The sequence below is a fragment of the Bacillus sp. FAU18 genome (assembly GCF_056033885.1).
The window spans coordinates 457,986-570,774 of the sequence record NZ_JBVYHZ010000003.1; the positions used below are offsets into that span (position 1 = coordinate 457,986).

Below are 112,789 nucleotides of genomic sequence, written 5' to 3' on the forward strand. Positions count from 1 at the left end.
GCCTGACGCGTTTTCAACCTTGCCGTAATCAATGTTTTTTGTCGGTACGTTTCGTTTAATCAATTTGCTGACCAGCACATCTTTCAGCTGGCTTAATTTGAATTCGTCATCGGAAACGAGGACCAGCTCCTCTTTATCTAAAGAAATGTCGCTTTTGCTGCCTTTAAAGTCATATCGGGTACTGATTTCCTTGAGTGCGATTTGGATTGCGTTTTGCACTTCAGGCAACTCCACCTTGGATACAATATCAAATGAGCTTTCTTTTGCCATATGAACCACCTCCATAACATTTAACTTATGTGTTGATTATAGTAGAATAAAGAGAAACTTCCAACAGAACAAAGAATCAATTTGTGATGATTGGAAAAAATGTTAACAAAATCCGCAGAGAATAAGCGGAACAGGAAGGACGATAGCATGAGACCAGGGCAGCAATTAACCTTGAGTATAGATCACCAAACCGACTTCGGTTACTTTTTAACCGATGGGGAAGATACGATTCTCTTACATAACAGTGAAATGACTGAGGATATCGAGGACAGAGACGAAGTAGAAGTCTTTATATACGTCGACCAGCAGGAAAGGCTTGCGGCCACGATGAAAATTCCGGTCATCAGCGCGGATGAATATGGCTGGGTTGAAGTGATGGATAAAGTGGAAGATATGGGCGTTTTCGTTGATGTCGGTTTATCGAAGGACGCACTAGTCGCAACTGAGCATTTGCCCCCGTACGAAGATGTCTGGCCGCAAAAAGGGGACAAACTTTACTGTATGCTGAAGGTGACGAACCGGGGGCGCATGTTTGCGAAACCAGCGCCGGAGGATATCATCAGCGAACTGTTTACCGACGCTTCAGAAGATCTGATGAATAAAGAGCTGACAGGTACGGTGTACAGGCTGATCGCATCGGGTTCATTCGTGATCACGGATGACGGTATCCGCTGTTTTATTCACCCGTCAGAAAGAAAAGAGGAGCCAAGACTGGGTTCAAGAGTCACAGGACGGGTGATTCAAGTGAAAGAAGACGGTTCAGTCAACTTGTCGCTGCTTCCGAGAAAACAGGATGCAATGTCAGTTGATGCTGAGTGCATTCTAACGTATATGAGAATGAGAAACGGTGCCATGCCGTACAGTGACAAAAGCCAGCCTGACGATATCAGAGAACGTTTTAATATGAGCAAAGCCGCCTTTAAACGCGCGCTGGGCCATTTGATGAAAAACGGAAAAGTGTATCAGGAAAATGGATGGACATACGAGAAAAAATAGCATGAAAACGGCTCGCCTGCAGCAGACTGCGGAGCGAGCCGTTTTTTATGTCTAGTTTAATTCATCAACCAGCGTTCTGATTGCCATTTCGCGATCCACATTGTCTGAAATCGCAATCGGCGTAATATCAATGGCGAGAATGATCAGAATCAGGGCACCGGCTGCAGCAACATAAGAAACATAATAGAAATAGTTAGCGGTATCAACAGTGTTGACAAGCTCGGCCTGAACTCTGGATGTATCATCCTTGGAAGCGGCGATTTCCTTTGCAGCTTCTACTTTCTCTTCAACGATTTGACCTGCTTTTTTCAGCAGTTCATCCACTTTCAATGCATCTTTGCTGTAAACAGCTTTCTTCAGGTTATCAAAAAAGTCAGCATCCTCTTTTTTAATATCAGCGACAACCTGATTGGCAAAAGCCTTTGCCTGTTTTGTGTTGAGTTTGTCTGTCATCGCTTTATTAAAGACCTCTGGAAGCTGTTTGCCAACTTCCCCTTGGGCAAACACAAAGCCTTTAAAAATTTCCTCACCTGAATACTCAAGCTGCTTTGCCTGTGCCACACTTTCTTGCTGCTTCACCAAAAACACAGTCGTCACCAATACAACCGACAAAAATACTAGAAACGCCTTCTTCAAACTGAAACCTCTCCCTTCTTGTGTTTTTTATTCCACAACAGTCTGCGAATATATGTAAATTGAATCGTGGAATCGATAGGAGTGAGATACAATATCAAAATGCCGGCCATGATAATCGAAAAACTGATGAGGCCCAGCATGACTGCAAAAATCTCATGCATAAAAACAGCGATGATCAAAATCAATCTCCAATGCTTCTTCGGCGCAAACAGCGCCGCGAAGATGACAATTTGAACCAGCAGCGTCCCCCATGTCGGAATCACCACGAACGGACTTGTTACAATTGGCTTCGTTAACGCCTGAAAAAAGCCGTTGAAGCCAATGGTTTTTTCCTGGGCGAAATAATAGACGGCCGTTCCGTCCACCCATTCCTGCTGAGACAGCTTAGCGACGGTAGAGTGAAAATAAAGCACCGCCACTTGGATTCTGATCACAAAATAAGAAATAAAAGCTGTTATTTTTCCAAGTGTTCTTTTGCCCTCTATAGGTCTCGTACTCCAATGCCATTTTCTCGGATCGGTCAGCGTGATGGGAAGCAATAAAAAGGTCAAGACGGCTGCTGCCTGCTCGCCTCCGTCGATGACGATCAGCGATGACTGCAGGCTGTAACTGACATACCAATGCAGAACCCCGGTGATTCTGGGGCGCCAGCCAATGACAACAAGCACCAGAATGGCAATGCAGACCCATCTGAAAAGATTTAACATCATATAGTTATTTTCGCCGAGGCAAAAGAGACTGAGATTCATTTTACAAGCTGGATAGCTGCTGATCCCGCTGGCTGGCTTCATAATGAGGCTCGGGTGATTGATGAGCAGCGTCAGCAGGCTGGATAGCGCAATGATGCTTCGCGCGAGGCCGTATACATTTGTCCACGGGTTTCTTTCGTCCCATCTGGTGATGGTCTGTTTTATGTTTTCGAGCATGAGATCACAACCTTGACTATGCTTTTTACCTGATAAGACGAAGGGGTGTATTTAGAATAGCTCCAAGGAACAATATCCTCTTTCGTCAAATAGTAGCTGCCACAAAGCAGCGGGCGGGGAGCGGGTGTTTTTAATTGCACGGTTTTGGCTTTGCTTTTGCATGCGCCGAGGTCCTTTTCTTTACATGCTGTCCACTGTTCCTTGCTGACTTGGCTGTAGATCACGCCCATTTCAACGCCTTGTGACCGCCCATACCGATACAGGCCGAATAGGTTGTCAGCCCTCATATTGGGCCATCTGACCTTGGCGCTGGCATTTTCAGCCTCATATAAGCCGATTGCAGTATCACGCGGATTTTTGCTAAAAAAGCCCCAGCCCTGAGGGAGGATGCTGGACATGAGAAATTTGGAGTCCTTTGTCAGCGGAATCGGGGTTGTCCCTAAGCTGCCAATAATAGAAAACAGAAATAGCGAACCCCAAAGGATTGAAAAAATGACAAAAAATGATATCGATTTCTGCATTCGACTGCTCCTTTTAACCTGAAGAATCGTTTTTACACTTTTCATAATATAAAAACATTTATGTAATAAAAAGGTTAAAAAGTATGAGAAATTCCATTTTTGTTAAAAGAAAAAACAGGACATTTTACACTGCTATATGTGATTGATATATAGTGTTTTTTTCGATATATTTAAACCATGAAAACGAATCAAGTTAATGACCGCTGGATTGTTCAATTTCGAAAAGGGATTTTCGAGCTGGCCATCCTATCCCTGCTGCGTTCTAAACCGATGTACGGTTATGAGCTGACGTCATCCTTAAAAACCACCTCGGCGCTGGCTATTTCAGAGGGAGCGATTTATCCGATTCTGAAACGTATGACCGAGAAGGGATGGATCGAATTTTTTTGGGAAGATTCACTGGACGGCCCGAAAAGAAAGTATTACAAAATGACGCAAAAAGGAGAAGAAATGTTAAAAGAACGGCTGGAGAAATACCTGGAAACCCATCAAGCCTTACTGTCTTTATCGGGGGATTTGCTATGAATGGACAGCTTATCATTGACCGATACATGGAGGAACTAAATGCAGAGCTGGCGAATATGCCTGATGTAGAGAGAGAAAACGCTATCGACGAATTAAAGGGGCATATCACCGCTTTCGTTCAAGACAGAATCAAAGCCGGCCTTAGTGAAGAGGAACTGCAGGAAGCTGTTGAATCTGAATTTTCTCATCCGAAGGAGCTTGCCGAATTGATGATGGGTGATGGGGGAGAGACGAAAAGGAGGAGGTCTTTATTGGGCAAAAGCTGGCTTTCGGTCCTTCTCATTGTCACGATTATCGCCCTGCCGCTGCTGCCGTCCGACTTCAGACATCTGCCGCTGGCTGTTTATTTAATGGTGCTCGCCGGATATGTATGGAAGCGGAAAAAATTGATGATGTTTGCAGGTGTCAGAAAAAACAAAATGCGCTCTCAAAAGGAGATTGTCAAGATTTCGCGAGTCGGTGCGGTTTATCTGCTGTTTTTAGCAGTGCTGCTTCTTTTGAGCCCGTTCCTCAATGCGCTTGTCGTCCTGCTGCTGATTGCAGTAAGCTGTGCCGCTTTTTTTCTTTTTCTTAACATCAAGTAATCTTGTAGGAGGCTGTAAGATGGAAATCAGCATCAATTATCTATTAATTGTCATCGCGCTTTTATTCTTTGTGGTTGCCTATTTTGTCGGAATCAAAAAACAAACCTGGATGCTGGCTGGGTTTAACGAGGCGCGTATACGGGATAAAGATCGGCTGGCCAGAATAGCAGGCTACTTTTTCTTGAATTCCGGTTTGTTCATTTTGCTGAATAGTTTTATCTCATTTCAAGGTCAGGAGCAGCTCATACCTCCGCTTATACTGGCATATGGAGCAGGGGTTATTATTTATGTCAATAAAAAATTAGTAGAGTAGAAAAAGAAGGGCAGAGCGAAATATCTCTGCCCTTCTTTTTTGGGAAAATAAGAACGAAGCACCACATACAAGTTTTTGTATTTTTGATAGGATGAAGAAAAATGATAGATTCCAAAATAGGAAGGATGTGGTGTTTTGCGCAACCTGACCAAGACATCTCTATTACTGACCGGCTTATGCACAGCGGCCCAAATGGTTTTTGTAACACATGCCTCAGCTGATCAAAGCATCAAATACGACCATACGTATCAAACCCCTTCATACATCATCGAAAAGTCACCGCAGAAGCCGGTACAAAACACAACCCAGAAAGAATCGCTATTTTCCTATCTTGACAAGCATCAAACGCAGTTTAAGCTCAAAGGGAATGCGAACAGCCATTTTCGCATTTCGAAAACCATAAAGGATCCAAAGACAAAACAAACGTTTTTTAAATTAACGGAGGTTTACAAAGGAATTCCAATTTACGGCTTTGAACAAGCGGTCGCGATGAAGGAAAACAAACAAGTGAATAGTTTCTTTGGAAAGGTGCACCCGCAAATCAAGGACGTCTCCGTCACACCGTCTATTTCTGAGCAAAAAGCAATACATACAGCGAGGCGTGAGCTCGAGGCTTCCATTGGAAAAATCGATTATCTTGATGGGGAACCAAAAGGCGAATTATATATCTATCCACACGACGGTGAATATGATCTCGCCTACCTCGTGAGACTCTCGACATCTGAACCTGAGCCTGGCTATTGGCATTATTTCATCGATGCCAAAAACGGAAAAGTCATTGAGTCCTTTAATGCCATTCATGAAGCGGCAGGCACAGGAATCGGCGTGTCAGGTGATGAAAAAAGCTTTGACGTCACAGAACAAAATGGGCGCTTTTATTTGGCTGACGAAACAAGGGGAAAAGGGATCAATACGTTTGACGCGAAGAACCTGAACCAAACCTTGTTTACGCTTTTGTCTCAACTGATCGGGTATACGGGCAAAGAAATAGTCAGCGGCACGTCCGTATTTAATGAACCTGCGGCTGTAGACGCACATGCAAATGCGCAAGCCGTTTACGATTATTACAGCAAGACATTTGGCCGTGATTCTTTTGATCAAAACGGAGCAAGGATTACGTCTACCGTGCATGTCGGCAAACAATGGAACAATGCTGCGTGGAACGGTGTCCAGATGGTATACGGTGATGGAGACGGTTCGAAATTTAAGCCGCTGTCTGGATCGCTCGACATTGTCGCGCATGAAATCACACACGCAGTCACACAGTATTCCGCCGGTCTTTTATATCAAGGAGAACCCGGTGCATTAAACGAGTCCATTTCTGACATTATGGGCGCGATGGCTGACCGTGATGATTGGGAGATCGGCGAAGATGTCTATACTCCTGATATTGCAGGAGATTCATTGCGGTCATTGGAGGACCCATCTAAGCAGGGAAATCCAGATCATTACTTGAACCGCTACACAGGAACAGAGGATTATGGCGGAGTCCATATCAATTCGTCCATTCACAATAAAGCAGCTTATCTTCTTGCAGAAGGAGGCGTGCACCACGATGTACAGGTTGAAGGGATTGGGCGTGAAGCAAGTGAACAAATTTACTATCGGGCTTTAACATATTATGTAACGGCATCTACAGATTTCAGCATGATGAAGCAAGCGGCGATTGAAGCTGCCAATGATTTATACGGTGAAGGCTCGAAGCAATCAGCTTCAGTCGAAAAGGCGTATGAGGCTGTCGGCATTCTATGAGCAAACAAAAACAGTCAGGACACAGAGTCTGACTGTTTTTGTTTGCTCATTTTCTTAAAAAGAATATCGCCAATGTACCTGGACCGGCATGCGAGCCGATTGCTGAACTGATTGGATGCATAATGATTTCTTTCGGCTTGAACGCTTCCTCAATCAGGTGTTTCATGTCCGTGGCTTTTTCTTTGTTCGCGGCGTAGCTGATCCCGACGGTTTGATTGCTCCAATCATCCCCGCGCTCTTTCATAAGTTCGATGATCCGTTTGAAAAGTTTCTTCTGTCCGCGGATTTTTTCCAGAGGCACAAGCTTGCCGTCCTCCATCTGAAGCAGCGGTTTAATATTCAACAGGCCGCCGACAAAAGCGGACGTTTTGGATATCCGGCCGCCCCTCGCGAGATATGTTAAATCATCAACGGTAAAAATGTGTTCAAGCTGGCTGCAAAAGTTCTTTACAGACGTTTCAATTTCTTGTATTGTATTCCCGTTGATACAGAGATCGGCAGCATACCGGACAGCCAGACCGTATCCTAATGACGCGCATTTGGAATCAATGACCCGCAAATCGAAATCGGGGAATTCCTCCTTCACTTCATTGGCGATCATTACAGCTGTCTGATACGTGCCGGAGAGACCTGAGGAAAAGGCAATGTAAAGAGCGGGATCACCTGTTTCGGCATATTGCAAAAACACATTTTTAATCGTTTGCGGTGAGGCTTGGGACGTCTTAGGCGTTTCTCCATTTTGCATCGCTTCAAATATTTGATCCGCTTGAATTGTGACTGCATCTTCGAATTCTTTATCGCCGAGAGAAACCCTGAGTGGAATAAAGCCAATGCCTTTTTCTTCAAAATAAGAACGAGGCAAATCAGTGGCGCTGTCAGCGATGAGATGAACTGTCATATTGCTTCCCTTCTTTCCGTTATCGCTCGTTATCATGAGAGTTAAGCCAACTATATCATATTAATTTGCCAAAATCGTGTTCAAATATTTGTTTTAAGGGAAAACATAATAAAGAAGAAAGAGCGGAGGAACATGCCATGGTACTAGATCAAACAAAAAAATTACTCATCGTCATCATCGGCGCTTTACTCAATGCTGCCGGGCTGAACTTATTTTTGATTCCGGCAGATGTATATGCCAGCGGATTTACAGGTGTTGCCCAGCTTTTATCAAGCGTCGTTGATCAATATGCCCCCTTTTACATATCGACGGGAACGCTCTTGTTCCTCTTAAACATCCCGGTCGGTATTTTAGGTTGGCTGAAGGTCGGCAAATCGTTTACGGTTTACAGCATTTTAAGTGTCGCACTCACTACTCTGTTTATGGGGATCTTGCCGGAAACAAGCCTGTCACATGACATTTTGCTGAACGCGGTGTTCGGCGGCGTCATTTCCGCAGTCGGTATCGGCTTAACATTAAAATACGGAGCTTCGACAGGCGGGCTTGATATCGTCGCCATGGTGCTCGCAAAGTGGAAGGATAAACCCGTCGGCACGTATTTCTTCATTCTGAACGGGATTATCATCTTGACTGCAGGATTATTGCAAGGTTGGGAGAAAGCATTATATACCCTGGTTACACTATATGTGACAACGAGGGTGATCGACGCCATTCACACTCGCCACATGAAGCTCACGGCAATGATCGTGACGAAAAAAGCGGACGAAATCAAGGAAGCCATTTACGGAAAAATGGTGCGCGGCATCACAACTGTTCCGGCAAAAGGAGCTTTTACGAACGAACAGAAAGAAATGATGATTATCGTCATCACGAGGTATGAACTGTACGATTTAGAAAAGATCGTCAAAGAAGTTGATCCGAAAGCATTTACGAACATTGTTCAAACGACTGGGATTTTTGGTTTCTTTAGAAAAGACTGACGAAAGCAGGTGGAAGTCGTGAAACGGCTGCTTGTGATGCTCCTCCCCGTGCTGCTTTTGATAGGCTGCGGGAAAGATGAGCAGACAGAACCCGATAAGGAGGTATCAGGCGGAATGGAGAATCAAGAGGTTGTTTTATCTATTGACGCAATTCAGGAGCCTGAACAAATCAAGTTTAACATGTCGCTGAAGAACCAAAGCGAACGTGCTATTGAGTTTCAATTCAGCACAGGGCAAAAATTTGAACTTGTCGTGTATGATTCTGAGCACAAAGAAAGATACCGTTATTCGAAAGACAAAATGTTTACGCAGGCTTTTCAAAACATGACGCTTGAATCTGGAGAAACATATGATTTCTCTGATGTGTGGAAGGAAGTCCCTGAGCCCGGAACCTATGAGGTAAAGGTGACATTTAAGGGCAGGGCGGAAAATCTCAAGCAGGTTCAGGCTGTTCAGCAGTTTGAAGTCAAATAAGAGGCTATGGCGAGTCGCCATAGCCCTTTTTTATTGCAGTTTGTCCAGCTGATTTTGAAATTGATGCAGCTGTTGACGTTCCGCATCTGTCGAATTGGCATACGCAGAAGATACAGCATTTTTGGCTCTCAGAATCGCTTGCTCCTGATCGCCTTCCTCAAAGCCGTTTGTCACCATGACCGCCTGTTGAACAAATGATTTTGCCTGCTGAAACAGTTCATTTCTCATTTAATATTCATACTGCCTTTCAGCCGAGTCTCGTGCCGCGGCATGCTGATGAGCTTCTTCTAAAGTAGACCGATATGGAAATTTTGCGGCGTGTAGCCCGATGGAGTCTTTACCCTGCTGAATAAACCTTCTGGATTTGCTTCGTTTACCCATTTTGAGACTGCCCCCTTCCATACTTTGACGAGATGAGTCGTCTTCAATAGTATGGTGGGGTAAAGTAAGGTTTATGAGTGGGAAAAATTAATACGGACCTTCTTTAAAGTGAGAAATATTCTTTCAAAAACCTTGCCACGCCGTCCTCTTCATTTGTAGCCGTTGTTCGGTTGGCAATCTGCTTGACCGCGTCAATTCCATTTCCCATTGCAACGCCGCAGCCTGCAAATTCAAGCATTTCCAAATCGTTATCCTCATCCCCGAAAGCAATGATCCGCTCCCTCGGCACGCCGTAATAATCGCTGATTTTCTGCAGGCCGACCGCTTTATTCATGCCGCTTTTGATAATTTCAATGACATGCCACGGTGCGGCCCATCTTCTATGGTCGATTACCTCGGCATGCACATCCGATAAATATGAGCGTATTGCTGGCACATCCTCTTCTTTTGCATGTATGAGTACAGACGTCACATCTTCACCAAGATTTTCCCTCAAGTCTCCGACTGTTACATTTGTTGTGTTCATGTTAAAGGCATCTATCAGGTGCTCATCATGGTAATGAAAGTATACGTCGTCAATCACTTCAGCAAGCACGTTATGTACGTTGTAGCTCTCGCTGATATCCACGAGCTGTTTGACAACATCAAGCGGCAGTGACGTATGATACCGCCCCCAGCTGTCGTCTTGCGGATGATGGACAAATGCTCCGTTAAAATTGACAATTGGCGTTGTCAGCTCCATCTGCTGGTAGTACATGGAACTTGAACGATACGGACGGCCTGTTGAGATGCAGACATAATGCCCGTCATCTTTTAGGCGCTGTATCGTCTGAAGGGTGTTTTCAGATATGGTTTTATCATCCTTTAATAATGTTCCATCTAAATCTAATGCGATTAAATAGGGTTTTGTCTCCATGAAAAGCTCCTTTAACCTTAGATTTTGCTTGTTTTGCCTTACTTACAGTGTAGCTTTTTACCATCTTTATTGTCTACATGTTACACTTATGATTATGGTTATCCTAAGGAGGGGCACATTGTGATACAAATTGAGAATCAAACCGTTTCCGGTATTCCGTTTTTACATATTGTAAAGGAAGAGAACAGGCACCGCGCTGTTCCTCTCGTGATCTTTATACATGGTTTTACAAGCGCGAAGGAACACAACCTTCATATTGCTTATCTGCTTGCGGAGAAGGGTTTTAGAGCCGTTCTGCCGGAGGCTTTGCACCATGGGGAACGGGGAGAAGAAATGGCTGTCGAAGAGCTGGCGGGGCATTTTTGGGATATCGTCCTTAACGAGATTGAAGAGATCGGCGTACTTAAAAACCATTTTGAAAAAGAGGGCCTGATAGACGGCGGCCGCATCGGTCTCGCAGGCACGTCAATGGGCGGCATCACAACGCTTGGCGCTTTGACTGCATATGATTGGATAAAAGCCGGCGTCAGCCTGATGGGAAGCCCCAATTACGTGGAGCTGTTTCAGCAGCAGATTGACCATATTCAATCTCAGGGCATTGAAATCGATGTGCCGGAAGAGAAGGTACAGGAGCTGATGAAACGTCTCGAATTGCGGGATCTCAGCCTTCAGCCGGAGAAACTGCAACAGCGCCCGCTTTTATTTTGGCACGGCGCAAAAGATAAGGTCGTGCCTTACGCGCCGACCCGGACATTTTATGACACGATCAAATCCCATTACAGCGAGCAGCCGGAACGCCTGCAATTTATCGGAGATGAAAACGCTGACCATAAAGTCCCGCGGGCAGCTGTGTTAAAAACGATTGAATGGTTTGAAACGTACTTATAAAGCACTAAGTTATTAACAAGAGCTGAATTTACGTTATACTGTAGAAAAAAGGAGTGAGGGAACGTGGAAGAAGCATTAAAAGAAAACATCATGGGCGCCCTGGAACAGGTTGTGGATCCTGAGCTTGGCGTTGATATCGTGAACCTTGGTTTGGTATACGATGTTGACATGGATGAAGACGGCTTAACGCACGTGACGATGACACTGACATCAATGGGATGCCCTTTAGCGCCGATTATCGTGGATGAGGTGAAAAAAGCATTAGCGGACCTTCCTGAAGTGAAAGACACAGAGGTTCACATTGTATGGAATCCGCCTTGGACTAGGGATAAAATGTCCAGATACGCAAAAATTGCGCTTGGCATTCAATAAAACAATAGAGGACAGCCTGACATGTGAGGCTGTCCTTTTTTACAGCTGAAAGGAGTGAAAGGAAATGATGTACCTGCTGGCAGTTTTATGCCCGCCGCTTGCTGTTTTGTTTTCGGGAAAACCGTTTCAGGCCTTGCTGAATCTCATATTGACCTGTATCTTTTGGCTGCCGGGCGCGATTCACGCCTGCTTTATCGTCGCCGACCGCCGTGCCGAAAAACGGGCAAGAAGATAATTTGGAAAAATGAGGACGCAGTCATGGTATAATGGTCATAAAAAACAGCAGGGAGAGCACTATGAAAAAGAAATTGCTTGCATTCGCGCTTTGTACTGGCGCGTATGCGGCCCTGTTTGCGTACTCTGTGAACTCAGAGCAAAAAACAGACACAAGCGAGATGACGGATGTCAGCCGCCTGATGCCTGTAAAAATAAAGCAGACAGTGAAAGGGCAGGAAGAGGAAACGCTCATTGACACAGTCAAAGAGGCAAATCGAAAAAACATAAAAATTTCAATCGCCGGGGCCCAGCACTCCATGGGCGGCCATACATATTATGAGGACGGCATCGTTCTCGACATGACGGGCTACAACAAAATCCTGTCACTCGATCAAGAGAAGAAAACCATCAGGGTGCAAAGCGGTGCAACGTGGAATGATATCCAGAAATACGTGAATCCATACGGACTCGCGGTAAAAGTCATGCAGTCACAAAACATTTTTACAATCGGCGGATCTCTCAGCGCAAATGCACACGGGCGTGATATTCGCTACGGCTCGCTGATTGATACAGTCAAATCATTCCGGCTTTTAAAAGCTGACGGGACGATTATCACTGTCACTCCAAAAGATGATTTGTTTACGGCGGTCATCGGAGGGTACGGCCTTTTTGGCGTGATTCTTGATGTAACGCTTGAGCTGACAGATGATGAGCTGTATGTCATGAAGACAGAAAAAATGAATTACAGCACATACGCAGACTATTTTTCAAAGCATGTAAAAGGAAATCCAGATGTCCGAATGCATCTGGCGCGAATTTCAACAGCGAAAAAAGGATTTCTGAAAGACATGTATGTCACAAATTACGTATTGGCTGATCATCAGGATCAACTGCCATCATACAGCGATCTCAAAGAAGATGAGTATACGGGAGCCACAAAGTTTGCACTCGGTTTGTCAAGACGGTATGAATGGGGCAGGAATTGGCTGTGGGACACACAGCAATCCTATTTCCTGAGCCAAAACGGCACAGAGATTTCACGCAATAACGTCATGCGGTCCGAATCAAAGTTTCTTGAGTATGAAAACAATGACAACACAGATGTTTTGCAAGAATACTTTGTGCCCGTGAAGGAGTATGGGTCCTATATTGATGACCTGAGACAAACGCTGTCGGACGAAGATCTGAACCTGCTGAATATTACGATCCGCTACGTGCAGAAAAATGAAAAGGCCGACCTTTCCTATGCGAAGGACGATATGTTTTCGCTCGTGCTATTAATAAACGAGGGCTTTTCAAAAGAAGACCAGGCAGATACTGCCCGAATCATCAGGCGCATGACAGACGTTGCCATCAAGCACGGCGGCAGCTATTATCTGCCTTATATGACCTACCAGACAAAAGCGCAAATGAGGCAGGCATATCCGAAAAGTGAAGCGTTTTTTCAGAAAAAACGAACCTATGACCCGGATGAGCGCTTTATGAATTACTTTTATCAGAGGTATAAATAATGGGGAAAAACAAATTAAAATGGCTGACATTATCACAAAGCAGCGTGTTTTTCGCAAGCAGCTTAATCTTTCCGTTTTATATTCTGTTTGTGAAAAATATCGGCTCAAGCTACACACAGTTCGGTTTTTCCTACGGATTGTTCGGGTTGAGCGGAGCGCTCATTTACCCGCTCCTAGGACGGCTGTCTGAAAAGTTTTGACAGCCGTTATTTTCTGCTTCTGAACTCGTGGGGGATGGCTGTTCTGCTTTTATATGTCCCGCATATCGGAAGCGTCGTTCAAGTGTATATCGTCCAAGTGCTGTTAGGGCTCTTTGGAGCGATGCAAAAGCATGGAGAAAAAGTGCTGATCGCTAATTTTACAGACAGCGGAGAGCGTGGAAAGAAGATTGGGAATTACCATTTTTGGACAGCTGTCTTTTCAGCAGCAGCCATTATGCTCGGGGGTTTTCTCGCTGACTTTTTCACAGTGCAAATGATTTTTTATGCAAGCTCTATTCTATATTTTTTCAGTGGATTGATGATGATGAAAACAGGCTGACGCGGTCAGCCTGTTTTTTTATGCGGCTGAAAAGCGGCGACACATCAATGTTTTCTGCTGGAGTCGTGCTGATTTTTTTGAGCGGAATTTCCATTGAACAGAAAATTTATAAATGAATAAAAATATTAAATATACGATTGAATTAATTTTTATTCATGTTATAATGTTAAATAATTTCACAAAGACCAAGAGGGTGAACTTGTTTTGAAAATAGGAATTGTAGGTGCTACAGGATATGGAGGCACCGAACTTGTCAGGATTCTCTCGCATCATCCTCATGCAGAGGAATGCATACTTTATTCATCCAGCGGAGAGGGGAATGTCTATAGCGAGGGTTATCCTCATCTTACCGGCTTAGCGGATCAGAAGCTGAAGCCGATTGATATGAATACGATCAAACACGAAATAGATATCATGTTTCTCGCTGCGCCGCCCGGAGTATCAAGTGAATTGACTCCAAAGCTGGCAGACGCGGGAATTCCGGTCATTGATCTGTCAGGTGATCTGAGGATACAAGAACCGGCTGAATATGAAAAATGGTATAAACGGACAGCGGCACCGAAGGCGGTGATTCAAGAGGCGGTATACGGTCTGGCAGAACTGAATCAACAGCAAATTCAACAGGCGAAACTCATTGCCAATCCAGGCTGTTTTCCAACAGCTGTTTTGCTTGGCCTCGCGCCATTGGCTCAAAAGAAACTGCTCGATGAATCTTTTGTTATCGTTGACGCGAAGACGGGTGTTTCCGGAGCGGGAAGAAAAGCATCCATGGGAACCCATTTTTCTGAGCTGAACGACAATTTTAAAATTTATAAAGTCAATGAACATCAGCATACGCCGGAAATTGAGCAGGCGCTGAATGAATGGCAGCCAGGTCTCGGGCCCATTACATTTTCGGCTCACTTGGTTCCGATGACAAGGGGCATCATGGCGACGATGTATACCAGATTAACCTGTGATCTATCCGCAGATGACCTGCATGATTTATATTCGGAATTTTACCAAGATTCATATTTTGTGAGAGTGAGGCCAAAAGGTCAGTACCCGCAAACGAAAGAAGTGTGCGGCAGCAATTTCTGTGATATCGCCGTGACCCTCGATGAGAGAACGAACAGAGTCACGATCGTCTCGGTAATCGATAATTTAATGAAGGGTGCCGCCGGTCAGGCAGTGCAAAACTTTAATTTGATGAATGGCTGGAATGAAGAAACTGGACTCACCATCACGCCAATTTATCCATAGAACGGGAGAGAATCGAACCATGATTCAGTTAAGTGAAGATCAAATTATAAAAGTAACAGGTGATGTATCCTCGCCAAAAGGGTTTCAGGCAAAGGGTGTGCATTGCGGGCTGCGCTACTCGAAAAAAGACCTCGGCGTCATTATCAGCGAGACACCGGCTGTGAGCGCAGCAGTTTATACCCAAAGCCACTTTCAGGCTGCTCCGATCAAAGTGACACAAGACAGCTTAAAGCACGGACCGACACTGAAAGCCGTCATCGTCAACAGTGCCATTGCCAATGCCTGCACGGGAGAACAAGGCCTAAAGGATGCATACACAATGCGGGAGAGCTTTGCTTCACAGCTTGGCATTGAGCCGGAGCTTGTCGCTGTTTCATCAACTGGCGTCATCGGCGAGCATTTAGACATGGAAAAAATCCACGCGGGGATCGAGCTGCTGAAAGAAACACCTGCGGGATCAGGCGATTTTGAAGAAGCGATCTTAACAACCGATACGGTGATTAAGCAGACGTGCTATGAACTCGCGATCGGCGGCAAAACAGTCACGATCGGCGGAGCGGCCAAAGGCTCAGGGATGATACACCCGAACATGGCCACGATGCTGGGATTTGTGACAACTGACGCGGCAATCGAAGAAAAAGCGCTGCAAAAGGCGCTTCGGGAAATCACTGACGTTTCATTTAACCAAATCACAGTTGACGGAGAAACATCCACGAACGACATGGTATTAGTTATGGCGAATGGCTGCGCCGAAAACGAGTGCCTGACAGAAGACCATCCAGACTGGCCGGTCTTTAAAAAAGCGCTCTTGCTCACTTGTGAGGATCTGGCTAAAGAGATTGCCAGAGACGGAGAAGGCGCGACAAAACTAATTGAAGCCCAAGTACAGGGGGCAAAAAATAATCTTGATGCAAACGTCATTGCCAAAAAGATTGTTGGCTCAAATCTTGTAAAAACGGCAGTATACGGAACAGATGCCAACTGGGGGCGGATCATCGGAGCCATCGGACACTCCGCAGCACAGGTGACGGCAGAAGAAGTAGAGGTTTATCTTGGCGGCCAATGCCTGTTTAAGAATAACGAACCTCAGCCATTCTCTGAATCTCTCGCCAAGGAATACCTTGAAGGAGATGAAATCACCATTGTCATCAAGATGGATGAGGGGGACGGAAACGGGAGAGCGTGGGGCTGTGACCTGACCTATGACTATATCAAAATTAACGCGAGCTATCGCACGTAATAAAGGGGAGCGAAATGAAGAAAACAATCGTTTTTAAATGCGGGGGAAGTGTCATCCGTGAGCTGTCGGAAGAATTTTTTCAAAATCTGAAAGAGCTGATGGCGTCAGGCTGGAAGCTGGCGATCGTACATGGCGGGGGACCGGAAATCACAAATATGCTGAAACGGTTAAATATCAAGACAGAGTTTTCGGGCGGACAGAGGAAAACAACGAAGCCGGTGCTGGAAGTGGCGGAAATGGTTTTATCCGGTTCTGTCAATAAATTTTTCGTTGCTGAGCTTGCCAAACACGGACTGCGAGCCGCAGGCATTTCTGGTAAGGATGGCGGTCTTTTGGAGGCTGATTATCTAGATCCGGAAACATACGGAGAAGTGGGAGAAATCAAAAAAGTCGATGCGTCCATGGTGAACGCGCTGATGGAAAATGGCATCATCCCCGTTATTGCGCCGCTGTCTATGACAAGCGACTGCAAAACGCTGAATGTAAATGCTGATCTGGCTGCTTCAGCAGTCGCCGGAGCGCTTGAAGCCGATAAGCTGATGTTCGTCACGGATGTCGATGGAATCATGAAGGAAAAGCAGCGTCTGGACGTCCTGACCCCTAAGGAGATTCAGATGCTGATCAAGCAGGAAGTGATCACAGGAGGGATGATCCCGAAGGTCAATTCAGCCTTGTCAGCTTTATCAGATCAGGTGTCTGAAGTCATGATCGTAAACGGAAAAGGATCATTCTTCGCAGAACAAACCTTTCAAGGGACAAAAATCGTCAAAGCAAAGGAGGCTGTTTCATGAGCAGCTTGTTTCAAACCTACGGCCGTTGGGATATTGACATCAAAAAAGCAAAGGGAACGTACGTTGAGGATCAAAACGGCAAAACGTACCTCGATTTCATTCAGGGGATTGCGGTATCAAATCTAGGACACTGTCATGAAGCGGTGACAGAGGCAGTCAAAAAACAGCTTGACAGCGTATGGCACGTATCCAACCTGTTTCAAAACAGTCTCCAAGAGCAAGCGGCGCAGAAGCTGGCAGCGCATAGTGCGGGAGATCTTGTCTTTTTCTGCAACAGCGGCGCGGAGGCGAATGAAGGTGCGATAAAGCTTGCCAGAAAAGCAACTGGAAAAACAAAAATCATCACTTTTCTTCAGTCGTTCCATGGCCGCACGTATGCAGGGATGGCTGCGACCGGACAGGATAAAATCAAAACAGGCTTCGGCCCGATGCTTGAAGGCTTTCACTACCTGCCATACAATGATCCTTCTGCTTTTAAAGCTCTTGGGGAGGAAGACGATATTGCCGCGGTGATGCTTGAAACAGTGCAGGGAGAAGGAGGAGTCAATCCGGCGAGTGCTGAATTTTTATCAGCCGTACAGTCGTTTTGCAAGGAAAAGCAAGCCCTTCTCATCATTGATGAAATCCAGACCGGCATCGGACGGACGGGAAAAGGCTTCGCATATGAGCACTTCGGACTCTCACCGGATATCATCACAGTCGCCAAAGGATTGGGAAACGGCTTTCCGGTCGGCGCTGTCATCGGAAAGAAACAACTTGGAGAAGCGTTTACCCCTGGTTCTCACGGAACGACTTTCGGAGGAAACATGCTGGCGATGGCTGCTGTGAATGCCACATTGCAAATTGTATTCCAGCCTGACTTTTTGCAAGAGGCTGCTGACAAAGGGGCGCTTTTAAAAGAACAGCTTGAGGCAGAGCTAAAGAGCCCTTTTGTTAAACAAATCCGAGGTAAAGGATTAATGCTTGGAATTGAGTGTGATGGCCCGGTTGCTGACATTATTGCTGAATTGCAGACATTAGGCTTGCTTGTATTGCCGGCCGGCCCGAACGTGATTCGGCTGCTGCCGCCGCTCACCGTGATTAAGGATGAAATAGCAGAAGCCGTCAGCAAGCTGAAACAGGCAATCGCTCATCATTCCGCTGTAAACCAGTGATTTTTTTTTCGATATAAAGGCATAAAAATTCATTTTTATAATTAATTATTCATCAAGAGGTGGGCTGTTAGATGGAAGGTTATTTAGTGTTAGAAGATGGGACATCGTTCAGCGGCGAGCTGGACGGTCATGAAAACTGTACGGGAGAAGCTGTTTTTTTCACAGGAATGACAGGCTACCAGGAAGTGCTGACAGATCCATCATATAAGGGACAGATTATTGTATTTACCTACCCGCTGATTGGCAATTACGGCATAAATGAAAAGGATTTTGAAAGCAAGAAACCGCAAGTAAAAGCCGCGGTTGTCTATGAGGCGTGTGATCACTTTTCTCATTATGAAGCGGTATACAGCCTCAAGGAGTATTTACAGAAATGGAACATTCCGCTGTTAACCCATGTTGATACGAGGGCTGTCGTGAAGAAAATCCGGGCAAACGGGACGATGGGTGCGACAGTCACAGCCTCTAAAGAAGGAGCTGAGATTGCCCTTCAACCAGAGAATGTGGCAGAGCAGGCTTCCGCCCAGAAAATCAGCACATTTGGCGACGGGAATAAACACATCGCTCTCATTGATTTTGGCTATAAAAAGTCAATCGCATCATCACTTGTCAAACGAGGCTGCAAGGTTACCGTGGTGCCATACCAGCAAATGGAGGCCGTATACAACATCAAACCCGATGGCATTGTGCTATCGAACGGACCTGGAGATCCGAAAGCCATTCAGCCATATTTAGGAAAGATCAAAAGCATCATCAGCCGCTTTCCGACTCTCGGCATTTGTCTCGGACATCAGCTGATCGCGCTCGCGTTCGGAGGGAATACTTTTAAGCTGCCATTCGGGCACAGGGGAGCTAATCATCCGGTCATCGACCGTGAGACGAAACGGGTCTTTATGACAAGCCAAAACCACAGCTATGTGGTTGATGAACAGTCGATTAATGAAGAAGAGCTCACGATCAGGTTTCATCATGTCAATGATACGTCAGTTGAAGGGCTTGCCCATAAAAAACTGCCTGTCATGAGTGTTCAATTCCACCCGGAAGCCCATCCCGGACCGGCGGAAAGCGAATGGATTTTTGATGATTATCTAAAGAATGTGATACCAGCAAGGAGAGAAATCGCGCATGCCTAAAGACACCAGTATTTCAAGCATATTAGTAATCGGCTCAGGCCCGATCATCATCGGGCAGGCAGCAGAATTTGATTATTCAGGCACTCAAGGTTGCATCGCGCTGAAGGAGGAGGGCTACCGGGTGATTCTCGTCAACAGCAATCCGGCGACAATTATGACTGATGAAGCCTTCGCTGATGAAATTTATTTTGAGCCTCTGACAGCAGAAAGCCTGACAGCCATCATTAAGAAAGAACGGCCTGATGGGCTTCTTGCCAATTTAGGCGGTCAGACCGCGTTGAATTTAGCGGTGGAGCTTGAAGAAACGGGTGTTTTAAAAGAGCACGGCGTCAAACTTCTCGGCACATCCGTTGAAACGATACAAAAAGGAGAAGACCGGGAAAAATTCCGTTCGTTAATGAATGAATTAAAACAGCCCGTACCGGAGAGTGAAATTGTTGATAACGAGGCCGATGCCCTCCATTTTGCGGAATCCATCGGTTTTCCTGTTATTATCAGACCAGCTTACACATTAGGCGGAAAGGGCGGAGGAATCGCCCCTGATAAAGAAGCCTTTACAGCTATGATTAAGCAGGCGCTATTAGCAAGCCCGATCAATCAATGCCTTGTCGAAAAAAGCATTGCCGGTTTTAAAGAAATTGAATATGAAGTCATGCGTGACAGCAATAACACATGCATTACCGTCTGCAATATGGAAAATATCGATCCGGTCGGCGTGCATACAGGTGACTCTATCGTTGTGGCGCCGTCACAAACATTGACAGACGAAGACTATCAAATGCTGCGGACAGCAAGTCTGACGATCATCTCAGCACTTGATGTTGTAGGCGGCTGCAACATTCAATTCGCGCTTGATCCATTCAGCAAGCAATATTACGTCATTGAAGTGAATCCGCGTGTAAGCCGGTCATCGGCTCTCGCATCTAAAGCGACCGGTTATCCGATTGCGAAGATGGCCGCGAAACTGGCAGTCGGATACACCCTTGACGAGCTGAAAAATCCGCTCACAGGCTCGACTTACGCAAGCTTTGAACCGGCACTGGACTATGTGATCGTCAAATTTCCGCGCTGGCCGTTTGATAAATTCAAAAACGCAGATCGCAAGCTTGGCACAAAAATGAAAGCCACCGGTGAAGTGATGGCGATTGAACGGAATTTAGAAGCGGCGATACAAAAGGCAGCCGCGTCGCTTGAATTAAAAAATATCGGGACACACCTTCCAGAGCTCAGCGGGTTGTCAATTGATACGCTATGGGGTTTGGCAATCACTCCGGATGACCGCAGATTTTTCGTTGTCATGGAGCTGTTGAGCCGCAGCGTCTCGATTGATGACATCCATGAAAAAACAAAAATTGATCCGTTTTTCCTTCATACCTTTGACAACATCATCAAATTGGAAAACCGCCTGATGGAAGCAGGGAGCGATCTCACTTTTGAATTATTGAAGAAAGCAAAGGAAAAGGGATTCTCAGACGCAACGATTGCCTCGCTGATCAGCAAAACAGAAGAAGAGGTGCGCGCGCTTCGCAAGGAGATGGGCATTACGCCTTCCTTTAAAATCGTAGATACATGCGCGGCAGAGTTTGATGCGAAAACAAACTATTTTTACTCCACATATTTCGGAGAGACCGATGGAGACATCAGCCGCAAAGAGAAAAAACGCGCGCTCATTATCGGATCAGGCCCGATTCGGATCGGCCAAGGCGTTGAATTTGATTACAGTGCTGTTCACGGTGTGCTGACACTGCAAGAGCTTGGGTTCGAAACCATCATGATTAACAATAACCCGGAAACGGTCAGCACAGATTATGAAATTGCGGACCGCCTGTATTTTGAACCGATGACAACGGAGCATATTGTAAACGTGGCGGAGCAGGAAAATATTGATTTTGCAATTGTGCAATTCGGCGGCCAAACTGCAATCAATGCTGCTGAAGCGCTCGAGAAAGCCGGCATCACTCTTCTTGGCACATCATTTCAAACGCTCGACGTGTTAGAGGATCGGGATCAATTCTATCAGCTTCTTGACGAGCTGGGATTGAAGCACGCAAAAGGAGAAATTGCCTATACAAAAGAAGAAGCCGCTTCAAAAGCCAGTGAGATTGGCTATCCGGTGTTAATTCGTCCATCTTACGTTATCGGCGGAATGGGCATGATCATTGTTGACTCGCAAGCCCAGCTTTCTCAGCTGCTGAATGATGAGGACAGCATGCCATATCCGATTTTGATTGATCAGTATGTGTCTGGAAAGGAAGTCGAAATTGATTTGATTTCCGACGGCGAGGATGTCTTTATCCCGACATATACCGAGCATATTGAACGGGCAGGTGTCCATTCGGGGGACAGCTTTGCCATTCTTCCGGGACCGTCCATCACGAGCGGGCTGCAGCAGGGCATGAAAGATGCCGCACAAAAAATTGCTCGAAAACTTTCATTTAAAGGCATCATGAACATCCAATTTGTGATCGACAATGGAAACATACTCGTTCTCGAAGTGAATCCTAGAGCGAGCCGCACGGTTCCTGTCGTCAGCAAAGTAATGGGCGTTCCGATGATTCCGCTCGCCACACGTCTACTGGCGGGAGCGTCCTTAAAAGATCTAAATCCGGCAGTTCAAAATTATCATGGAGTTGCCGTGAAGTTCCCTGTTTTTTCTTCTCATGCGATCCAGGATGTGGATGTCAAGCTTGGGCCGGAAATGAAATCAACGGGAGAAGGCATGTGTGTCGCCTATGATGCCAACAGCGCCTTGAAAAAAATCTATACAAGAGTCTGGAGTCAAAAAGGAAGCATTTATTTGCAAAACGTTCCGGAAGATGTGAAGGAGTTAGCAGAAAACGCAGGTTTTACAATACATGAAGGGACATTTGTCTCATGGATGGAACAGGAAGGAAAATCGCTCCACATCAATCTGAGCGGTTCTGAAGAAGCACGCAAAGAACGTTTGGAAGCCATGACGCACGGCATCCCTGTCTTTACAGAAGAAGAAACTGTGCGGGCGTTCTTACAAAGCAGTTCAGGCCATCCGCAACCTGTATCTCTCAAAGACCTCTATAAAAAGGAAGTGGCATCATGCACACAGTGACGCAAACCAGTTTATACGGAAAAGATTTATTAACGTTAAAGGACCTTAGTGAACAGGACATAAACGCCTTGCTCGCAGAAGCCGGTGAGCTGAAACAAAACAAAATTCAGCCTATATTCCATGGCAAAACCTTGGCGATGATTTTTGAAAAATCATCAACGCGGACCCGTGTTTCATTTGAAGCGGGCATGGCGCAGCTGGGCGGGAACGCCCTCTTTCTAAGCCAGAAAGATCTGCAGCTGGGGCGCGGTGAGACTGTCGCTGATACGGCAAAAGTGCTGTCAGGCTATGTGGATGCCATCATGATCCGGACCTTTGAACATGAAAAGGTGGAGGAACTTGCCAAAGAAGCTGACATTCCGGTGATCAATGGACTTACCGATAAATACCACCCATGCCAGGCGCTGGCGGATCTCTTGACGATTAAGGAGATAAAAGGGAAGCTTAAAGGCGTAAAAGTCGCATACATCGGTGACGGAAATAACGTGGCGCACTCCTTGATGATCGGCTGCGCGAAAATGGGCTGTGATATCTCGATCGCTTCACCAAAGGGATATGAAGTGTTAGATGAAGCAGCTGAAGCGGCAAAGACATATGCACTTCAATCCGGCTCTTCTATCACGCTGACAGATGATCCGATTGAAGCTGTAAAAGACGCGGACGTGATTTATTCTGATGTGTTTACAAGCATGGGGCAGGAAGCGGAAGAGAAAGAACGTCTTGCTGTCTTTGCGCCTTATCAGGTGAATGCGGCGCTAGTCAGCCATGCCAAGCCTGACTATACATTTTTACATTGTCTACCTGCGCATCGTGAGGAAGAAGTGACTGCGGAGATTATTGACGGGCCGAACTCTGCAGTGTTCCAGCAGGCGGAAAACCGTCTTCATGTGCAAAAAGCACTGCTGAAGGCCATTTTATATAAAGGGGAATCATCAAAAAACTGCTGAGCCAAACTCAGCAGTTTTTTTGATGGCAACATATTCACAGCCGCTTAGGCGCATACTACAGCAAAAAGGAAAAGGAGGAAAAACAGTGGGACAGCAGCACCAATTCCGGCCCGGACAGAAAGCGCCTAATAACGGTGTCTACGTAGAAATCGGCGAGACAGGGAGTATGGTTAAAAACCCTCAAAAGGTCCATCTGTCAGCAGGGGAAATGTTTCCCGAAACATCAAACCACAACCGGCTGTGGACCTACAAAAGAAAGCCGTGACCACTAAAAAACCCAAAACAATAAATGTTTTGGGTTTTTGGCTTTTTAATGCTGGCTTGCATTTTTGTTCATAGGCATGATTTCTGCTAAAACCATGATTAAGACATACAGTACAACAGCAATGACAGATGATGTTTTGAAATTATACGTAACGCTGTTCATGCTTGCAACCAAGTAGCATGCCATATGTGATAAAAGGAACGTCCAAATAAAGGCAATAATATATCGCACGTTTCCACCTCGTCCTTCTCATTCTATTCTAAAAGTTATCATACCATACAAAAAGCGAAGGGGGAATCCAATTTTAGCAGAAAGTGAGGTGACAAAAGAGTCTGATTCGTCACACTTTAATGGTAAAATATAAAAAACGTCAATCAGTATAATAGCCAAAAATGTAAAAGGCTAGGACTTTACCTTATTCGTTTCTTTTCTATTTACATAAGATAGCGTGAGATGAAGTGTGAAAGGAGGCGGGCAAGCGATGGGAATAACGGAAAGATACTTTCAACTGGGAACGGAGCATAATGTCATTCATCTGCCCTATCGCCCGAACGGCTTCGGCATCTTTATCTTGGGGGACAGAACCCACTTTGTCGGACATGATTCAAGCTTTTGGCAGCAGCATTACGGCAGAAATCAGCTTCTGAGCATGTTGAGGAATGAAGGATATACTCTTTTTAACAGCAATCTGTTCGGAAGGCATTGGGGGGCGGAAAAAGCAGTCACCTATGCCAAACAGCTGATACATTCTGTGCTGAAGCAGGAAATCCTCAATCCGAAGATTCATATATTAGCAGAAGGCATGGGTGCTCTCGTGGCCGATGAACTGCTTCGTTTTTCCCCGGATCATATCCGCTCAGCCGCAATGTTGAATCCTTGTCTCGATCTTCAGGCACATTATGAATCGGAAAAAGAAAATAAATTTTTCTATAAGCAATTTTTGAAAGAAGTTTCGAAAAGCTACGGAATTTCTGAAAAAGAAGCGGAAGCGCTTCGTTATAAAACAATTCAAAGCTACCCGAGCGGCGTACCGATTCATATATGGCAGCGTATGACCGGAGCTCCATATCCCTACAGCGTACATGCGGAAGTTTTCAAGGAAAAACAGCAAAAGCAAGGCTCACCGGTCGACATGACATTTCATTTATTTGAGCATCCAAGCAGAATTTATGCATCAATTTGCAAATTCTTTCACAGTCATGAAAAAGAATTATAGAGAATATAATGACAACAGCCTTCTCTTTTGCGGAGGCTGTTTTGTTTTGGGAAATGAAAAACCGGAAGGGCGGCAGATGCAATGGAATCAACGCTAATTGTAGGTGCGGACGAATTTTTCGGCCTTTCATTATGTGAGCGAATGATGGATGAAGGCATACATGTTGACGTTGTTCTGGCGGAAACAGAAGATAAAATGAGACAAATGTACTTAGAAGAAAGACTCATGTGGCTTGGGAGAAATGAACTCTTTCGCCAGCTTGAACACATTGGAGACCAAAATTATGATACAATTTGTATCCAGTTCGGAAGTTTTTTGCCTTTAGACCAATATGATTCTCCTTATATTTTAGTATATGAAGAAGACCGAAAAGAATGGGAAAAGCGTGAAAAAACAGGCTCGGAAAAAACCGTGATCCTGCCGAAAATGTATGGGCCATGGAAAGAAGAAACAGAGGAAGACGGCTATTATACAAATGACGTCGCTGACGAGTTGCTGAGATTCCTGTTAGAACCAATCGGTCATAGCAAAGATCAGCTTTTTGAATTGCAAGTCACAGAGAAAACCTCAAAAGAAGAAGCAAAAACAAAAATTATCGAGTGGAAAAGACAATTTTCATCAATTTTCGACAAATATTAAGAAAAACCTTCCATGTTTCGAGTTTTCTAGATACAATAAACGTATAAAATAATACATGTTATAGCTTGTCAAAAGGAGTTGAACATGACTTGATCACAAGGCTTGTCATGATCTTTTCTGTCCTCCTTTTATTGAGTGGATGTGGACAAACTCCGTTCAAAGGAAAAATTGAGAAGGTCGGCATGCTCTTTCCTGATACGATTAATGACCTCGTATGGGGCACAAAAGGGTATAAAGGATTACTGAATATACAATCCAAATACAATGTGGACGTCTATTATAAAGAAGGCGTTAAAACAGAAGAAGATATCATAAATGCGATTGAGGATTTTCATAAGAGGGGCGTCAATCTGCTCTACGGCCATGGGAGTGAATATGCTGAGGTGTTTAACCTGGTCGGCGAAGATTATCCAGATATGGAATTCGTCATTTCCAATGCGAAAGCGAAAGCTGATAATGTAACGAGTGTCCATTTTAGCGGGGAAGCAATGGGCTTTTTTGGAGGAATGACTGCTGCCCATATGTCGAAAACGAATCAGGTCGGTGTAATTGCCTCCTTTACGTGGCAGCCTGAGGTTGACGGTTTTATCAAAGGGGCCAAGTATGAAAATCCGGATATAGAGGTAAATACGAAATATACGGATCATTGGGATGATGATACAACAGCAGTAAAGCTTTATCAGAAAATGAAAAACGAAGGCGCGGATGTTGTGTATCCCGCCGGAGACGGGTATAATGTTCCTGTTATTCAGCAAATCAAAAAAGACGGTCTTTATGCCATTGGCTACGTCACAGATCAATCGGATCTGGGCGAGAATACCGTATTAACCAGCACGGTGCAAAATGTGGACAAGGCCTATGAAATCATTGCTGAACAATTTAATAAAGGCACCCTTGAGGGCGGCGATCATTACTACGACCTGAATACGGGAGTCGTTGAGATGGGGACATTCAGCCCGCTCGTCGACAAAGACTTTCAGCAAAGAATCGCCAAGCTGATCAAAACATACAACAAAACAGGCGAGCTGCCAAAAAACGAATAATGGAGTGACGTCACATGCAGCACGAAAAATCACTTGAATTCTTGCAAATTGCCATGAAATATCTCCCTGAAGCGAAAGAACAGCTTGAGAAATCAGGCATTGAGCTCTCAATGGAGGCCATCCAGCCGTTTATGAATCTATTTACAACGGTAATGGCGGAAGCTTATGAGCTTGGCAAGTCTGACGCTAAATCTGAAACAGAATAAGAAGAAGCCACTTTTTTGAAAGTGGCTTTTCACATGATTTTCTTTTTAATAGCGGAGAGCATGGGCGCAAGCTCCTTTAAAGCGGGCTTGATTTGATCAAGAGAGTTCATAATTGAACCGATTTGGTCCATAATATGCATGTAATGAATCGTCTCTTCGTCGTTTGTCTGAGAAACCTCCTCTTGCTGTTCCTCCTTCTCTTCTGTTGGTTTTGCTGCATCGCCGAACATCATTCTTGAAAACACATCCAACTGCATACGCCTCCTTTCCATATACCATACTCTATGAGTAAGATGAACTGATAGTTTAGACGAATATATTGCCATGTGAAAAAAAATAGGATAGAATTAGTACCTGATACTAATAATTGATCACAACCTGATTGATCTTCTAAATTTAAGATATAAAGGAGTCTTCCCTTATGAAAGCTGGAATACTTGGTGTTGGACGTTACATTCCTGAGAAGGTTTTAACAAATCATGATCTTGAAAAAATGGTTGAAACTTCTGACGAGTGGATTCGTACAAGAACAGGAATAGAAGAAAGAAGAATCGCAGCAGATGATGTGTTTTCATCACATATGGCTGTTGCAGCAGCGAAAAATGCGCTGGAACAAGCTGAAGTGGCTGCTGAGGATCTGGATATGATCTTGGTTGCAACTGTTACACCTGATCAGTCATTTCCTACGGTCTCTTGTATGATTCAAGAACAGCTCGGCGCGAAGAAAGCGTGTGCTATGGATATCAGCGCGGCTTGTGCGGGCTTCATGTACGGGGTTGTAACCGGTAAACAATTTATTGAATCCGGAACCTACAAGCATGTTCTAGTTGTCGGTGTAGAGAAGCTCTCAAGCATTACCGACTGGGAAGACCGCAATACAGCCGTTCTGTTTGGAGACGGAGCAGGCGCTGCGGTAGTCGGACCAGTCAGTGATGACAGAGGAATCCTTTCATTTGAACTAGGAGCCGACGGCACAGGCGGTCAGCACTTGTATCTGAATGAAAAACGACATACAATCATGAATGGACGAGAAGTTTTCAAATTTGCAGTCCGCCAAATGGGAGAATCATGCGTAAATGTCATTGAAAAAGCCGGACTTTCAAAAGAGGATGTCGACTTTTTGATTCCGCATCAGGCGAACATCCGTATCATGGAAGCTGCTCGCGAGCGTTTAGAGCTTCCTGTCGAAAAGATGTCTAAAACTGTTCATAAATATGGAAATACTTCTGCCGCATCCATTCCGATCTCTCTTGTAGAAGAATTGGAAGCCGGTAAAATCAAAGACGGCGATGTGGTCGTTATGGTAGGGTTCGGCGGAGGACTAACATGGGGCGCCATTGCTATCCGCTGGGGCCGATAAAAAAAGGTGAGGTGCACACAAGATGACTAAAAAAAGAGTAGTTGTTACAGGACTTGGAGCATTATCTCCACTTGGCAACGACGTCGATACAAGTTGGAATAACGCAATCAACGGTGTGTCCGGAATCGGTCCGATCACTCGTGTTGACGCTGAAGAATATCCGGCAAAAGTTGCCGCTGAATTAAAAGATTTTAATGTTGAAGATTATATGGATAAAAAAGAAGCCAGAAAAATGGACCGCTTTACACAATATGCGGTTGTGGCTGCGAAAATGGCGGTTGAAGATGCAGATCTTAACATTACCGATGAAATCGCGCCGAGAGTGGGTGTTTGGGTAGGCTCCGGTATCGGAGGACTTGAAACACTAGAGTCTCAATTTGAAATCTTCTTAACAAAAGGCCCAAGACGGGTAAGCCCGTTTTTCGTGCCAATGATGATTCCTGACATGGCGACAGGCCAGATTTCTATTGCATTAGGAGCAAAAGGGGTGAACTCTTGTACGGTTACAGCATGTGCTACAGGAACGAACTCCATCGGTGACGCGTTTAAGGTTATTCAGCGTGGTGATGCAGACGTGATGGTCACAGGCGGAACAGAAGCGCCGCTGACAAGAATGTCATTCGCCGGCTTTAGTGCCAACAAAGCGCTGTCTACTAATCCAGATCCGAAAACAGCGAGTCGCCCGTTTGATAAAAACCGTGATGGCTTTGTCATGGGGGAAGGTGCAGGGATTATCGTTCTTGAAGAACTTGAGCATGCCCTGGCCCGCGGCGCTAAAATTTACGGAGAAATTGTCGGCTACGGCTCAACCGGAGACGCTTATCATATCACAGCACCGGCCCAAGACGGTGAAGGCGGAGCGAGAGCGATGCAAGAAGCCATTAAAGATGCAGGCATTGCACCTGAGGAAATTGATTACATCAATGCTCACGGGACAAGCACGTATTACAACGACAAATACGAAACAATGGCGATTAAGACCGTTTTCGGTGAGCATGCGCATAAACTTGCGGTAAGCTCTACAAAATCGATGACAGGCCACCTCTTAGGAGCAGCCGGCGGTATTGAAGCCATTTTCTCTATCCTAGCCATTAAAGAAGGCGTGATTCCGCCGACAATCAATATTCAAACACCTGACGAAGAATGTGATTTGGATTATGTGCCTGATGAAGCCCGCAGACAGGAACTTAATTATGTTCTCAGCAACTCATTAGGATTCGGCGGACACAACGCAACATTAATCTTTAAGAAATATCAATCATAATCAAGCCAAACCGGCTGCCCTTAAAGGGTAGCCGGTTTTTTTTGTGTGCATAGGATTAAAAGAGGAGGCGATCACATGAGTGTAGAACAAACATATAGCTGGCTCAGGGAGGCTGATTCAATAGATGATTTGGCGCATTACATTATCCCGCTTTTTTCAGGTGCGGAGAAAAAGAACTGGAAGGGCATTCTGGGGCATCTTCAGCATCATGGGATGTTTAAAAACATAAAAGAGGGTATTCAGACTGTTTCCAAGCTGAAGGAAAAAGGTTTTTACGGACATATCCAAAAGGAAGAACAGTACCTCAAAAACAAATGGCAAGGTCCTAATGTACCAATTGTCACGCTGCCGGTTGATGAACGAAACAGGAGAATCCGTTTAGAATTCGGATCAAAATCAGGACTCGCCTTTCAAGACAAAATGTTTCTTTTTCTTTCGTCAGATTTAGATTTTGGGTCGGTATCTGCCCTTATGACGCATGAGTATCATCACGTTTGCCGGTTAGGTCATCTGACAAAAGAGGAAAAGGATGTCACATTACTTGATACAATCATCATGGAAGGGCTGGCGGAATATGCTGTTTATGAGAGGTTCGGCCGAAGTCAAACGGCTGAATGGACGACTTGGTATACACCGGAACAGCTTCAGTCTTTATATGAAAAAAAAGATTGCGCCCCATCGGGATATCAAACGGGATAATCGATTATTTCCCCAGCTGTTATTCGGCAAAGGATATCAGCCGAAAATGCTTGGATACGCAGTTGGATTCAATATTGTAAAAAAATATTTAACCGCCAGCAAGGCAAGCGCCGCAGACGGACTGTCCATTCCTGCTGAAACCTTTTTGGATGCAATGCTTTAAAAGGATAAAATAATGGAATTTCATTAATAATATTACATTTATCCTAAAAAATTCTTGATTTTGCAAAATGATTGTAATAATATACAACTATAAAATTTTTCGATAATTCAATATTATTTATTATTTCTGAATAAGGGGATTGCTTTCTCTTGAAAACGTTTGACGACAAGAGGGGGGAAAGGGGAGCTAGCATGAGCACACTTTTAGAAGTGAATAATTTAAAGACTTATTTTTTCAGGAAAAAGGAGCCGATCCCTGCGGTTGACGGAGTCGATTTTCACATCAGCAAAGGCGAAACAGTCGCGCTTGTAGGTGAATCGGGCTCCGGAAAAAGCATTACTTCTTTATCAATTATGGGCCTCGTCCAAAGCTCAGGCGGAAAAATCATGGACGGCTCTATTAAACTCGAAGACAAAGACCTCACCTCATTCACTGAAAACGATTATTGCAAAATCCGCGGTAACGAAGTATCCATGATCTTTCAGGAACCAATGACCTCCCTTAATCCGGTGTTAACAATCGGAGAACAAATTACCGAAGTGCTGATTTACCATAAAAACATGAAGAAAAAAGAAGCCCATCAACGAGCTGTTGAACTCTTGCAGATGGTCGGTTTCTCCCGGGCGGAGCAAATTATGAAGGAGTACCCGCATCGGCTGTCCGGCGGTATGAGACAGAGGGTGATGATTGCCATCGCACTGAGCTGTAATCCTAAACTGCTCATTGCCGATGAACCAACGACAGCGCTGGATGTGACAATACAAGCCCAGGTGCTGGAGCTCATGAAAGATCTCTGTCAGAAGTTCAATACATCGATTCTTCTCATCACACACGACTTAGGTGTCGTGTCTGAGGCTGCCGATAGAGTAATTGTCATGTACTGCGGACAAGTCGTAGAAAACGCTACCGTTGATGACTTATTTTTAAAACCGCTTCATCCGTATACAGAAGGCCTGCTTACGTCAATTCCTGTTATAGATGGAGAGATTGATAAATTAAATGCGATTAAAGGCAGTGTGCCTACACCGGATAATCTGCCGCCGGGATGCCGTTTTGCCCCAAGGTGCCCGAAAGCTATGGATAAGTGCTGGACAAATCAGCCTTCGCTTTTGACACACAAAAGCGGAAGAACGGTGAGATGCTTTTTATATGAGGAAGAGGGTGCCGAACAATCATGACAGCAGCTAATCAAGAAACAATCTTAGAGCTTCGTGACGTAAAAAAATACTTTCCGATCCGGTCAGGCCTTTTTCAAAGAAAAGTCGGTGATGTAAAAGCGGTGGATGGTGTTTCATTTTCGTTAAAAAAAGGAGAAACACTCGGAATCGTTGGAGAGTCGGGCTGCGGAAAATCGACTGCCGGCAGAACGATGATCAGACTGTACAAACCGACAGAGGGCCAAATTCTTTTTAAAGGGCAGGATATTTCCAATCTCTCAGAGGAGAAGCTGCGGAAGAGTGTCCGCAAAAATATTCAAATGGTTTTCCAAGATCCATTTGCTTCGTTAAACCCGAGAAAGACCCTGCGTTCCATCATAAAGGAGCCGTTTAATACGCACAACATGTATACCATGCGTGAACGAAACGAAAAAGTTGAAGAGCTGCTTGCAAGAGTAGGGCTTCACCCGTCGTTTGCCGGCCGTTATCCCCATGAGTTTTCAGGCGGCCAGCGCCAGCGGATCGGCATTGCCAGAGCACTCACTTTGAATCCAGAGCTGATCATTGCAGATGAGCCGGTTTCCGCACTTGATGTATCCATTCAGGCCCAAGTGATTAACTTGATGGAGGAATTACAGGAAGAATTTAATCTTACGTATCTATTTATCTCTCATGATCTGAGTGTCGTACGCCATATCAGCGACAGAGTCGGAGTAATGTATCTTGGCAAAATGATGGAACTGACCGGCAAGCATGAGCTTTATGACAACCCGCTTCACCCATATACCCAAGCGCTTTTATCCTCCGTTCCGGTTACAAGAAAAAGAGGATCTGTCAAACGTGAACGCATTGTCCTGAAGGGAGAACTGCCTAGTCCGGCCAACCCGCCAAAAGGCTGCGTATTCCACACAAGATGTCCTGTTGCAAAACCGATATGCAAGGAACAAATACCAGAATTTAAAGAAGCTGCTCCCAGCCACTTTGTGGCTTGTCACCTTTATAGCTAATGTTGCCCGCACAGCTTTGAGAGGGGGTATGCACACTACATAAACAACAGCTGAGAAGAACGAACATTTCAAGAGGGGGAATATCTAATGAAAAGACGGAAAACCGCACTGATGATGCTAAGTGTATTGATGGTTCTGGCCATTTTTTTATCAGCCTGCTCGGGATCAAAATCAAGCAACAGCAGCGAGAAAAAATCCACAGGCAAACCGCAGCAAGGCGGGGATTTGGTTGTTGGTTCAACTGGGGAGCCAACGTTGTTTAATCCACTCTATTCTACAGACGTTTCCAGTTCAGATATTGAAGGGATGATCTATAGTACATTATTAGAAACGGATGAAAAACTAAATGTGAAACCTGCTTTAGCTGAGAAAGTAACGGAATCCAAAGATGGCCTGACTTATGATGTCAAAATTAGAAAAGGTGTAAAATTCCATGATGGAAAAGAACTTACAGCCGATGACGTTGTTTTCACTTATAGCATCCCTTTAAACAAGGACTATAATGGTGAACGGGGTTCTGGTTTTGAATCACTAAAATCTGTTACAAAAAAAGGTGATTATGAAGTTGAATTTAAATTAAAGAAAAAGGATGCGTATTTTTACAATGTTGTTTTAGACAGTTACGGTATTCTGCCTAAACACATTTTAGGGAAAGTGCCAGTTGCAGATTTAGGAGAAAATGAATTTAACAGGAAGAATCCAATTGGTTCGGGTCCATTCAAGTTTGTTGAATGGAAGAAGGGCGATTATGTAAAACTTGAAGCAAATGATGACTATTATGGCGGAAGACCGTATTTAGATACAGTGACAGTTAAGACGATTCCTGATTCTAATGCAGCTGTTGCTCAATTAAAAGCTGGAGATATTGACTTCTTTGTTGTACCAGGCACAGACTTTGAGACAGTTAAAACATTTGATAATGTGCAAGTTAAATCAGATCTTGGTTTGAACTACAGCTATATTGGATGGAATGAAAAAAACGAATTATTTAAAGACAAAAAAGTCCGCCAAGCTCTTACGTATGCACTTGATCGAAAAGCAATGGTAGATCAGGTGTTAAACGGTGATGGTAAAGTTGCAAATGTTCCTGAAAGTCCGCTTTCTTGGAACTATCCAAAAGGTGATGTACCTACATTTGATTACAATCCTAAAAAGGCTAAAAAGCTCTTGGAAGAAGCAGGATGGAAAGATACAGATGGAGACGGTTACCTTGATAAGGACGGAAAGAAATTTTCATTTACCATTAAAACTAACCAGGGTAATAAGATTCGGGAGGATTTAGCAGTTGTTGTTCAGCAGCAACTTAAAGAAGTAGGAATTGAAGCAAAACCGCAAATTGTAGAATTTAGTGCTCTTATTGAACAAACAAGCGCACCGAATTGGGATTATGATGCACTACTGCTCGGTTGGAGCTTGGCTACATTCCCAGATCAATTTTCGATTTTCCACTCCAGTCAATCTAAGAACGGATTAAACAACATATGGTATAAGAATCCTAAAGTCGATAAACTTTTAGAAGAAGCTAAGTCTATTACAGATAGAAAAGAATATCAGAAAAAATATGAAGAAATCTATAAATTGATTGCTGAGGATCAGCCTTATTCATTCCTGTTTTATTACAATTATCATAGGGCAATCCCGACAAACATGAATGGATATGTATTCCATCCGAAAAATGATCTATATCATATTGAAAAATGGTGGCTTGAACAATAATAATTAAATCCCTAGAGAGGGGAGGATCAAGCAAGCATCCTTTCCTCTTTATCCTATTTTAGAAAAGGGGACAAGAATATGGTTACATATATTGTTCGTCGAACATTAATGTCTCTGCCAATTCTTTTGGGCATTACAATTTTATCATTTGCGATAATGAAAGCGGCGCCAGGTGACCCGATGTCACTTATGATGGATCCGACAATCAGCCAAGCTGACAGAGCGAAATTTATTGAAAAGTACGGGCTCAATGATCCAGAACCTGTTCAATACTTAAAATGGCTAGGAAATATGCTCCAAGGCGACTTTGGGACATCTATTGTAAAAAAGGGGACACCAGTTTCCGATCTAATCCTTTCACGTTTACCGAATACTCTGGTGCTTATGGTTTTTTCAACTCTTGTTGCTCTTCTGATTTCAATTCCCTTCGGTGTTCTTTCTGCAAAACGCCCTTATTCTAAGCTTGACTATGGTATAACTGTCACGTCATTTTTAGGGCTGGCAATACCAAATTTCTGGTTCGGATTAATTCTTATAATGGTTCTTTCCGTAAATCTCGGCTGGTTTCCTACGGGGGGTGTCAGCACTTTAAACGCTGACTTTAGCATTATTGACAGGCTCCATCATTTAATTTTACCTGCGTTTGTTTTAGCAACTGCTGATATGGCAGGTATTACTCGTTATACTCGATCTAGTATGCTCGATGTATTAAAACAGGATTATATTAGAACAGCTCGTGCAAAAGGTTTTAAGGAAAATAAAGTTATTTTCAAACATGGATTGAGAAATGGCCTTCTGCCTGTTATTACAATTTTCGGATTGATGATCCCTTCATTTATTGGCGGTGCTGTAGTAGTTGAACAGATTTTTACTTGGCCGGGATTAGGGAAGTTATTTATTGATTCGGCATTCTCTCGAGATTATCCGGTTATTATGGCCATGACTGTAATTTCTGCTGTTTTGGTTGTACTGGGGAACTTGATTGCAGATATTTTGTATGCATTAGTTGATCCGAGAATTGAATATTAAAAGGGGGAGACACATATGGCACATCCAAACACTGCGGCTCCCTCTAATGAGGTAAAGCTAAAAGAAAATATTAGAAAAAAACCAGAAACAATGACTAGGATCTTTTTTGAGAAATTTTTCAAAAATAAGCTTGCTGTTGTTGGGGGTATCATATTAACAGTTATTATTTTAATGGCAGTCTTTGCCCCTTTTATTGCGCCTTACTCACCTGAGAGTCAATCACTTTTAAACAAACTGAAGCCGCCAAGCCCTAAAAATCTAATGGGAACGGATAAATTTGGGCGAGATATATTTACAAGGGTGTTATATGGAGCTCGTGTGTCTTTATTAGTCGGTTTTGCTTCAGTAATTGGTGCGATTACTATAGGTACGGTTGTTGGAGCTGTAGCAGGGTACTTTAAAGGAATAGTAGATGCTGTATTAATGAGGGCTGTCGACGTAGTCTTATCTATTCCTGATATTTTTCTGCTTATTACCTTGGTTACAATTTTTCAACCCGGAATGGATAAGTTAATTTTGATTTTTTCTTTGACGGGTTGGACTACAACAGCGAGACTAGTCAGAGGTGAGTTTTTATCTCTAAGGTCAAGGGAATTTGTATTGGCTGCTAAAACAATAGGCACAAAAAATCACAAAATTATTTTTTCGCATATATTACCGAATTGTATTGGACCAATTATTGTCTCCGCTACTCTAAAAGTAGGCAGTGTCATTCTAGCTGAATCAACGCTAAGCTATTTGGGTTTCGGTATCCAGCCGCCAATCGCTAGCTGGGGAAACATGCTTCAGGATGCTCAAAACTTTACATTAATGATTCAAGCATGGTGGTACCCGTTATTTCCCGGGCTATTTATTTTAATGACCGTTTTATGCTTCAACTTTGTCGGTGATGGCCTGCGGGATGCGCTTGACCCGAAAAATATTAAATAAAAATGAATATCATATCTGTTATAAAATATCACCAAATCAGAAAAAAAGCAGGTCTCCTTTTGTCAGAAAATATACAAAGAGATCTGCTTTTTGTGATTCTTACATAAAACTAGTGATTCCAGATTTCCTCAATCTCTTTGGAATAATTTCTCTATCCCTTGCCTATACTGTGGACAACAGTTTTTATAAAAGTGAGGGGTTAGAGATGTTATTTCTTCATGATGTGTGGGTCAATTGGTTTGAAGGGGAAGAAAATGGCTACAATGTATGCCACTTTCACGAATGGCGCAAGGAAGATACGGTTGAGCTTTTGGATCAGGTGCCGCTGCTAAGGGTGCCGTCAGTACTGTTTCATTACATAGAAAACGATTTGTCAGAGCTTCCGAAAGGTTTGCTTGAAGACGTACATCAGAAATCGTACATTCGGAAAAATCATGAGCGGACAAAGCTTGAGTATTGTTTTGTCGTAACAGACGGAATCGGCATTTTAGCTGTCGACACGATCGGCTACACGATCCCTGTCAGAAAAAGCCGTCTGATCCCAAGACAGGAGCAGCTCGTTTATGAAATGGTGAAAGATGTAGAGCCTGAAACATATGAATTTGAGCCAAAGAAGCTGGAATCCTCCAAGGAATATCACATATTATCATTAGCACCAGAACATGTCAGAGGACTGACTAGAAAAGAACGGCAAATCAAGCAGCTGATGTTTATGGCGCTTGACCAATTAAAAGGGCTGAAAAACCGGGCTGAAATCGGCTACTGGTACACAGAGTGGAATCCGCATATGTATGAACAAATCAAAAGGATGAGCTTTGAAGAGATTTGGGACATGCTGTATAACGAAACAATTGAAGGCTGGTCGGACAAGCACCTAGCTTTTTGCGAAAACCTAATAAAAGGTCAGCCTTTTTTCGAAAAGCTTTGGGAAATGGAAAACGAATCAAAGGTAAACTGAAAAAAACCGCTCTTTGCAAAGAGCGGTTTTTTGATTAGCGTCTTTTTCTTCCAAGACCCATGGCATTCTCCATTTTTTTCAGCATTTTGTTTGCTGTCCGGTTCGCTCGTTCCGCGCCTTCATCAAGAATCCGGTCTAATTCTTCAGATTCTATCAGCTCATAATAGCGGTCCTGGATCGGTTTTAATGCGTTCACCACGACTTCTGCCAAATCACCTTTAAACTCGCCGTAGCCTTTTCCTTCGTACTTTGCTTCAAGCTCTTCAATTGTCGTATTGCCGAGGATTGAATAAATCGTAAGAAGGTTGGAAACGCCCGGTTTGTTTTCTTTATCAAATTTCACAATGCCTTCAGAATCTGTCACAGCGCTTTTGATTTTCTTTTCAAGAAGCTTCGGTTCATCCAGCAGGGTAATATAAGCTTTCTGATTCGGATCAGATTTGCTCATTTTCTTCAGCGGATCATTCAGAGACATGATACGTGCACCGACTTTTGGAATTTTCACTTCCGGAATCGTAAAGATGTCGTTGTATTTTTTGTTGAATCGTTCTGCAAGATTCCGCGTCAGCTCAAGGTGCTGCTTTTGATCCTCGCCGACAGGTACAAGATCCGTTCCGTACAGCAGAATATCAGCGGCCATCAGCGGCGGATATGTTAACAGGCCGGAGACGACAGCTTCATTGCCTTTGGATTTGTCCTTAAATTGAGTCATCCGCTCAAGCTCGCCGATATATGCGACACACTGCATCATCCATCCGGCCTGCGCATGCGCGGGGACCTCTGATTGAATAAACAATGTTGCTTTTTCTGGATCAAGTCCGACAGCTAAGTAAAGCGCTGCGAGATTGCGGATATTCTTTCTAAGCTCAAGCCGGTCTTGAGGAACAGTTATCGCATGCTGGTCCACGATGCAAAAATAGCTGTTATAATCATGCTGCAGTTCGACAAACTGCTTCATTGCACCGATATAGTTGCCGAGCGTCACTGAGCCGCTTGGCTGAATGCCTGAAAAAATCGTTTGTTTCATGAAAACATCAACCTCATTTCTTAAAACATAATAAAAAAGGCTCATTCATCCCCTGTAAAAAAGGGACGAATGAACCGTGGTACCACCCTGATTATTCCATTAAAATGGAATCACTCTGACGTTTGTAACGGAGACTGCTCCGGCTGAGCCTACTTTTTTCCAGTTCGGTCAGCTGCTCCAAAGTCCATTCCACATTGCCCGTTATCTGCTCCCAGCACCGCAGACTCTCTTCAAACAGGTGAAATGTGTACTACTCTTTTTCATAGCAAGCTTTTCTTTTGATTGCTTCATTATAAATCAATTATAACCAATTGTCATCATGAAAAAACATTCTTTTTTCCAGTAAAATTGTAATAATATAAATAACACGCGTGTTGTAAAATCCTTAAATGATAACTGCTATCAGCGGAAAAACAGGCAGATATTATATGTAAAAAGCAATATGGGCAGAAAACACATGAAAAAGTTTTTAATCAATTTATGCTTTAAATGGTAGAAGGATATTATGTTCATGGAAGAAAAACTAACGAAGTTTAAATATTTTAAATTGATAAAATAATATTGCAATAAATTATTTGTTTCATTATAATGAACTTGTTCACTCTATTGTTACAGCTTTTTTACAAAAATAATCAGAAAAGACGGAACAGAATAAAAGTTGTGGAAACTCAGGTTCATTTGTCTGATATTTCTGAGGATTTAGCCGTAAGGAGCTGAAAATTATTATTAGGGGGTTTGCGAATATGAAAAAACGTTGGTCGATTGTCACGTTGATGCTCATTTTCACTCTCGTGCTGAGCGCGTGCGGCTTTGGCGGCAGCGGATCAAACGGTGAAGGGAAAAAGGACAGTAAAGGAAAGACGACACTTAACATTAATATTAAAACTGAGCCGTTCTCCTTACATCCGGGATTGGCAAATGATTCAGTATCAGGCGGTGTCATCCGTCAGACTTTTGAAGGATTGACACGTATCAATGCAGATGGTGAGCCTGAAGAAGGCATGGCTTCTAAAATTGAAACGAGCAAGGACGGAAAGACATATACATTTACCATTCGTGATGGTGTGAAATGGTCTAATGGAGACCCTGTAACAGCACAAGATTTTGAATATGCTTGGAAATGGGCGCTTGATCCTAATAACGAATCACAATACGCTTACCAGCTCTACTACATAAAAGGTGCTGAAGCGGCGAATACCGGCAAAGGCAGCCTAGATGATGTGGCAGTAAAAGCTGTGAATGACAAAACGCTGAAGGTTGAATTAAATAACCCGACTCCATATTTCACTGAATTAACTGCGTTCTATACGTATATGCCGATCAACAAGAAAATTGCAGAGAAAAATAAAAAGTGGAATACAAATGCCGGGGATGATTATGTATCAAACGGACCGTTCAAAATGACGGCATGGAAACACAGCGGTTCTATTACTCTCGAAAAAAATGACCAGTATTGGGATAAAGACAAAGTCAAACTGAAGAAAATCGATATGGTTATGATCAACAATAACAATACGGAACTGAAAAAATTCCAAGCTGGCGAACTTGATTGGGCCGGTATGCCGCTCGGACAGCTTCCAACAGAATCCCTGCCGACCCTGAAAAAAGACGGTTCTTTACATGTTGAGCCGATTGCAGGTGTGTATTGGTACAAATTCAACACTGAAGCTAAGCCATTAGACAACGTAAATATCCGTAAAGCTTTAACATATTCGCTTGACCGTCAGTCGATTGTTAAAAACGTTACGCAAGGAGAGCAAATCCCGGCAATGGCTGCAGTGCCGCCTACAATGAAGGGATTTGAGGATAACAAAGAAGGATACTTCAAAGACAATGATGTCAAAACAGCAAAAGAATACCTTGATAAAGGCCTGAAAGAAATGGGCTTAAGCAAGGCATCTGATTTGCCAAAAATCAAATTGTCTTACAACACTGATGACGCACACGCGAAAATCGCTCAAGCAGTACAAGAAATGTGGAAGAAAAATTTAGGCGTTGATGTTGAGCTTGATAACTCAGAGTGGAATGTCTATATTGATAAGCTCCACAGCCAAGATTATCAAATCGGCCGTATGGGCTGGCTCGGCGACTTCAATGATCCTATCAACTTCCTTGAATTGTTCCGTGACAAAAACGGAGGAAATAACGATACAGGCTGGGAAAATCCAGAATTCAAAAAGCTTCTGAATCAGTCACAAACTGAAACAGATAAAACAAAACGTGCAGAGCTGCTGAAAAAAGCAGAAGGTATTTTCATTGATGAAATGCCGGTTGCCCCAATCTATTTCTATACTGATACTTGGGTACAGGATGAAAACCTAAAAGGTGTTATCATGCCAGGTACTGGTGAGGTTTATTTCAGAAACGCATATTTTAAATAAGGCTACGTCTGAAAATAAAAGACCTCAAGGTATATGGGGAGAAAAGCCCCATATACCTTTCTTACTGATGGAGTATAAAAATGTAAAAACCATGGAGGTGTTCCCCCTTGCTAAAATATATCGGAAGACGCTTAGTCTATATGATTATCACACTATTTGTGATTGTAACTGTGACATTCTTCTTAATGCAAGCAGCACCGGGCGGGCCATTTTCAGGTGAGAAAAAGCTTCCGCCTGAAATTGAAGCAAATTTAAATGCGCATTATGGCTTGGACAAGCCGTTGTTTGTACAATATGTAAGTTATTTGAAATCAGTTGCAATGTGGGATTTCGGACCGTCATTTAAATATAAAGGTCAGAGTGTTAACGACCTGATCAGTTCAGGTTTCCCCGTTTCATTTACTCTTGGAGCAGAAGCTATTCTCCTCGCTTTAGCGTTAGGTGTATTGTTTGGGGTCATTGCAGCCCTTTACCATAATAAGTGGCAGGATTATACCGTCGCGATTTTAACGATATTTGGTATTTCGGTTCCGAGCTTTATCATGGCGGCTGTTCTGCAATATGTGTTCTCCATGAAGCTTGGGCTGTTTCCGGTCGCGGGGTGGGATTCCTGGGCATACACCTTTTTGCCTTCAATCGCACTTGCTTCCATGCCGATGGCGTTTATTGCCAGACTTTCCCGTTCAAGCATGATCGAAGTGTTAAACAGTGATTATATCCGCACAGCGAAAGCGAAAGGGCTGTCTCGTCCAGCGGTTACAGTGCGGCACGCCATTCGAAACGCGCTTTTGCCGGTTGTTACATATATGGGCCCGATGGCCGCACAGGTCTTAACGGGGAGCTTCATTATTGAAACCATTTTTGGGATCCCGGGGCTTGGTGCACACTTCGTCAACAGTATTACAAACCGTGATTATACGGTCATTATGGGTGTAACGGTGTTCTTCAGTGTCATCTTGCTATTGTGTGTATTAATCGTAGATGTGTTATACGGCATTATTGATCCAAGAATCAAGCTTTCCAAAGCAAAGAAAGGAGCCTAGGCCATGCAGAACATTCCAAAAAACATGTTTGAACCAGCCGCAGCGAATGCCGGCGATGCAGAAAAAATAAGTAAAAAGAGCCTTTCCCTCTGGAAAGATGCGATGCTTCGCTTCCGCAGCAATAAGCTTGCAATGGTCGGGCTTATCATTATCGTACTTATTATCCTTATGGCAATTTTTGCGCCGATGTTCTCAAGGTATGATTATTCAACTACTAATCTCTTAAATGCGGATAAGCCGCCTTCAAAAGATCACTGGTTCGGAACAGATGATCTTGGACGGGACATTTTCGTCCGTACATGGGTAGGGGCGCGAATCTCAATCTTTATCGGTGTTGCAGCTGCTGTTCTTGATTTGCTGATCGGCGTCATTTGGGGGAGCATTTCAGGCTTCCGCGGAGGCAGAACGGATGAAATCATGATGCGTATCGCTGATATCCTTTGGGCAGTTCCTTCATTATTAATGGTTATCTTACTGATGGTTGTTCTTCCGAAAGGTCTATTTACGATTATTATTGCCATGACGATTACAGGCTGGATTAATATGGCCAGAATCGTGCGCGGACAAGTGCTGCAGCTGAAGAATCAGGAGTATGTGCTTGCTTCACAGACACTGGGTGCAAAAACATCCCGTCTTCTGTTTAAACATATCGTGCCAAACGCAATGGGTTCTATTTTGGTCACGATGACACTGACAGTTCCTACTGCGATTTTCACAGAAGCCTTTTTAAGCTATTTGGGACTTGGTGTTCCGGCTCCGCTGGCAAGCTGGGGAACGATGGCTTCTGACGGATTGCCTGCATTGACCTATTATCCGTGGCGTTTATTCTTCCCTGCCGGATTTATCTGCATTACAATGTTTGGTTTTAACGTTGTCGGCGACGGATTAAGAGACGCATTGGATCCTAAGTTACGTAAATAAGGGAGTGATACGGGTGACACGCCTATTAGAAGTAAAAGATTTAGCAATTTCATTTAAAACATATGGCGGAGAGGTCCAGGCAATCCGCGGAGTGAATTTCCATCTGGATAAAGGAGAGACGCTGGCCATTGTTGGAGAATCAGGTTCCGGAAAAAGTGTAACCTCTCAAGCGATTATGAAGCTGATTCCAATGCCTCCGGGTTATTTCAAACGCGGTGAGATCCTGTTTGAAGGAAAGGATCTAGTGCCGCTGTCCGAAAAAGAAATGCAAAATGTCCGGGGAAAAGAGATCGGCATGATATTCCAAGATCCGATGACCTCTTTAAATCCAACGATGAAGGTCGGTAAACAAATTACGGAAGTGCTTTTTAAACACGAGAAGATCTCGAAGGAAGCGGCTAAAAAACGCGCGGTTGAACTGCTGGAATTAGTCGGTATCCCAATGCCGGAAAAGCGGGTGAACCAATTTCCGCATGAATTTTCAGGCGGGATGAGACAGCGGGTTGTCATTGCCATGGCGCTTGCAGCGAATCCGAAGCTTCTGATCGCCGATGAGCCGACAACTGCTCTTGATGTAACGATTCAAGCGCAAATTTTGGAATTAATGAAGGATTTGCAAAAGAAAATTGACACGTCCATCATCTTTATCACACACGATCTTGGTGTTGTGGCTAATGTTGCTGACCGGGTCGCTGTCATGTACGCGGGACAGATTGTAGAAACCGGTACGGTAGACGAAATCTTCTATGATCCGAGACATCCATACACTTGGGGGCTTCTTGCATCCATGCCGACACTGGAAAGTTCAGGTGAGGAAGAGCTGACTGCAATTCCGGGCACGCCGCCTGATTTGACAAACCCGCCAAAAGGAGATGCTTTTGCCCTGCGGAGCTCTTATGCGATGAAAATCGATTTTGAACAGGAGCCGCCAATGTTTAAGGTATCCGATACTCATTATGTAAAATCGTGGCTGCTTCATCCTGACGCGCCAAAGGTAGAGCCGCCTGAAGCGGTAAAAGCGAAAATGCGTAAACTGGCAAATACGTATGAAAAACCTGTCTTAGTGAGAGAAGGTGAATGAATTGACTGAAAAATTATTAGAAATCAAACATTTAAAACAGCACTTTGTCACGCCGAGGGGCACGGTTAAGGCTGTAGATGATTTATCATTTGATATCTATAAAGGTGAAACATTAGGGCTGGTTGGTGAATCTGGCTGCGGTAAATCGACAACAGGCCGAAGCATTATCCGGCTGTACGAAGCAACCGATGGTGAGGTGCTGTTTAACGGTGAAAATGTGCACGGGAGAAAATCGCGGAAAAAGCTGCTGGAATTCAACCGCAAAATGCAGATGATTTTCCAAGACCCATATGCATCCCTGAATCCGAGAATGACAGTTGCTGATATTATTGCTGAAGGCCTTGATATTCATAAGCTGGCGAAAACAAAAAAAGAGCGGATGCAGAGGGTTCATGAACTATTGGAAACAGTTGGTTTAAACAAGGAACACGCGAACCGCTATCCGCATGAATTTTCCGGCGGCCAGCGCCAAAGAATCGGGATTGCCAGAGCTCTTGCTGTTGATCCGGAATTCATTATCGCGGATGAGCCGATTTCCGCTTTGGATGTATCCATTCAAGCGCAGGTCGTGAATTTAATGAAAGAACTGCAAAAAGAAAAAGGGCTCACATACCTGTTTATTGCCCACGATTTATCGATGGTCAAATACATCAGTGACCGCATTGGAGTCATGTATTTCGGGAAACTGGTTGAGCTTGCGCCGGCAGATGAGCTTTATGAAAATCCGCTTCACCCGTATACAAAATCATTGCTTTCTGCGATTCCGCTTCCAGATCCGGACTATGAGAGAAATCGCGTCCGCCAGAAATATGATCCGTCCGTCCATCAATTAAAAGATGGGGAAACGATGGAATTCCGTGAAGTCAAACCGGGACATTTTGTGATGTGCACGGAAACCGAATTTAAAGCTTTTTCATGATTCATCAATCCTTCAAGAGAATCTCTTGAAGGATTTTTTTGCGTCTTCATAGAAAGTGAGAATGATAACATTTACAATTAGAGGAAAAAGCGGAGGCGAAATACGATTCAATTTCTGCATAACAAAAATGTTTTTGCGCTATTGCTGTCTCAATCTTTTCAATCTTTAGCAGGAGTCCTCGTCACAATCGTTTTAATGGTACGGGTCTATCAAATGACTGACTCCGTTTTTTTTGCGGGTCTTATTTTATCGTTCATGTCGTTTGCGAGTATAGCAGCAAGCTTTTGCGTCTCTCCGGTGCTTCGCATTCTCGGTTTTAAAAAGGTGCTTGTGGGGGCGAATCTGCTGAGAGCGGTCTTTACAATACTGATGGCATACAGCGTCACTCATCACGGACAGGGATTCTTTTGGATTACGCTGCTGTTTGTGTTTTGTTTTTCCTTCGCGGGCGCTTTTTTTCAGCCAGCAAGATTTGCGCTGCTGCCGATTATTGTTCCAAAGAAGCAATATGTAAAAGCGAATGGTGTGATCTCCCTCTCGAATCAATTGTTCTTAACAGCAGGCTGGGGCCTTGGAGGCCTTCTGACGTACGCCGTCCCTTTTGAACTCGTTGTCGGCGCTGCCATTTTCCTGTTTGTTCTATCGGGAGCTTCCATCAGTGTGCTGCATGTAAATGAAGAAGAGTCTGTAGGAACTGCTGAAACAGCATCTGCCAGAAGTATATGGAAGGATTTAATGATCATCCCTATTGTAAGAGACATTACTATAATGGACATGATAGAAGCTTTGGCGGGTTCCGTATGGTCATCTGCTATTCTCCTCGCATTTACTGCGGCTGTTTTGCATGAAACAGAGGTGTGGTGGGGGATGTTTAATGCTTCCTATTTTATAGGCGCAATTGTCGGCAGTGTGATTGCCATTCGTTTTTCTTCTTTTTTTGAGCGGAATATGGGCTATGCCATTATGTTCAGCTCGCTTGTAATGTCGGCGCTGACCCTTTTGTTTTCATTTTCTCCAGTCCCATTTTTATGCGCTCTGGCTTGTGCTGCAATGGGGCCTTTTTATCAGGTGCGTGATATTTGCCAGGAAACCATGCTGCAGGAGGTTATTCCCGAGCAGAAACGAATCGGAATCATGGCTGCAAAAAATGCGATTTTGACTCCTTGGTCAGGCGTCACCTACTCCATTATGGGGCTAGTGGCTGATGCTGCTGGTGCGAAAATAGCTTTTATCGCGGCTGCTGCATTATATATCATGACATTTCTGATTGCACTGGCGCAGCCCCGCCTGATTCATTACAGGCGGGAAAATCGAGTTCAATGAGAAACACTTCAAAATGAACGGAGCAGCTGGCTCCGTTTTTGCTGAAAAAAAATGAAACCATGGCGGAAGTTCGCACGTCTTTATAGATGTAAGGCTGTTTAAACAAGAAGAAATGGGGTATATCTAAAAGTATGAAGACAACGAACTCATAAGGAGCAAATCAATGAACTGGTATGAAAAGCTTAGCGAGTACTTTCCAATTGAAGAAATGAAATCAAAAGCGCATATGGAAGCTCTTCTGAAAGAGCGAAGCGATATTTATCATAAAGATGAAGACAAACATCATATTTTAATGTTTGCGGAATTCGATTCTTTTATCTTCGTTGATTATCTGTATGTGTCTAAGGATGCAAGAGGGCAGGGGCTTGGCGGAAAATTGATCGCGAAGCTGAAAAAGAAAAATAAGCCCATATTGCTCGAGGTGGAACCTGTGGATGAAGATGATACTGATACAGAAAAACGCCTGAGGTTTTATCAAAGAGAGCATTTCAAGCATGCTCAGTCAATTGGGTACCGGCGCCGGTCATTGGCTACGAATAAAGTAAACAAGATGGAGATTCTGTACTGGTCACCAAAAACAGAATCAGAAGAAGAAATTCTTGAAGCCATGAAACAGACATATGAAAACATTCATACTTATAAAGACGAGAAATGGTACGGGGAATCGTACGAAAAAACGGATGAAGTCCTGAAACTCATTGATGAAGAAAAACAAAAAAATATTTTCGATCAGTTAAGCTAATTGAGAATTAGAACATATCATGAACATTAAAAATTTGCTGGATTGACACATTTTTTTCTTAGGATACTGTTCACACTTACTTTTTTATAGTATAATACCTGTAAAGATTCCTTTTTTAGAGTAATTTCAATTTAAGAATAAAATAGATGTTCATCCTACTAATTAGAGGAGTGAAGATGAATGGTTACACTATACACATCACCAAGCTGTACTTCATGCAGAAAGGCGAGAGCGTGGCTCGAGGAGCACGATATTCCATTTGTAGAAAGAAACATTTTCTCTGAACCTTTATCAATTGATGAAATAAAACAAATTCTTCGAATGACTGAGGATGGAACAGATGAAATCATCTCAACCCGTTCAAAAGTATTCCAAAAACTGAATGTGAACGTTGAATCTATGCCGCTGCAAGATTTATACCGCTTGATCAACGAGCATCCAGGTTTGCTTCGCCGTCCGATCATCATTGACGAAAAACGTTTGCAGGTCGGATATAACGAAGACGAAATCAGACGTTTCCTGCCAAGAAAAGTTCGCTCTTTCCAATTAAGAGAAGCACAGCGTTTGGCAAACTAATAGATCGTATCATCAAAAGAAGGCTGAGTGATCAGCCTTCTTTTATTTTTCAACCTGCTGGTAATAAATGCTCGCAAGGATGACAAACGCAACCGTCAAAATGGGGAGGAGCGTTTCAACTGTGCCGTGCTGCGCCATAAAAAGAGACAGCTTTTTGTCTCTGACAATCATTTCTCCGCCAGTATAAGCAAGCAGCCCGCTTCCCGCGTAAATCAGAAGCGGTATTTTCTCTAGTGCAATATGGATGAGTTTGCTGCCCCAAATAATAACCGGAACCGATACACACAAACCTATAACAACGAGAGAAAACTCACCGTGTGAAGCTCCCGCAACTGCGATGACGTTGTCCAGGGACATAAAGAGATCTGCAAGCACAATCGTTCGTATCGCTCTCCACAGAGAGGTGCTGCTTTTAATGTGCTGCGTGTCTTTTTTTTCAATCAGCAGCTGATATCCTAAATACAGCAGGAAAATTCCGCCGGCGCACTGCAAGAACGGAATGTTCAAAAGATATACAGCTGCACTTGTTAATCCGATTCTCATGGCAACGGCAATAAATGTTCCGAGAATAATGGCCTGCTGTCTTTGCTTGTCCGGCAAATGTCTGCTGGCCATGGCAATGACAACCGCATTATCTCCGCCGAGGATCAGGTCAATCCCAACAATGACAAGCAGAGAAATCAGATAGTCATGCTCCATGAAGCGGCACCTCGCTTTCAGTCCTTCGCTTGTACTACTACTATATGAGACAGGTCATATTTTATGATATCAGCCGCCTGATCTGCCGTTTTTTAGGCAAAGGTGCATTTTTATTTCTTTTGTGACTGTTTTATCATAAAATAGAAATACAAAGGAATTCACACTGGCCTTGGTTAAGGTTAAGATGTGGACGGAATGGGTAAAGTGTAGTAAAGTACAATTAATCGGGAGCTTAGATGTCCCTTCAACATCTTATATAGAAGGGAAGGTTGGCAAATGGAAATTGAAAGAATTAACGAGCATACAGTAAAATTTTATATGTCTTACGGAGATATTGAAGATCGCGGTTTTGACAGAGAAGAAATTTGGTATAACCGTGAGCGCAGTGAAGAACTTTTCTGGGAAGTCATGGATGAAGTTCATGAAGAAGAGGAATTCGCTGTGGAAGGCCCACTTTGGATTCAAGTTCAGGCACTGGACAAAGGATTAGAAATCATCGTCACAAAAGCCCAGCTTTCCAAAGACGGACAAAAGCTCGAACTGCCGATTCCTGAGGATAAAAAGCAAGAACCAGCATCTGAGGATCTTGACGCCTTGCTGGATGATTTCCAGAAAGAAGAGCAAGCCGTCAATCAGGAAGAGAAGGAGCAAAAGCTTCAATTTGTCTTGCGATTTGGCGATTTTGAGGATGTTATTTCTCTATCTAATTTGAACGTTAACGGAAGCAAAACGACTTTATATTCGTTTGAGAACCGATATTATTTATATGTAGATTTTTGCAATATGACTGATGAAGAGGTTGAAAATCAGCTAAGCATCCTGCTGGAGTACGCAACTGAATCCTCAATCAGCATACACCGTCTTGAAGAGTACGGCAAGCTGATTATTTCAGAGCATGCTCTAGAAACGATAAAAAAACACTTTGCATCATAGCAAACCGATTTCCTTCCGGAAATCGGTTTTTTTTATGCACGAAAATGCCTTTTTAGAGATGTGAAAAATCAAAAACATATAGACAAGCAGAAATACAGCGAACAGGAGTTGATCATCTTTTCCAGAAAGTATACTTCATCTGGAAGGAGAGATGACAATTGTTTAGTGCTGTGACTGAAGACGGCCAAATGTTTCACCTTTTAGGCGCTCAGCAAAACCAGAAATTAAAGCGGAGACGGTTCTTCTGTCCGGTATGCGGGGGAGAGCTAGCTGTGAAGCTCGGACTTCAAAAAGCGCCGCATTTTGCCCATAAACAGAACAAGTCCTGCTCCATAGACATCGAACCGGAAAGCGCCTACCACTTAGAAGGAAAAAGACAGCTGTATGTATGGCTGAAAATACAACGGGCTTCACCAATATTGGAGCCGTATATAAGGACAATCAACCAAAGACCGGACGTCATGGCAAGGATCAAGGAGCATATGCTTGCTGTTGAATATCAATGCGCCACTATCGCACCAAATGTCTTTCAGAAGCGGACAGAGGGCTTCAAACAAGAAGGAATCATCCCGCAGTGGATTATGGGATACAGCCGCTTAAAACGGACTGCTTCGTCCTTTTATCAGCTTTCAGCTTTTCATTGGCAGTTTATCAATGCAAGTCCATACAGAGAACTGATATGTTATTGTCCTGAAAGGCGTTCTTTTCTCCGGCTTAGCCACATCATTCCATTCTACACAAACCATTCTTATTCCTCAGTCCAAACGATCCCTATCCATCGGGCAGGTGTAGACGATCTTTTTTTCACTGAACCGAAACCCTCAATTCAATATTCAGGCTGGACGAAAGCGATTCACCGTTTTCGCCATAAACCCCATCGGTTTAACTCAAAGGAAATAAATCGCCTTAGGCTGCTGTTTTATGAGAAACGGCAGACGCCTTTTTCTTTTCTGCCGACTGAAGTGTTTGTTCCTGTTAGTAAAGGGGCAGTTTTTAAGAGTCCGGTTTTTGTGTGGCAGGGGTTTCTTTATTTGTTTATGACGGATCTTGGAGGTAAACGTGCGCCAATTCGTTTTTCAGCCGTTTTGCAGCAGTGCAAACTGCACATTCATAATAAGAACATTGCACTCAGGTTTGAATGCAGCGAAGAGTGTCTTTCAGAAGCGGTTAAACAGTATATTGATTTTTTGTGCAAGAAGGGATTTTTAAGGGAGACTCAGAAAGAAGTATATGTGCTGAATCAGCCTGCAAGTGGCATACACTCAATGCAGGATCTCATAGAAAGAGATCGCAGCTGTTTTATAGAATGAGTTTGTCTTATTTGGCTCACCCTAAGACAAAGGTGGTGGGCAGGCTGTGAAAGGCACAAAAGGAAAGGTTTTTCGTGTTTTTACTGCTTTTTTGGCATTCGTTCTCTTCATTACTGCATATGATTTGACAAAAGGCAGTGAAAAACCGGAAGATATTCACAACACAAGTTTATTGAGAAACAGCTGTTTTTTCAATTGGCTTGAATCAAAGAAGACGAGGGGGATCACCATGGCTGAGGAAAAAAAAAGCAAACCAACTGCCTGACAGAAGTGAGGTAAAGGCAGAAGACACATGGAGACTTGAGGATATTTTTCCTAGTGATGAGGCCTGGAATAAAGAATTTCAAGCTGTAAAAGAATTAATTCCGAATTTATCTAAGTATAAAGGAAAGCTGGCAGATTCAGCTGATCATTTATACGAGGCTCTTACGTATCAAGATAAAGTGATGGAGCGGCTGGGTAGGCTGTACACATATGCGCATATGCGCTCTGACCAGGATACTGGGAACTCCTTTTACCAGGGGCTGAATGACAAGGCGGGAAACCTGTATACACAGGCCGCAAGCGCGACAGCTTATTTGGTTCCGGAGATTTTATCCATAGAAGAAGACAAACTGCAACAGTTCATTCTTGAAAAAGAAGAATTGAAGCTGTACTCTCATGCGATTGAGGAGATTACAAAGGAACGTCCGCATGTGCTGAGCGAGAAGGAAGAGGCGCTGCTTGCTGAAGCCTCCGAGGTACTGGGGTCATCTTCAAATACATTCAGCGTGTTAAATAACGCAGATATAACGTTTCCGTCCATTAAAGACGAAGATGGGAATGAAAAACAGATCACTCACGGCAACTTTATTAATTTCTTGGAAAGTGAAAACCGTGAAGTCCGCAAAAATGCGTTTGACGCAGTGTATAAAACGTACGGACAATATAAAAACACAATGGCCACGACGCTTAGCGGCACTGTGAAAAAGGACAACTTCTACGCGAGAGTGAAAAAGTACAAGTCAGCGCGTGAGGCTGCGCTTTCTAACAACAGTATTCCTGAGGAAGTATACGATAACCTTGTTAAGACGATTAATAAGCATTTGCCGCTCCTGCACCGCTATATTGCGCTGAGAAAGAAAGTGCTTGAGCTTGATGAAGTGCATATCTATGACCTGTATACACCGCTTGTGAAAGATGCGGGGATGAAGGTGACATACGAGGAAGCCAAAGATTACATGCTGAAAGGCCTCGCACCATTAGGGGAAGAATATGCCTCAATCCTAAAAGAAGGACTGGAAAACCGCTGGGTAGACGTTTACGAAAATAAAGGCAAACGCAATGGGGCTTATTCATCAGGAGCTTACGGCACGAATCCGTATATTTTGATGAACTGGCATAATAACGTCAATAATCTCTTTACGCTCGTGCACGAGTTTGGACATTCCGTACACAGCTACTATACGAGAAAGCACCAGCCTTATCCATACGGCAATTACAGTATCTTTGTCGCGGAAGTTGCCTCTACGACAAATGAAGCGCTCCTTGGCGAGTATTTGCTGAACAATTTAGAAGATGAAAAACAGCGCTTATATATTCTCAACCATATGCTTGAGGGCTTCAGGGGAACGGTCTTCAGACAAACGATGTTCGCTGAATTTGAACATCTGATCCATACAAAGGCGCAAGAAGGCGAGCCGCTTACACCTGAGCTTCTGACAAATGTCTATTACGACCTGAATAAAAAGTATTTTGGAGACGGCATGGTGATTGATAAGGAAATCGGCCTTGAATGGTCGCGTATTCCGCACTTCTATTACAATTACTATGTGTATCAGTATGCGACAGGGTACAGCGCTGCCCAAGCATTAAGCAGCCAGATTTTGAAGGAAGGAAAGCCGGCGGTTGACCGTTATATTGACTTCCTGAAAGCGGGAAGCTCACAATACCCGATTGATGTCCTGAAAAAAGCGGGCGTTGATATGACGTCTCCAGAGCCAATCGAAGCCGCGTGCAAAATGTTTGAAGAAAAACTTGATGAAATGGAAGAGTTGCTGATGAAAGTCAAGCAGTCTTAAAAAAGTAAGCCTGTGCGGAAATGACGCACAGGCTTTTTTAAAACCCTTTAAAGGTTTTCCGGTGATTCAAGCGGTAGAGGGTAAACAAAATAGACAGAAACAGCAGAGGAGAGGTAATATAAAGCGGCAGCATATGCATCATGCCTAAGATATTCAGACAGAAAAAAACGGCAATGCACACAATTGAGATCAAAGTAGACATCATGGCGGTCCTCCTCGTCCTTTTTCCTTATAAGGATATGAGTGAATGCACTTCGTTATGTTTTGTGACAAAAATATGAACATTAAGCATAGAGGTTGTCAAAAGTCGACATCTTTTGTTATCATAAGGATGTGAAATTGATCACAAACAAACATTACCCCTTTGTTTGACCGTGAAAAATTTCTCCCATCCCCTTTGTTGTCGTTAAGACATATGAAACCGCGCTTATCCCGGCGCGGTTTCTTTAGCACTAAAAACAGAACGTATGTTTGGTTCGTGGCGTAAAAAAACAGCCTCAAGCATATGCACGCCTGCGGCTATTTTTCACATGATTGATATTCATCAGAATAAGTGCTGAGAGACTTCCAAAACATTCCGTGTTTGGCTTCCACCTTGGCAACCTTTTTAGCAAACGCCAGTTTTTTCATTTCTTTTTCTACCTCTTCAAGGCTCAGGTCATATACAAGAGCAATTTCCTTCGAGGCAACGAAGCGGAAATATTCAATAAAACATTCTAAAGGCGGTGTTTCCGACGGCTTCGGCTCGTCGCCAAGCATCTCAAATAAAATTTCTTCATATACATCATATGAGTAGCTGCCAGGAACTTTAAGCCCTTCATCCTCATGCTGCGTATTAAAAAACGTCAGTGTCGGATTAACAGAAACATCCATCTCAGCAGCAATTTTCATGTCACATTGAAGCGCCTTGACCGCGCTTTGAGAATGCAGATCTTTTTTGAATTCTTCAAGATCGAGACTTGTATTTTCAGCAATCTCCAAAAGCACGTTTTCATCCGTAATATTTTTCTTTGAAACAAATAGGCTCTCCTGCATATTTCTGAGAAATTGCATGCCGGCTTTTCGTCCTTGCAATTCGGCTGCTTTAAAAGCGAGAGCAGCCATATAAGGCGATGAAAGCGGCTGATCCTGTTCGAACCAGACATTGCCGTCACATGACATGCCAGAGCGGCTCGCGATCTTTTCCCATGCTTCTGCGAGAAGATGCTTTTTTCGCTTTTTATTTAAAGCGGTAAGGCTTGCGGAAGCGATAATGCGTAAGGTGAAAAAACGTCCGTATCTGATTTTCAGCTTTTTGATGACGGGCTCTAAGGACCAGCATTCAGGACATAAAGGGTCTACAAACATATAAATTTCAAGCGGTTTTTTTGGATGACCGTGGCAATGGGCGAAGTATAGCTCATGCTGATAGTTTGTCAAGATGATCGATCCTCCGCTTCCGTTTGATTCACCATATGCCTTGCTGTCAACTCCAGCCGGCCAAACAAAAACTCACGAATTTCGCCCTCTAGCCCTACATGGTCCATTGCGTCCTTCATACAGCTGAGCCACGCATCAGCTCTCTCGTTTGTAATTGGAAAGGGAAGATGCCTTGCTCTGAGCATAGGATGGCCGTGCTCCTCAGTATAAAGAGGAGGCCCGCCTAAATACTGAGTTAAAAATTGCTTCTGTTTCCTGGCGGTTTCTGTCAAATCGCTTGGAAAAATCGGCTTCAGCAAAGGATGAGACGCGACACGCTCATAAAAAGTATCAACAAGTTGCGATAGAAGTTCCTCTCCAATCGCTTCATAAGGTGCGTTAAACGATTGTCCCATGTTGACTACTCCTTTAAATATGGCTAATAGGAATCATAAATCCTATTGCAAAAAGTAATTTTCTGTATTTCATTGTTTCATCTAGGTTTATTTTAGCAACAAGGCATCATTTCTACAAACAAACTGCCTTTTTTGCGTATGATGACTCATTTCGGCTGACAGCCGGGGTTTGTATTTCATATCATATCACATAAAAATCAGGAATGCGTAAGATTTCACTTCGCAAAAAAACCAGAGGGAAAGAGCCCCTCTGGTTACGCGTAATAAGCTGAAGTTATTTTTTTTACATAGTTTTGCGTTTCTTGGAAAGGAGGAATGCCTCCGTATCGGTCAACATTTCCCGGTCCGGCGTTGTAAGCCGCTAAGGCCATAGACACATTGCCGTCGTATTTATCCAGCATTTGTTTTAAATATTTCGTTCCACCCTCCACATTTTGCTGTGGATCAAGCGGATTGGAAACGCCAAGTGAGCTTGCTGTTGACGGCATCAGCTGCATGAGGCCCATCGCGCCTGCTCCGCTGACCGCTTTTGCATTAAAGCCTGATTCCTGTTTGATGACGGCACGGATCAGTTTTTCATCAACGCCATATTTATCAGCGGCTTTTTTAATCGCACTGTCAATAGAAAAGTCTCCCGAACTGATCTGATTTGCTTCATGTTTGTTTGAAGCTGAATCTGCAGCAGCTGTTTCAGTGCTTTCTGCCGCTTTTGTGACTGAACCTGAATTGCTGCTCGTATATGAGTTAAGCCCATACGCTGAAAGCAGTGACGGCGCTGTTGTATTCGCGCTGTTCAGCATGCTGAGCGGGCTTGGCGATGAAGAAGGTGCTGATTGCTGAGATGCCAGACCGTTTGTATATTGGCTGAGCAAAGAGCTAAAACTTGAAAGCGGGCTTTCCGTATTCTGAGTGTCCGAGCTGCTGCGTGCATTAGATATGGACTGTAGTGCCTGAAGCTGAAGTAAAGCTGCCCAATTCGTTACATTCACGATGTCATTCCACCTTATATAGACTTTCGTTTTTCTTCATAAAAACGCAGAATTTTATTTTTGGTTTCGCGCTGAGGAATGCTGAATTGCTGAAGCAGCTTCTCGAAGGCTTGTCTGCCCTCATGCCAATCCGCCGCCTCAAATTCAATTTCATAGTCCTCTTTATTTAAATATCGGCTGTGGTCTAAAACTATTAAGCCTTTTTCTGTTTCTTTTTCCGCACGGTTTGTTGCTAAAGATCCAAAGTATTGAATGGCATTCGTATCGATCTGAAGCTTGTGCAGCTGGTCCTTCACAGGGCCCTCGGGAACTGAAAATCCAGCGAGATCTGATACCTCTGAAAGCTGCTGGTGCGTTTCCAGAAGCCCCACATCAGCCGGCTCCTTTAATGTAAGGACATACTTTCCGTTTTTTCTGCGGATACGAAGCGCAGCATGTTTTTGTTTCAGCGCGAAGCTGTCTGTATCAAAATAATGATTCTTTTGATCTGTAAAATCTTTTTCTGTCAGCTGGAGTGCCTCTGCTATGTTTTTGAATTCTTGTTTGGTCAGCATATTTTTAAATTCGATTTCAATTTCTTGGCTCATGATGCTCTTCCTTTCCGCCCTGTAAATCTTATTTTTACTATTATCTCTTTAGATGTTAGGTTTATCAATATCGAGCTCGATATGATAAAATGAATCTGTACTTTGTTTAAAAAAGGAGAGCATTATGCAAAACAGAATCGAAATTTTGAATGCAACATTATCGGATGATCAGCTTCGCCTTGCCTGTCAGACAGAAGGAAACGAAGCGGAACGCAAGCCGTCAGGTCAAATGCTTGTTGATTCTGACCACTTTGCTTTTGTATACATACTTGAATTAGCTGATTCTTTTGAATATGTCATTATAAAGGAACATGTATGGCCGGAACTGAAGCAGGCCCATGCACAAAAAATACCGGTTGTTTTAGAGGCAGGAGACCAAACAATTGAACTGGCAGGCCTGCATGAGGAGCTGGAATATCTTTTAGAAAATATAAAAGATAATGCAAACTATGGAGAAGAAATGGAAGAAAAAGTGAAACGCGTGTTTTTATAGAAACTGGTTCGGAATTGGGGGATGTATGATGGATGACAAACAATGGGAGCGTTTTTTAGTGCCGTACCGCCAGGCTGTCGAAGAGTTGAAAGTGAAGCTCAAGGGGATCCGCACACTATATGAATACGAGGACGACCATTCACCGATCGAATTTGTGACCGGACGCGTCAAGCCTGTGGCGAGCATACTTGAAAAAGCGAGACGGAAAAGCATACCGCTGCATGAAATTGAAACCATGCAGGACATTGCTGGCCTTAGAATCATGTGCCAATTTGTCGATGACATCCAAATCGTAAAAGAGATGCTTTTTGCCAGAAAAGATTTCACCGTCGTGGATCAGAGAGATTATATTGCGGAACATAAAGAGAGCGGATACCGGTCATACCATCTTGTTGTGCTGTACCCTTTGCAGACGGTATCCGGAGAAAAGCATGTTCTCGTGGAAATACAGATCCGTACACTGGCGATGAATTTTTGGGCGACCATTGAGCATTCATTGAATTATAAATACAGCGGAAACATTCCTGAAAAAGTAAAACTAAGGCTTCAGCGCGCTTCTGAAGCGGCTTCCCGGCTTGATGAAGAGATGTCGGAGATCAGGGGTGAAGTACAGGAAGCTCAAGCTGCCTTTTCAAGAAAGAAAAAAGGAAGCGAGCAACAATAGGTAAAGGGGAAGAAGAGCATGAAATTTGCCGTATCATCAAAAGGAGATCAAGTTTCTGATACGCTGAAAAGCAAAATACAGGCGTATTTATTGGATTTTGATATGGAACTGGATGAAAATGAACCGGAAATCGTTATTTCAGTCGGAGGCGACGGAACGCTTTTGTATGCTTTTCACAGATACAGCGACCGCTTGGACAAAACAGCATTTGTCGGCGTTCACACAGGTCATCTGGGTTTTTATGCCGACTGGGTTCCTCATGAAATTGAAAAACTTGTTCTTGCCATCGCGAAAACGCCGTATCATACAGTCGAATATCCGCTTCTCGAAGTCATTGTGACCTATCACGAAAACGAGCGGGAAGAAAGATACTTAGCTTTGAATGAATGTACGATTAAAAGCATCGAAGGAAGCCTTGTTGCAGATGTGGAAATCAAAGGGCAGCTCTTTGAAACCTTCCGGGGCGACGGCCTCTGCCTGTCAACTCCATCAGGCAGCACAGCCTACAATAAGGCGCTGGGCGGAGCGATTATCCATCCCTCTATCAGGGCGATCCAGCTTGCGGAAATGGCTTCAATTAATAACCGCGTGTTCCGTACGGTCGGGTCACCTCTGCTTCTCCCATCCCATCATGATTGCATGATTAAGCCGAGAAACGAAGTTGACTTTCAAGTGACGATTGACCATTTAACCCTTCTCCATAAAGATGTAAAGTCGATCCGCTGCCAGGTTGCATCCGAAAAAGTGCGGTTTGCGAGATTCCGTCCGTTTCCATTTTGGAAAAGAGTCCAGGATTCGTTTATTGGAAAAGGTGAATAGAAAGAGGACATATCGTGGAGCATTTTTTTATCAGAAAGAACATTACTTCCGCTGAGGACGGGATGACTGTAAAAGAATATGCCGGTGAACTGGGAATTTCGAAACGTCTGCTGACCGATATTAAGTTTGGCGGGGGAGACCTGCTGATCAACGGTGAGCATGTGACGGTTAAATACGTTTTGAAAGAGGGAGATCTTCTTATCGTGAAGTTTCCTGAGGAACAGGTGAGCGAGACGCTGCTGGCAGAGCCTGTTCCGCTCGATATCCTTTATGAGGATGAACATGTGCTTGTGATAAACAAGCAGCCGTATGTGTCATCAATCCCTTCGAGAGAGCATCCCTCCGGCAGCATTGCCAATGGAATTATTGATCATTATCAAACAACCGGAGTGAGGGCGACAGTACATCTTGTCACCCGGCTAGACCGGGATACATCAGGTGTCATGCTTGTTGCCAAGCATCGATTTGCCCACTCCATTTTATCGTCTGCGCAAAAAAACGGCCTTGTGAAACGCCGGTATGCGGCAGTGGTTCACGGGCGGATGGCGCAGATGGAGGGAACAGTCGATGCTCCGATTGGCAGACATCCTGACAGTATTATTGAACGGACGGTAACGCCAGATGGCCAGAAGGCTGTTACTCATTTTTACGTCACATGTGCAAATGACGACATGACCTCGGTGGCATTGCAGCTTGAGACTGGACGAACCCATCAAATTCGTGTTCATATGAGCTATCTTGGGCACCCGTTGTGCGGCGATACACTGTACGGCGGTACGAGACAGGAAATTGGCCGGCAGGCTCTGCACAGCGAGCATCTTTCGTTTATCCATCCGCTGACACAGGAGAACATGACGTTTCATGCTCCATTGCCTCAGGACATGAGAAAACTGATAAAAGGAGAGAATCATTGATTCTCTCCTTTTTTATATGGGGCGAAATCTTGATTCGTCGTAGGGCAGGGAGCTTGGAACAGAGACGGTTTCTATTTCTGGAAAGCGAAAGCCTGTCAGTTGATTTCCGAACACGCAGCCTGTATCAATGTTTATGGTGCGATTGACCTTCCGAGGCTCTTTCACAGGTGTATGACCGTATACCACCCAAGCCTTTCCATTATAGGCTGCCGCCCAATCACGTCTGACGGGTCTGCCGTCCGGATATGTTTCACCCGTCACGTCACCGTAAAGCACAAAGTCCTTCACTCTGCGGGTATATTTGCCGATATCGTCAGCTCTTATGCCAGCATGGGCGACAACTAATTCTCCATTATGTAAGATGTCGTAAAGCGGCGCTGTTTCGTACAGCTTCATAAACTGTTCACTGACTGCTTTTCTCTCATCTTTGGAAAGTTCCTCAAGCTCTGCCGCTGTTGTTTCGAGACCATGCATCACTTTTACCGGATTTCCTTTTAAGTAACGATATAATTTATTGCAATGGTTTCCCGGGACATAACGTACAGCGCCTTTTTCGTAAGCGCCTGCTACAAATCGGATGACCTCTATCGATTTAGGCCCTCTGTCAGTTAAATCTCCGGCAAAAACAAGCACCCTGCCTTCTTCGTGGACAGGTACTCCATTTTTGATTGTATAGCCAAGCTTCTGGATTAATGCAGTCATTTCGTCATAGCAGCCATGAATATCGCTGATGATATCGTAAGCCATGCGGTATCCTCCTTACCGATTGTTTTATTTATTATGAAGCAAAGTGTTGTGAGTCATCACAAGCTTTTATGTGCAAATTATAGAAGAATCATTTTCTAAACAGGATTAAGACCATATTACTTTATTTTTCATCATCACCCTTGTTAAAATCGCGTTATGTTTTTTAAAAATGAGGTTTTGTTCTTTGAGTGAGAACTGGCATAACCCTGATCTAAAGAAGGAGGTTCTTATTATGGCGCATACATCTGTCGCATCTTTAGTTGTTGTACTTATCGTTGCATTTTTGACACCCATCCTTTTGCATCGGTTTAAACTCAGCATCCCGGTTGTTGTTGCTGAAATCATTATGGGGCTGATTATTGGGAAAAGCGGCCTTAATTTAGTTGTGGAGGGTGACACCTGGCTCCAGACACTTTCTATGCTCGGATTTATCTTTTTAATGTTTTTAAGCGGGCTTGAAATTGATTTTTCATCGTTTGAGAAAGGGAAGAAAAAGCAGTTCCTGCCGAATGGCAAGGAAGCGCCGAATACGTTTGCTGCGGCATCTATTATTTTTGTCGGCATTTTTATTTTATCATTGCTCTTGTCCTATGGGTTCGTCTTGGCTGGATTTATCCAAAATGCTTTTTTAATGACCCTGATTATTTCAACGATATCGTTAGGCGTTGTCGTTCCAACATTAAAAGAAGAACGGATCATGAATTCAAATATCGGGCAGATTATTTTGCTTGTTGCTGTTATTGCTGATTTGGCCACGATGATTCTTCTTGCTGTTTTTTCTTCTTTATACGGAGAGGACAGCGGAAACATGTGGCTCCTGATGATTCTGTTTGCGGCCGGAGTGGTGCTTTACTTTTTCGGCCGGGTCTTCAAACATCGCTCTTTTGTTCAATCCATGTCAAAAGGGACGATCCAGATCGGGACGCGTGCCATTTTTACGTTAATCATTGTACTCGTTGCCCTGTCTGAATCACTTGGGGCGGAAAATATTCTCGGCGCTTTCTTAGCGGGGGTTCTTGTTTCCCTGCTTTCGCCAAACAAAGAACTTGTTCAGCAGCTGGACTCATTCGGTTATGGGTTCTTAATACCGATTTTCTTTGTGATGGTCGGTGTGAAGCTTGATATTTGGACTCTTTTCCAGGATAAAACAATTTTAATCATGATTCCGCTCCTGCTGCTGGCGCTGTTAGTCAGCAAAATCATTCCTGTCATGTACTTAAAGAAGTGGTATGATAACCGAACCATTTTCGCGTCTGGTTTCTTGCTGACATCAACGCTTTCGCTCGTGATTGCTGCTGCAACAATCGGCCAGCAGCTTCACGTGATCAGTGCAAATATGTCAGGAGCGCTAATTTTAGTAGCCGTCATTGCAAGTATTTTTACGCCGATCTGTTTTAAAAAATTATACAAACGGGAAGAGCAGCCGGAGGAGAAAAAGACGATTACGTTCATCGGCGCCAATCAAATGACTTTGCCTGTTACACTCGAATTGCCAGAGGAAGAGTATGACGTGCGTGTTGTACACGTCTACCAAGAGAATGCGGAGGAAAAGCTGTCAGAATCAGTGTTTGCTGTTGAAACAATTTCTGACTATGAACACGAGACGCTTGAATCACTCGGCATTTTTGAAACGGATATCCTCGTTGTGGCGACAGGAAATGAAGATATGAATGCAGACATTGCATTACTTGCAAAAGAAAAAGGCACAGAAAGAGTCATTGCAAGCGTAGGATCACCGGAGCATGAAGCAGCTCTGAAGGAGCAGGGAATCAGCATCTTTTCTATTCTGCTGTCGACAAAAACGCTGCTTCGCGCACTGATAGAAGCGCCTGGCGTCATGAAGCTGCTCACGAACCAAGAGTCTTCGCTGTATCAAATTAATATGGAGAACAGTAAATATGATGGTGTCATTTTACGGGAATTCCCTTTAACAGGTGACGTCATCTTTGTCAGGATTTTCAGAGGTGTGGACAGCATCGTTCCTCATGGGGATACTAGGCTGAAACTGGGAGATCGCTTAATTGTCACCGGATCTCGGGGATACGTAACGGATCTTAAGAAAACATTGGAAGGATAAATCTTGACCAAATAAGGATTCGTGTTAATATAGAGGTGCAGAACAATTCAATATGTATTCGTTTAACCACTAGGGGTGTCCTTCATAAGGGCTGAGATAAAAGTGTGACTTTTAGACCCTCATAACTTGAACAGGTTCAGACCTGCGTAGGGAAGTGGAGCGGTATTTGTGTTATTTTACTATGCCAATTCCAAACCACTTTTCCTTGCGGGAAAGTGGTTTTTTTATTTTCAGAGGGGGAATGATTTGTGAAGTTTTCAGAAGAATGCCGCAGCGCAGCCGCAGAATGGTGGGAGGGGAGCTTTGTCCATCCGTTCGTTCAAGGAATCGGTGACGGAACGCTTCCGATTGACCGTTTTAAATACTACGTACTTCAGGATTCCTATTACTTAACGCATTTTGCAAAGGTGCAGTCATTTGGCGCAGCTTATGCGAAGGACCTTTTTACAACGGGGAGGATGGCAAGCCATGCCCAAGGTACATATGAGGCGGAAATGGCGCTTCATCGCGAGTTTGCCGAGCTGTTGGAAATCAGCGAGGAAGAGCGTAAGGCGTTTAAGCCGTCTCCTACGGCGTACTCTTATACATCCCATATGTACCGTTCGGTTTTGAGTGGGAATTTCGCTGAAATCTTAGCGGCCTTGCTGCCATGCTACTGGCTCTATTACGAGGTTGGTGAGAAATTGCTGCATTGCGATCCTGGGCATCCGATTTATCAAAAGTGGATTGGGACGTACGGCGGTGACTGGTTTAGACAACAGGTTGAGGAGCAAATCAACCGCTTTGATGAGCTGGCGGAAAACAGCACGGAGGAAGTGCGTGCCAAGATGAAAGAGAATTTTGTCATCTCCAGCTTCTATGAATATCAATTTTGGGGAATGGCCTATCAAAAAGAAGGCTGGTCGGAGCGCGGCATAAAAGAGGTGGAGGAATGTGGAGCTTCACGCCATAACGGATAACTGCAAGCCGGTAGAAGAGCTAGCGAGAACCATCATTTCGATTCAGAATGAAGTTGATTTTATTCACATTCGGGAACGCTCAAAATCGGCGGCAGATATTCTGAAACTGCTCGAGCTTATTTTTGAAGGCGGTATAGATAAACGAAAACTGGTGATGAACGGGCGCGTGGATATTGCGCTTTTCTCTACTATTCACCGCGTGCAGCTGCCAAGCGGCAGCTTTTCACCGAAGCAGGTCAGAGCCAGATTTCCACACCTTCATATCGGGAGGTCGGTGCATTCACTGGAGGAAGCGGTTCAAGCAGAAAAGGAAGACGCGGACTACGTGCTGTTCGGCCATGTGTTTGAAACGGATTGCAAAAAGGGTCTTGAAGGCAGAGGAGTATCTTTGCTGTCAGATATCAAACAGCGGATTTCCATCCCGGTTATAGCCATCGGGGGGATGACGCCGGACAGGTTAAGAGACGTAAAACAAGCAGGGGCAGACGGCATTGCTGTTATGTCAGGAATTTTCTCTTCCGCTGAGCCCTTGGAAGCAGCCAGACGATATTCCCGCAAGCTAAAGGAGATGCGCTATGAAAAGGCATTATGAAGCAGTGGTGATTGGAGGCGGAATTATCGGTTCCGCGATTGCTTATCATTTGGCAAAGGAAAACAAAAGCACCGCATTGTTTGAAAGCGGAACAATGGGCGGCAGAACGACAAGTGCCGCTGCCGGAATGCTGGGCGCCCATGCCGAATGCGAGGAACGTGACGCGTTTTTTGATTTCGCCATGCACAGCCAGCGTCTGTACAAAGGTCTTGGAGAAGAGCTTTATGCATTATCTGGTGTGGATATCAGGCAGCATAACGGCGGTATGTTTAAGCTTGCATTTTCTGAAGAAGATGTGCTGCAGCTGAGACAGATGGACGATTTGGACTCTGTCAGCTGGTATTCAAAAGAAGAGGTGTTAGAAAAAGAGCCGTATGCGTCTGGTGACATCTTTGGTGCATCTTTTATTCAGGATGATGTGCATGTGGAGCCTTATTTTGTTTGCAAGGCATATGTGAAAGCAGCAAAAATGCTTGGGGCGGAGATTTTTGAGCATACGCCCGTCCTGCATGTCGAACGTGACGGTGAAGCCCTGTCCATCAAGACCCCTAGTGGAGACGTATGGGCTAATCATGTTGTCGTTGCCAGCGGGGTGTGGAGCGGAATGTTTTTTAAACAGCTCGGACTGAACAATGCTTTTCTCCCTGTAAAAGGGGAGTGCCTGTCCGTTTGGAATGATGATATCCCGCTGACAAAAACGCTTTACCATGACCATTGCTATATCGTACCGAGAAAAAACGGCAGACTGGTTGTCGGCGCGACAATGAAGCCGGGGGACTGGAGTGAAACACCGGATCTTGGCGGATTGGAATCGGTTATGAAAAAAGCAAAAACGATGCTGCCGGCTATACAGAATATGAAGGTGGATCGTTTTTGGGCGGGACTCCGGCCGGGAACAAAGGATGGAAAACCGTACATCGGCAGACATCCTGAGGACAGCCGTATTTTATTTGCGGCTGGCCATTTCAGAAATGGGATCCTGCTTGCTCCCGCAACGGGCGCTTTGATCAGTGATCTCATCATGAATAAAGAGGTCAACCAAGACTGGCTGCACGCATTCCGAATTGATCGCAAGGAGGCGGTTCAGATATGATGCTACAGCTGAACGGTAAAGACGTGAAGTGGGAAAAAGACACAGGTACAATTCAAGACCTGCTGGCGTCGTATCAGCTTGAAAATAAAATCGTTATCGTGGAAAGAAATAAAGAAATAATCGGGAAAGAACGCTATCACGAGGTTGAGCTTTGTGATCGTGATGTCATTGAAATTGTCCATTTTGTAGGAGGCGGATGAGCATGTTAACAATTGGCGGAAAATCATTTCAATCAAGATTGCTGCTGGGCACAGGGAAATACCCATCGTTTGACATACAAAAGGAAGCAGTAGCTGTTTCTGAGTCTGATATTTTAACATTTGCTGTGCGGAGAATGAACATCTTTGAAGCATCTCAGCCGAATTTTCTGGAACAGCTTGATTTATCCAAATATACGCTTCTGCCGAATACAGCGGGCGCCAGTACTGCTGAAGAAGCGGTTCGGATTGCAAGGCTGGCAAAAGCGTCAGGCCTTTGTGACATGATTAAAGTTGAAGTCATCGGATGCAGCCGTTCCTTGCTGCCTGACCCTGTTGAGACATTAAAAGCGTCTGAACAGCTTCTTGAAGAAGGCTTTATTGTGCTCCCGTACACGTCGGATGACGTTGTGCTGGCGAGAAAGCTGGAAGAGCTCGGCGTTCATGCCATCATGCCGGGTGCATCTCCGATTGGATCGGGACAAGGAATCTTAAATCCTTTGAATCTGTCATTTATTATTGAACAGGCGAAAGTGCCGGTCATCGTGGATGCTGGAATCGGCTCGCCTAAAGATGCGGCATACGCAATGGAGCTTGGAGCGGATGGCGTACTGCTCAATACGGCTGTATCGGGCGCTGACGATCCTGTGAAAATGGCTCGTGCCATGAAGCTCGCGGTGGAAGCAGGACGCCTTTCTTATGAGGCGGGACGAATCCCGCTTAAGCAATACGGAACGGCAAGCAGTCCGGGAGAAGGTCTTCCTGTATGACGGGCAGGTATTCAAGGCAGGAGCTGTTTGCTCCGATCGGCCCATCCGGCCAGAAAAAATTGAAAGAAGCGCGCGCCGTGATTATCGGCGCAGGCGCGCTCGGAACAGCCAGTGCAGAAATGCTGGTGAGAGCGGGAGTCGGCTCTGTGAAAATTGCCGACAGAGATTATGTGGAATGGAGCAACCTCCAGCGCCAGCAGCTGTATACAGAAGATGATGTCAAAAAAGAAATGCCGAAAGCAGCCGCTGCGGAGCGCCGTCTCCGTTCGATTAACAGCGATGTTGATGTGACCGGCCTTGTCATGGATGTGACAGCAGAAAATATCTTCGAGCTGATTAGGGATGCATCGATTATTGTGGATGCGGCTGATAATTTTGAAACCCGCCTGATCGTAAATGATGCTGCGGTAAAGGAAGGGATTCCTTTTCTTTACGGTGCCTGTGTAGGGAGCTACGGCCTCACCTTTACCGTGGTGCCGGGTTCTACTCCTTGCCTGCATTGCTTGCTCGATACACTTCCGATTGGCGGAGCAACATGTGACACAGCCGGCATCATCAGTCCGGCTGTTTTGCAGGTAGCAGTCTTTCAGGTAACAGATGCGTTGAAGCTGCTGACGGGAGAGGAGTGCGAGCCGGTGCTGCGCTCCTTTGACTTGTGGAAAAACGAGCGGTCAGAAGTGAGAGCGGCCAGTCTCAAACATGACGCATGCCCAAGCTGCGGCACAAAGGATTTTCCGTTTTTGTCATATGAAAATCAAACGAAAGCGGCTGTATTGTGCGGCAGGAACACGGTGCAGATCAGATCATCTGTTACAAAAGAAGCGGATCTTGAAGCGCTTGCCGGTCAGCTGAGACAGGCCGGGCTTGAAGTAGCTGCGAACCCGTATTTAATTTCTTGCCGCTCGGATGATATGAAAATGGTGCTGTTCCGGGACGGCAGAGCTTTGATCCATGGAACAAATGATGTTGCCCGGGCAAAATCCATTTATCATAAATGGATCGGGTAATAAAAGGAGTGTAGTGTAGTGAGTATATATAAAGCATTGACAATCGCCGGATCAGATTCAGGCGGCGGCGCGGGGATACAGGCTGATATTAAAACCTTTCAAGAGCTTGATGTATTCGGAATGTCTGCGATTACGGCGGTAACCGCTCAAAATACGCTTGGCGTTCATGGGGTGCATCCGCTGACTGTAGAGGCGTTGAGACAGCAAATTGACGCTGTTGCTGAGGATTTGAGGCCGGATGCAGTAAAAACGGGAATGCTCTGGAATGCCGACATGATTGAAGAAGTGGCGAGAAAAATTGACGAGTACGGATTCAATCGTGTAATTGTTGATCCGGTTATGATCGCAAAGGGCGGGGCATCCTTGCTGCGTGATGAGTCAGTTGCCACCTTAAAGGAGTTGCTCATTCCAAGAAGCTACGCGATTACGCCGAATGTCCCGGAAGCAGAAACGCTGACAGGAATGACAATCAGCTCGCTGGATGACCGAAAAAAAGCAGCGGAGCAGCTCGTCAAGATGGGTGCGCGGCATGTCATTATCAAAGGCGGGCACCAGCCTGAGGACAATCACATTACTGACCTTCTTTTTGATGGCAGCATGTTTATGCAAATCACCCATCCTTATATCAATACGAAGCATACGCATGGCACAGGCTGCACCTTTGCTGCGGCTTTAACGGCCCAAACGGCTAAAGGAGACAGCATCCATCAGGCATTTGAGGTTGCGGCCAACTTTGTCCGCGAAGCGGTGGAAAATACGCTTGGCATCGGGTCGGGACACGGGCCGACAAACCATTTCGCTTTTAAACGAAATAGCTTAAATACAAGCCGATGAGATCACCAGCTGATGGTGATCTCTTTTGCGTTTGCTACGGTATGCGCTTTTCATCTGGACAAGGTTATGATATGATAGGAATTAAGATCAGGTACTAATACTATGTCTTTATTAAATATAGGAGGCTTTATACATATGAATTTTTCACTTGAAGGCCGCAACATTGTTGTGATGGGGGTAGCCAACAAACGCAGCATCGCCTGGGGCATTGCGCGTTCTTTACATGAAGCGGGCGCACGTTTGATTTTCACATACGCTGGTGAACGCCTGGAGAAATCCGTTCACGAGCTTGCCGGAACGTTAGACCGCAATGATTCCATTATCCTTCCTTGCGATGTAACAAACGACGCAGAAATCGAAACTTGCTTCGCAAGCATTAAGGAGCAGGTCGGTGTAATCCACGGTATCGCGCATTGTATCGCGTTTGCCAACAAAGAAGAACTTGTCGGCGAATACTTAAACACAAATCGTGACGGCTTCCTTTTGGCTCATAACATCAGCTCATATTCTCTGACTGCTGTTGTCAAAGCGGCACGCCCGATGATGACTGAAGGCGGAAGCATTGTCACTTTGACGTACCTTGGCGGAGAGCTTGTGATGCCAAACTACAACGTCATGGGTGTAGCAAAAGCTTCTCTTGATGCAAGTGTGAAATATTTAGCTGCTGACTTAGGAAAAGAAAATATCCGCGTCAACAGCATTTCTGCTGGCCCGATCAGAACATTATCTGCTAAAGGCATCAGCGATTTCAACTCTATCTTAAAAGACATCGAAGAGCGTGCACCGCTTCGCCGCACGACAACACCTGAAGAGGTGGGCGATACAGCTGCGTTCTTGTTCAGCGATATGTCCCGCGGGATTACAGGTGAAAATCTTCACGTTGATTCAGGTTTCCATATCACTGCCCGCTAAGCTGGAACTATATCAAGCAATCCCGAATAGGGATTGCTTTTTTATTTCTTCTGATTTTCAGCTTTCTGTCATATAGATAGAATATGACACAATCGGAGGGATGAAGATGTCTAATAAGAAAAGAAACGCGGATAAAAAACCGCTCATGTATATTGTTCAGCCGGATTATGCAGAAACTACAAGGTCATCCATGCAGGAGATTGTCATCAAAAGAAAGGCCGACAAACCTGCTCCGCCAAAAGCTGAGGAAAAGCCGGTTTACCATGAGAAGCAGCAGGAGGAAGCCGTGGCACAGGATGTCCTGCAAGAAGACCAAAAGCCTGCAGCCGAACCAGTGAGTCAGCAAACACAAGAGGTGAGAGAGCCAGAGAACATAAAAAGCCAGGAGGAACAGAAAGCAGAGCCGCAGGCCGTAGAAGAAACCGTCGAACACGAGCCCCCGAAAGCAGAAAAAAAAGGAAGAGCCTGCACTTGAGACCCGGAAGCCTGAGAAAGAACCGGAAGCTGTCCATAATGCTGCCAAAGCGGAGGAAAAAGCACCGCCGGCAAGAAAAGTAAAGAAACCGATGAGCAAGATGTCTATTCATGAAAAAATTGATTTTTTAACAAAGCTGCCTCATAACATGCCGAGAGCGCTTTGTTTGATTGAAGCCAATGGAAGAACGTACAGGGGCGTGATTGTCGGAAGAAGAAATGATTCCGTCCTGCTTCGCACAACCGGAAACGGAGCCCCAACCGAACTTGCAATCGATGATATTACCTCTTTGCACCCGCTCGGTTTTTAACGAAAAAGAAAAAAGCTGCCCGGTCGATGTTGCCGGACAGCTTTTTTTACTTAGAGAAAAGCCTGCAGGCCTGCAAGCTTTTCCAGCTTATGATTAATGATGATGATGTGTACGATTGATTAATCGAGGATTTAAGCAGTTGATTGCGCAGAAGCAGTCTAAGTCAACTTCAATACAGTAGTTTGTTTTTTCAAGTCGGAAGACTTCACACACCGTATCTTTATCGGTGAAGTCCAAAATGTGTTTGTGTTCGTCAAATGCGATTAATAATGACAGTGTTGCGCAGCTTCCATGCACTCTTTCGACCCTGAAAAATACTGTATTAAAGCAAGGGCCGTTATCGAGTTCGCCGACATTTCCGAAGGCGACTAATGGCGTTGATTTTGATGTAAATATTGCAAAAGGCACTGTGTCGCCTAACGAATGGCTTACAGATAAAAGCTTAGAGTGGCAGCCGGTCGGGCAGTCTTCTTCAACAGCGTTTTGTAGTTCTTCAATATTTTCTACAGCTTCACGCACGCAGCTTGATGTTTTCTGGCTCATATTATCCCTCCTGCCTTATAAATTTGAGACTGGCGAAATGATGGAGAGTCAGCTGCCTCACGCTGGAAGCAGCTGAATGATTTGCACCTGTAATAGAGTTTGGAAGGGGATTCCTCTTTACAAGTGTTTATCCATTGTGATGATGCTTTTTATCTTTATGAGGCGATGTTCTGTCAACTAGCTCTGGTGACAGGCACTGAATCGCGCAGAAGCATCCGAGATCCACTTCAATGCAGAAATCTGTTTTTTCTAGCCCGAAGAAATCCGGGTCGCAAGGGTGGCAAACACTTAAGGTATCGCCTTTGACATCGACCGGGCGTAAAATAGAAAGTGTTGCACAGCAATCGCATAATTTTTCGACGCGGAAGAAAATGGATTCAAAGCATTGCATATCATCCACAAATCCCCCTACGTTTCCGAATGTGGAGAACAATCCGCCTTTTTTATCGAAAACGAGAAACGGAATTGTGTCTTTTCCAGCAATCGTAGGGTTTAAAAGGTTGGTATAGCAGCCAGTCGGACACTGTTCTTCAACTGCCTCCTGCTCTGCTAAAATCTTTTCCACTGCATCGCATACACAGTTCTCATGCCGGCCATGGGTTTTTCCGCAGCTCATTGATTTCAGCTCCTTCTTTATAGGGTATTTGACTTTAGTCCTTAACAACATATGTACCCGTGCCCCACTTGGTGTGGGTGAACGTCTATATATTCATCATATGCTTGGAAAATAAGAAAAAGCAGAGCGTTTTTAGCTCTGCTTTTAGACTTAGAGGACGAGTGTGATGGCTAAGAGTGCCACAAGTGTGTTAGTAGCTGTGGAAACCAATGTTGCTATATCAGCATCTACTGTTGTGATATTTACGCCCCGGGAGCATTCGATGAGAAGTTTTTGGCGGTTTACTTGTTTGTTAGCTGAAAGCTGTAACAAATCTTGTGCGACTAATTCGGCAATTACTCCGTCTGCAATGGATGTGAGAGCTACTGTTAGGACAGCTGCATTAACCGCCGTTACAACTGATGTTACGGCTTGAACGTCTGTAGATGAAACGTTGATGTCACAAGAGTCTCTGATAATAATTGTTTCATCGGAGACTTGTTTATTGAGATTTGCCTGAGCCAGATTTTGGTCAATGAAGGCATTGTCGTTGCCAAAAAACCCATTGCCATTACAGCAAACATCGCAATGACATTTTCTTTCTTCTTTTTTATCTTTTTCTTTTTCGTCTAACGGATGGTCACAGTCAGGATCAAGTGCAACCCAAGAGTATGGTCTGCTTTCCATATCTATTCCTCCTTTTCTTTTACTGTTATTAAATGAGCGAGCCTCTTACTTTGACTGAGGCATATATCCTGATGAAGAACCCTATTTTTTATGATTGGTTTGAATTGTTATTGTTTTGACGTCTTTGTCTGAGCTGTTCAATTAATTGTTCTCTCCGGCTTAGCGGTTTTTCGTTCTTTTTCTCTTGCGCGGCGGCTTCTTCTTTTTTCTTCTTTTGATTTTCAACTAATGCAGCTGATTTAGCCTGCAAGTCTTTTACCAGATTCAAGAGCATTTCTTTTTCTTCATCTGATACTTTTTTCATTTTGTCTTTCGTGACACCGTGTTTAAGAAAGATATTTTGAACCAGCATTTTCGTCATTGGATCAGCTTCCGGAAGCTTTTCAAGCTCTTCTTTGATTTTATCGTTATCTGACATTTGTTTTCACCTCGGCTTTTAAGTTTGTGAAAAGAAAGGGTTAAAGGACGTCAATTTCAAGGAGAATGCTGTTAAGCACCTGAAGCAAAATTTGTACAAAGGTTATTATTTCGTCGGCAGACAAAGTAATTTTGATGTTGCGGCTGTTGATAATTTTAATGATGGTTCTTTTTTTAATTTGCGAGTTATCGAGAATAAGAATTTCGCTTGCCACTGCGTCAGCCAAGTCCTCGTCGGCGATGACGAGCTGTGTTGCCAGGATAATCATTGTTGTCACCAAGGCTTGTATAGAAAGGGCAGCTGTTATATGTGACGTGTCAATTGTGATATTTTCGCAATCAATGACTTCGATCTGCTGTTCGAATTCGCTTGATAATTGCTCAAATATTGCAGGGTGCAGGGATTCGACTTTTTCTTCAAATGACATAACCTTCACTCCTTTCTTATCCATACTCTATATAATGCAAATGGGGTGCAGAGCGGAATAATAAAAATAACCAATTTTCTGCCGGACAAGATACAATTCATGAAGAATAGGGTTTTGGCATATATGTGAAGGGATCATGATTGGCAAAGGAGTGAACGAGTGGTTATAAATGGGCTGACAATTGTTCTTCTATCGCTTGCGGTCTTTCGGCTCGCCCGCCTGCTGGTGTTTGACACGATTATGGCGCCGCTTCGCAGTCTGTTTCATGAAGAGAAGGAAGAAAAGGATGCGGACGGGAACATTGAAACCTATATCGTGATTAAGGGAACCGGTGTCAGGGCGTTTATTGGTGAATTGCTGAGCTGCTATTGGTGCACAGGCGTGTGGTGCGCCGGCTTTTTGATTTTATGCCAGGCGTTGATCCCGCAAGCGGCGCAGTGGCTGATTTTACTTTTGGCGATCGCCGGCCTTGCCGGCATCATAGAAACGCTCGTATCAAAATGGCTGCAAGAATAAGGCGTTACTACCAGCAACTTTCTGTCAGAATACGCATAAAGTAGCATATATGACATAAGGAAAGGAAGGGGACAAAAATGAATCAGTATCATAAACCTTCCCAAAAATCTCCATATACAGATTCATCGTATCAATCAAAAAAGATAAAAAAGAAAGGCTGCGGGTGCGGAAATAAAAAGAAAAAGCCTCAATAGCCTGGCAAAGAAACCGGAGAACTCCGGTTTTTTGTTTTTTAACGGGGCGGCCTCGCTCAGCATATATCATAAGCGGGGGGATAAAAGTGAATGAGTTTGAAAAATGGATAGAAGGAAGATATGAACCACACGAACAAAAGCAAAAAGAGTATGAAGACACGATGGGCCGCATCAGAAAAGACTTGGATGCATTTGATAAAGCCGGTCTGGAATTTGAAGATGAGATTGAAGAGCTGGCTGAAAAAACGGAGGCCTTACTTAAAAAACATCAAGCTCAATATGATCAATCGTAAATCCGCAAACGCCCTATGCGAATATCCAAGCCGATCCAAGCAGCTCACATAGTGTATAGAGAGTAAAGGAGGTGCTTATCTATGGGCTTTGGATACGGATTCGGCGGCGGCTACGGCGGCGGCTGTTATGGCGGTTATGCTGGCGGTTACGGCGGCGGCTATGGTTCAACATTTGTTTTGTTGGTCGTATTATTCATTCTCCTCATCATCGTAGGTGCATCTTTCTTTTAAGATGTATTGAGGAAGTACGGGTTATAACCCGTGCTTCCTTGCCTTGTGTTTATTTTTAAAAATGTTGGAAAAGCACATTGTATTATGTGCATTCATACAATACCGTATTACTCCGCCAAAAGGAGGCGCATTATGGATAATCAATTTTTTAAGAACATCGAAAAGAAAACAGGTGTGAAGATGCAGGATGTAATGAATCTTGCCGGATCACTCCAAAACGCTAATTTTAAAGATGAAAATACAGTGCGCAGTGTGATTAACCGCGTAGCGCAGCTCGCAAACAGACGCGTACCAAAAGAATTAGAAGATAAAATTGTGGAATCTATTACAAGTGGAAAAGAAAAGCTTGATTTTGGCACGATTTCTAAAATGATGGATAATAAATAAGTGGATGGCCTGGCTGACTCACTGCAGCGGGCCTTTTTTTACAGTAAAAACCCGGCAGTAATCTGCCGGGCTGTTAATGATGCAAGGGCTGTCTTGCTTTCTGTAGCAGGGGATACAAAAATCTTGAGCGGTTGGCTGTTTTGCCGCGCCTGTTAGCGGGGCAAGACAAATATAAATGCTGTTTCGCCCGGGTCATGGCTACATATAAAAGGCGTCTTTCCTCCTCAAGAGCGGCCTCGTCTCCTTTTCTTGCCGTTTCTAATGAGAAATCGTGCGGAATCGAGCCGTCTACAGTGCCTAACACGTAGACTGTTTTGAATTCAAGGCCTTTTGACCGGTGAATGGTCATCAGCTGAACGCCATGTTCATCCGTTCTATTTTTCTCAGCGGCCCTCATATGGTCTACGTGGGCAAGAAAGTCAGGAATCGTTTTGAACTTCTTGGCGACAACCTTGATGTCACGCAAGTCATCAGAGCCTTTTTCCAGCTTGTTGCCCTCATTGCCCCGCTTTTTTAAATACTCGGAGAAGCCCATTTTTCCTTCTGCAAAGGTGATGGCTTCTACGGGCTTCATCGTGCGGAGGCTTGCAAAAAACGGTACGATTTTCTTGATTTTGTCCAGCTGGAATGGCTTCAGATCAGGCAATTTGGCCAGTGCTTTGATCATGGTACAGTCCTCTGTAATCGAGAGCGCCTTCAGCGTATTCAAAGCGGACTGTTTTAAAAACAAGGCGGGAAGCAAGTGTTTAATCGCTTCGGTGTCATCCTCATTTTGGCTGGCATACAAGTAGGCGAGAATCTGGCGGACGATCCGTCTGCTGTAAAACGATTGGACGCCGCGGTCAGCTGTATACGGAATTGACGATTGATGAAGCCTTTCATATATAGCACGGCCTCCGCTGTTTGTGCGGTAAAGAACCGCAAAGTCTTCTGGACTGGCTCCATTTTGAATTTTTTCTTTGATATCGGAAACGACCATTGTGGCTTCTTCCTCTTCATCATAAGGATAAAACAGCACAGGGACCTGAATGTCATCGCGGGCCGCTTCAAGCGTTTTGGCATATCTGTTTTTGTTCTTTTTCACGACGATATCAGCACTAGAGACGATCGGGTGCGTAGACCTGTAGTTCGCAGTTAAATAGATCGTCTTCGCTCCCGGATAATCCTTTTGAAAATCAAGAATGAAAGATGGATTGCTTCCGCGAAACGCGTAGATGGACTGGTCATCGTCTCCGACACAGCACAGGTTTTGCTCCGGGCTGGCGAGCATTTGCATGATTTTGTATTGAACCGGATTAATGTCCTGAAACTCATCAATTAAGATATACGTAAACCGAGATTGATATTGTTCCAGAAGGTCAGGCCGCTCGATAAACAATTCATAGCAGGCTGAAGCCATGTCATCAAAATCAAATTGGCTGTGTTCTTTTTTCTGGCGTTCATAATGTTCATATAAACGATAAACTTGTTTTTCCCACTCATCTTTTAGAGGGATGCGTTCATTTGGGACATAAGTGTTTTTCCAAAAACCGATCTGCTGCAGGGCTTGGTCAACTGGGAATTCTTTCTCATCGATGCCCTCTTCATAGAGCGCTTTTTTGATATATTGTTCCCGCTGCCACTCCATTTTCAGCAGATGCTCACCGTTCCATTTAGCAGAATTAGAGTGATACAAGATCTTATAAAACAGACTGTGGAATGTTCCTGTCACAAGTCTTCTGACTTTTGCCGGCTGTAATCCGTACTGGTTCGCCATACGCTCTTTCATTTCAGCGACAGCTTTTGTTGTAAAGGTGACAAGCAGCATATTTTCAGGCGGTATGCCTAAGTGTTCGATCATGTGGGCGGCACGGGCTGTCAGCACCCGTGTTTTTCCGCTCCCCGCACCTGCAAGCACAAGCAGCGGGCCCTCTGTTTCCGTGACAGCTTTCAGCTGATCCGTGTTTAAACCGACAGACGGAAAAAGGCTCGTATCGGGTTCTATTGTTTTTGGCACAAATGGTGTTCCTGGTTTAATGCTTCTAGGACGGTGCCATTCCGTAACAGCTGGGGACGGGTCAGCGGCGATCGCTTTTCCCTTGGGTAAACGAATGACACCAGATTCCTGATCGTCTTCTTTTTTTTCCTCTTTAGCGGGCTTCGGTTCGCACGCCTCCTCACATGCCGGAAAATCGCCTGGCTGGCGATGGATAAACTCTGGCGGATCGGCGATGTTAAGCCGTAACAGAACGGGCTTTCCGCAATGAGAACAAAATAAATGTCCTTTTATTCCCTCTTCAAAGAGGAATTGATAATGTTCTCTCGAATATGTATGTAAATGTATGATTCTATCATTCAGTCGGGCGCATTTCAAAAAGGGGTCCTCCCAATCAAAAGGTGTTCATTACAGACAATGACTATCATATCAAAAGAAATGTGTTTCAAAAAGTAAGTTTAAGGGAAAAGAGACAGCAGAGGGGTGGGTATTGTATGATATATGCAGGTCAAATTCAGAACCAGCAATACGCTCAATATGCTAATAGAACGATTGGACATAAGCAGGATTATGCCGGAACCGAAAAAATCAGCTATGTCCCGTTTCAGCGGGTATACAAAGAACTGGAAAAGCAGCAGGAGAATCAAACGGCCGCTGAAAGAAAAGTAAACGAGATGAAACGTAAGCGCTCTCTTTATAAGAGGTTGCGAGAAAAAGGAATGGGCACATATATTAATCGATATGTATAAAAAACCGTTCATACCAGAGAACGGTTTTTTATATGCAGTAAAAATCCGGATCTCAAAAGATCCGGATGCGTTCAGTCCTTCATCATTTGTAAGTGCGGAATGCCGGCATCGAGGAATTCTTTTTCAGAAAGCACGCGATACCCGTGTTTCTTGTAAAACGGCACAGCCTGTGTTTGCGCGTTTAAAATGAAACCGGAAGCGCCTCCGTCTGCCGCGGCTTTTTCGAGCGCTTTCATAATGATGCCGCCGACACCGGCTGAGCGGTGGCTTTTCAGTACGCAAATCCGCTCTAACTTGCCGTAGCCGTCCTTCATGCGCCATCTTCCAGCGCCGACAGGCTTTTCACCGTCATACACGACGATATGCTCTGACTCATTTTCAAGTTCGTCAATTTCTTCTTCAGCAGGCACGTTTTGTTCTTTGACAAAGACTTCTTCTCTTACATAGAATGCATCTTTCAGTTGTTCTTCACTTTTTGCGATAACTGCTTTCAAACATTATTCTCCTCTGCCTAGCAAGAAGGTTTCATATACTGTCCACGATCCGTTTTCCAACTGGTAAAGCAAGTGGAAACGGTCAACGATTTCTTCATGCGACACTTCCTGCATTTTTAATTGTCCCAGCACATCTGAATGCTCGTCGTCGGAAAGGTTTTGGCCGACCGTCACATGCGGAACGAAATTATATTCCTGTTCGCCTGCCAACACACCGGTGTATAGCTTTTCATTGAGTGTTTTTAACTCTTCCGTCGGTTCTGCTTTAATATAAATGACATTATTAACAGGCGCAAATGAGCTGTATTTTGTCATTTTGAGAACGATTGGGTGGGACTCTTTTGCGATGTTTCTTAAATGTGATACGAGCTGATCCGCTTTCTCCTCCGCGCATTCAAAGGATGCTCTCAGCGTCAAATGAGGCGGGATCAGAGAGTAGCTTGGGTCATAGCGCTTTCTGTAAGAGTTTGCAAGGTCTTGGAGCTTTTTTGATGGAAATAAAACGATTCCGTATTTCATATTATGTCCCTCCTGGAAATAAAGTATGATAGAGTGTTAAAGCATTTTTTTCAGCGCCGGGGTGATGAGCGGCTGCCAGTATGTCCATTTGTGGTCTCCGTCAAATGGCTCAAAATAATAATCAGAAAGCTTCTTCTCCAGCAGCTGCTTCAGCTCCTGGTTCGGTTCTGTAAAGTCCAGGATGTTCCCGTCTGTCGTGTGGACGTCAGTTTCTTTTGTTCCAATTTGGTGATAAATAGAGAGGTGTTTGATATCGTCTGACTGTTTTACGGCTTCTAGTACGTGTTTGTCAACATAGGGAGACTGCATGATGATGTTGCCAAACATATTCGGATAATCAAGCGCTGTCATAAGTGACACGGTTGCTCCGAGCGAATCACCGATCAGCGTTCGGCCGTAACCGATCTGATAGGTTGGATACTCATCATCTGCAAAAGGAACGAGCTCATGGGCGATGAACCGTTTATACGCCGAAAATTTTGAACCCTCCGGATGATAGGTGTTTCTGCGCTCTTTTACATCCTTATAAGGAACACCGATAATAATGCTCCGGTCTATTTCGCGTTTCGACAGCAATTCCTCAACCTGTCTGCCGATTCTCCCCAGCCTGAAATAATCGTGGCCGTCCTGCGCGATAATGACATGGTATTTATAAAGCGGGGAGTAGTTGGACGGCAGATAAACAAGTAAGGTCATTTCCTCGTTAAGCTCTTTTGAAAAGAATTTCTTTTCTTGCACTGTGCCGTTTTTCGGTGCCATAAAAACATTCCTCCAGGACATCACTATACTTTCTTGCATTTTCAATTATTGTACCATGAATTATTAGAAATTTCTCTCTTTAAACGGTTCGACACACGAAGAAAAAAGTGTTGAAATAAACTGTGAATTGCGCTAATATAAAACAATCAGAAAATTGAAATCGATATTTCTTATCGTGAGAGGTGGAGGGACTGGCCCTTAGAAACCTCAGCAACCGGCTTGTTTTGCATGTGCAAAGCGCCAAGGTGCTAAATCCAGCAAGCGTTTTTATGCTTGGAAGATAAGAAGAAGCGTTAAACCCCTTCTTCTTATGAAGAAGGGGTTTTTATTTTGAAAAGGGAAGGTGTCAGCTATATGTCACAGCACGTTGAAACGAAATTAGCCCAAATTGGGAACCGAAGCGATGAAGTCACGGGAACAGTGAGTGCTCCTATTTATTTATCAACAGCATACCGCCACAGAGGGATCGGAGAATCAACTGGATTTGATTATGTCCGCACAAAAAATCCGACACGCCAGCTTGTTGAGGACGCCATCGCTAACTTAGAAAACGGCGCAAGAGGGCTTGCCTTTAGTTCGGGAATGGCTGCTATCCAAACGATTATGGCGCTGTTTAAAAGCGGAGATGAACTGATCGTTTCATCGGACCTATATGGCGGCACGTACCGTTTATTTGAAAATGAATGGAAAAAATACGGATTGACTTTTCATTATGATGATTTCAGCGATGAGGACTGTTTACGCTCTAAGATTACGCCGAATACAAAAGCGGTGTTTGTGGAAACGCCGACAAACCCCCTCATGCAGGAGGCGGACATTGAACATATTGCCCGGATTACAAAGGAGCACGGTCTTCTGCTGATCGTAGATAATACATTTTATACACCGGTCTTGCAGCGGCCGCTTGAGCTGGGAGCTGACATTGTCATTCACAGCGCAACCAAGTATTTAGGCGGGCATAACGATCTGCTTGCTGGGCTTGTCGTGGTGAAGGATGAGCGGCTCGGAGAGGAAATGTTTCAGCATCAAAATGCAATCGGCGCTGTCCTGCCGCCATTTGATTCGTGGCTTCTGATGAGAGGAATGAAGACGCTGAGCCTCAGAATGCGTCAGCATCAGGCAAACGCGCAGGAGCTTGCGGCGTTTTTAGAAGAGCAGGAAGAAATTTCGGATGTGCTGTATCCCGGAAAAGGCGGCATGCTGTCCTTCCGTCTGCAAAAAGAAGAATGGGTCAATCCGTTTTTAAAAGCACTGAAGACCATTTGTTTTGCAGAAAGTCTCGGCGGGGTGGAAAGCTTTATTACATACCCTGCGACCCAGACGCACATGGATATTCCTGAAGAGATCCGCATCGCAAACGGGGTGTGCAATCGTTTGCTGCGCTTTTCTGTCGGAATTGAACATGCGGAAGATTTAAAAGAGGATCTAAAGCAGGCATTATGTCAGGTCAAAGAGGGAGCTGTTTCATTTGAGTAAACACAATTGGACGCTTGAAACCCAGCTCGTGCACAATCCATTTAAAACAGACGGCGGAACCGGGGCGGTCAGTGTACCGATTCAGCACGCCTCGACTTTTCACCAATCTTCATTTGAAGAGTTCGGGGCATATGATTACAGCCGCTCTGGCACGCCGACAAGAACAGCTCTCGAAGAAACAATTGCCGCATTGGAAGGCGGAACAAGAGGATTTGCTTTCAGTTCAGGCATGGCTGCTATCTCAACAGCATTTTTACTGCTGTCACAGGGTGATCACGTTCTTGTGACAGAAGATGTATACGGCGGAACCTTCCGTATGGTGACAGAGGTGCTGACCCGGTTTGGCATTGAGCATACGTTTGTCGACATGACGGATCGTAATGAATTGGCGCGGAGCATCAAGCCGAACACAAAGGTCATTTATATGGAGACGCCATCAAATCCGACACTTGGGATTACGGATATTAAAGCGGTTGTTCAGCTTGCAAAAGAAAACGGCTGCCTGACCTTTCTGGACAATACATTTATGACGCCGGCACTGCAGCGTCCGCTTGATCTCGGCGTGGATATTGTACTTCACAGCGCGACAAAATTCTTAAGCGGACACAGCGATGTGCTCTCAGGTTTGGCTGCTGTCAAAGATGAAGAGCTTGGGAAGAAGCTGTATAAGCTGCAAAACGCGTTCGGCGCCGTCCTTGGCGTACAGGATTGCTGGCTTGTCCTGCGCGGATTAAAAACATTGCAGGTCCGTTTAGAGAAAGCGAGTCAAACAGCCCAGCGGCTTGCGGAATTTTTCCAGAAGCACCCGGCGGTGAAGCGCGTGTATTATCCGGGACTGGCTGATCATCCCGGCGCTGAAACCCATAAAAGCCAGTCGAAGGGAGCGGGCGCCGTGCTATCTTTTGAGCTTGAAAGCAAAGAGGCCGTTAAGAAATTAGTCGAGAATGTGTCACTGCCGGTCTTCGCTGTCAGCCTTGGCGCAGTGGAATCAATTTTGTCCTATCCGGCAACGATGTCTCACGCGGCAATGCCTAAGGAAGAGCGTGAAAAACGCGGTATCACTGATGGCCTGCTCCGTCTGAGTGTGGGCGTCGAACATGCAGACGATTTAGAACACGATTTCGAACAAGCGCTGAAAGAAATTGCTCCAGTTGCGGTTCGTTAAAAAAGAAGCCGGGGATGTCCCGGCTTCTTTTAGTATTGTTCGTCATCAGGATTCAGAATCGCGAGGACTTGATGATCCTCCCAAACGCCGTTAATTTTCACATTTTTTCGGGCGATGCCTTCTTTATGAAATCCCGCTTTTTCTAAAACACGCATGGACCCGAGATTACGGGGCATCACACCGGCTTCAATCCGATGCAGTTTCAATTCGTGGAACGCATAATCAACAACCAATCTGACTGCCTCTGTCATAATGCCCTTTCCATTATGGGCTTTGTCTAAAAAATACCCAATGAACGCAGTTTGCAGCGCGCCACGGATGATTTGAAAGAGCGAAACCGTCCCGATTAATCTATCGTCTGACGCTGTAAAGATGCCAAAATGATATTCTTCATCTTTCTCAAGTCTTTCCTGATACTCGGTTATCCGTTTTCTTTGCCCCTCAACCGTATAGTAATCGTCTGCGCGTATCATAGAAAACTGTTCGAAAAAATCTCGATTTTCGCTTTGCAGCCGCAGATTTTCTTCGGCATCCGTTACTTCTAAAGGTCTAACATAAATGGTTTTTCCTTTTAACATACAGTGATCTCTCCGTTCTCATGTCAGCATTCCTCTTACATTATTCTCAGGGAAATGCAAATATCCTTTTTATAAGAAGGAAGAAAACCAATTTCCCATAAAAGTGCCAACATAGTTGCCGATTAAGTAGCCGAGCGTACCGACAAGCATGATCGGGGCGACAAGCTCCCGCCATCCCTTGGCAATTGCCATCGCAGCCGCAGTCGTCGGTCCCCCGACAGTAGCGTTGACGGCGAGCAGAATTTCTTCAAGCCGCACACGGAACAATTTTCCGGCAGCTAAGGAAACTGATAAATTGCTGATCGCAATGATAAACACGAATAATAGAATAAGAGGCGCATTCGTGACGATTAAGCGGAGATCTGCAGGAATGCCGATCACCACAAAAAACAAATAAATCAAAAAGGTTCCAAGCTCCTGAGATCCATTGAGCCTTTCAAAAAAACGCGGGAAAAGAAAAATGATAAGAACAGTTAAAGACGTAAGCACCAGGTACTGATCGCCAAGCGTACCGGTCAGCAGGGGATGAGAAAAAATGCTTTTAAAATAACCGGAAACCTTCATACTCACCGCAACAAGCGCGAAAGCAGCACCGGCATTAAATGCGATATCCTTTAAGGAAATATCCTTCCGTTTCCAATAGCTTTCAGCACTGTTTCCGCTGTTTCCATCGGCTTTTACCTTCTCTTCAAACGGCATGGCATAATGCCGCTGAAACCATTTGAGTGCAGGAATGCTGATTAAAATAAAAAACAAAAGCGCCATCATAAAATTATCAGCCACAACGGTAGCCGACACATATTCACCAGGCGTCTCAAATTTTGCCGCCATCGCCGCAAAGTTGACCCCGCCGCCGATATAAGAGGCGCTGATCATCCCACCGATTTTATCTAAGTAAGGAATATGCTGTTTGAGTAGAAAAAAAGCTAGAATGCTCCCAAGGACAGTGCCAGCGGAGCTAATCAGAAAAATAAACAGCAAACGCCTGCTTTCCTTAAAAATTTGCCTAACATTGATCTGAAACAATAAAAGTGGTATCGCCAGTGGTACCACATAAGACCACACAGTGTCATACACAGGCGACTCAACAGGGAGCACTCCTACATTTGTAAACACCATAGCACCTGCAAGGGCGATAATAGCGCCCGACACAGCAGAAGCCCACTTAAAGCGCTGCTCCAGCCCGATGCTCACTGCCGCCCACACCGCAATAAACCCCCATAATATCCAAACATCATCGGAAGAAATCAAAGAATGCAAAACCCCATCACCCCTATTGTTAGAAAATTAAGACATATTATAATGGCCGGGGAACAGAACAGCAAGTCCAAAAAAAGTTTTTCTGAAAAAGCAGTTGACGAATAGAAGGGAAGGTTATATAATAGAACTTGTCAGAAAGACAACAACATACCCAGCCATACATATCATGATTCCGTAGCTCAGCTGGGAGAGCGCTACCTTGACAGGGTAGAGGTCGCTGGTTCGAGCCCAGTCGGAATCATAGCTTAAACCCTTGCGCAGCAAGGGTTTTTTATTTTGCCTATTTATTGATTTTGTCATCATTCATCGAGTTGGGGACGGAAGTTTTTTTAAGCTGATTTTGAAGTGAATTCAAAATCAGCTCTGTTTCTATGCTAGGTTAAAGTTTCAATATTCTTTTCGATTTTTTGAATAACTTGTTCGAGCCATATGATTGGAGATACGCCGTAACTAAGAACGTCCACTCCGTCAGCAGCTTCATCGATAAAATCATTCTTTTCTTCATCCGAATAATCGCTGTTAATAAAATCTTTCAATGCAGCTATATCAGTTTCTTGCTCTTCTTTTGGAATCTCTTCTAAGTATTCGTCCAGTGCTGACTCTGGAGTTTCTATATCTTGATGAAATATACCTCCTAGAAATTGAAATACAGGTTCATAAATTTCGATTTCAATCATTACTTATCACCACCAAGAAATGTTAACTTCAAATCTGAGAAATGGTGGTATCTTATTCTATATAACTTTCTGCTATATCAATATCGTTTGTCATTTCTAAGTCAGGGTACTTTTCATCTAATTTTCTTAAACAATTAATAAGTTCTTTACTTTGTAAACCTTCAGCTAAATCTTCAAATACTTCACTGATCCAATATAAATCTTCTTTATTACAATTTTCTAAATAGCTAATTGTATTTTCCTCATTTTCTGAGAGAACTTCAATTATTTCATCCCAACTTTTTTGAATTCCATAGTCATCATTAAGATTAAGTTTTTTTCGTTTAATTGATATAGTTTTCATCTTTTTCTCTAAATTCATATTGATCCTCTTAACTAAGCAGGGCTATTATTTTCCTATTGCCTTTCCTATTGTTACATCTCCATCATGGAAAAATTCAATAACATAACCAGATTCGCTGAACATGAAAGTATCGGAACCTACAGCAGTTACATCATCAATTACGTTTAAGGCGTTGTCTAAGTTGGTTTTTATAGCTGGATAATCACCGTAAGCCCAAAGGAGAATAACAGTTTTATCATCTATTTTATTCTCAATTAACCATTCATCAATATCATCAGCGTAATCAATAGATCTGTGAGAAGTTACTTCATCCCATTTAATTCTTCCCCATGATGTGAAGGGGAAACCTTCACCAAGTTGTTCATGATATTTACGTGTCTCAGAAATAGTGAGGACTTCTTTGTCATTTCCAAGAGCTTCTAGACATTCTTCGTATAAAGTCATATTAACACTTCCTATTTATTTAAATGTTTTAAAAGTGATTTATAAGTTTCTTCGTTTCCGTTAAAAGGTATATAATATTTCTTTGCCTTATTTCCTTTTCCATTTCTATAATCCTCAACATTTATATGAGGTCCCTTTTCAGGGTCATAATCTAATCTCCAAAGGACTTTATTATCTCCAGACATTCGGCCAGTAACTTTACCAAAGCCTGCGCTTTTAGATAAAGTATCTATAAAAGGTTTTGAATCTATTCCTAATGGTCCCGGGAACCGTAATTTGATTGGTGTTGGTATTTGTTATAGCAAGTCAGGAGGCGCTAAATACTACACTGCTGAAAAATTGGCTATCAAGTTTGTGGCGTAGCTGCTTAAAGAGCGCGGCTGGGGAATTGATCGTGTCCGTAAACATCAGGAGCTGAAGCGGAAAGGATTGCTTGCACCGCATTTTAGCTGAGGGCAGATGGAACCAAGTTAAGTCAGCCATTGAGTCAGAATTGAAGGTGCTGGGAGGAAAGACAACATCTAAACCGTCATCATCTGAGTCTAAAGCTTCTGGGAGCATTTACACAATCAAAAAAGGCGATACTCTTCCGTTTTTCAATAAAAAGGAAATTTAATTAATAATTAAAAAATTAGACATAATTAGTGAAATATCGACAGAAGATTGTTACCACAAATGCAAAGCAAGAAACGAAAGTGCCCATGCAAATATGCCGAACATTACAAAGAGCCTAAGAAAAGTTTCATATTTTGTAAGCTTTCGTTCTTTTTTTATTTTACCTAATTTCCAGTAAAGGGCGTAGCCGGAGAACAATAAAATTATTTGTCCCAGTTGTGACACGGACTCTAAAAATTCTATACCATTCATTGATTTCACCTCTTATTTAATTATCGCAGGCGGAAAATCCTTTTCCAACAGTTATATAAAAATTAAGCAATCCGTAATATGTCTAATGGTATAAGAAATGATGTTTCCCTTATCCAGTTTTTAATTTAACGAAGAAGAACTTTTTTACTAAATCTAGATAAGGCGGAAGGAAAGATATTATTTAAGATATCCTTCATAGCTTTCTTTTGTTCAGACAAAATGGTTTTTGATTTTACATATGTGTTAGCCAGGTCGTGTTCTAAGAAGGATTCTTCTATGTAAACACAGATAGCCCGAAACGCACCTTTTGCTGGGAGAACTTACTATCTTCTAAATCAGCTGAGCTTCGAAGGCCTTGTATTCTTTTGCATATTTATCTGTTTCGGAAACGTCTTTGCTTCAAATACTTTAATGTGTATCCTTTCGTTTGAAATGTTTTAACAAGATATTACTATGAAAAAATGAAGAAAAAGTTAGTGTGCGATTCAAAAATAGAAAAATAGTAATTAAATATGAGTCATTTAGCCAATTTAAGTGGTTGAAATAATATTGATTATATGCGGGGATAAAGAGTCGTATCCTACGTTTGCCACCTAATTTAAGAGGGCTGTTAATGCAAATAATAATCTAGAAAGGAGATGTAAAGATTTTCAAAAATTCCTTTATATGATAATATCAACCTACAGAAAAAAAGACATACAGGTAGACCCGTACGTCAAAATAATCATCTGTAGTTTATCATATTACAGGAGAAAAAATATATATGTTCTACGGGTCATCCTAAAGAGGAGGACCAAAAATGGAGAAAAAACCGGTAACAGTTCTAGGATATGAAATCTGTACACCTAAGTTTACAGGGGATAAGTGGGATCAAGATAGGTTTGATAGTGAACTCATGGAAACATACTTAAAATTAATCTTGGAAGTTGATATTAAAGAGAGAGCTTTTAGAAATAAAAATAAGATGATTAATCTTCAATCGATAAATCAATCAGAAGATGCTGATTTTTTGGAAGGGATTTTTTTCACTGCAAAATATGGAAAAGAACAAACGATAATTGATGTTCCTAATCAAACTGAAGCAGGAAAAAAAGAAAAAGAGCACGGAGTAAAAAATGAGGTTTATTTTCTAATTCATAAAAAAACAGGATTACTTTTAATCGAGAAAGACTCTGAAGGTGTTGCGCGTGCTTCAATGATTCGAAAATTCTTTAGGTACCATAGAGAATTAATTTATAATTATATTGAGACTTTCAATAAAGAGTATTCTCCGATTAAAATATGGAAAAATAGCTTTTATAAAATAAATTCTTTACCTAGTAAAACATTTTTTGAAGAAATTGAAGAGTTTTCTACAATTAAAGATGCCTATTATTACAAAGATGTTAATGAAGGGGCAGGTGCAAATAACGAAGCAGCTGATTTGATGTACCACTATAATAACGCTACAGAAAATGGGATATCAGGTGTAACACGAGTTAAAGTTTCTTTTGAGAATAAAGTGAAAAAAGGCTCAGTAAAACATGTGGCAGCATATTTCAAAAAACTATTTGAGTCTCAAAATTATGATGGAATAGGTGTTAGTGGTCAATTGAATTCTGGGAGACAAAGAACGATTGAACTTGAAAATATTCAGAGAGCATTTGATATCGGTGTAGAACATAATGAAAGTGGAAATCCTTCATTGAGGGACTTAAATAAAGAAATGGTTAAAATCTGTAAAAGAGATAATCCTTTAAAGTACAAAAATGATATAGAACAATTTGAAGGAGTGTTTATTAATGAAACAGAGGAGGATCAAGCGGGTTAAAGAAGAAAGTGACAACATAAACAGAGATATATTTGAAATAATAAAAAAATACAAGAAGTATACAACCAAAAAGGAATGGATATTTTATTTATTGACCATTTCAATTACTTCTTTAATAATGTTTTTATTAATTAGTATTTTATGTGACACTAATAAAAATCTTCTAAACTCAATTAATGAAATTACCACAGTTTCACTTACAATTGTTGCAATAATAACGGGTTTCAATACGACTTCTTTGTCGGTAATAGCATCTAGTAACAATAAGATATTAAGATTTTTGAAAAGTAAAAAAATAAGTAACGGTAAGAGTGCCAACGACACAATTTTACAGCAAATATTAGTTTTTTTCTCATTCTCGATGGTCTATGGATTATTAATTTTATTTATCGGAATCTTAATTATTTTAGTTTTTAAGTATCTGTATAATTTAGAAAGTTTCCCAGCTTATCTAGAAGTATTATGGTTAAAAATTTTTCTTTTGATATTCGGTTTCTTATGGTTAGCTTTAATTCTATTTGCTTTAGTAACGTCTATTAGAAATGCAAGTCTACTGTACAGATATGTCTTGTTCGTGGCTGATTATGAGGAGAATAATTGACTTTATGTAATTAAATGTTTTTCAGATGGGGACAAATTGGGGACCAATTTGTTCATTTTCGCATCAGAACATAATCGCTACCTTGATAGGATAGAGGTCGCTGGTTCGAGCCCAGTCGGAATCATAGCTTAAACCCTTGCTGTGCAAGGGTTTTTTACTTTTTATAGGGGCTGTCGGTTTATTGATGCAGTATATGATTTAAATGAAAACTCAGGAATAATATTGAGTTGAGAAGATAAAATATAAACCCCATTTCCAAAATGGGGTTATTTCTTAATATCATATTAAGTTGCTGCTCTATCTGCGACCTTATAAGTGGACTGCTCAGAAAGAGCGTATGAAGCGCTGGATACTCCAACAATGCCAAGCAAGAGCGCTAAACAAATTGCAATTTTACATTTTTTCATTTAAATGTTTCCCCTTTGAATTTGTTTACGTGCTTCAATTGCCATTTGATAAAAATCGACCGCATCATGTCTGTCTTCTTTGTTGGTCAAAAAAATCAGCAACAGCAACAGCGTATTCTTCCATATCACCATAAAGGTTTTTCTCTTTGAAGAACTTAAACACTTCTCTAAGTGTTTGTAAGTCAAATGATAAATAAAGACCTTTAACCAGTTTTAATTTCTCGGTTACTTTCTGGTTGTTGTGTCGGGCAGCAATCTTCTGACCTTCCTGGTATAATTCTAACGCAGCCTTTAAATTATTCTTCTTTGCTTTGACATACGCCAGATTAAAAATCGCTTTCGACTCATAAATGTGCTTTCGATTCTTATGAATTTCATAGGCGATTTGAAAATGTTTCTCATAATTGTAAAGTTCTTCAAGATTATTATAACATAATCCCACATTAAAATGAGCTGAACCAATTAAATGTTGTTCCCCTATTTTTATAGCATCATTTAAGGCTTTTTCAGCTGTTTCTAAAGCGTCCTCATAACACATTTTATCTAGCCAGTTCCCAAAGATAACAAACTGACATTGGACCATTTCCTTGCCATATGTAAGGTTCCCCTGAGCATCTTTTTGCTCTTTAAATATAGAGTATGCTCGCTGGGCATAGTTCATTGAAAAATGAGTCTCTTTCATATAGTAATAGACTTCTGACATTTTGAAATAGAATCTGCCTTATCTGTATTTGCGTTTTTATCTAATAAATCAAGATATTTTTCGGCTTCGCGATAATATGTTAAAGCAATAACTAAATCTCTCGTTCTAAAATGATACATATCGGTAAAAAAATGATAATAGAACTCTATTGTATTGGTGAGGGAGGCACTCGAAGTCGTCTAATGATTTATAAATGGCATCTATCTTTTTCAAGAAAATGTTATAATGAAAAGCCATAAAATGATGGGAGGGGGAATTTCGATGCATTACATAACGGCATGCTTAAAAATCATCAGTGATAAAGACCTTAATGAGATAATGAAGGAATTCAAAAAATTTGAGGAAGAAACGAACAAAGAAGAGGGTTGTATTACATTCCATGCTTATCCGCTTGAGCCATCAGAACGTAAAATAATGCTTTGGGAGATTTGGGAAAACGAAGAAGCTGTGAAAACCCATTTCACGAAAAGACACACAATAGACGTTCAAAAACAAGAATTAACGGAAGTAGAATGGTTAATGAAAAGCAATGTGAATGATTAAAAAGGCGTCTTCAAAAGAGACATTCAAAAACTAAGAATCGGAAAGTTGTTGGCGGATTGTTGTCCAACTCCGCCAACAATATCATGCGGAGAATTAAATACATATTCTTAATAATAAGTTTAAAAGCTTGGAGAAAAAAATGAAAAAGAAAACCACAATTATACTTTCCCTTTTAGCAGCACTTATAGTTATATTGATAGCACTACCGGTTCTATCTCCTGTTGTTTTTACAGCTGCTTCTGAAAAAGGAGCAATCAGACACGAAATTTATAAAAGAGGATATCCCTATCAAAGCTACTTTGCAGTTCTTCAAAAAGAAGGTGACAATGAATCTGAATCTTTATTATGTAAATTGGCTAGATTGGAAAGATGAAACTGGACAAACGCCTCACTTATGCTATTCAAAAAAAGCATCAGATGGTAAATATAAAGTAGACTGTGGAACCGGGCCGTAAAAAATGCCCGAGATGGAAGGTCTGCGGATACTGATCACTGGACAGAGAACGCTGTGCTTTGGTTGGTGTCCGTTTTTTATTTCGTATACTAAGTTGACATAAAACGAAAAAAGAAACTATCACAGAATCAGATCGTTTCTAGCAGTTAACTCAAAATCATAAAATCCCTTTTTTCCGGAAGCTTCGGTAAAAAACGAAACTTTTGTCTCTATGATTTTATTTTATAATGTAAACGGTTTCTTATATAGTATACTTATACTATCAATTTGCTCAAGTAGATACTGACAGGAAGGATAGAAAAACAGATGGAATACATAAATACAAGACAAAAAGAGATTTTGTATCTGTTGTTATCTGAACCTGATGACTATTTAGTTGTGCAAGATTTCGCAGATAGGGTACAGTGTTCTGAAAAAACAATCCGGAATGATTTGAAAGTGATCGAGGATTATCTCAATGAGCATTCTCATGCACAGCTTATTCGAAAACCAGGGTTGGGCGTTTATTTACATATAGAAGAACAGGAAAGGACCTGGCTAAGCCAACAATTACATACTGAACATTTTTCTTCTAGGCAGCGGAGCGATGAAGAAAGAATGCTGCACATTGCTTATGACTTATTAATGAATCCGAAGCCTGTTTCCGCAAAAGACATTGCTGCTCGGCATTTTGTCAATCGATCTTCCATAAAAAAGGATTTATACGCAGTAGAAGAGTGGCTGAAGCGTTTTGATCTCACACTGGTTTCTAGGCAGCGGCTTGGATTAAAGGTTGAAGGGAACGAAAGAAATAAAAGAAAGGCATTGGCAAGAATATCTGATTTGATTCACAATACAGAGTTTACCAGCCAATTTATTAAAAGTAAGTTTTTACATTATGAAGTAGACTTTGTGACGAAAGAAATCAAATCACTACAAAAAAAGCATTCCCTCTATTTCACAGACGAAACGTTTGAAAGTTTGCTGCTGCATACATTGTTAATGGTCCGCCGCATCAAAATGAAGCAGCCGATTTCATTGTCCCCAAAAGAAATGGCGGCAGTAAGAAAGAGGAAAGAATATCAATGGACATTTGCTTGTTTACAGCGGCTTGAACCGGTTTTTGCAATCCGCTTCCCTGAAGAAGAAGCCGTGTACTTAACATTACATATATTGGGCGGTAAAGTTCGTTATCCATTGCAGACAGAAGAGAACCTTGAAAATGCTGTGCTTCCTAAGGTTGTAGGGCATTTAATCAATCGTGTTTCAGAGCTGAAAATGATGGATTTTCATAAGGATCAGGATTTGATCAATGGTTTGAACATTCATCTCAATACTGTGCTACAACGGCTGAGCTACGATCTTTCTGTAGCAAATCCTATGCTCAATGACATCAAAAAGATGTACCCTTATTTGTTCCACCTCATCATTGATGTTTTGGAAGATATCAATCAAACTTTTGATCTTCATATTCCTGAGGAAGAGGCAGCATATTTGACATTGCATTTTCAGGCAGCGATCGAACGGATGCAGTGCAACAGCGAGACACATAAAAAGGCGATTATCGTCTGCCACATGGGGATTGGGATGTCACAATTGCTGCGGACAAAAATTGAACGGAAATGTCATCAAATCGCTGTAATGGCCTGTATTGCAAAGGCCGATTTAAAGGATTATATCAAAAAGCATGAGGATATTGATCTTGTCATATCCACCATTGCGCTGGAGAATACAACGGTTCCCCATATTGTTGTGTCTCCGCTTTTAGAGCCTGGCGAAGAGATGAAATTAAGTGCGTTTATACGTCAGCTGGGCGAATCACACCGCCAAAAACAAAAAACGTTTCAGATGCTGAACAATACGACTCCTTTTTTGGTTTTTTTGCAGCAGGAGGCGGAGCATCGCTACAAGTTAATCGAACAGCTGGCGACAGCTTTGTGTGAGAAAGGCTATGTTGATAAGGACTATGCGGTTCATGCGGTGATGAGGGAAAAAATGTCGGCGACAAATATAGGATCAGGCATTGCCATTCCTCATGCAAACGCTAAATTTATTAAACAATCAGCAATCGCGATTGCCACATTAAAGGAGCCGCTTGAATGGGGAAATGAAAAAGTTTCGCTCGTTTTTATGCTGGCTGTCAAACACGAGGATCAAACCATGACAAAGCAGCTGTTTAGCGAGCTTTCATATCTTAGCGAGCAGCCGGCCTTCGTCCAGAAGCTGACGAAAGAAACAAATGTCATGACATTTTTATCTCATTTGGATTATTAAAAGCAGGGATTATTCCTTGCTTTTTTTGTTATAGGGAAAAATGCCTTTATTACCGGAAGCCTATGGTAAAAAAAGCGATTTTAATGAGCTGATTTCGGTATACAGTTGAGACAAGATCTTATTATTCACACTTTAAAGGAGGTTTCCTATGAAACTGTTAGCGATTACATCTTGTCCGAATGGAATCGCCCATACGTATATGGCAGCGGAAAATCTGCAAAAAGCTGCTGACAGACTGGGCGTTAGCATCAAAGTTGAGACCCAGGGGGGAATTGGTGTCGAAAATAAGCTAACCGAAGAGGAAATTCGCGAAGCGGATGCAATCATTATTGCTGCAGACCGCTCGGTAAACAAAGACCGGTTTATAGGCAAAAAACTGCTGTCTGTGGGGGTACAGGACGGCATCCGCAAACCGGAAGAATTGATTCAAAAAGCTCTTAACGGGGATATACCGGTTTATCGTTCCGCTTTAAAATCGGAATCCGTCAATCATCAGGAGAAGAAACAAAATCCAATTTACCGTCATTTAATGAACGGCGTTTCATTTATGGTTCCTTTCATTGTTGTCGGCGGATTATTGATAGCGGTTGCATTAACGCTTGGAGGGGAGAAAACACCTAAAGGCTTAGTTATTCCGGATGATTCCTTCTGGAAAACGATTGAACAGATCGGCAGTGCTTCATTTTCATTTATGATTCCGATTTTAGCCGGCTATATCGCCTATAGCATCGCTGATAAACCGGGGCTTGTGCCAGGGATGATCGGCGGATATATTGCGGCGACTGGAAGTTTTTATGACAGCGCAAGCGGCGCCGGATTTCTCGGGGGGATTATTGCCGGGTTTTTGGCCGGATACGCTGCACTTTGGATCAAAAAATTAAAAGTTCCAAAAGCCATCCAGCCGATTATGCCGATTATTATTATTCCGGTGTTTGCATCACTGATTGTAGGTTTAGCGTTTGTGTTTTTGATCGGCGCGCCTGTAGCTCAAATTTTCGCCTCTTTAACAGTTTGGCTGGCGGGGATGAAAGGGTCGAGCTCGATCCTTCTGGCATTGATTTTAGGGGCGATGATCTCATTTGATATGGGCGGTCCCGTAAATAAGGTGGCGTTTCTGTTTGGATCGGCAATGATTGGAGAAGGAAATTATGAAATTATGGGACCAATTGCTGTCGCCATTTGCATCCCGCCGATTGGTCTTGGCATTGCGACGTTTTTAGGAAAAAGAAAATTCGAGGCATCTCAAAGAGAAATGGGGAAAGCGGCATTTACGATGGGACTCTTCGGCATTACTGAAGGAGCGATTCCATTTGCGGCGCAGGATCCTCTTCGAGTCATTCCAAGTATTATGGCAGGTTCTATGACAGGTTCTGTGATAGCCATGATTGGCAATGTGGGAGACAGAGTGGCGCACGGCGGACCTATCGTTGCAGTGCTTGGCGCAGTTGATCATGTCTTGATGTTTTTTATTGCTGTGATTGCAGGATCTCTTGTCACTGCTCTGTTCGTCAATGTACTAAAAAAGGATATTACGGCGTCTCCTGTGCTCAGTGAAACTGCACCGCCCTCCGCGCCAAGTGAAGCTGCGGCAGCAAATGAAATAAAGCAGCCAAATCAAAGCCAAAAAGCTGAGATGTCGGAAATCAAAAAACTGACAGATATTATCAGCCCGGAATTAATTGAACCAAATTTATCGGGGGAAACGAGGGATGACATCATAGATGAATTGATTCAGAAATTGTCCCGAAGAGGTGCGCTATTTTCAGAGGGCGGGTTTAAACAAGCCATTTTGAATCGTGAACAACAGGGAACAACGGCGATCGGCATGAATATCGCAATTCCGCACGGAAAGTCTGAGGCGGTCAGGGAGCCGAGTGTTGCCTTTGGGATCAAACGATCAGGCGTTGATTGGAATAGCCTGGATGAATCAGAAGCTAAATTAATCTTTATGATTGCTGTACCGAAAGAGAGCGGGGGAAACCAGCATCTCAAAATACTGCAGATGCTATCTCGAAAGCTAATGGATGACAATTATAGGAAGCGGCTGCTTTCCGTGCAAACAACAGAAGAAGCCTACAAGCTGCTGGAAGAAATCGAATAAAGCGGGGGATTTTCATGACGACTGAACCGTTATTTTTCAAGCCTGTTTTCAAAGAAAGAATTTGGGGCGGGACCGCTTTAGCTGATTTTGGCTATACCATTCCGTCACAACGAACAGGAGAGTGCTGGGCTTTTGCCGCGCATCAAAATGGTCAAAGCGTTGTTCAAAACGGAATGTATAAGGGGTTCACGCTCAGCGAATTATGGGAACATCACAGACATTTATTCGGACAGCTTGAAGGGGACCGTTTCCCTCTGCTTACAAAAATATTAGATGCTGACCAGGACTTATCTGTTCAGGTGCATCCGAATGATGAATATGCCAACATACATGAAAACGGTGAGCTTGGAAAAACAGAATGCTGGTACATTATTGACTGCCAAAAAGATGCCGAGATTATTTATGGCCACAATGCAACAACAAAGGAAGAACTAACTACCATGATAGAGCGTGGAGAATGGGATGAGCTCTTGTGCCGTGTAAAGGTAAAGCCGGGGGATTTTTTCTATGTGCCAAGCGGTACTGTTCATGCGATTGGAAAAGGTATTCTTGCTTTAGAGACGCAGCAGAACTCAGACACAACCTACAGATTATATGATTATGACCGAAAAGATGCAGAAGGCAAGCTGCGTGAGCTTCATCTGGAAAAGAGCATCGAAGTGATAGAGGTCCCGTCTATTCCAGAGCGGCAAACGGTTCACCATGAACAAATTGAGGATTTGCTTACAACGACATTAGTTGAATGCGCTTACTTTTCGGTGGGGAAATGGAACTTATCAGGATCAGCAAGCTTAAAGCAGCAAAAACCATTCCTTCTTATCAGTGTGATTGAAGGGGAGGGCCGTATGATCTCTGGTGAGTATGTCTATCCTTTCAAAAAAGGAGATCATATGTTGCTGCCTCACGGTCTTGGAGAATTTAAACTCGAAGGGTATGCAGAATGTATCGTCTCCCATCTGTAACATAGCAGGGCTTGAGAAATAAATTTGCGAGTGAAGACTCCTATTCTCCAGCAATGATCTAAATAAAATAAGAGTTTAATAGTTGGAGAAGAAATGTTACACTCTTTTCTGTATATGGTAAAGAATGAAAAAACACGATTCGGTTGGTAGTCCGGATGCATGATTGAGAATGTCAGTAACCTTCCCCTCCTCGGGATGTCCATGTCCATCATTCTTTAATATCTTTTATGAGGAGGGAATCGTTATGAAATTAACGATTTACTACGATGGTCAGTTTTGGGTAGGCGTTGTTGAAGTTGTGAACAATGGAAAGCTAAGAGCCTTTCGTCATCTTTTTGGCAAAGAGCCGAGGGATTCTGAAGTATTAGAGTTTGTTCATAACCAACTTTTGAATATGATGGCCCAAGCTGAGCAGGAAGGAGTGAGTTTACAAGGCAGACGTCAAAAAAAGATCAATCCAAAAAGATTGCAGCGCCAGGTTTCAAAAGAGTTGAAAAACGCCGGAGTAGCTTCTAAAGCTCAAGAGGCGATAAAGCTAGAGCTTGAAGCAAGAAAGCAAAAGAAAAAACAAATAATGAAAGAACAACGAGAACATGTAAAAGAGCAAAGGTATATGCTCAAAAAGCAAAAAGCGAAAAAGAAGCACAGAGGTAAATAATCCAAACAAAAGCAGGCGCAGTGCCTGCTTTTGTAATTAAGGACTCTACTTTGTAACATATATCCAATGCTTATAATCCGCTGATTTATGATCCAATATAAACCCTAACTTCTCCAAGGTTTTTTGTGAGCCTAGATTATCATGTTCGCATCTTGCGGTGATCCGGTTTACTGTTTCTTGGCTTAATGCCCAGTTTATTAGTTTTTGGGCGGCTTCCACACAATAACCTTTGCGGCGATGACTTTTATTTGTTGCAAAACCGATTTCAATCATGCCATTTTCGTCTGGTTCACCTAAAAATCCAGTTCCCCCAACAATTTCATGACTGTCCTTCTTTACAATAATCCATGAATCAAATCCTTTTGTTCCATTGTTTTTGACTAAAATCTCGCGGAAATAAGGTATCGCTTCAAAAAAATCAGAATTTGGCCATTCACCATTTGTTTCATAACCTAAGTCTTTGATAGCCTGATGATCTTGTTTAGACGCGGCGTCAAGAAGGGGAATATCAATCGTTTTTAAACGTAATCGATTCGTTTCAAGGAGAACCATATATCTAATCCTCTTTTCTTTTTACTGGGAATAATGATAACATATAACAATTTTCTCTGATACCTTGGCAGTAGAGAAAGATGAAAAAATTGAGGGGGATTGAAAGAGTGACAGGTGAGAGTTTGCCCAGCCCAAAAACGGGTAGGAAAATGCTGATGTTAATGTGTCCCTACCCGTTTTTCTGTTCCTGAATGCAGGGTTTCTGATAACATGTTGTGCTACCTTTTCGCAATCAAATAAAGCGATATGGCTCTTTGGGTTTGCACAGGATTATGAATGATAATGACCCATTGGTTTCTTCGTCTTGGAAAGCTTGCTACTGCATACAATGGAGCAGTATCGCGCGGAGTGAACCCACCATTTATCACGTTGATATCTCTTCCTTCTAGATGACAAACTAAGTATTCACCTGGATTGATGACCTGTTGGTTCGTCCATGCGTAAGAATAAAAGCCGTCTCCAAGATCTTCGGTGGAAGATGGGGGGACAAAGCCATCTACAGTCAATGTGATTTCTCTTCTTCGCTGTCTTTCTGAAAAGTCTGGACTTCTTTGAGGGTTATGAGTATGTGAAAAGTAAGGAATTAACGCAGGGCCATAAAAGTAATGATACAAAGCAACCACTCCTTTATTTTCCATTCATACAAATTGTATGTGGGAGTTATTTGTTCATTCCTGTTTTGTTCCATGTAGACTAATAATGGGCTATAGGCGTCCAAGGAAATCAATTTGTCCTTTCGTTGATTCAATGCTAGTAACCTTGAAAATGCAGGTTAGGATGATAGAATTTACATATTACTGCAAGAAGTTAGACATACATCATTTTGATAGTGGGTGAAAACAATGGCGAAAAAAATGGCAAAAACAAATGCGGTTCGTCTGATAGAACAGCAGAACATCTCTTATGAGGTATTAGGGTATAAAACAGACGGCCAGCCTGTAGATGGCATCTCTGTTTCGGAAAAAATCGGTTATCCTGTGAAATATGTATATAAAACGTTGGTTGCAGCAGCAGGAACAAATCATTATTATGTCTTTGTTGTACCCGTTTCAGAAGAGTTAGATGTAAAAAAGGCAGCAAAGGTGACAGGGGAAAAGAAAATAGAAATGATTGCAATGAAGGAGCTATTAGCGGTAACTGGCTATCTTCGCGGCGGCTGCTCGCCAATTGGCATGAAAAAATTGTTCCCGACCTATATTGATTCATCTGCAGAAACGCTTGATTTTATCATTGTGAGTGCAGGGAAAATCGGTATGCAGCTAAAGTTGGCGCCACAAGATATAGCCAGATCATGTGATGCCGCATTTGCAGAAATTGTATAGATGCAGATATAGGGGAAACGAAAAAGCTTAGTCATGTCGATTAAGCTTTTTCCGTATCTCTTTCAAATATGATTTCAAAATAAGCAGCTGCCCCATACCCATCTATACTGGGAGCGAAAATCTGAACGAATCTCCAGCCTCTTTTTGCATAATCATGGATGATTTGCTGGTAGTCTTCTTTAGGCCTTCTTCTCATCGTGCTCAGCTCAACTCTTACGAATTCATATTCTTTCATCGTTTGATCCCTCCTATTAAGGTATACGTATAATTGAGCAAGAAGTTCCGAAAACCTAGGTTAAGGTCCGAAAGTATATTTCACTTACTAAACAAATACATTTATGCCTGATGCCTGCATGCATCTGGGAAGAGTTAAGGGGCTATAAAAACGAATTTTACCGGGTCAGCAGTCTAAATGAATCTCTTGCTTATTGCATTTGACTGAGTATATAAGTAAAAAAAGAGCGGCCAGAACATATAAGAAGGAGATGATCATTAACGCACTCATAACAGGGTAGTGTTTAGCGGAATAGATGAAAAAATCAAGCTGTGAAATTTGTTTGGGGCTGCTGACGGCATCAATTCCATTTAGCAGTTTTGAGAGTTTAGCAGTATAGTTCCAATCAAATCGATCTGAAACAAGCTCGCTTCCTTGGTACCAATTAACAGCAGCTAAAAACAGAAATACCATAATAGAAAATCCAAGCTGAACAACTAAAAATATTCCCTTCACTTTTGTATGACCTCCAAATCTATGAATATGGGAAAATCAAACAATATATTATCACCGTATGGGTTATTCTTGCAATTTCACTTTCATACAACTCAAACGCAAGTCTATTTTTTTGTTTGTTTTTGGCTTATAATACCTGATGATGGAAAAAGAATGCGGGTTTATAGATTAGAGAAACAAATGTATTTCTTAGCATTTTTTATTTGTGGAGAGAGTATAGAAGCATTCGATTAGATCTGCTTTTTCACAGAAACGGTTTTCATCTGTTTGCCTGAGCTTTACAATTGGCTGGAAAAAAAACAATGATTTCTTTCAATCAAAACATGCAACGATGCGACACATTTTATATCTTGATGACTTATCTCATTGCCTTTAAGTCATCCTATCGAGAAAGCGATGGTATTTTATGAACAAAGAAACCCTAAAAAACATACTCATGATTTTTTCAATATGCGCAACCCTCCGAGAAACCGATGGTATGCGCATAGCTGATAGCTGGATTTTGAGTGAGATTATACGATTTTTGATTTGCATGGTTGTGTTTTTTGCCATGACATTTCTATTAGATGCTGTTTTTCCAAACAAAAAAGAGTCACATTAATGTGTGGCTCTTTTTGCATCATCTGATCAGAAACATCATAAATGAATCGATCATCATGATGAAGAACAGCAAGCAAAAATAAATAAGCGAGTAGACAAACATATCCTTTGCCCACTTCACGTCATCGTCTATTTTGAATCCCTTGATGCTTTTTTTGATCCATATGCCTCCGAGAACCAAGGCGGCTAAGAAATAAAATGGGCTCATATGGCCGGTGCCGAGAGAGAAAGGAAATAATAGCGTGACCGGCACCAGGACGGCAATATATTGCATCATTTTTATTTTTGTTACATGATTTCTTTTGACTACTGGCAAGAGCGGAATGCCAGCGGCACGATATTCCTCTTTGCGTCTTATCCCAATCGCCCAAAAATGCGGCGGCTGCCACAGAAACATAATCGTGTACAACAGCACTGCTGTCATACTGAAGTCACCGGTTACGGCACAATACCCCATCAATGGCGGCGCAGCTCCTGGAAAGCTCCCGACAAATGTGCTCCACACAGACGTTCGTTTCACCCATACCGTATAGATGATCGCATAAAAAATAAAGGCGGCCAGTCCGAGAAAGGCCGTTAATGGATTGAGGGAATAAAGCATGGCAAGACCTGCGATTCCTAAAACAGAGCCATATGTTAAGATCATGGCTGGCGGCATTTTCCCTGTGACCGAGGCCCTGCTGCGAGTGCGTGCCATTTTTGCGTCCATATGCCGATCAAAATAGTTGTTATAGACAGTGCCGGAAGCCATCACAAACGCGGTTCCCAACATTGCTGTCACCATTGTCATCAAAAAAGCCATTCCGGTTAACGTTTTTTCTGCGCTTGCAAACGCGATCCAAAATCCGCCGAAGGCTGCTATCGAGTTTGATATGATAATGCCGGGTTTTGCAAGTTTGATAAAATCGTAAATGGTTACCCGGTTCGAAGCTTTTATGTATTTTGTTTCAGATATGGCTGCAGAATCTCTTGTATTCTCCAAAAATAGACGCCTCCCCCAAAACTGCATGCTTTTGTTATCGTAACAAGAGGGGGACGGAATCACAATTATTTCCTATATTTGTCATGATATTGTCATTTTTAAAATAAAAAAATGGGGAGCTGGACTGCCCCCATTTTGATATGTGCGACTAGTAACCGTAACCTCCACCATATCCTCCGCCATAACCGCCGCCGTAACCGTACCAAGGGTAGTAAGGCGGTCGCGGGCGCGGGTAGTAATAAGGCGGGCGCGGATAAAACGGGTAGAACGGATAATAATAAGGCGGATAAAATGGCCGTCTCGGACGCGGATAATAATAAGGCTGTCTTTCATCATAAGGGGTAATTTGTTCAAATGGCTGTTCATTCAAAGGGTAATCCAAGAGGAAAACCTCCCTAGCTTTTTTTATTCCTTTTACCATATTCTTGATGCTTAAGTTGGGTGTATGTCCATTCATGAAACTCGGTTTTTTTTTATGATGAAATTCCTTAAAAAGGATTGACATGAACTTCTAAATCTCATAGTATTACAAATATGAAATAAATGTTACTACAATGTTACAAAATCATTTCTAAATAGATACAGTTCCAACTGATGAAGAGTAAATCGAAATGGCTACGAAAGAAGGAGTTTTTGTTGTTGGCAAAAAGAATCAAATGGTTTCATGTATTAATAGCAGTTGTATGTGTGGTGGGTCTTATCGGCTTTTTCCATAATCATTCATTGAAAAAAGAAACGGTCATGAATAAAGTAAGAACTGATTCTCAATATGGGAATGTTGAGATCGCGACACTTGTGAATGACGGGAAAACTTTTAATTACGCGGTTAACTATCCCGTTTTCAAAAATGAAAAAATGGATTCGGCATTAAAAAGATTTGCAGAAAAAGAGGTTCGTCAATTTCAAAAGGAAACAAAAGACGTTGATCAAGAGCATACGACAAAACGCAACGAATTAAATGTTGATTATAAAATTGTCCATTATGCCAAACAGACAGTGGCGATTGTATTTAATGAATATAAATACATCGGCGGGGCACACGGGCAAACCGTGAAAAAAACGTTTAACTATGATTTTAGTAAACAAGCGTTTCTTTCCATTGATGATATTTTCAAAGAGGACGCTGACTACTTACATAAGCTTTCGTTAATCGCTTATCACGAACTGAAAAAGAATAAGGACATTGCAGCGGACGATGCACTGTTAAAGGAAGGGACGGCTCCGAAAAAAGAAAATTTCAGCCGCTTTGCCATCAAGGAGGATTATATCGAACTTTACTTTGACACATATCAGGTTGCAGCAGGCTATCTTGGAGAGCAATCGATTGCCATTAAGAAAAGTCTTTTGAAAGACATTCTGAAAGAACAATATATTGATAAAGCAAAAAATAAAAATAAAATCAAAGAACAAAAGCCGAAGCATGAAGTGATTTCTTTACCCAAAGAGGAAACGGTTGATCCAAATCAAAAAGTCATTGCGCTTACTTTCGACGACGGCCCGAATCCTGCGACAACAAATCAGATTCTAGACTCCTTGAAGAAATATAAGGGGCATGCCACGTTTTTTGTTTTGGGGAGCAGGGTTCAATATTATCCGGAAACGCTAATAAGAATGCTGAAAGAAGGAAATGAGGTGGGGAACCATTCATGGAGCCATCCACTTCTCACAAGGCTTTCAGTGAAAGAAGCGTTAAAGCAGATCAATGACACGCAAGACATCATTGAAAAAATAAGCGGATACCGCCCGACGCTTGTAAGACCCCCATACGGCGGCATTAATGATGAACTGCGGAGTCAAATGAAAATGGATGTTGCGTTATGGGATGTTGACCCGGAAGATTGGAAAGACCGTAACAAAAAAACAATTGTTGACCGTGTCATGAATCAGGCGGGAGATGGAAGAACAATTTTGATTCACGATATTTACCGCACCTCTGCTGATGCGGCCGATGAAATTATGAAAAAGCTCACCGATCAAGGCTATCAATTGGTGACAGTTTCTCAGCTTGAAGAGGTTAAAAAACAAAGAGAAGCGAAATAAATTACAAAAGGCTGTCCGTACGGACAGCCTTTTTTCTATTTAATAAGAGCCTGTGGTGGCCCAAACATTTAAGTTTGGTCCTGAATACTTGCCGAAAGCGTAAGAAGTCCTTGGATCTAAATCATATACCATCGGTGTATAGCAAGACTTTTGGCCGGCCACCGCTTTTCCATTGCCGCCTGCAGAATCACAATTATATCTCTTTCCGTCCGTGTTTCGGGTAATCTCCGCATTTGCTTCAAAGCCAGACGTCAATGTATTATTCATCGTGATTTTTGCCCAAGCCGTTTTACATGTACTGCTGAATTTAAGCTCGACTACTCCGATGACTTGATTGCTGGCATTCACTAAGTTTGAGGATTTTTTTGTAGAGCCGGTGGACGCACAATCATTGTAATAAGGGCTTTTTCCATCGTAGGCATGGGTTTCCGCATTGGCGGGTACTCCTTTGACGGCAAAAACAAATACTACTGCGAATAACACCAATGAAGCCTTCGTAAACAGTCTTTTCATATCCTTTATGACCTCCTTAATATGGCAAACAATAAATCATACGGAGGAACAATCAAAACATGCATGCTTTTTTGTGAACAATAAAGGCGGCCGGGAGGATGGAGTTATTGGCCGCCTTTGGTGTGAGGTTAAGCTTTTACATCAATGGTTTGTCCGAGAGTCGGATGCTGAATCATCTTTAAGGTTTGATCGGCATTTTGCTGGGCGGTGTCCAGCATTTTTTTCGTTAAAGCGATATTAACATTCTGGGCAAGGGATGCTTGATGCATCGCAACTGATAAAGCAGGAATATCCATCGTTCCACCTCCTATGCCTTACCTATCGGCGGCTTTGTATCATTTTACAGTGAAAAATGGCTTAATTTTCGCTGTTGACCCTTACGCTGCGGCATATCGTATGTTTTTGACAAGGAGGGAATCAGGATGAATCTAGTAATGGAAAAGACCTTTGAGCAATACGAAAAGCTGTTTTCAATGGAAGAACAGAAAAGAGAAGATGTATTTCGGTATACGATGATGAGGCCGTTTGAAAAGATGTGGACCGCCATCCAAGTTCCGCTGAAAGCGAAGGAGCCAAACGGCTATGATGTGATCATGGCTGCGAAAATGCTGGGCTATTTGGATGTCCGTGATGCTGAAAGCGGCCAGAAAGCACTACAAATACTGAAAGAATCACATGTTTCAGAGACAGCTGAATCTGCACTTTTGCAATGCATATTTTTTGCTGAGCGCGAACAGCTGCGGGTGAATGCAGAGGAGATCAAATTCGGCCTTTATATCGCTGATCCAAATAAACTTCAGCTGCAAAAAGGCTACTGCGGGTTTGGCGGGATACCGGGCTTTATTCATGTATGGATTGATCCGAACCGTTATAACCTGCCAAGGATTCCTTCAATTATTGCTCATGAGTTTCATCATCATGTGCGGTTTTCGTATATAGATTTTCATCATGGCTCTGTAAGTGTCGGGGATTATCTTGTGATTGAAGGATTGGCGGAATCATTCGCCAGAGAGCTGTTTGGTACGGAACGATTGGGCCCTTGGGTAACTCGTTTTGATCATGAAGATTTGCAATATTCCATTGATGTGATCAATGAGGTGCTGGATGTGAAAGGATTTTCGGAAGTCAGCCGTTATATGTTTGGTGATCCAATTGCTAACGACCAAGGCTTTAAGCCTGCAGATTTATCGGCTTTTGCGGGTTATGCAGTTGGCTATCATGCCGTTCAGTCATTTATGAATCAACATCATATCACGATAAGCGAGGCCACGCGTTTGGATGCGAAGACCATTCTTTCTCAATGCAGGCTGTTTTCTACATGAAAAAAGCGTCACATACAGCGGCGCTTTTTGATTCCCAAAACCAGCAGTTCTATGGCGGCACAGGCGGCAATTCCGATTGTATATGCTTCGATATCGCTCCATAAAAAACCGTACCCCAGTACAAGTCCGCCAAGAGAAGTATCCCTAATCTGGTCGATCCATTCGGCATGATAGAGCTGGCTGAATTCAATGACAAAACAGAAAGAAAGACTGATAATGCCCGTTATCATTGTCTTCAGCTTCCGAAATAGAAATCCGCATCCCGTAAAGATCATGGCGGCCCACAACGAGTCTCCCAGATAAGTATTGAGGGTATCAGGAAGAACACTGGAGAATGCTCTGGATCCAAGCCCCAGCCCAATGATCAGTATGGTGAAAACTACATATATCCAACGATTTCGCTTCATTGCGAATTGATACCCCGTCTCTGTTTCATCTCCCTGTATTGTAAGGAATATAGCTTTTATTTGTCCACTAAAAAAAGCGGCTGAATAGCCGCGTAGGGTGTTTATTTTGCTTTTAGGTTTACATGGTCGGCTGTCTGATCCGTGCCTATTACAAAATGGAGTTCATAGCGGCCTGTATCATATACATAATCGATTTCATCGGTAAACGGGACGGTTAACACCCGATTTGCTGGTCCTAATTGCTTCTGCAGCACTTCCGGCGTAACTCCGCCTAAATTCAGCTGCCGTTCCACACCGGTTCCAAAGTAACGGATTTCTGAAATTGTCATGTCTTTATGATAGGAAAATCCGTAGCCCGGCTGTCCCATATTCCAGTGATATAAATCAAATCGATTGTCTCCCCCGACTGGTCTTTCCGGTTCCCCAAACGCAGCATGGACATCGCCTTTTGTGCTTTTGTTAATGGTGAGGCCTTGCGCCTGCTGAGGCATTTCCCCTTTATAGGCGGTGTTATAGAGGTTTTTGACAAGCTCGGCGGCTGATTGATTCGTGTTTTCGGAGAGCGTGTTTGTTTGAGCTGCGGCCTTTGCCGGTGCTGAAAAGGACGCAGCCCCAAAGCCTGTAAAACAGCTTGTTATTGCTGCCGCCGCGGTAATAGCAGACATTGTCTTTTTCATGTTGATCCCTCCTTATTGATCTACCATTCCGTTTCCCTGTGTTTGTGCAATAAAACATGTGAGTGCGCTTTGTATGTTTTATTGAGTTGTTGTAAGGGAACTGAAATAGGTAATTCGGTATATAAAGCAAGAAAGGGGAATGGAGATGGCTGGCAAGAAAACAATCACAATAAACGGCGTTGAAATGGAAGCGTCCGAGGAACAGACGGTGCTGCAGCTTTTGAATAACAGCTCGATTGAAGTGCCGCAAGTTTGCTATCATCCAAGCTTAGGGCCGATTGAAACATGTGATACGTGCATCGTCAGCATCAATGGTGAGCTGAAGAGGTCGTGCTCCGCTGAATTAAAGGATGGGGATATCATTGATACGCTCTCGCCTGACGCGAAAAAAGCGCAAGTCATCGGGATGGACAAGATTTTATATAATCATGAGCTTTATTGTACAGTTTGCGATTACAACAATGGGGGATGCGAAATACATAATACGGTGAAGGAAATGAAAATCAATCACCAAAGCATTCCGTTTGATCACAAGCCATACCATAAGGATGAATCCCATCCGTTTTATCGGTATGATCCAGATCAATGTATTTTGTGCGGGCGCTGTGTTGAAGCATGCCAGGACGTTCAGGTAACTGAAACGCTGACCATTGACTGGGAGCGGGAACGCCCGCGCGTCATTTGGGATAACGACGTGCCGATCAATGAGTCGTCATGTGTGTCATGCGGCCATTGTTCAACGGTCTGTCCGTGCAACGCGATGATGGAAAAAGGAATGGAAGGGGAAGCCGGATATTTAACAGGCATCAATAACGAAACGCTGCGACCGATGATCGAGATCACGAAAGGCGTAGAGACAGGCTACGGCTCGATTCTCGCCATTTCTGATATGGAATCCGCCATGCGTGATGAACGAATCAAAAAAACGAAAACCGTCTGCACGTATTGCGGCGTCGGCTGCAGCTTTGATGTCTGGACAAAGGGCAGAGACATTCTGAAAGTAGAGCCGCAGGAGGAAGCGCCAGCCAACGGCATTTCTACTTGTGTGAAAGGCAAGTTCGGCTGGGATTTCGTTAACAGCGAAGAACGCCTGACAAAGCCGCTGATCCGTGAAGGTGACCATTTCCGTGAAGCAGAGTGGGAGGAGGCGTTATCGCTGATCGCCAGCAAGTTCACGGAATTAAAAGAGGCGTTTGGCCCGGATTCTCTCGCTTTTATTACATCTTCTAAATGTACAAATGAAGAATCCTATCTTATGCAAAAGCTGGCCAGAGGGGTCATTGGCACAAATAATGTGGACAACTGCTCTCGCTATTGCCAATCTCCTGCGACTGCCGGCCTGTTCCGGACAGTCGGCTATGGCGGTGATTCAGGATCAATTACAGATATCGCGCAAGCGGACCTTGTTTTGATTATCGGTTCGAACACGTCTGAGTCGCATCCAGTCTTATCCACTCGCATTAAACGGGCTCATAAGCTAAGAGGGCAGAAAGTGATCGTCGTGGATATCAGAAAACACGAAATGGCAGAACGCTCCGATTTATTTGTCCAGCCGCGTGCCGGATCGGATATCGTCTGGCTGAATGCGATCGCCAAATATTTAATAGAAAACGGCAAGGCCGATGAACGATTTTTGAGAGAAAGAGTGAACGGACGGGATGAATATGTAAAAAGCCTCGCGCCGTACACACTTGAATATGCCGAGGAGAAAACCGGGATTGATCGAGAAACCCTTATCCAAATGGCAGAGATGATCGGGCAAGCTGACAGTGTGTGCGCATTGTGGGCGATGGGCGTGACACAGCACATTGGAGGAAGCGACACGAGCACGGCGATATCTAATCTGCTGCTTGTGACAGGAAACTACGGAAAACCGGGAGCAGGTTCTTACCCATTGCGCGGCCATAACAATGTGCAGGGAGCAAGTGACTTCGGAAGCATGCCTGACAGAATGCCGGGCTATGAAAAAGTGACGGACGAACAAGTCCGCCAAAAATACGAGCGGGCGTGGGGCGTGCCGCTGCCGAAGGAGCCGGGTATGACCAACCACGAAATGATTGAAAAAATCCATTCCGGACAGCTGAAAGCGATGTATGTAAAAGGTGAAGAAATGGGCCTGGTGGATTCCAACATCAATCATGTACACGCCGCATATGAAAAGCTTGATTTCTTTGTGGTGCAGGACATTTTCCTTTCACGTACAGCGGAGTTTGCTGATGTGGTTCTTCCTGCGAGCCCAAGCCTTGAAAAAGAAGGAACCTTTACAAACACAGAACGCCGGATTCAGCGTTTGTATCAGGTATTTGAACCGCTGGGCGAATCAAAGCCGGATTGGCAGATTATTATGGAGGTTGCCAATAAGCTTGGCGCCGGCTGGCACTATGAGCATCCTGCAGACATTATGGAGGAAGCAGCCAAGCTGTCGCCGATTTATGCCGGTGTCACCTATGAACGTCTTGAAGGCTATAATTCCCTGCAATGGCCTGTAAACGCTGATGGAAAGGATTCGCCTTTACTCTTTACAGAGCGCTTCCCTTTCCCGGACGGCAAGGCCATTCTCTACCCTGTCCAGTGGACAGAGCCTGAGGAATTCGGTGAGGAATATGATATCCATGTCAACAATGGGCGGCTCTTGGAGCATTTCCACGAAGGGAATCTGACTTACAAATCAAAAGGGATTTCGGAAAAAACACCGGAAGTGTTCTTAGAAATTTCTTCTGAGCTTGCGGCAGAACGAGGGATTCAGGACGGAACCCTCGTCAGACTCACATCGCCTTTCGGAAATGTCAAAGTGAAGTGCCTGATTACTGATCGAGTCAAAGGGAAGGAAGTATATCTGCCAATGAACGATTCAGGGGAAGCGGCGATCAACCTGTTAACAGGCAGCCATGCCGATAAGGATACCGATACGCCTGCTTACAAAGAAACATCGGCCAAGATGGAAATTTTGAAGCACGACGGAATCAGCCCGCTGCCTAAGATCAACCACCGCAACGGCAATCCGCAGCCGCAAATCGGTGTGCAGGTTCAAAAGAAATGGGCGCGGAAGGATTATATTTTCCCTGGTGACGCTGTGAAAAGGGGGATGGGCCATAATGGCTAAAGCGATTAAACGAATCCAAAAAATCGAGGTAACCGAAGAGGATCAGCGAAAGTGTGATTTGCGGGAAATTGAAGATGCTCTAGTTGATCACAAAGAAGCGATTCTCGAAACCTTGCATATGCTGGGCCATATGAACGAGCGCGGTGTCCTGCCGTTGCTCCGCGGCCTTTTTGGTCAAGGGGATAAAGTTCTTGATATTCTGGTGAAAAAGGCAGATACAGAGGAAACAGCCAATACGCTGAAAAATCTGCTTCTTCTGTTTGGGACACTCGGCATGCTGGACGTGAAGCAGCTGGAGCCCCTCATTTTGAAAGTGAATGCGGGGGTGGCAAGTGCTGTAGAGCAGAAAAACAGCGAAGAAAAGACAGGTTATTTTGATATTATCCGCTCGCTAAAAGACCCGGAAATCAACAAATCAATTACACTGCTCTTTTCCTTTTTAAAAGGAATGGGACAAGATACAAAGGAGCTGGAACGCACGACGCAGCCTCCGGAACACCAAAAACATCATCAGGAACCTCGAGAGAAAAGAGGAATGAATAAACGAGATTGATCTCCCGCCCGAGCGGCTTCAGCCAGCTCGGGTTTTTTGATGAAAAGGTCTAATGGACTAGTAAAAAATATTCAAATACTAGGAAGAAGTAAGATTGTGATGAATGAGATAGAAATAATCGTTACTTTCTTACCTGTTAAGAAAAGGAAAAATCTGATTATAATAGAAATCGATTACTTTAGATGGGGGAACAATCATGAAAAAAGTCTTATTACTATTATTTGTCTTGACGATCGGGTTAGCGCTTTCAGCGTGCAGCCAATCGAGCGATGCGTCAGAGAAGGAAAAACCGAAAGAGAAAAAATCGCAAGAAGAGCTTGAAAAGGAACTTGATAAGGAATTGAAAAAAGGCGGTGAGCCGAAGACAAAAAAAGATGATCAAATACATAAAATAGGAGAAACAATTAAAGTAAATGATATTAATTTCACGGTGAATAAAGTGGATCGTGAACAAAATGGCCAATATGGAGATTTGGGTGGAAAAGACTATGATAAAACAAAAACAGTAAAAGATAATGAAGAGCGGTTAATTATAGAAGTGACCCTAGAATACGTTGGAAAAGGTTCAATGGAATACAACCGATTAGGATTAGATCTGAAAGACAAGAAGAATAAATCAGTTCGCTCAGTCATTTCATTGGAGGATAAAGGAAAAATGTTTTTGGGGGGGGAATCTGGCGTCAGGAAAAAAGGTGACAGGAGTAGTTAGTTATGTAATACCCAAAGGGGAACAGAAAAATTACACATTAGTGTATAACCCTTTTTTAATAGATACTGGAAGTGATAGAATTGAAGAAAGCGCAAAATACAATATAGATTATTTGATAAAATTAGAAAAATAGCATTAAAAAAAGCACGTTTTCATCAGGGAAGAAGCGTGCTTTTTTTATAGTGACAAATAATGTGAAGGGGAGAGTGATAAAAGTGCAAACCAAATGGCTGGAACGGGCACAGCGGATTCGGGCAATCGCCCAAGCGGGGCTGGCTTTTTCCAAGGATGTGTATGACAGGGAGAGGTACGAAGAGCTAATGAAGCTCAGCGCGGAAATGATGGCGGATTACTCGGAGAAGGACATTGAAGTCATCACTGATTTATGGAATGGGGAGAGCGGCTATCCGACACCGAAAGCGGATGTTCGCGGCGCAGTATTCCGAGAGAATCAGATTTTGCTTGTCCGGGAGAAGCATGATGAGCTGTGGTCGCTGCCGGGTGGATTTTGCGAGATTGGTTTATCGCCAGCTGAAAACGTCGTCAAGGAAATCAAAGAAGAGTCGGGGTATGATACAGAGCCGTCTCGATTGCTGGCCGTGCTAGACAGCCATAAGCACTCCCATCCCCCTCAGCCTTATCACTATTATAAAATCTTCATCGCATGCAGCATTACGGGCGGGCAGGGGGAAACAGGGATCGAGACGAATCATACCGCTTTTTTTCCGGAAGACAGCCTCCCGCCGCTTTCTCCCAAACGAAACACCCCCTCACAGCTTAGCATGCTGTTTGACTTATTGCGCCATCCGGCCAAGAAAACGATATTTGACTAAAAAAGAAAGAGCCTATGGGCTCTTTCTTTTTTATAATGTAATGTGTTTTTCGTTGGCGAGTTTCAGAAGGGTCAAAATAGAATCGGCTTGTTTATGGCCGAGTTTTTGCTTTAATTTGTTTTCTTCAACTAATCGGCTGCCGTAAATTTTGACAGAGGCTTTGTCGACGACAGTATGCCAGTTTTCCTGTTTTTTTCCCTCAACAAGCGGTTTTTCATGTCTCTCAGAAAAAGAGAACACAAACAGTACGAATGCAAGTGAAAGTAGGATGCCGACAAATTGTTTTTTGTAATCAGTCTGTGCTGCCACGTTGTTCTCTCCTTCACCTTTTACCTTCTATTTAATCATAGAATCAGCTTATTTTACATAATGGGAAAGTCATTTTTGGAGTTAGTGCATTTGGTTGAAAACAGAGACGTTTTTTGAGCGGAGCGGTGCAATTGAATCCATATTGGATTTGCGTGCTTATGCCTAAGGTCACGTTGTGAGCCAAAACAGCAGTGCAGAATAGAAAAAAATTGAAAGATTATGGTAAGATGAACGAAATTCGAGGGGGAATATATGATGCCTGCATCGAACATCGTGATCGCCTGCCTGCTGTTATCAATTTGATTATTTGTGGTAGTCCCTCTCTTTTTCGAAAGCGGGAGGTGAAGTGGAACATTAATTGCTGAATTCTTTCAAGGGGAGTGACCATACATGAATGTGTTAAACCGCCGGCAAGCCTTGCAGCGAGCGCTGCTCAATGGGAAAAACAAACAGGATGCGTATCATCCGTTTCCATGGTACGAATCGATGAGAAAGGATGCGCCTGTTTCCTTTGATGAAGAAAATCAAGTGTGGAGCGTTTTTCTTTATGATGATGTCAAAAAAGTTGTTGGGGATAAAGAGCTGTTTTCCAGTTACATGCCGCAGCAGACAAGCTCTATTGGAAATTCCATCATTAACATGGACCCGCCGAAGCATACAAAAATCCGTTCAGTCGTGAATAAAGCCTTCACTCCGCGTGTGATGAAGCAATGGGAACCGAGAATTCAAGAAATCACAGATGAACTGATTCAAAAATTTCAGGGGCGCAGTGAGTTTGACCTTGTGCACGATTTTTCATACCCGCTTCCGGTTATTGTGATATCTGAGCTGCTGGGAGTGCCTTCAGCGCATATGGATCAGTTTAAAGCATGGTCTGATCTTCTGGTCAGTACACCGAAGGATAAAAGTGAAGAAGCTGAAAAAGCCTTTTTGGAAGAACGAGATAAGTGTGAGGAAGAACTGGCTGCGTTTTTTGCCGGCATCATAGAAGAAAAGCGAAACAAACCGGCACAGGATATTATTTCTATTTTAGTGGAAGCGGAAGAAACCGGCAAGAAGCTGTCCGGTGAAGAGCTGATTCCGTTTTGCACGCTGCTGCTGGTGGCCGGAAATGAAACCACTACAAACCTGATTTCAAATGCGATGTACAGCATATTAGAAACGCCAGGCGTTTACGAGGAACTGCGCAGCCATCCTGAACTGATGCCTCAGGCAGTGGAGGAAGCCTTGCGTTTCAGAGCGCCCGCCCCGGTTTTGAGGCGCATTGCCAAGCGGGATACGAAGATCGGGGGGCACCTGATTAAAGAAGGTGATATGGTTTTGGCGTTTGTGGCATCGGCAAATCGTGATGAAGCAAAGTTTGACAGACCGCACATGTTTGATATCCGCCGTCATCCCAATCCGCATATTGCGTTTGGCCATGGCATCCATTTTTGCCTTGGGGCTCCGCTTGCCCGTCTTGAAGCAAATATCGCGTTAACGTCTTTGATTTCTGCTTTTCCTCATATGGAGTGCGTCAGTATCACTCCGATTGAAAACAGTGTGATATACGGATTAAAGAGCTTCCGTGTGAAAATGTAATAGATAAGGAGACTGGAGATTCATGAAAAAGTACCATATTTCAATGATCAATATCCCGGCGTACGGACATGTCAATCCTACGCTTGCTTTAGTAGAGAAGCTTTGTGAGAAAGGGCATCGTGTCACGTACGCGACGACTGAGGAGTTTGCGCCCGCTGTTCAGCAAGCCGGTGGCGAGGCATTGATCTATCATACATCCTTGAATATTGATCCTAAGCAAATCAGGGAGATGATGGAAAAGGATGACGCGCCCCTCAGCCTTTTAAAAGAATCACTCAGCATTCTGCCGCAGCTTGAGGAGTTATATAAGGATGATCAGCCTGATCTGATCATCTATGATTTTGTTGCGCTGGCTGGAAAATTGTTTGCTGAAAAGCTTAATGTTCCGGTCATTAAGCTCTGTTCGTCATATGCCCAAAATGAATCCTTTCAGTTAGGAAATGAAGACATGCTGAAAAAAATAAGAGAAGCAGAGGCTGAATTTAAAGCCTACTTGGAGCAAGAGAAGTTGCCGGCTGTTTCATTTGAACAGTTAGCTGTGCCGGAAGCATTAAATATTGTCTTTATGCCGAAGTCTTTTCAGATTCAGCATGAGACGTTCGATGACCGTTTCTGTTTTGTCGGCCCCTCCCTCGGAGACCGGAAGGAGAAAGAAAGCCTGTTGATTGACAAGGATGATCGCCCGCTTATGCTGATTTCTTTGGGTACGGCGTTTAACGCATGGCCGGAATTTTACAAGATGTGCATCAAGGCATTTCGGGATTCTTCATGGCAAGTAATCATGTCGGTTGGGAAAACGATTGATCCAGAAAGCTTGGAGGATATTCCTGCTAACTTTACCATTCGCCAAAGTGTGCCGCAGCTTGAGGTGTTAGAGAAAGCTGATTTGTTCATCTCTCATGGCGGGATGAACAGTACGATGGAAGCGATGAACGCAGGTGTGCCGCTTGTCGTCATTCCGCAAATGTATGAGCAAGAGCTCACTGCAAATCGGGTTGATGAATTAGGCCTTGGCGTTTATTTGCCGAAAGAGGAAGTGACTGTTTCCAGCCTGCAGGAAGCGGTTCAGGCTGTATCCAGTGATCAAGAGCTGCTCAGCCGCGTCAAGAATATGCAAAAGGATGTAAAAGAAGCTGGCGGAGCGGAGCGTGCGGCAGCTGAGATTGAAGCGTTTATGAAAAAATCCGCTGTCCCGCAGTAAAAACATAAAAACCGAAATCAAATTGATTTCGGTTTTCTGTTTAAATATTTTTTTTCATCCCGCATCTCCGGCATTCTCTAAGAAATTTTCCGCCTTTTACAGAGCTTTTGAACAGTGTGTAATCACAGTTGTCGCAGCGCCCGCTGCGGGCGTCCGGATATTCATTGAATTCGTAAACGATCGATGTATCGTAGCCTTTTGTTTCATATTCTTCTTTTTTTGTTTCCATGTCGTACCTCCGTTACAAGACGTGTCTGCTGTTTATCTTACAGCAAGCTTCCGGCGTATTCAATGGATTTTAGGGGTTTTGGTTTATCTTGATTTCTCCCTTGGTTTGCGCCAAAATAGCTTTATTAAGCTTATATACATAAAAAGCCTATGCAAAGAGGAGAGGAAACGGGTATGGGAAAAGGGTTACTTGGAAAACGCGTGGCAATCGGTGGCTCACGAAAAACGGAAGAAATCAGTACAATCATTGAAAAACAGGGCGGAATACCTGTCATCCGGCCTCTCCAAGGTACAGTTTACTTAGCAGAGAAGCAGGTGGAGCCGGATTTGCGGACGTTTGTGGAGGGAAAAAAAGCTGACTGGGTTATTTTCACGACAGGCATCGGGTTGGAGACTCTTGTCGATATGGCAGAGAAAATTGGACTGAAAGATGAGTTTCTGCAGGCCATTCGCCAAGCGAAAGCGGCATGCAGGGGATACAAAACGCTGTCTGCGCTGAAAAAGCTTGGGATCACACCGGAAGCTTCGGATGAAGACGGGACAACAAGAGGCTTAATCCATTCTTTGGAGCCTCACGACTTTTCAGGAAAAACAGTCATGGTGCAGCTTCATGGCGAAAAAGCGCCGGCTCTCATGGCATTTCTTGAAGAAAAAGGCGCGTCTGTCCTGCCGATTCTGCCTTATCAGCACATCCCGCCGGAGGAGGAAACGGTGGAGCGGTTATGCCGAGAGCTGATGAACGGTGAGATCGATGCCGTTTGTTTTACAACGGCCATTCAGGTTCGTTCCCTGTTTGATTTTGCTAAGGGGCGAGGTTATATCAATGA

At 43.4% G+C, this 112,789-nt stretch carries 125 protein-coding genes, 1 tRNA gene, 9 pseudogenes, 2 riboswitches and 1 other annotated feature (2 of these 138 only partly in view); of the genes and pseudogenes, 86 read left to right on the top strand and 49 right to left on the bottom strand.

Annotated elements, in window-relative coordinates; translation table 11 throughout:
• Window positions 1-270, bottom strand: the 5' portion of a protein-coding gene (locus tag AC0OMU_RS02580) for a YajQ family cyclic di-GMP-binding protein (RefSeq protein WP_003233034.1). 222 nt of this gene lie to the left of the window's left edge; the window shows 270 of its 492 coding nt (coding positions 1-270); it begins with the start codon at window positions 268-270; its stop codon lies off the left edge, out of view.
• A 99-nt stretch (window positions 271-369) separates the two neighbouring features.
• Between AC0OMU_RS02580 and AC0OMU_RS02585 the strand changes: the two genes are divergently transcribed.
• Complete coding sequence (locus AC0OMU_RS02585; RefSeq protein WP_474240881.1) at window positions 370-1,266, top strand: CvfB family protein; 897 nt, start codon at window positions 370-372, stop codon at window positions 1,264-1,266.
• 51 nt (window positions 1,267-1,317) lie between these two features.
• Here the strand turns inward: AC0OMU_RS02585 and AC0OMU_RS02590 are convergent, their stop codons facing one another.
• The 3 genes from AC0OMU_RS02590 to AC0OMU_RS02600 are packed head-to-tail and all read right to left on the bottom strand — an operon-like array spanning window position 1,318 to window position 3,349.
• On the bottom strand, window positions 1,318-1,902 hold the full coding sequence (locus AC0OMU_RS02590) for a sporulation delaying protein family toxin (RefSeq protein ID WP_003244950.1): 585 nt from the start codon (window positions 1,900-1,902) through the stop codon (window positions 1,318-1,320).
• The gene (locus AC0OMU_RS02595; protein ID WP_181218813.1) at window positions 1,899-2,828 is read right to left on the bottom strand and encodes a sporulation-delaying protein SdpB family protein; all 930 of its coding nucleotides are present in this window, start codon (window positions 2,826-2,828) and stop codon (window positions 1,899-1,901) included. Before AC0OMU_RS02595 ends, AC0OMU_RS02590 begins: the two co-directional genes overlap by 4 nt.
• The gene (locus tag AC0OMU_RS02600) at window positions 2,813-3,349 is read right to left on the bottom strand and encodes an SdpA family antimicrobial peptide system protein (RefSeq protein WP_015383323.1); all 537 of its coding nucleotides are present in this window, start codon (window positions 3,347-3,349) and stop codon (window positions 2,813-2,815) included. The genes AC0OMU_RS02595 and AC0OMU_RS02600 overlap by 16 nt, the downstream gene beginning before the upstream one ends.
• 177 nt (window positions 3,350-3,526) lie before the next feature.
• Between AC0OMU_RS02600 and AC0OMU_RS02605 the strand changes: the two genes are divergently transcribed.
• The 4 genes from AC0OMU_RS02605 (at window position 3,527) to nprB (ending at window position 6,523) form a co-directional block, all read left to right on the top strand.
• Window positions 3,527-3,874, top strand: coding sequence for a PadR family transcriptional regulator (locus AC0OMU_RS02605; RefSeq protein WP_003245674.1), 348 nt, complete (start codon window positions 3,527-3,529; stop codon window positions 3,872-3,874).
• A complete protein-coding gene (locus AC0OMU_RS02610) occupies window positions 3,871-4,458 on the top strand; it encodes an HAAS signaling domain-containing protein (protein ID WP_017695665.1) in 588 nt (195 codons plus the stop codon). Before AC0OMU_RS02605 ends, AC0OMU_RS02610 begins: the two co-directional genes overlap by 4 nt.
• Before the next feature lie 19 nt (window positions 4,459-4,477).
• A complete protein-coding gene (locus tag AC0OMU_RS02615) occupies window positions 4,478-4,771 on the top strand; it encodes a DUF3784 domain-containing protein (protein WP_003233021.1) in 294 nt (97 codons plus the stop codon).
• 135 nt (window positions 4,772-4,906) lie between these two features.
• Entirely contained in the window at window positions 4,907-6,523 is a 1,617-nt protein-coding gene (gene nprB, locus AC0OMU_RS02620; RefSeq protein WP_181218815.1) for a neutral protease NprB, read from the top strand.
• 46 nt (window positions 6,524-6,569) lie between these two features.
• On the opposite strand, the gene AC0OMU_RS02625 is transcribed toward nprB, so the two are convergent.
• Window positions 6,570-7,421 carry a DegV family protein gene (locus AC0OMU_RS02625; protein WP_181218817.1) on the bottom strand — a complete coding sequence of 284 codons (852 nt, stop codon included), beginning with the start codon at window positions 7,419-7,421 and terminating at the stop codon, window positions 6,570-6,572.
• Between the two features lie 137 nt (window positions 7,422-7,558).
• Here AC0OMU_RS02625 and AC0OMU_RS02630 point away from each other — a divergent pair, with 137 nt between their 5' ends.
• Complete coding sequence (locus AC0OMU_RS02630) at window positions 7,559-8,401, top strand: YitT family protein (protein ID WP_003245017.1); 843 nt, start codon at window positions 7,559-7,561, stop codon at window positions 8,399-8,401.
• An 18-nt stretch (window positions 8,402-8,419) separates the two neighbouring features.
• A complete protein-coding gene (locus AC0OMU_RS02635) occupies window positions 8,420-8,875 on the top strand; it encodes a BsuPI-related putative proteinase inhibitor (RefSeq protein ID WP_047182417.1) in 456 nt (151 codons plus the stop codon).
• Between the two features lie 30 nt (window positions 8,876-8,905).
• Here the strand turns inward: AC0OMU_RS02635 and AC0OMU_RS02640 are convergent, their stop codons facing one another.
• The 3 genes from AC0OMU_RS02640 to yitU form a co-directional block, all read right to left on the bottom strand.
• Window positions 8,906-9,103, bottom strand: a complete 198-nt coding sequence (locus tag AC0OMU_RS02640; protein ID WP_003245613.1) for a DUF3813 domain-containing protein — start codon at window positions 9,101-9,103, stop codon at window positions 8,906-8,908.
• The gene (locus tag AC0OMU_RS02645) at window positions 9,104-9,256 is read right to left on the bottom strand and encodes a hypothetical protein (RefSeq protein ID WP_015483078.1); all 153 of its coding nucleotides are present in this window, start codon (window positions 9,254-9,256) and stop codon (window positions 9,104-9,106) included.
• Between the two features lie 103 nt (window positions 9,257-9,359).
• A complete protein-coding gene (gene yitU / locus AC0OMU_RS02650) occupies window positions 9,360-10,172 on the bottom strand; it encodes a 5-amino-6-(5-phospho-D-ribitylamino)uracil phosphatase YitU (RefSeq protein ID WP_014476412.1) in 813 nt (270 codons plus the stop codon).
• A gap of 120 nt (window positions 10,173-10,292) precedes the next feature.
• On the opposite strand from yitU, the gene AC0OMU_RS02655 reads away from it, so the two are divergent.
• The 13 genes and pseudogenes from AC0OMU_RS02655 to AC0OMU_RS02715 all read left to right on the top strand — a co-directional run bounded on the left by AC0OMU_RS02655 (window position 10,293) and on the right by AC0OMU_RS02715 (window position 23,556).
• Entirely contained in the window at window positions 10,293-11,060 is a 768-nt protein-coding gene (locus AC0OMU_RS02655; RefSeq protein ID WP_015383329.1) for a prolyl oligopeptidase family serine peptidase, read from the top strand.
• A 63-nt stretch (window positions 11,061-11,123) separates the two neighbouring features.
• Window positions 11,124-11,432: a metal-sulfur cluster assembly factor gene (locus AC0OMU_RS02660; RefSeq protein ID WP_014479422.1), complete on the top strand. Its 309-nt coding sequence runs from the start codon at window positions 11,124-11,126 to the stop codon at window positions 11,430-11,432.
• A gap of 64 nt (window positions 11,433-11,496) precedes the next feature.
• On the top strand, window positions 11,497-11,667 hold the full coding sequence (locus AC0OMU_RS02665; protein WP_003232996.1) for a YqaE/Pmp3 family membrane protein: 171 nt from the start codon (window positions 11,497-11,499) through the stop codon (window positions 11,665-11,667).
• A gap of 61 nt (window positions 11,668-11,728) precedes the next feature.
• Window positions 11,729-13,159: an FAD-binding oxidoreductase gene (locus AC0OMU_RS02670; RefSeq protein ID WP_181218819.1), complete on the top strand. Its 1,431-nt coding sequence runs from the start codon at window positions 11,729-11,731 to the stop codon at window positions 13,157-13,159.
• Between the two features lie 44 nt (window positions 13,160-13,203).
• Window positions 13,204-13,699 (top strand): annotated as a pseudogene (locus tag AC0OMU_RS02675) (MFS transporter).
• A 204-nt stretch (window positions 13,700-13,903) separates the two neighbouring features.
• Window positions 13,904-14,941 carry an N-acetyl-gamma-glutamyl-phosphate reductase gene (gene argC / locus AC0OMU_RS02680; protein ID WP_047182419.1) on the top strand — a complete coding sequence of 346 codons (1,038 nt, stop codon included), beginning with the start codon at window positions 13,904-13,906 and terminating at the stop codon, window positions 14,939-14,941.
• 19 nt (window positions 14,942-14,960) lie between these two features.
• A complete protein-coding gene (gene argJ / locus AC0OMU_RS02685) occupies window positions 14,961-16,181 on the top strand; it encodes a bifunctional ornithine acetyltransferase/N-acetylglutamate synthase (protein ID WP_100506193.1) in 1,221 nt (406 codons plus the stop codon).
• A 14-nt stretch (window positions 16,182-16,195) separates the two neighbouring features.
• Window positions 16,196-16,972 (top strand): acetylglutamate kinase, encoded by a 777-nt coding sequence (argB, locus tag AC0OMU_RS02690; RefSeq protein WP_014476417.1) that lies wholly within the window; start codon window positions 16,196-16,198, stop codon window positions 16,970-16,972.
• Window positions 16,969-18,126 (top strand): acetylornithine transaminase, encoded by a 1,158-nt coding sequence (locus AC0OMU_RS02695; RefSeq protein WP_474240882.1) that lies wholly within the window; start codon window positions 16,969-16,971, stop codon window positions 18,124-18,126. The genes argB and AC0OMU_RS02695 overlap by 4 nt, the downstream gene beginning before the upstream one ends.
• A gap of 71 nt (window positions 18,127-18,197) precedes the next feature.
• Entirely contained in the window at window positions 18,198-19,259 is a 1,062-nt protein-coding gene (locus AC0OMU_RS02700; RefSeq protein ID WP_327830567.1) for a carbamoyl phosphate synthase small subunit, read from the top strand.
• A complete protein-coding gene (locus AC0OMU_RS02705; protein WP_474240883.1) occupies window positions 19,252-22,344 on the top strand; it encodes a carbamoyl phosphate synthase large subunit in 3,093 nt (1,030 codons plus the stop codon). The genes AC0OMU_RS02700 and AC0OMU_RS02705 overlap by 8 nt, the downstream gene beginning before the upstream one ends.
• A complete protein-coding gene (gene argF / locus AC0OMU_RS02710; protein ID WP_100506189.1) occupies window positions 22,332-23,291 on the top strand; it encodes an ornithine carbamoyltransferase in 960 nt (319 codons plus the stop codon). The genes AC0OMU_RS02705 and argF overlap by 13 nt, the downstream gene beginning before the upstream one ends.
• 85 nt (window positions 23,292-23,376) lie before the next feature.
• Window positions 23,377-23,556, top strand: a complete 180-nt coding sequence (locus AC0OMU_RS02715; protein ID WP_003245356.1) for a YjzC family protein — start codon at window positions 23,377-23,379, stop codon at window positions 23,554-23,556.
• A 45-nt stretch (window positions 23,557-23,601) separates the two neighbouring features.
• Here AC0OMU_RS02715 and AC0OMU_RS02720 read toward each other — a convergent pair whose 3' ends face one another.
• On the bottom strand, window positions 23,602-23,787 hold the full coding sequence (locus AC0OMU_RS02720) for a YjzD family protein (protein WP_003245236.1): 186 nt from the start codon (window positions 23,785-23,787) through the stop codon (window positions 23,602-23,604).
• A 250-nt stretch (window positions 23,788-24,037) separates the two neighbouring features.
• On the opposite strand from AC0OMU_RS02720, the gene AC0OMU_RS02725 reads away from it, so the two are divergent.
• The 4 genes from AC0OMU_RS02725 (at window position 24,038) to comZ (ending at window position 26,660) form a co-directional block, all read left to right on the top strand.
• Entirely contained in the window at window positions 24,038-24,772 is a 735-nt protein-coding gene (locus AC0OMU_RS02725; protein ID WP_181218827.1) for a hypothetical protein, read from the top strand.
• 81 nt (window positions 24,773-24,853) lie between these two features.
• Window positions 24,854-25,411: a hypothetical protein gene (locus AC0OMU_RS02730; RefSeq protein WP_015383340.1), complete on the top strand. Its 558-nt coding sequence runs from the start codon at window positions 24,854-24,856 to the stop codon at window positions 25,409-25,411.
• Between the two features lie 89 nt (window positions 25,412-25,500).
• On the top strand, window positions 25,501-26,454 hold the full coding sequence (med, locus tag AC0OMU_RS02735) for a transcriptional regulator Med (RefSeq protein ID WP_014476425.1): 954 nt from the start codon (window positions 25,501-25,503) through the stop codon (window positions 26,452-26,454).
• Window positions 26,455-26,468: 14 nt separating this feature from the next.
• Window positions 26,469-26,660, top strand: coding sequence for a ComG operon transcriptional repressor ComZ (comZ, locus tag AC0OMU_RS02740; RefSeq protein WP_003224559.1), 192 nt, complete (start codon window positions 26,469-26,471; stop codon window positions 26,658-26,660).
• A gap of 29 nt (window positions 26,661-26,689) precedes the next feature.
• Here comZ and yjzB read toward each other — a convergent pair whose 3' ends face one another.
• Window positions 26,690-26,917 carry a spore coat protein YjzB gene (yjzB, locus tag AC0OMU_RS02745; RefSeq protein ID WP_120027973.1) on the bottom strand — a complete coding sequence of 76 codons (228 nt, stop codon included), beginning with the start codon at window positions 26,915-26,917 and terminating at the stop codon, window positions 26,690-26,692.
• Between the two features lie 164 nt (window positions 26,918-27,081).
• Here yjzB and fabH point away from each other — a divergent pair, with 164 nt between their 5' ends.
• From fabH to AC0OMU_RS02790, 9 genes and pseudogenes are all read left to right on the top strand, one after another.
• Window positions 27,082-28,020 carry a beta-ketoacyl-ACP synthase III gene (gene fabH / locus AC0OMU_RS02750; protein WP_003232971.1) on the top strand — a complete coding sequence of 313 codons (939 nt, stop codon included), beginning with the start codon at window positions 27,082-27,084 and terminating at the stop codon, window positions 28,018-28,020.
• 22 nt (window positions 28,021-28,042) lie between these two features.
• Window positions 28,043-29,284, top strand: a complete 1,242-nt coding sequence (fabF, locus tag AC0OMU_RS02755; protein ID WP_003244890.1) for a beta-ketoacyl-ACP synthase II — start codon at window positions 28,043-28,045, stop codon at window positions 29,282-29,284.
• A gap of 75 nt (window positions 29,285-29,359) precedes the next feature.
• Window positions 29,360-30,146 (top strand): annotated as a pseudogene (locus AC0OMU_RS02760) (DUF2268 domain-containing putative Zn-dependent protease).
• 191 nt (window positions 30,147-30,337) lie between these two features.
• Window positions 30,338-31,324: an oligopeptide ABC transporter ATP-binding protein AppD gene (appD, locus tag AC0OMU_RS02765; RefSeq protein ID WP_047182427.1), complete on the top strand. Its 987-nt coding sequence runs from the start codon at window positions 30,338-30,340 to the stop codon at window positions 31,322-31,324.
• Entirely contained in the window at window positions 31,321-32,310 is a 990-nt protein-coding gene (gene appF / locus AC0OMU_RS02770) for an oligopeptide ABC transporter ATP-binding protein AppF (RefSeq protein WP_003232964.1), read from the top strand. Before appD ends, appF begins: the two co-directional genes overlap by 4 nt.
• 87 nt (window positions 32,311-32,397) lie before the next feature.
• Window positions 32,398-34,026, top strand: a complete 1,629-nt coding sequence (locus AC0OMU_RS02775; RefSeq protein WP_015383346.1) for a peptide-binding protein — start codon at window positions 32,398-32,400, stop codon at window positions 34,024-34,026.
• Between the two features lie 78 nt (window positions 34,027-34,104).
• Window positions 34,105-35,055 (top strand): ABC transporter permease, encoded by a 951-nt coding sequence (locus AC0OMU_RS02780; RefSeq protein ID WP_041056500.1) that lies wholly within the window; start codon window positions 34,105-34,107, stop codon window positions 35,053-35,055.
• Between the two features lie 15 nt (window positions 35,056-35,070).
• Window positions 35,071-35,985 carry an oligopeptide ABC transporter permease gene (gene opp4C, locus AC0OMU_RS02785; protein ID WP_015383348.1) on the top strand — a complete coding sequence of 305 codons (915 nt, stop codon included), beginning with the start codon at window positions 35,071-35,073 and terminating at the stop codon, window positions 35,983-35,985.
• A gap of 205 nt (window positions 35,986-36,190) precedes the next feature.
• Complete coding sequence (locus tag AC0OMU_RS02790) at window positions 36,191-36,943, top strand: YjbA family protein (protein ID WP_003239298.1); 753 nt, start codon at window positions 36,191-36,193, stop codon at window positions 36,941-36,943.
• Between the two features lie 34 nt (window positions 36,944-36,977).
• Here AC0OMU_RS02790 and trpS read toward each other — a convergent pair whose 3' ends face one another.
• Window positions 36,978-37,970: a tryptophan--tRNA ligase gene (trpS, locus tag AC0OMU_RS02795; protein WP_015483084.1), complete on the bottom strand. Its 993-nt coding sequence runs from the start codon at window positions 37,968-37,970 to the stop codon at window positions 36,978-36,980.
• A gap of 58 nt (window positions 37,971-38,028) precedes the next feature.
• Window positions 38,029-38,243 (bottom strand) — a binding site (T-box leader).
• A 470-nt stretch (window positions 38,244-38,713) separates the two neighbouring features.
• Between trpS and oppA the strand changes: the two genes are divergently transcribed.
• The 8 genes from oppA (at window position 38,714) to spx (ending at window position 46,956) form a co-directional block, all read left to right on the top strand.
• Complete coding sequence (oppA, locus tag AC0OMU_RS02800) at window positions 38,714-40,351, top strand: oligopeptide ABC transporter substrate-binding protein OppA (protein WP_015252360.1); 1,638 nt, start codon at window positions 38,714-38,716, stop codon at window positions 40,349-40,351.
• A 107-nt stretch (window positions 40,352-40,458) separates the two neighbouring features.
• Complete coding sequence (oppB, locus tag AC0OMU_RS02805; RefSeq protein ID WP_003245554.1) at window positions 40,459-41,394, top strand: oligopeptide ABC transporter permease OppB; 936 nt, start codon at window positions 40,459-40,461, stop codon at window positions 41,392-41,394.
• Between the two features lie 3 nt (window positions 41,395-41,397).
• Entirely contained in the window at window positions 41,398-42,315 is a 918-nt protein-coding gene (gene oppC, locus AC0OMU_RS02810; RefSeq protein WP_003232954.1) for an oligopeptide ABC transporter permease OppC, read from the top strand.
• 4 nt (window positions 42,316-42,319) lie between these two features.
• Window positions 42,320-43,396 carry an oligopeptide ABC transporter ATP-binding protein OppD gene (gene oppD, locus AC0OMU_RS02815; RefSeq protein WP_077670618.1) on the top strand — a complete coding sequence of 359 codons (1,077 nt, stop codon included), beginning with the start codon at window positions 42,320-42,322 and terminating at the stop codon, window positions 43,394-43,396.
• Window position 43,397: 1 nt separating this feature from the next.
• On the top strand, window positions 43,398-44,315 hold the full coding sequence (gene oppF / locus AC0OMU_RS02820; protein ID WP_047182432.1) for an oligopeptide ABC transporter ATP-binding protein OppF: 918 nt from the start codon (window positions 43,398-43,400) through the stop codon (window positions 44,313-44,315).
• Window positions 44,316-44,420: 105 nt separating this feature from the next.
• Complete coding sequence (locus AC0OMU_RS02825) at window positions 44,421-45,638, top strand: MFS transporter (protein WP_474241181.1); 1,218 nt, start codon at window positions 44,421-44,423, stop codon at window positions 45,636-45,638.
• A 163-nt stretch (window positions 45,639-45,801) separates the two neighbouring features.
• Complete coding sequence (locus AC0OMU_RS02830) at window positions 45,802-46,380, top strand: GNAT family N-acetyltransferase (protein ID WP_474240884.1); 579 nt, start codon at window positions 45,802-45,804, stop codon at window positions 46,378-46,380.
• Between the two features lie 180 nt (window positions 46,381-46,560).
• Window positions 46,561-46,956, top strand: a complete 396-nt coding sequence (spx, locus tag AC0OMU_RS02835; protein WP_014476435.1) for a transcriptional regulator Spx — start codon at window positions 46,561-46,563, stop codon at window positions 46,954-46,956.
• A 42-nt stretch (window positions 46,957-46,998) separates the two neighbouring features.
• Here the strand turns inward: spx and AC0OMU_RS02840 are convergent, their stop codons facing one another.
• The gene (locus AC0OMU_RS02840) at window positions 46,999-47,655 is read right to left on the bottom strand and encodes a TerC family protein (protein WP_024573350.1); all 657 of its coding nucleotides are present in this window, start codon (window positions 47,653-47,655) and stop codon (window positions 46,999-47,001) included.
• A 169-nt stretch (window positions 47,656-47,824) separates the two neighbouring features.
• Between AC0OMU_RS02840 and AC0OMU_RS02845 the strand changes: the two genes are divergently transcribed.
• Together AC0OMU_RS02845 and mecA are read left to right on the top strand one after the other, a co-directional pair.
• Window positions 47,825-47,965 (top strand): hypothetical protein, encoded by a 141-nt coding sequence (locus AC0OMU_RS02845; RefSeq protein WP_119122854.1) that lies wholly within the window; start codon window positions 47,825-47,827, stop codon window positions 47,963-47,965.
• Window positions 47,932-48,588 (top strand): adaptor protein MecA, encoded by a 657-nt coding sequence (gene mecA, locus AC0OMU_RS02850; protein ID WP_015383354.1) that lies wholly within the window; start codon window positions 47,932-47,934, stop codon window positions 48,586-48,588. Before AC0OMU_RS02845 ends, mecA begins: the two co-directional genes overlap by 34 nt.
• Here the strand turns inward: mecA and AC0OMU_RS02855 are convergent.
• Window positions 48,583-48,704: pseudogene (locus AC0OMU_RS02855) on the bottom strand (hypothetical protein). The gene mecA and the pseudogene AC0OMU_RS02855 sit on opposite strands and share 6 nt — an antisense overlap.
• Window positions 48,705-48,776: 72 nt before the next feature.
• Here AC0OMU_RS02855 and coiA point away from each other — a divergent pair.
• Both coiA and pepF read left to right on the top strand, forming a co-directional pair.
• Entirely contained in the window at window positions 48,777-49,898 is a 1,122-nt protein-coding gene (coiA, locus tag AC0OMU_RS02860; RefSeq protein ID WP_252494319.1) for a competence protein CoiA, read from the top strand.
• A gap of 200 nt (window positions 49,899-50,098) precedes the next feature.
• Window positions 50,099-51,958: an oligoendopeptidase F gene (gene pepF / locus AC0OMU_RS02865; RefSeq protein WP_252360566.1), complete on the top strand. Its 1,860-nt coding sequence runs from the start codon at window positions 50,099-50,101 to the stop codon at window positions 51,956-51,958.
• A gap of 37 nt (window positions 51,959-51,995) precedes the next feature.
• On the opposite strand, the gene AC0OMU_RS02870 is transcribed toward pepF, so the two are convergent.
• From AC0OMU_RS02870 to AC0OMU_RS02890, 5 genes are all read right to left on the bottom strand, one after another.
• Window positions 51,996-52,163: a hypothetical protein gene (locus AC0OMU_RS02870; protein ID WP_003244944.1), complete on the bottom strand. Its 168-nt coding sequence runs from the start codon at window positions 52,161-52,163 to the stop codon at window positions 51,996-51,998.
• A 314-nt stretch (window positions 52,164-52,477) separates the two neighbouring features.
• On the bottom strand, window positions 52,478-53,377 hold the full coding sequence (gene spxH / locus AC0OMU_RS02875) for a protease adaptor protein SpxH (protein ID WP_003245184.1): 900 nt from the start codon (window positions 53,375-53,377) through the stop codon (window positions 52,478-52,480).
• Window positions 53,374-53,772 (bottom strand): globin domain-containing protein, encoded by a 399-nt coding sequence (locus tag AC0OMU_RS02880; RefSeq protein ID WP_003232928.1) that lies wholly within the window; start codon window positions 53,770-53,772, stop codon window positions 53,374-53,376. The genes spxH and AC0OMU_RS02880 overlap by 4 nt, the downstream gene beginning before the upstream one ends.
• 254 nt (window positions 53,773-54,026) lie before the next feature.
• Entirely contained in the window at window positions 54,027-54,761 is a 735-nt protein-coding gene (gene cwlQ, locus AC0OMU_RS02885; protein WP_327844265.1) for a bifunctional muramidase/murein lytic transglycosylase, read from the bottom strand.
• 14 nt (window positions 54,762-54,775) lie between these two features.
• Entirely contained in the window at window positions 54,776-55,348 is a 573-nt protein-coding gene (locus AC0OMU_RS02890) for a CYTH domain-containing protein (protein ID WP_474240885.1), read from the bottom strand.
• A 124-nt stretch (window positions 55,349-55,472) separates the two neighbouring features.
• Between AC0OMU_RS02890 and AC0OMU_RS02895 the strand changes: the two genes are divergently transcribed.
• From AC0OMU_RS02895 to AC0OMU_RS02910, 4 genes are read left to right on the top strand one after another with little or no spacing between them, the layout of a single operon-like run.
• On the top strand, window positions 55,473-55,841 hold the full coding sequence (locus AC0OMU_RS02895; protein WP_003232922.1) for a UPF0738 family protein: 369 nt from the start codon (window positions 55,473-55,475) through the stop codon (window positions 55,839-55,841).
• A 28-nt stretch (window positions 55,842-55,869) separates the two neighbouring features.
• Window positions 55,870-56,505, top strand: coding sequence for a GTP diphosphokinase (yjbM, locus tag AC0OMU_RS02900; protein ID WP_003245294.1), 636 nt, complete (start codon window positions 55,870-55,872; stop codon window positions 56,503-56,505).
• Between the two features lie 18 nt (window positions 56,506-56,523).
• Complete coding sequence (locus AC0OMU_RS02905; RefSeq protein WP_003232918.1) at window positions 56,524-57,324, top strand: NAD kinase; 801 nt, start codon at window positions 56,524-56,526, stop codon at window positions 57,322-57,324.
• Between the two features lie 14 nt (window positions 57,325-57,338).
• Window positions 57,339-58,238: an RluA family pseudouridine synthase gene (locus AC0OMU_RS02910; protein WP_474240886.1), complete on the top strand. Its 900-nt coding sequence runs from the start codon at window positions 57,339-57,341 to the stop codon at window positions 58,236-58,238.
• A 12-nt stretch (window positions 58,239-58,250) separates the two neighbouring features.
• Here the strand turns inward: AC0OMU_RS02910 and prpE are convergent, their stop codons facing one another.
• A complete protein-coding gene (gene prpE, locus AC0OMU_RS02915) occupies window positions 58,251-58,985 on the bottom strand; it encodes a bis(5'-nucleosyl)-tetraphosphatase PrpE (RefSeq protein WP_015383361.1) in 735 nt (244 codons plus the stop codon).
• A gap of 232 nt (window positions 58,986-59,217) precedes the next feature.
• Here prpE and AC0OMU_RS02920 point away from each other — a divergent pair, with 232 nt between their 5' ends.
• The 10 genes and pseudogenes from AC0OMU_RS02920 to cotO all read left to right on the top strand — a co-directional run bounded on the left by AC0OMU_RS02920 (window position 59,218) and on the right by cotO (window position 68,211).
• Window positions 59,218-61,062, top strand: a complete 1,845-nt coding sequence (locus tag AC0OMU_RS02920; protein ID WP_015383362.1) for a monovalent cation:proton antiporter family protein — start codon at window positions 59,218-59,220, stop codon at window positions 61,060-61,062.
• Window positions 61,063-61,123: 61 nt separating this feature from the next.
• Window positions 61,124-61,232, top strand: a riboswitch (TPP riboswitch).
• Window positions 61,233-61,310: 78 nt separating this feature from the next.
• On the top strand, window positions 61,311-62,021 hold the full coding sequence (tenA, locus tag AC0OMU_RS02925) for a thiaminase II (RefSeq protein ID WP_015383363.1): 711 nt from the start codon (window positions 61,311-61,313) through the stop codon (window positions 62,019-62,021).
• Entirely contained in the window at window positions 61,996-62,613 is a 618-nt protein-coding gene (gene tenI, locus AC0OMU_RS02930) for a thiazole tautomerase TenI (protein ID WP_445604077.1), read from the top strand. Before tenA ends, tenI begins: the two co-directional genes overlap by 26 nt.
• Window positions 62,597-63,706: a glycine oxidase ThiO gene (gene thiO, locus AC0OMU_RS02935; protein WP_474240887.1), complete on the top strand. Its 1,110-nt coding sequence runs from the start codon at window positions 62,597-62,599 to the stop codon at window positions 63,704-63,706. Before tenI ends, thiO begins: the two co-directional genes overlap by 17 nt.
• Window positions 63,706-63,906: a sulfur carrier protein ThiS gene (gene thiS, locus AC0OMU_RS02940; RefSeq protein WP_072173897.1), complete on the top strand. Its 201-nt coding sequence runs from the start codon at window positions 63,706-63,708 to the stop codon at window positions 63,904-63,906. Before thiO ends, thiS begins: the two co-directional genes overlap by 1 nt.
• Window positions 63,903-64,673: a thiazole synthase gene (gene thiG / locus AC0OMU_RS02945; RefSeq protein ID WP_010886483.1), complete on the top strand. Its 771-nt coding sequence runs from the start codon at window positions 63,903-63,905 to the stop codon at window positions 64,671-64,673. The genes thiS and thiG overlap by 4 nt, the downstream gene beginning before the upstream one ends.
• A complete protein-coding gene (thiF, locus tag AC0OMU_RS02950; RefSeq protein ID WP_100506179.1) occupies window positions 64,670-65,680 on the top strand; it encodes a thiazole biosynthesis adenylyltransferase ThiF in 1,011 nt (336 codons plus the stop codon). Before thiG ends, thiF begins: the two co-directional genes overlap by 4 nt.
• 18 nt (window positions 65,681-65,698) lie before the next feature.
• Window positions 65,699-66,514 (top strand): bifunctional hydroxymethylpyrimidine kinase/phosphomethylpyrimidine kinase, encoded by an 816-nt coding sequence (gene thiD, locus AC0OMU_RS02955; protein ID WP_251218232.1) that lies wholly within the window; start codon window positions 65,699-65,701, stop codon window positions 66,512-66,514.
• A 135-nt stretch (window positions 66,515-66,649) separates the two neighbouring features.
• Window positions 66,650-67,426, top strand: a complete 777-nt coding sequence (gene fabI, locus AC0OMU_RS02960) for an enoyl-ACP reductase FabI (protein ID WP_003232896.1) — start codon at window positions 66,650-66,652, stop codon at window positions 67,424-67,426.
• Window positions 67,427-67,526: 100 nt separating this feature from the next.
• Window positions 67,527-68,211 (top strand): annotated as a pseudogene (gene cotO / locus AC0OMU_RS02965) (spore coat protein CotO).
• A 93-nt stretch (window positions 68,212-68,304) separates the two neighbouring features.
• Here the strand turns inward: cotO and cotZ are convergent.
• From cotZ to cotV, 5 genes are all read right to left on the bottom strand, one after another.
• Window positions 68,305-68,754 (bottom strand): spore coat protein CotZ, encoded by a 450-nt coding sequence (cotZ, locus tag AC0OMU_RS02970; RefSeq protein ID WP_003239244.1) that lies wholly within the window; start codon window positions 68,752-68,754, stop codon window positions 68,305-68,307.
• Between the two features lie 127 nt (window positions 68,755-68,881).
• The gene (gene cotY, locus AC0OMU_RS02975; RefSeq protein WP_003239243.1) at window positions 68,882-69,370 is read right to left on the bottom strand and encodes a spore coat protein CotY; all 489 of its coding nucleotides are present in this window, start codon (window positions 69,368-69,370) and stop codon (window positions 68,882-68,884) included.
• A gap of 150 nt (window positions 69,371-69,520) precedes the next feature.
• Window positions 69,521-70,036 carry a spore coat protein CotX gene (gene cotX, locus AC0OMU_RS02980; RefSeq protein ID WP_014476454.1) on the bottom strand — a complete coding sequence of 172 codons (516 nt, stop codon included), beginning with the start codon at window positions 70,034-70,036 and terminating at the stop codon, window positions 69,521-69,523.
• An 88-nt stretch (window positions 70,037-70,124) separates the two neighbouring features.
• Window positions 70,125-70,454, bottom strand: a complete 330-nt coding sequence (cotW, locus tag AC0OMU_RS02985) for a spore coat protein CotW (protein ID WP_014476455.1) — start codon at window positions 70,452-70,454, stop codon at window positions 70,125-70,127.
• Between the two features lie 40 nt (window positions 70,455-70,494).
• A complete protein-coding gene (cotV, locus tag AC0OMU_RS02990; RefSeq protein ID WP_015483093.1) occupies window positions 70,495-70,881 on the bottom strand; it encodes a spore coat protein CotV in 387 nt (128 codons plus the stop codon).
• A 159-nt stretch (window positions 70,882-71,040) separates the two neighbouring features.
• Here cotV and yjcA point away from each other — a divergent pair, with 159 nt between their 5' ends.
• The 4 genes from yjcA (at window position 71,041) to spoVIF (ending at window position 72,502) form a co-directional block, all read left to right on the top strand.
• Window positions 71,041-71,397 carry a sporulation protein YjcA gene (gene yjcA, locus AC0OMU_RS02995; protein ID WP_014476457.1) on the top strand — a complete coding sequence of 119 codons (357 nt, stop codon included), beginning with the start codon at window positions 71,041-71,043 and terminating at the stop codon, window positions 71,395-71,397.
• Window positions 71,398-71,677: 280 nt separating this feature from the next.
• Window positions 71,678-71,884: a hypothetical protein gene (locus AC0OMU_RS03000; protein ID WP_017695696.1), complete on the top strand. Its 207-nt coding sequence runs from the start codon at window positions 71,678-71,680 to the stop codon at window positions 71,882-71,884.
• Between the two features lie 81 nt (window positions 71,885-71,965).
• A complete protein-coding gene (gene yjcZ / locus AC0OMU_RS03005; protein ID WP_003232872.1) occupies window positions 71,966-72,115 on the top strand; it encodes a sporulation protein YjcZ in 150 nt (49 codons plus the stop codon).
• A 132-nt stretch (window positions 72,116-72,247) separates the two neighbouring features.
• A complete protein-coding gene (gene spoVIF / locus AC0OMU_RS03010) occupies window positions 72,248-72,502 on the top strand; it encodes a sporulation-specific transcription regulator SpoVIF (RefSeq protein WP_014479471.1) in 255 nt (84 codons plus the stop codon).
• Window positions 72,503-72,575: 73 nt separating this feature from the next.
• On the opposite strand, the gene AC0OMU_RS03015 is transcribed toward spoVIF, so the two are convergent.
• Window positions 72,576-74,855 carry an ATP-dependent helicase gene (locus AC0OMU_RS03015; RefSeq protein WP_015383373.1) on the bottom strand — a complete coding sequence of 760 codons (2,280 nt, stop codon included), beginning with the start codon at window positions 74,853-74,855 and terminating at the stop codon, window positions 72,576-72,578.
• A 116-nt stretch (window positions 74,856-74,971) separates the two neighbouring features.
• Between AC0OMU_RS03015 and AC0OMU_RS03020 the strand changes: the two genes are divergently transcribed.
• Window positions 74,972-75,226 (top strand): hypothetical protein, encoded by a 255-nt coding sequence (locus AC0OMU_RS03020; RefSeq protein WP_003232866.1) that lies wholly within the window; start codon window positions 74,972-74,974, stop codon window positions 75,224-75,226.
• Window positions 75,227-75,297: 71 nt separating this feature from the next.
• Here AC0OMU_RS03020 and AC0OMU_RS03025 read toward each other — a convergent pair whose 3' ends face one another.
• Genes AC0OMU_RS03025 through AC0OMU_RS03035 form a run of 3 tightly spaced genes read right to left on the bottom strand, consistent with a single transcriptional unit; the run spans window position 75,298 to window position 76,998 of the window.
• Window positions 75,298-75,720, bottom strand: a complete 423-nt coding sequence (locus AC0OMU_RS03025) for a GNAT family N-acetyltransferase (RefSeq protein WP_015383374.1) — start codon at window positions 75,718-75,720, stop codon at window positions 75,298-75,300.
• A gap of 3 nt (window positions 75,721-75,723) precedes the next feature.
• On the bottom strand, window positions 75,724-76,239 hold the full coding sequence (locus AC0OMU_RS03030) for a YjcG family protein (protein WP_015383375.1): 516 nt from the start codon (window positions 76,237-76,239) through the stop codon (window positions 75,724-75,726).
• Window positions 76,240-76,275: 36 nt separating this feature from the next.
• Window positions 76,276-76,998 (bottom strand): esterase family protein, encoded by a 723-nt coding sequence (locus AC0OMU_RS03035; protein ID WP_015383376.1) that lies wholly within the window; start codon window positions 76,996-76,998, stop codon window positions 76,276-76,278.
• Window positions 76,999-77,165: 167 nt separating this feature from the next.
• Window positions 77,166-77,285, top strand: a riboswitch (SAM riboswitch).
• A gap of 67 nt (window positions 77,286-77,352) precedes the next feature.
• Here AC0OMU_RS03035 and metI point away from each other — a divergent pair.
• Window positions 77,353-78,474: a cystathionine gamma-synthase/O-acetylhomoserine thiolyase gene (metI, locus tag AC0OMU_RS03040; protein WP_003232857.1), complete on the top strand. Its 1,122-nt coding sequence runs from the start codon at window positions 77,353-77,355 to the stop codon at window positions 78,472-78,474.
• Window positions 78,467-79,639 (top strand): cystathionine beta-lyase, encoded by a 1,173-nt coding sequence (gene metC, locus AC0OMU_RS03045; RefSeq protein WP_015483095.1) that lies wholly within the window; start codon window positions 78,467-78,469, stop codon window positions 79,637-79,639. The genes metI and metC overlap by 8 nt, the downstream gene beginning before the upstream one ends.
• Before the next feature lie 29 nt (window positions 79,640-79,668).
• Here metC and AC0OMU_RS03050 read toward each other — a convergent pair whose 3' ends face one another.
• Together AC0OMU_RS03050 and AC0OMU_RS03055 are read right to left on the bottom strand one after the other, a co-directional pair.
• A complete protein-coding gene (locus tag AC0OMU_RS03050; protein WP_015383377.1) occupies window positions 79,669-80,217 on the bottom strand; it encodes a GNAT family N-acetyltransferase in 549 nt (182 codons plus the stop codon).
• 69 nt (window positions 80,218-80,286) lie between these two features.
• Window positions 80,287-81,477 (bottom strand): DUF819 family protein, encoded by a 1,191-nt coding sequence (locus AC0OMU_RS03055; RefSeq protein ID WP_046340229.1) that lies wholly within the window; start codon window positions 81,475-81,477, stop codon window positions 80,287-80,289.
• A 168-nt stretch (window positions 81,478-81,645) separates the two neighbouring features.
• Between AC0OMU_RS03055 and AC0OMU_RS03060 the strand changes: the two genes are divergently transcribed.
• Window positions 81,646-81,718 (top strand) — tRNA-Val (locus tag AC0OMU_RS03060).
• 133 nt (window positions 81,719-81,851) lie between these two features.
• Here the strand turns inward: AC0OMU_RS03060 and AC0OMU_RS03065 are convergent.
• The 4 genes and pseudogenes from AC0OMU_RS03065 to AC0OMU_RS03080 all read right to left on the bottom strand — a co-directional run.
• A complete protein-coding gene (locus AC0OMU_RS03065; RefSeq protein WP_474240888.1) occupies window positions 81,852-82,154 on the bottom strand; it encodes a contact-dependent growth inhibition system immunity protein in 303 nt (100 codons plus the stop codon).
• A 52-nt stretch (window positions 82,155-82,206) separates the two neighbouring features.
• Window positions 82,207-82,515, bottom strand: coding sequence for a hypothetical protein (locus AC0OMU_RS03070; protein ID WP_015483097.1), 309 nt, complete (start codon window positions 82,513-82,515; stop codon window positions 82,207-82,209).
• Between the two features lie 27 nt (window positions 82,516-82,542).
• A complete protein-coding gene (locus tag AC0OMU_RS03075) occupies window positions 82,543-82,941 on the bottom strand; it encodes a CDI toxin immunity protein (RefSeq protein WP_015383381.1) in 399 nt (132 codons plus the stop codon).
• Window positions 82,942-82,952: 11 nt separating this feature from the next.
• Window positions 82,953-83,216, bottom strand: a pseudogene (locus AC0OMU_RS03080) (hypothetical protein); the annotation flags it as partial.
• Between AC0OMU_RS03080 and AC0OMU_RS03085 the strand changes: the two are divergent.
• Window positions 83,197-83,468, top strand: a pseudogene (locus AC0OMU_RS03085) (N-acetylmuramoyl-L-alanine amidase); the annotation flags it as partial. The pseudogenes AC0OMU_RS03080 and AC0OMU_RS03085 sit on opposite strands and share 20 nt — an antisense overlap.
• 139 nt (window positions 83,469-83,607) lie before the next feature.
• On the opposite strand, the gene AC0OMU_RS03090 reads toward AC0OMU_RS03085, so the two are convergent.
• Window positions 83,608-83,808 (bottom strand): hypothetical protein, encoded by a 201-nt coding sequence (locus AC0OMU_RS03090; protein ID WP_015483099.1) that lies wholly within the window; start codon window positions 83,806-83,808, stop codon window positions 83,608-83,610.
• Window positions 83,809-83,981: 173 nt separating this feature from the next.
• Window positions 83,982-84,089, bottom strand: a pseudogene (locus tag AC0OMU_RS03095) (T7SS effector LXG polymorphic toxin); the annotation flags it as partial.
• Between the two features lie 518 nt (window positions 84,090-84,607).
• Here AC0OMU_RS03095 and AC0OMU_RS03100 point away from each other — a divergent pair.
• Window positions 84,608-85,618: a hypothetical protein gene (locus AC0OMU_RS03100; protein ID WP_015383384.1), complete on the top strand. Its 1,011-nt coding sequence runs from the start codon at window positions 84,608-84,610 to the stop codon at window positions 85,616-85,618.
• Window positions 85,590-86,219 (top strand): hypothetical protein, encoded by a 630-nt coding sequence (locus AC0OMU_RS03105; RefSeq protein ID WP_015483100.1) that lies wholly within the window; start codon window positions 85,590-85,592, stop codon window positions 86,217-86,219. The genes AC0OMU_RS03100 and AC0OMU_RS03105 overlap by 29 nt, the downstream gene beginning before the upstream one ends.
• Before the next feature lie 471 nt (window positions 86,220-86,690).
• Here the strand turns inward: AC0OMU_RS03105 and AC0OMU_RS03110 are convergent, their stop codons facing one another.
• Window positions 86,691-87,308 carry a hypothetical protein gene (locus tag AC0OMU_RS03110; protein WP_474240889.1) on the bottom strand — a complete coding sequence of 206 codons (618 nt, stop codon included), beginning with the start codon at window positions 87,306-87,308 and terminating at the stop codon, window positions 86,691-86,693.
• Between the two features lie 246 nt (window positions 87,309-87,554).
• On the opposite strand from AC0OMU_RS03110, the gene AC0OMU_RS03115 reads away from it, so the two are divergent.
• The 6 genes and pseudogenes from AC0OMU_RS03115 to AC0OMU_RS03140 all read left to right on the top strand — a co-directional run bounded on the left by AC0OMU_RS03115 (window position 87,555) and on the right by AC0OMU_RS03140 (window position 94,300).
• Window positions 87,555-87,872: a putative quinol monooxygenase gene (locus tag AC0OMU_RS03115; protein WP_474240890.1), complete on the top strand. Its 318-nt coding sequence runs from the start codon at window positions 87,555-87,557 to the stop codon at window positions 87,870-87,872.
• A gap of 139 nt (window positions 87,873-88,011) precedes the next feature.
• Window positions 88,012-88,327: pseudogene (locus tag AC0OMU_RS03120) on the top strand (hypothetical protein).
• A gap of 305 nt (window positions 88,328-88,632) precedes the next feature.
• Window positions 88,633-90,579, top strand: a complete 1,947-nt coding sequence (gene manR / locus AC0OMU_RS03125; protein WP_474240891.1) for a mannose transport/utilization transcriptional regulator ManR — start codon at window positions 88,633-88,635, stop codon at window positions 90,577-90,579.
• Between the two features lie 148 nt (window positions 90,580-90,727).
• A complete protein-coding gene (gene manP, locus AC0OMU_RS03130; protein ID WP_474240892.1) occupies window positions 90,728-92,680 on the top strand; it encodes a PTS mannose transporter subunit IIABC in 1,953 nt (650 codons plus the stop codon).
• Between the two features lie 14 nt (window positions 92,681-92,694).
• The gene (gene manA / locus AC0OMU_RS03135; protein WP_474240893.1) at window positions 92,695-93,642 is read left to right on the top strand and encodes a mannose-6-phosphate isomerase, class I; all 948 of its coding nucleotides are present in this window, start codon (window positions 92,695-92,697) and stop codon (window positions 93,640-93,642) included.
• Window positions 93,643-93,811: 169 nt separating this feature from the next.
• Window positions 93,812-94,300 (top strand): YjdF family protein, encoded by a 489-nt coding sequence (locus AC0OMU_RS03140; protein ID WP_474241182.1) that lies wholly within the window; start codon window positions 93,812-93,814, stop codon window positions 94,298-94,300.
• 45 nt (window positions 94,301-94,345) lie between these two features.
• Here the strand turns inward: AC0OMU_RS03140 and AC0OMU_RS03145 are convergent, their stop codons facing one another.
• Window positions 94,346-94,852 (bottom strand): GNAT family N-acetyltransferase, encoded by a 507-nt coding sequence (locus AC0OMU_RS03145; protein ID WP_474221993.1) that lies wholly within the window; start codon window positions 94,850-94,852, stop codon window positions 94,346-94,348.
• A gap of 218 nt (window positions 94,853-95,070) precedes the next feature.
• Window positions 95,071-95,466 carry a hypothetical protein gene (locus AC0OMU_RS03150; protein WP_009967031.1) on the bottom strand — a complete coding sequence of 132 codons (396 nt, stop codon included), beginning with the start codon at window positions 95,464-95,466 and terminating at the stop codon, window positions 95,071-95,073.
• 228 nt (window positions 95,467-95,694) lie between these two features.
• On the opposite strand from AC0OMU_RS03150, the gene ybaK reads away from it, so the two are divergent.
• Window positions 95,695-96,174: a Cys-tRNA(Pro) deacylase gene (ybaK, locus tag AC0OMU_RS03155; protein WP_474221994.1), complete on the top strand. Its 480-nt coding sequence runs from the start codon at window positions 95,695-95,697 to the stop codon at window positions 96,172-96,174.
• Between the two features lie 40 nt (window positions 96,175-96,214).
• On the opposite strand, the gene AC0OMU_RS03160 is transcribed toward ybaK, so the two are convergent.
• The 4 genes from AC0OMU_RS03160 to cotT all read right to left on the bottom strand — a co-directional run bounded on the left by AC0OMU_RS03160 (window position 96,215) and on the right by cotT (window position 98,868).
• A complete protein-coding gene (locus AC0OMU_RS03160; RefSeq protein WP_024572451.1) occupies window positions 96,215-96,409 on the bottom strand; it encodes a DUF4177 domain-containing protein in 195 nt (64 codons plus the stop codon).
• Between the two features lie 165 nt (window positions 96,410-96,574).
• Window positions 96,575-96,904 (bottom strand): YjdJ family protein, encoded by a 330-nt coding sequence (locus AC0OMU_RS03165; protein WP_003232822.1) that lies wholly within the window; start codon window positions 96,902-96,904, stop codon window positions 96,575-96,577.
• Between the two features lie 619 nt (window positions 96,905-97,523).
• Window positions 97,524-98,513 (bottom strand): heme o synthase, encoded by a 990-nt coding sequence (gene cyoE / locus AC0OMU_RS03170; RefSeq protein ID WP_474240894.1) that lies wholly within the window; start codon window positions 98,511-98,513, stop codon window positions 97,524-97,526.
• Window positions 98,514-98,634: 121 nt separating this feature from the next.
• Complete coding sequence (cotT, locus tag AC0OMU_RS03175; RefSeq protein ID WP_014479515.1) at window positions 98,635-98,868, bottom strand: spore coat protein CotT; 234 nt, start codon at window positions 98,866-98,868, stop codon at window positions 98,635-98,637.
• A 254-nt stretch (window positions 98,869-99,122) separates the two neighbouring features.
• Between cotT and pdaC the strand changes: the two genes are divergently transcribed.
• The gene (gene pdaC / locus AC0OMU_RS03180; RefSeq protein ID WP_038428808.1) at window positions 99,123-100,526 is read left to right on the top strand and encodes a peptidoglycan-N-acetylmuramic acid deacetylase PdaC; all 1,404 of its coding nucleotides are present in this window, start codon (window positions 99,123-99,125) and stop codon (window positions 100,524-100,526) included.
• A 39-nt stretch (window positions 100,527-100,565) separates the two neighbouring features.
• Here pdaC and AC0OMU_RS03185 read toward each other — a convergent pair whose 3' ends face one another.
• Both AC0OMU_RS03185 and AC0OMU_RS03190 read right to left on the bottom strand, forming a co-directional pair.
• Window positions 100,566-101,039, bottom strand: coding sequence for a YjfA family protein (locus AC0OMU_RS03185; protein WP_014476498.1), 474 nt, complete (start codon window positions 101,037-101,039; stop codon window positions 100,566-100,568).
• 128 nt (window positions 101,040-101,167) lie between these two features.
• Entirely contained in the window at window positions 101,168-101,335 is a 168-nt protein-coding gene (locus tag AC0OMU_RS03190) for a YjfB family protein (protein ID WP_014476499.1), read from the bottom strand.
• A 126-nt stretch (window positions 101,336-101,461) separates the two neighbouring features.
• On the opposite strand from AC0OMU_RS03190, the gene AC0OMU_RS03195 reads away from it, so the two are divergent.
• Window positions 101,462-102,361, top strand: a complete 900-nt coding sequence (locus AC0OMU_RS03195) for a DUF2268 domain-containing putative Zn-dependent protease (protein WP_474240895.1) — start codon at window positions 101,462-101,464, stop codon at window positions 102,359-102,361.
• 8 nt (window positions 102,362-102,369) lie between these two features.
• On the opposite strand, the gene AC0OMU_RS03200 is transcribed toward AC0OMU_RS03195, so the two are convergent.
• A complete protein-coding gene (locus AC0OMU_RS03200; protein ID WP_041517813.1) occupies window positions 102,370-102,768 on the bottom strand; it encodes a ribosomal maturation YjgA family protein in 399 nt (132 codons plus the stop codon).
• A gap of 101 nt (window positions 102,769-102,869) precedes the next feature.
• Entirely contained in the window at window positions 102,870-103,445 is a 576-nt protein-coding gene (locus AC0OMU_RS03205; protein WP_181218914.1) for a YjgB family protein, read from the bottom strand.
• A 145-nt stretch (window positions 103,446-103,590) separates the two neighbouring features.
• Here AC0OMU_RS03205 and fdhF point away from each other — a divergent pair, with 145 nt between their 5' ends.
• The 4 genes and pseudogenes from fdhF (at window position 103,591) to AC0OMU_RS03225 (ending at window position 108,643) form a co-directional block, all read left to right on the top strand.
• Entirely contained in the window at window positions 103,591-106,548 is a 2,958-nt protein-coding gene (gene fdhF / locus AC0OMU_RS03210; RefSeq protein ID WP_474240896.1) for a formate dehydrogenase subunit alpha, read from the top strand.
• Window positions 106,541-107,101: a helical membrane plugin domain-containing protein gene (locus tag AC0OMU_RS03215; protein ID WP_474240897.1), complete on the top strand. Its 561-nt coding sequence runs from the start codon at window positions 106,541-106,543 to the stop codon at window positions 107,099-107,101. The genes fdhF and AC0OMU_RS03215 overlap by 8 nt, the downstream gene beginning before the upstream one ends.
• A gap of 196 nt (window positions 107,102-107,297) precedes the next feature.
• Window positions 107,298-107,943: pseudogene (locus AC0OMU_RS03220) on the top strand (DUF4352 domain-containing protein).
• Between the two features lie 73 nt (window positions 107,944-108,016).
• Window positions 108,017-108,643 carry an NUDIX hydrolase gene (locus AC0OMU_RS03225; RefSeq protein WP_474240898.1) on the top strand — a complete coding sequence of 209 codons (627 nt, stop codon included), beginning with the start codon at window positions 108,017-108,019 and terminating at the stop codon, window positions 108,641-108,643.
• 30 nt (window positions 108,644-108,673) lie between these two features.
• On the opposite strand, the gene AC0OMU_RS03230 is transcribed toward AC0OMU_RS03225, so the two are convergent.
• The gene (locus AC0OMU_RS03230; RefSeq protein ID WP_474240899.1) at window positions 108,674-108,952 is read right to left on the bottom strand and encodes a hypothetical protein; all 279 of its coding nucleotides are present in this window, start codon (window positions 108,950-108,952) and stop codon (window positions 108,674-108,676) included.
• A gap of 390 nt (window positions 108,953-109,342) precedes the next feature.
• On the opposite strand from AC0OMU_RS03230, the gene yjiB reads away from it, so the two are divergent.
• Together yjiB and AC0OMU_RS03240 are read left to right on the top strand one after the other, a co-directional pair.
• On the top strand, window positions 109,343-110,533 hold the full coding sequence (yjiB, locus tag AC0OMU_RS03235; protein WP_181218921.1) for a monooxygenase YjiB: 1,191 nt from the start codon (window positions 109,343-109,345) through the stop codon (window positions 110,531-110,533).
• A gap of 22 nt (window positions 110,534-110,555) precedes the next feature.
• On the top strand, window positions 110,556-111,734 hold the full coding sequence (locus tag AC0OMU_RS03240; protein ID WP_063335069.1) for a glycosyltransferase: 1,179 nt from the start codon (window positions 110,556-110,558) through the stop codon (window positions 111,732-111,734).
• Between the two features lie 40 nt (window positions 111,735-111,774).
• Here AC0OMU_RS03240 and AC0OMU_RS03245 read toward each other — a convergent pair whose 3' ends face one another.
• On the bottom strand, window positions 111,775-111,963 hold the full coding sequence (locus tag AC0OMU_RS03245) for a DUF8096 family protein (RefSeq protein ID WP_003232781.1): 189 nt from the start codon (window positions 111,961-111,963) through the stop codon (window positions 111,775-111,777).
• Between the two features lie 173 nt (window positions 111,964-112,136).
• On the opposite strand from AC0OMU_RS03245, the gene AC0OMU_RS03250 reads away from it, so the two are divergent.
• On the top strand, window positions 112,137-112,789 hold the 5' portion of the coding sequence (locus AC0OMU_RS03250) for a uroporphyrinogen-III synthase (protein WP_063335070.1). The gene runs 163 nt beyond the window's last position; only the first 653 of its 816 coding nucleotides appear in the window; its start codon is at window positions 112,137-112,139; its stop codon lies off the right edge, out of view.

Coding starts and splice junctions, on each gene's coding strand:
- AC0OMU_RS02585 (WP_474240881.1), top strand. CDS start 370: ATGTTAACAAAATCCGCAGAGAATAAGCGGAACAGGAAGGACGATAGC.
- AC0OMU_RS02595 (WP_181218813.1), bottom strand. CDS start 2,828: ATGCTCGAAAACATAAAACAGACCATCACCAGATGGGACGAAAGAAAC.
- AC0OMU_RS02600 (WP_015383323.1), bottom strand. CDS start 3,349: ATGCAGAAATCGATATCATTTTTTGTCATTTTTTCAATCCTTTGGGGT.
- AC0OMU_RS02605 (WP_003245674.1), top strand. CDS start 3,527: ATGAAAACGAATCAAGTTAATGACCGCTGGATTGTTCAATTTCGAAAA.
- AC0OMU_RS02610 (WP_017695665.1), top strand. CDS start 3,871: ATGAATGGACAGCTTATCATTGACCGATACATGGAGGAACTAAATGCA.
- AC0OMU_RS02615 (WP_003233021.1), top strand. CDS start 4,478: ATGGAAATCAGCATCAATTATCTATTAATTGTCATCGCGCTTTTATTC.
- AC0OMU_RS02625 (WP_181218817.1), bottom strand. CDS start 7,421: ATGACAGTTCATCTCATCGCTGACAGCGCCACTGATTTGCCTCGTTCT.
- AC0OMU_RS02630 (WP_003245017.1), top strand. CDS start 7,559: ATGGTACTAGATCAAACAAAAAAATTACTCATCGTCATCATCGGCGCT.
- AC0OMU_RS02640 (WP_003245613.1), bottom strand. CDS start 9,103: ATGAGAAATGAACTGTTTCAGCAGGCAAAATCATTTGTTCAACAGGCG.
- AC0OMU_RS02645 (WP_015483078.1), bottom strand. CDS start 9,256: ATGGGTAAACGAAGCAAATCCAGAAGGTTTATTCAGCAGGGTAAAGAC.
- yitU (WP_014476412.1), bottom strand. CDS start 10,172: ATGGAGACAAAACCCTATTTAATCGCATTAGATTTAGATGGAACATTA.
- AC0OMU_RS02665 (WP_003232996.1), top strand. CDS start 11,497: ATGATGTACCTGCTGGCAGTTTTATGCCCGCCGCTTGCTGTTTTGTTT.
- AC0OMU_RS02670 (WP_181218819.1), top strand. CDS start 11,729: ATGAAAAAGAAATTGCTTGCATTCGCGCTTTGTACTGGCGCGTATGCG.
- argJ (WP_100506193.1), top strand. CDS start 14,961: ATGATTCAGTTAAGTGAAGATCAAATTATAAAAGTAACAGGTGATGTA.
- argB (WP_014476417.1), top strand. CDS start 16,196: ATGAAGAAAACAATCGTTTTTAAATGCGGGGGAAGTGTCATCCGTGAG.
- AC0OMU_RS02695 (WP_474240882.1), top strand. CDS start 16,969: ATGAGCAGCTTGTTTCAAACCTACGGCCGTTGGGATATTGACATCAAA.
- AC0OMU_RS02700 (WP_327830567.1), top strand. CDS start 18,198: ATGGAAGGTTATTTAGTGTTAGAAGATGGGACATCGTTCAGCGGCGAG.
- AC0OMU_RS02705 (WP_474240883.1), top strand. CDS start 19,252: ATGCCTAAAGACACCAGTATTTCAAGCATATTAGTAATCGGCTCAGGC.
- argF (WP_100506189.1), top strand. CDS start 22,332: ATGCACACAGTGACGCAAACCAGTTTATACGGAAAAGATTTATTAACG.
- AC0OMU_RS02725 (WP_181218827.1), top strand. CDS start 24,038: ATGGGAATAACGGAAAGATACTTTCAACTGGGAACGGAGCATAATGTC.
- AC0OMU_RS02730 (WP_015383340.1), top strand. CDS start 24,854: ATGGAATCAACGCTAATTGTAGGTGCGGACGAATTTTTCGGCCTTTCA.
- comZ (WP_003224559.1), top strand. CDS start 26,469: ATGCAGCACGAAAAATCACTTGAATTCTTGCAAATTGCCATGAAATAT.
- yjzB (WP_120027973.1), bottom strand. CDS start 26,917: ATGCAGTTGGATGTGTTTTCAAGAATGATGTTCGGCGATGCAGCAAAA.
- fabH (WP_003232971.1), top strand. CDS start 27,082: ATGAAAGCTGGAATACTTGGTGTTGGACGTTACATTCCTGAGAAGGTT.
- fabF (WP_003244890.1), top strand. CDS start 28,043: ATGACTAAAAAAAGAGTAGTTGTTACAGGACTTGGAGCATTATCTCCA.
- appD (WP_047182427.1), top strand. CDS start 30,338: ATGAGCACACTTTTAGAAGTGAATAATTTAAAGACTTATTTTTTCAGG.
- appF (WP_003232964.1), top strand. CDS start 31,321: ATGACAGCAGCTAATCAAGAAACAATCTTAGAGCTTCGTGACGTAAAA.
- AC0OMU_RS02775 (WP_015383346.1), top strand. CDS start 32,398: ATGAAAAGACGGAAAACCGCACTGATGATGCTAAGTGTATTGATGGTT.
- AC0OMU_RS02780 (WP_041056500.1), top strand. CDS start 34,105: ATGGTTACATATATTGTTCGTCGAACATTAATGTCTCTGCCAATTCTT.
- opp4C (WP_015383348.1), top strand. CDS start 35,071: ATGGCACATCCAAACACTGCGGCTCCCTCTAATGAGGTAAAGCTAAAA.
- AC0OMU_RS02790 (WP_003239298.1), top strand. CDS start 36,191: ATGTTATTTCTTCATGATGTGTGGGTCAATTGGTTTGAAGGGGAAGAA.
- trpS (WP_015483084.1), bottom strand. CDS start 37,970: ATGAAACAAACGATTTTTTCAGGCATTCAGCCAAGCGGCTCAGTGACG.
- oppA (WP_015252360.1), top strand. CDS start 38,714: ATGAAAAAACGTTGGTCGATTGTCACGTTGATGCTCATTTTCACTCTC.
- oppC (WP_003232954.1), top strand. CDS start 41,398: ATGCAGAACATTCCAAAAAACATGTTTGAACCAGCCGCAGCGAATGCC.
- AC0OMU_RS02830 (WP_474240884.1), top strand. CDS start 45,802: ATGAACTGGTATGAAAAGCTTAGCGAGTACTTTCCAATTGAAGAAATG.
- spx (WP_014476435.1), top strand. CDS start 46,561: ATGGTTACACTATACACATCACCAAGCTGTACTTCATGCAGAAAGGCG.
- AC0OMU_RS02840 (WP_024573350.1), bottom strand. CDS start 47,655: ATGGAGCATGACTATCTGATTTCTCTGCTTGTCATTGTTGGGATTGAC.
- mecA (WP_015383354.1), top strand. CDS start 47,932: ATGGAAATTGAAAGAATTAACGAGCATACAGTAAAATTTTATATGTCT.
- coiA (WP_252494319.1), top strand. CDS start 48,777: ATGTTTCACCTTTTAGGCGCTCAGCAAAACCAGAAATTAAAGCGGAGA.
- AC0OMU_RS02870 (WP_003244944.1), bottom strand. CDS start 52,163: ATGATGTCTACTTTGATCTCAATTGTGTGCATTGCCGTTTTTTTCTGT.
- AC0OMU_RS02880 (WP_003232928.1), bottom strand. CDS start 53,772: ATGGGACAATCGTTTAACGCACCTTATGAAGCGATTGGAGAGGAACTT.
- AC0OMU_RS02890 (WP_474240885.1), bottom strand. CDS start 55,348: ATGAGCCAAGAAATTGAAATCGAATTTAAAAATATGCTGACCAAACAA.
- AC0OMU_RS02895 (WP_003232922.1), top strand. CDS start 55,473: ATGCAAAACAGAATCGAAATTTTGAATGCAACATTATCGGATGATCAG.
- yjbM (WP_003245294.1), top strand. CDS start 55,870: ATGGATGACAAACAATGGGAGCGTTTTTTAGTGCCGTACCGCCAGGCT.
- AC0OMU_RS02905 (WP_003232918.1), top strand. CDS start 56,524: ATGAAATTTGCCGTATCATCAAAAGGAGATCAAGTTTCTGATACGCTG.
- prpE (WP_015383361.1), bottom strand. CDS start 58,985: ATGGCTTACGATATCATCAGCGATATTCATGGCTGCTATGACGAAATG.
- AC0OMU_RS02920 (WP_015383362.1), top strand. CDS start 59,218: ATGGCGCATACATCTGTCGCATCTTTAGTTGTTGTACTTATCGTTGCA.
- thiO (WP_474240887.1), top strand. CDS start 62,597: ATGAAAAGGCATTATGAAGCAGTGGTGATTGGAGGCGGAATTATCGGT.
- thiS (WP_072173897.1), top strand. CDS start 63,706: ATGCTACAGCTGAACGGTAAAGACGTGAAGTGGGAAAAAGACACAGGT.
- thiG (WP_010886483.1), top strand. CDS start 63,903: ATGAGCATGTTAACAATTGGCGGAAAATCATTTCAATCAAGATTGCTG.
- thiF (WP_100506179.1), top strand. CDS start 64,670: ATGACGGGCAGGTATTCAAGGCAGGAGCTGTTTGCTCCGATCGGCCCA.
- fabI (WP_003232896.1), top strand. CDS start 66,650: ATGAATTTTTCACTTGAAGGCCGCAACATTGTTGTGATGGGGGTAGCC.
- cotZ (WP_003239244.1), bottom strand. CDS start 68,754: ATGAGCCAGAAAACATCAAGCTGCGTGCGTGAAGCTGTAGAAAATATT.
- cotY (WP_003239243.1), bottom strand. CDS start 69,370: ATGAGCTGCGGAAAAACCCATGGCCGGCATGAGAACTGTGTATGCGAT.
- cotX (WP_014476454.1), bottom strand. CDS start 70,036: ATGGAAAGCAGACCATACTCTTGGGTTGCACTTGATCCTGACTGTGAC.
- cotW (WP_014476455.1), bottom strand. CDS start 70,454: ATGTCAGATAACGATAAAATCAAAGAAGAGCTTGAAAAGCTTCCGGAA.
- cotV (WP_015483093.1), bottom strand. CDS start 70,881: ATGTCATTTGAAGAAAAAGTCGAATCCCTGCACCCTGCAATATTTGAG.
- yjcZ (WP_003232872.1), top strand. CDS start 71,966: ATGGGCTTTGGATACGGATTCGGCGGCGGCTACGGCGGCGGCTGTTAT.
- spoVIF (WP_014479471.1), top strand. CDS start 72,248: ATGGATAATCAATTTTTTAAGAACATCGAAAAGAAAACAGGTGTGAAG.
- AC0OMU_RS03020 (WP_003232866.1), top strand. CDS start 74,972: ATGATATATGCAGGTCAAATTCAGAACCAGCAATACGCTCAATATGCT.
- AC0OMU_RS03030 (WP_015383375.1), bottom strand. CDS start 76,239: ATGAAATACGGAATCGTTTTATTTCCATCAAAAAAGCTCCAAGACCTT.
- AC0OMU_RS03035 (WP_015383376.1), bottom strand. CDS start 76,998: ATGGCACCGAAAAACGGCACAGTGCAAGAAAAGAAATTCTTTTCAAAA.
- metI (WP_003232857.1), top strand. CDS start 77,353: ATGTCACAGCACGTTGAAACGAAATTAGCCCAAATTGGGAACCGAAGC.
- AC0OMU_RS03050 (WP_015383377.1), bottom strand. CDS start 80,217: ATGTTAAAAGGAAAAACCATTTATGTTAGACCTTTAGAAGTAACGGAT.
- AC0OMU_RS03065 (WP_474240888.1), bottom strand. CDS start 82,154: ATGATTGAAATCGAAATTTATGAACCTGTATTTCAATTTCTAGGAGGT.
- AC0OMU_RS03070 (WP_015483097.1), bottom strand. CDS start 82,515: ATGAATTTAGAGAAAAAGATGAAAACTATATCAATTAAACGAAAAAAA.
- AC0OMU_RS03075 (WP_015383381.1), bottom strand. CDS start 82,941: ATGACTTTATACGAAGAATGTCTAGAAGCTCTTGGAAATGACAAAGAA.
- AC0OMU_RS03090 (WP_015483099.1), bottom strand. CDS start 83,808: ATGAATGGTATAGAATTTTTAGAGTCCGTGTCACAACTGGGACAAATA.
- AC0OMU_RS03100 (WP_015383384.1), top strand. CDS start 84,608: ATGGAGAAAAAACCGGTAACAGTTCTAGGATATGAAATCTGTACACCT.
- AC0OMU_RS03105 (WP_015483100.1), top strand. CDS start 85,590: ATGAAACAGAGGAGGATCAAGCGGGTTAAAGAAGAAAGTGACAACATA.
- AC0OMU_RS03110 (WP_474240889.1), bottom strand. CDS start 87,308: ATGAAAGAGACTCATTTTTCAATGAACTATGCCCAGCGAGCATACTCT.
- AC0OMU_RS03115 (WP_474240890.1), top strand. CDS start 87,555: ATGAAAAGCCATAAAATGATGGGAGGGGGAATTTCGATGCATTACATA.
- manR (WP_474240891.1), top strand. CDS start 88,633: ATGGAATACATAAATACAAGACAAAAAGAGATTTTGTATCTGTTGTTA.
- manP (WP_474240892.1), top strand. CDS start 90,728: ATGAAACTGTTAGCGATTACATCTTGTCCGAATGGAATCGCCCATACG.
- manA (WP_474240893.1), top strand. CDS start 92,695: ATGACGACTGAACCGTTATTTTTCAAGCCTGTTTTCAAAGAAAGAATT.
- AC0OMU_RS03140 (WP_474241182.1), top strand. CDS start 93,812: ATGTCAGTAACCTTCCCCTCCTCGGGATGTCCATGTCCATCATTCTTT.
- AC0OMU_RS03145 (WP_474221993.1), bottom strand. CDS start 94,852: ATGGTTCTCCTTGAAACGAATCGATTACGTTTAAAAACGATTGATATT.
- ybaK (WP_474221994.1), top strand. CDS start 95,695: ATGGCGAAAAAAATGGCAAAAACAAATGCGGTTCGTCTGATAGAACAG.
- AC0OMU_RS03160 (WP_024572451.1), bottom strand. CDS start 96,409: ATGAAAGAATATGAATTCGTAAGAGTTGAGCTGAGCACGATGAGAAGA.
- cyoE (WP_474240894.1), bottom strand. CDS start 98,513: ATGCAGTTTTGGGGGAGGCGTCTATTTTTGGAGAATACAAGAGATTCT.
- AC0OMU_RS03185 (WP_014476498.1), bottom strand. CDS start 101,039: ATGAAAAGACTGTTTACGAAGGCTTCATTGGTGTTATTCGCAGTAGTA.
- AC0OMU_RS03190 (WP_014476499.1), bottom strand. CDS start 101,335: ATGGATATTCCTGCTTTATCAGTTGCGATGCATCAAGCATCCCTTGCC.
- AC0OMU_RS03195 (WP_474240895.1), top strand. CDS start 101,462: ATGAATCTAGTAATGGAAAAGACCTTTGAGCAATACGAAAAGCTGTTT.
- AC0OMU_RS03200 (WP_041517813.1), bottom strand. CDS start 102,768: ATGAAGCGAAATCGTTGGATATATGTAGTTTTCACCATACTGATCATT.
- AC0OMU_RS03205 (WP_181218914.1), bottom strand. CDS start 103,445: ATGAAAAAGACAATGTCTGCTATTACCGCGGCGGCAGCAATAACAAGC.
- fdhF (WP_474240896.1), top strand. CDS start 103,591: ATGGCTGGCAAGAAAACAATCACAATAAACGGCGTTGAAATGGAAGCG.
- AC0OMU_RS03215 (WP_474240897.1), top strand. CDS start 106,541: ATGGCTAAAGCGATTAAACGAATCCAAAAAATCGAGGTAACCGAAGAG.
- yjiB (WP_181218921.1), top strand. CDS start 109,343: ATGAATGTGTTAAACCGCCGGCAAGCCTTGCAGCGAGCGCTGCTCAAT.
- AC0OMU_RS03240 (WP_063335069.1), top strand. CDS start 110,556: ATGAAAAAGTACCATATTTCAATGATCAATATCCCGGCGTACGGACAT.
- AC0OMU_RS03245 (WP_003232781.1), bottom strand. CDS start 111,963: ATGGAAACAAAAAAAGAAGAATATGAAACAAAAGGCTACGATACATCG.